This window comes from Variovorax sp. SPNA7, assembly GCF_033807855.1.
GTDB classification, from domain to species: Bacteria; Pseudomonadota; Gammaproteobacteria; order Burkholderiales; family Burkholderiaceae_C; genus Variovorax; species Variovorax beijingensis.
Map to the genome: position 1 here is coordinate 1 of NZ_CP138514.1, position 112442 is coordinate 112442.

Below are 112442 nucleotides of genomic sequence, written 5' to 3' on the forward strand. Positions count from 1 at the left end.
ATGGAAGCTGTTTACAAGTCTGGTGGCGCATCCCGCAAAGCGGCGGCAGACACCCCCCTGGTTCTGGATCGCCCGTCGATCGTCTCGCTGAAGATCGCGCCCGAGAGCGTGCTCAAGTTCGAGCGTCGCGGCGACGACCTCGTGCTCGTGTTGCGGGACGGCCAGGAAGTCGCCGTGCGCGGCTTCTTCGCCGAGTACCCTGACGGCGGCCGCAACGACCTCGTGCTCGAAGACGGCGCCGGCGTGCAGTGGTGGGGCCAATACACCGCACCCTGGAAAGACTTCCACTTCACCGAAATCGAATGGAACGACGCCGGCGGCGCGCTGCTGCCCGACGGTGTGCCCGGCTGGCTGCTGGGTGCGCTCGGCGTGCTGGGCGTCGGTGCCGCCGCGAGCGGTGGTGGTGGCGGCGGCGGTGGCGGCCCGGCGTTCATCCCGCCGTTGCTCCCCGCGCAGAACCGCGGCCCCGAAGGCAAGGCCGAACCCGTCGCCACCGAGCAGGACAAGCCGGTAACCGGGCAAGTGCAGGCCACCGACCCGGACCGCGACGCGCTGAACTACACCGTCGCCAAGGGCCCCGAGCACGGCACCGTCACCGTCGATCCTTCCACCGGCCAGTTCGTCTACACGCCCAATCCCGGCTACGAGGGCCCCGACAGCTTTGAAGTGACCGTCAGCGACGGCCAGGGCGGCACCACCACCGTGAAGGTGCCCGTGACCGTCTCGCCCGTCAACGACGCGCCCACCGCGCCCGACTACACCGAGACCACGAACGAAGACACGCCCGTGAGCGGCCGTGTGACCGGCAGCGACATGGATAGCGGCGACACGCTGACCTACACGAAGGGCAGCGATCCGTCGCATGGCACGGTGACGGTCAACCCGGACGGCACGTACACGTACACGCCCAACCCGGACTTCAACGGCACCGACAGCTTCACGGTGACGGTGAGTGATGGCCACGGTGGCACGACCGCCAGCACTGTCACGGTGACGATCGATCCCGTCAACGACGCGCCGGTGTTCGTCGACGATGGCGGCACGCCGGTGAACACGACAGACGGCTACGTCTTCGGCTACGACGAGAACCGCCCCGCAGGCACCGTGCTCGGCACGGTCCGCGCCACCGACGCCGACAGCGCAACCGTCACCTACAGCATCCTGTCGGGCAACGACGACGGCTACTTCGCCATCGATCCGGTCACGGGCGAGATCAGCCTCACGGCTGCAGGCGCTGCGGCGTTCGCCAACGACTACGAAGCGGGCGCCAACGCGCACGCGCTGGTGGTCGGCGCGAACGACGGCACGGTCACGACGTCCATCCCCGTTACGCTCAATGAGCAGAACATCAACGACGACCCGACGGCGCCCGACGACACCAAGACCACGAACGAAGACACGCCCGTCAGCGGCCAAATCACCGGAAGCGATGCTGATGGCGACACGCTGACCTACACGAAGGGCAGCGACCCAGCCCACGGCACGGTCACGGTCAATGCTGATGGCACCTACACCTACGTGCCCGGCGCCAACTTCAACGGCACAGACAGCTTCACCGTCACGGTGAACGATGGCCACGGCGGCACGACCACCAGCACGGTGAACGTGACGGTCGTTCCGGTGAACGATCTGCCCACGGTCCCGGACTACACCAAGACCACGAACGAAGACACGCCGGTCAGCGGCCAGGTCATCGGCACCGACGTCGATGGCGACACGCTCACCTACATCAAGGGCACCGACCCATCGCACGGCACGGTGACGGTCAACGCCGATGGCACCTACACCTACATTCCGGGCGCCAACTTCAACGGCACCGACAGCTTCACCGTCACGGTGAGCGACGGCCACGGTGGCACCACCACCAGCACCGTCACGGTGACGATCGATCCCGTCAACGACGCGCCCGTGTTCGTCGACGGCGGTGGTACACCGGTGAACACGACCACCGGCTACGTCTTCGGCTACGACGAGAACCGCCCTGCAGGCACCGTGCTCGGCACGGTCCGCGCTACCGACGCCGACAGCGCGACCATCACCTACAGCATCCTGTCGGGCAACGAGCAGGGTTATTTCGCCATCGATCCCGTCACGGGCGCGATCAGCCTCACGCCGGCGGGCGCTGCGGCGTTCGTCAACGACTACGAAGCAGGCGCCAACGCGCACGCGCTGGTGGTCGGCGCGAACGACGGCACGGTCACGACGAACATCCCCGTCACGCTCAACGAGCAGAACATCAACGACGCACCCACGGTCCCCGACTACACCAAGACCACGAACGAAGACACGCCGGTCAGCGGCCAGGTGACTGGCAGTGACGTCGACGGTGACACGCTGACCTACACCAAGGGCAGCGACCCAGCCCACGGCACGGTCACGGTCAACGCTGATGGCACGTACACCTACGTGCCCGGCGCCAACTTCAACGGCACCGACAGCTTCACCGTCACGGTCAGCGACGGCCACGGTGGCACGACGACGAGCACCGTGACGGTGACGATCGACCCGGTGAACGACGCACCCACGGTGCCCGACTACACCAAGACCACGAACGAGGACACGCCGGTCAGCGGCCAGGTGACTGGCAGCGACGCCGATGGCGACGCGCTGACCTACACCAAGGGCAGCGACCCGGCCCACGGCACGGTGACGGTCAACGCTGATGGCACCTACACGTACACGCCCAGCGCCAACTTCAACGGCACCGACAGCTTCACCGTCACGGTGAGCGATGGCCACGGCGGCACCACGACGAGCACGGTGACCGTGACGGTCGACCCCGTCAACGACGCCCCCGTGTTCGTCGACGGTGGCGGCACGCCGGTGAACACGACCACCGGCTACGTCTTCGGCTACGACGAAAACCGCCCCACAGGCACCGTGCTCGGCACGGTGCGCGCCACCGACGTGGACAGCGCGACCGTCACCTACAGCATCCTCTCGGGCAACGACGACGGCTACTTCGCCATCGATCCGGTCACGGGCGCGATCAGCCTCACGGCTGCAGGCGCTGCGGCGTTCGTCAACGACTACGAAGCGGGCGCCAACGCGCACTCGCTGGTGGTCGGCGCGAACGACGGCACGGTCACGACGAACATCCCCGTCACGCTCAACGAGCAGAACGTCAACGAAGCACCGACGGCGCCCGATGACACCAAGACCACGGACGAAGACACGCCCGTCAGCGGCCAGATCGTCGGCAGCGACCTCGATGGCGACACGCTCACCTACACCAAGGGCAGCAACCCGTCGCACGGCACGGTGACGGTCAACGCCGACGGCACCTACACCTATGTTCCTGGCCCGAACTTCAACGGCACCGACAGCTTCACTGTCACGGTGAGCGACGGCCAAGGCGGCACGACCACCAGCACGGTGAACGTGACCGTCAACCCGGTGAACGACGCGCCATCGGCCACGGTGACTGCGCCCGAGGCAGTCTCCGAAGGCAGCCTGCCCGGCGGCATTCCGGCTGCGGGAGAGCCGCCGCTGCAATCGACCGGCACCATTTCCATCGCGGACCCGGACAGCGCGGCCGGCGACCTGTCGGTGTCGCTGAGTGGCCCCCACGGCATCACCTCCGGCGGCCAGCCGGTGTCGTGGACCTGGGACGCAGGCACGCACACGCTCACGGGCAGCGTCACCGTCGGCGGCGTCACCACCGAGGTGATGACCGTGGCCGTGGGCAATGTCACCGCCACGGGCGCGGGGCAGTTCGAGGCGGGCTACACCGTCACGCTGAAGGCGCCGATCGACCATCTGCCGGGCAACGGCGAAGGCGTGTCGAACCTGCACTTCGAAGCCGTGGTGAGCGATGGCCAGGCCAGCGGCGCGCCGGTGGGCTTCGAGGTGCCCGTCAAGGACGATGCGCCGGTGCTCGTGAATGGCGAGCAGGCCATCGACGTGGCGCCGATCGATACCAACCTCATGGTGATCCTGGACCTTTCCGGGAGCATGGGGCAGGAAACCCCGACACGCCTCAGCCGTGCGAAAGAGGCTGTCCAGAATCTGATCGACGGCTACGACCTGTACGGCGACGTGCGGGTGCAGCTCGTCACCTTCAGCACGACCGGGGCGTCGCAGCAGGCCTGGATGACGGCGGCCGAAGCCAAGGCGCTGGTGCAGAACCTGCAGGCCAATGGCAGCACCAACTACGACGCTGCCCTGGCTGCAGCGATGAACGGCTTCTCGGCCACCGGCAAGCTGGACGGGGCCCAGAACGTGTCCTACTTCCTCACGGACGGCGAGCCGACCCTGGGCGACGGCAACACGGAGCAGTTGGCGAACAGCAGCAACAGCAGTACGGCCGACAGGGGCATCCAGGCCGGGGAAGAAGCGATCTGGACGAACTTCCTCAGCACCCACCAGATCAACTCGTTCGCACTGGGCCTGGGCTCGAGCCTGAACGCGGCGGCGCAGGCTTTCATCGACCCCATCGCCTACAACGGCGACACCGGCACGAACACCAATGGCCAGATCATCACCGACACGAGCCAGCTGAACGACGTGCTGCAGGGCACGATCAGCGTGCCACCCACGGTCAGCAACCTGCTGACCGGCGGCCTCGGCGGCTCGTCGGGCTTCGGTGCCGACGGTGGCCATGTGTCCACGCTGAGCATCGACGGCACCACCTACGCCTTCGACAGCAGCACGGGCCTGATGACGGAAACCGGCCCCGCCACCGGCAGCGACTACAGCTACAACGCGGCGACACACCAGGTCACCATCGCCACGGCGCAGGGCGGCAAGCTGGTGGTGGACTTCGACTCGGGCGAATTCAGCTACCAGGTGGCACCGAAGACCGCCGGCTCGCAGAACTACGACGAGACCCTCAGCTACCAGGTGGTCGACCGCGACGGCGACGCCAGCAACGCGGCCACGCAGACGCTGCACGTCAACTACACGCCCGCAGCCGGTGCGGCGGGGAAGGCAGCGCTCTTCAGCTCGGCCGACTCGCTGGGGCTGGCCGGCGTCGACGAAGTGACGGTGTCGCTCGAGCAGCAGAACGATGCGCCGCATTTCCCCTCCGGCGACAGCCCGTGGGGCGGCACGCAGCTGTCCGACATGCTGCAGGGCTTCGGCGCGGCCGAGTCGCTGCATGCGCTGCTGCAGGCCGCGTTCCCGCCGGCCTTTGCGAGCACGCAGGCATCGCCCACGGTGCTGGCCATGGCGTCATCGGCCGATTCGCTCGCGGCCTACGCACCGCCCGTGGTCCCTTCGCTCGACGACGAGCTTCACACGGGCTTCGCGCTTCACCACTGACCGACCGGGGCGCCGGCGCCGCTTGCGGTGCCGGCACCTTGGGGTCCACACGCTGTCCGCACGTTCTTACGCATGTTTGCTTCCCGTCTTCTTCCGTCCGCCGCCGCGGGCCTTTTCTTCCTGCTCGCCGGCACGGCGGCGCTTGCGCAAGCGAGCACCGCCACCCCGCTGGGCATGACCGAGGCCGTGCGCCTGGCCGCCACATCGCACCCGACCGTGCGCAACGCCGTCGGGCAAGCGCTGCAGGCGGGCGAGGGCATTGCGGCCGCGCGCTCGGGCTACTACCCGCAGGTCAGCGCGGGCCTCAGCGCACGCACGGGCAACCGCCAGCTCCAGACCGACGGGCGCCGCCAGGTGCACCAGGCCTCGTTGTCGGTGACCCAGTTGCTGTACGACTTCGGCAAGGTGTCGAGCGCCGTGAACGAGGCCGAGGCCTCGGCCACCGCCGCGCGCGCCAAGCTGCTGTTGGCGGTCGACGACGTGGTGCGCGACACCGCCCAGGCGTGGATCGAAGTGCATCGCCAGCAGGCGCTCGGCGAAATCGCGCAGGCCCAGGTGAAGGGCGTGCAGTCGCTGGCCGGCCTGGTGGGCGAGCGCCAGGCCAAGGGCGCCACCAGCCAGTCCGACGTGGCACAGGCGCAGTCGCGCCTGGAGGCCGCGCGCGCCCAGCAACTCAACACCGCGTCGCAGGCCGAGCGCTGGCGTCTCAACCTCATGCATCTGACCCAGGGCCGCATGCCGGCCGACATTGCCGGCGAAGCGTCGGCGCCGCTTGCGGGCGCCTGCGCCGCGCACCCGCAGACAGCCTTGCCCGCACCGACCGTGCAGATGGCGCAGGCCGAGCGCGACATGGCACAGGCCGCGCTGCGCGGCGCCGATGCGCAACTGCTGCCCACGCTGTCGCTCAACGCCGGCGTCAACCGGGGGCTCGAATCGGGCGCGCGGCTCGCCGGCCAGTCCGCCACCGAAAGCACGCTCACCGTGAACTTCAGTGCGCCGCTGTACGAAGGCGGGCGCAGCCAGGCCCGCCAGCGCGCCGCCGTGCACGCGGTCGAAGCGGCGGAGGCTGCGCTGGGCTATGCACAGCTCAACGTGCGGCAGCGGCTCGAAGACGCGCGCGTGCAATCGCAAGGCCACGCGCAGCGCCTGCCCGTGCTCGCCGCGCGCGTGCACAGCACGCAGCGCACGCGCGACCTGTACCGCGAGCAGTACCTGCAGCTGGGCACGCGCTCGCTGCTCGACCTGCTCAATGCCGAGCAGGAGTTCCACGGCGCGCGCTTCGAGCAGGCCGAGAGCGCGCACGAAGTGCAGCGCCTTGCGGTCGAGTGCCTGTACCAGTCGGGTCGCCTGCGCGAAGCCTTCGGGCTGGTCGATGCGGGCGACCTCGTGGCCGGAGGCCAGCCATGACCGCCACCACCATGCCCGAGCTTTCTGCCGCGCGCGGCCCCGAGCTGCTTGCCGGCTGGGTCGACGCCGTGCTCGCCGTGGCCGCCCACTACCACCTCGACACCTCGCGCGAGCGCATCCGCGGTGCCGCCGCATGGAGCGACCACGAAGACATCGGCGAGCGCGTGCGCCAGATGGCCCGCCAGGCCGGGCTCACCGTGCGCCCGGTGGCGCCGCGCCTGGACACCCTGAGCCCCTGGCGGCTGCCCGTGGTGCTGCAGCTGCGCGACGGACAGGTGGCCGTGGTCACCGCCATCTCGGCGCAGGGCCTGCGCGTGATGCTCGGTGGCGACCAGGGCGCAGAAACCGTCTGCACGATCGACGAGCTGCAACCCGCGCTCGAAGCCATGGCCGTGCTGCGGCCCGCGCAGTCCGCACCCGACTCGCGCGTCGATGCCTACATCCGCCCCGTCGAGCCGCACTGGCTGCGACAGATCGTGCTGGCGGACTGGCGGCCCTACGCCCACATCCTCGTCGCATCGCTCGCCTACAACCTGATGGCGCTCGCCGGCACGCTGTTCTCGATGCAGGTGTACGACCGCGTCGTGCCCGCGCAGTCGCTGCCCACGCTGCATGTGCTGTTCGGGGGCGTGCTGCTGTCGATCGCGTTCAGTTGGGTCATGCGCGGCGCGCGCATGCGCATCACCGACGTGGTGGGCAAGCGCGCCGACCTGCGAATTTCCGACCGCGTGTTCGGCCACGCGCTGCGCGTGCGCGGCTCGGCGCGCCCGCGCGCCACCGGCACCTTCATCTCGCAGCTGCGCGAGCTGGAGCCCGTGCGCGAAATGCTCACGTCGACCACCGTGGCGGCCGTGGCCGACCTGCCGTTCTTCTTCGTGTTCTGCGTGCTCTTCTGGTTCATTGCCGGCTGGCTCGTGCTCGTGCCGCTGGCCGCGTGCGTGCTGCTGCTCGTGCCCAGCCTGCTGGCGCAGCCGCGCCTGCGTGCGCTGGCCCAGGCGGGGATGCGCGAATCGTCGCTGCGCAACGCCATGCTGGTCGAGGCCGTGCAGGGCATCGACGACATCAAGGTGCTGCAGGCCGAGCCGCGCTTCCAGAACCAGTGGAACCACTACAACGCCGTCAACGCCGACTCGGGCCTGCAACTGCGTGCGCTGCTCAACACCCTGAGCAACTGGACGCAGACCGTGCAGGGCGGCGCCTTTGCCTTTGTCGTGTTCTTCGGTGCGCCGCTGGTGATGGACGGCCACATGAGCACCGGCGTGCTCGTGGCCGCGTCGATCCTGTCGACCCGCATGCTCGCGCCGCTGGCCGGCGTGACGCAGGTGCTCAACCGCTGGCAGCAGGCCAAGGTGGCCGGCGAGTCGCTCGACCAGCTCATGAAGCTCCCGGTCGACCATCCGCCCCATGAGACACGCGTGCACCGGCCCGCCGTGCAGGGCGACTACACGCTGCGCGACGCCGTCTTCAGCCACGACGGCCAGACCACCGCGTTGCACGTGAAGGCCCTGCACATCGGCCCCGGCGAGCGCATTGCCGTGCTCGGGCGCAACGGTGCGGGCAAGTCGACGCTGCTGCAGGCGCTGTCGGGCCTCATCGAACCGCGCGCGGGCAGCGTGGTGCTCGACGGCGTGTCGATGGCCCACATCGACCCCGCCGACGTGCGCCGCGACGTCGGCCTGCTCGCGCAAGACGCGCGCCTGTTCCACGGCACCCTGCGCGAGAACCTGCAAATGGGCACGCCCCACGCCACCGACGCCGAACTGATCGCCGCCCTGCAAGCCACCGGCGCCTGGGCCTTCGTGTGCCGCCTGCCCACCGGGCTGGACCATCCGCTGCTGGAAGGCGGGCGCGGCCTCTCGGGCGGACAGCGCCAGAGCCTGCTGCTCGCGCGGCTCATGCTGCGCCGCCCCAGCGTGCTGCTGCTCGACGAGCCCACGGCCTCGCTGGACGAAGTGGCCGAGCGCGAAGTGATCGAACAACTGCGCGCGCTGTCCGCAGGCCGCACGCTGGTACTGGCCACGCACCGCCCGGCGGTGCTTGAAGCGGTCGATCGCATCCTCGTGGTGGACGGCGGCGCCGTCGTGCTCGACGGGCCGCGCGACCAGGTGATGGCGCGGCTGCGCCAGGGCGCGGCGGCTTCGCGCGAGGCGACGGCCGCCGCAGGCCATGGCAAGGAGGCGCAGGCATGAACGCCGTGACATTGACCAACAAGGCACAAGTGCAGACGTCCACCGTGTCCACCTCCACCGTATGGGGCCCCGGGGGCGCCGGCGACTTCGACGAAGCCCGCGCCAGCGGCTCCGCTCGGGTCGTGTGGCTCGTCGCCCTCTTTCTGCTCGCGTTCTTCGTGTGGGCCTGGTGCTTCGAGATCGACGAAGTGTCCAGCGGCATGGGCAAGGTGATTCCCAGCTCGCGCGAGCAGCGCATCCAGTCGCTCGAAGGCGGCATCCTTGCCGAACTGCGCGTGCATGAAGGCCAGATCGTCGAGAAGGGCCAGGTGCTCGCGCAGCTCGACCCGACGCGCGGCGAATCGAGCGTGGAGGAAACCGCCGCGCGCTACCGCGCCGCACTGGCCAGCAGCGTGCGCCTGCGCGCCGAGGTGGAAGGGCGCAGCACCCTTCAGTTCCCCGACGAGCTGAAGGCGTACGCGCAACTGGTCGACTCCGAAAGCGCGCTCTTCCGCTCCCGGCAGGGCAGCATGCGCGACACCGTTTCAGGCCTGGGCCAGGCGCTTGCGCTCGTGCGCAAGGAGCTCGACATCACCCGCTCGCTGCAGGTCAGTGGCGCGGCCAGCAACGTCGAGCTCATCCGCCTGCAACGCCAGGCCGCCGACCTGGAGCTGAAGATCTCCGAGGCGCGATCGAACTACATGGTGCGCAGCCGCGAAGAACTCGCCAAGGCCGATGCCGAGGTGAAGTCTTTGTCGTCGGTGGTGCGCGGGCGTGCAGACTCGCTCGAGCGGCTCACCTTGAACTCGCCCGTGCGCGGCATCGTCAAGAGCTTGCAGGTCACCACCATCGGCGGTGTCGTGCCGCCCAACGGCTCGCTCCTGACCCTGGTGCCGCTGGACGACCAGTTGCTGGTCGAGGCGCGCATCTCGCCTCGCGACATCGCCTTCATGCGGCCCGGGCAGGAGGCGCAGATCAAGGTCACCGCTTATGACTACGCCGTGTACGGCGGCCTCAAAGGGCGTGTGGTGACCATTGCACCCGACACCCAGCGCGACGAGGTCAAGCCCGAGATCGTGTACTACCCCGTACTCGTGCGCACCGACTCCGACGCACTTACCGACAAGGCCGGCCGCCGCATGCCCATCGTGCCCGGCATGGTGACCACCGCCGACATCCGCACCGGTCGCAAGACCGTGTGGGACTACCTGACCAAGCCGCTGAACAAGGCGCGCGAAGCCATGCGCGAGCGCTGATTTGCGCGCGCTCATCTCCCCCAAGAAACCCATCTGACCCAAGAGGACGCTAGCCATGAAAAAGACCCCGCACGCATCACCCGCCGTTGCCGCCTTCGTGCTCGCCGCCGCACTGCTCGGCGCCACCACCCATGTGGCGGCGCGCGATAACCCTGTAGATCCCGTGAGCAACCCCGACAAGCTGGACTATCGCGACGTCGAGGCGCGCCGCCCTGACTTCAAGGAGCCCTTCCTGCGCGACGGCATCGTGTCGCGGCCCGAGCGCTTTCGCGAGATCAAGCCCGGGGTCAATCAGTCCCAGGTGCTCGCCGTGCTCGGGCAGGCGCTGAAGCAAGAGCGCGGCGCGCTCGGCACCGAGTGGGACTACCACTTCAAGTTCCAGATGCCGCAATCGGCCAACTACCTCGTATGCCAGTACAAGGTCGTGTTCGACGACAGCCAAACCGTGCGCAGTGCCGTGTGGCGCCGCCGGCAATGCCTGGATCTGGTCTCGCACTGAACTGCCAGACGGCGATCGAGCCGTCGAATCTTCGACCGCGGAAGCGCTTCCACGGCATGGATTTCAGCGCGCTCGTGCGACTGGCGCGGCCAGGCCGACGCTGATGCGCAACTTTTCCGCCAGCGCCCGCATCAGCGGCGCCACCGCGTTCAGCACGGGCGAGCCCGAGCGCATGGCGTGGCCCAGGCTCAGCACCGGCGCTGCCAGCCGGTAGGGCCGGCGGCTGCGGTCGTGCTCGAGCAGGCCGGTCTCGACCAGCGTTTGCGCGAGGCGGGCCGCCGGCGAGCCTGTCGCAAATTCCACGCAATGGAAATGCGGGGATGCGCGGCGGAGCCCGCGTCCCTAAGCTTGGACCCGTCGATGAGAAGAGCCGCAGCGCCGCCTCGATGCCTGCCCTCTCACATTCCTTTTGACGGAGACAAACGATGCTGAACCCCATGACGCTGGCACGCGCCAGGCCTGCCATCCTTTTATCGATCGCCTGCGTGGTCGGCGGCCTCGTCGCGATGCCGGCGCGCGCGGCCTTTCCCGACAAGCCGATCAAGCTCGTGGTGCCGTTCGCACCCGGCGGCGGCACCGACCTCGTGGCCCGCACCATGGCCATCACGATGGGGCAGGAACTGGGGCAGCCCGTGATCATCGACAACAAGCCCGGCGCGGGCACGATCATCGGCACGGACGCGGTGGCCAAGAGCGCACCCGATGGCTACACGATGGTGATGGCAACCGTGGCCCATGTCGTCAACCCGAGCCTCCAGCCCAAGCTTCCGTACAACCATGACAAGGCCTTTGCGCCGGTCATGCTGGTGGGCATTTCGCCGAACGTGCTGGTGGTTCGCGCCGACAGTCCCCTCAAGTCGGTGAAGGACCTGGTCGATGCGGCCAGGGCCAACCCTGGCAAGCTGTCCTTCGCGTCGCAGGGCGCGGGCACCTCGGCCCACCTGGCCGGCGAGCTCTTCAAGAACCTGGCCAAGACCGACATCACCCACATTCCTTACCGCGGCGCCGGCCCCGCCATCACCGACCTGCTGGGTGGACAGGTCGACGTGATGTTCGCGACGGCCGCGGCGGTCGGCAGCTTCGTCGAAAGCGGCAAGCTGCGCGCGCTGGCCGTGACGACCGCCACGCGCTCCGCGGCCCACTCGCTGGCGAAGGTGCCGACGATCGCGGAGAGCGGCGTGCCGGGCTATGTCGCAGACAGCTGGTATGGCCTGTACGCGCCCGCCGGCACCCCGGCCGACGTGATTGCGCGCCTGAATGCCGCGGCGAAGAAAGCCGTGCAGACGGATGCCTTCCGCAAGCGGGTGGAGTCCGAGGGCCTCGTCATCCACGGCGGCTCGCCGCAGGACTTCGACCGCTACGCCAAGGGCGAGGAAGCGCGCTGGCGCAAGGTGGTCAAGGAAAACAACATCACGGCCGAATGAACGGAGATATCGAATGAGCAGCAGCAGCCTGGTCGAACTGGAAGTCGCGGACGGCATTGCCACCTTGTGGCTGAACCGCCCCGAAAAGCGCAACGCGATGAGCGACGACATGCGCACTGAATTCATCGCCGCGCTGGAGCATGTCGCCAACGACAAGGCGATCCGCGCCCTGGTGCTCACCGGACGCGGCAAGGGCTTCTGCGCCGGCGGGGATGTCGCCGGCATGGAGCGGCGGATGCAGGCGCCCGCGGGCGAGGTCGGCTTCAACGGCTGGAGCCGCCAGCAGCGCGTGCACCACACCCAGTCGCTGCTGCACACCATGCCCAAGCCGACGATTGCCGCCGTCAACGGCGCCGCCTCGGGCCTGGGGGCCGACACGGCGCTGGCCTGCGATTTCATCATCGCTTCGGAGGCGGCGAGCTTCACCTGGTCCTACATCCATCGCGGCATCGTCCCCGATGGCGGCGGCATGTACTTCCTGCCGCGCCGGGTCGGGCTCTCCAGGGCCAAGGAGCTGATCTTCAGCGGGCGGAAGGTCGAGCTCGAAGAGGCGCTGCGACTGGGCATCGCCGATCGCCAATCGGATGCCGAGCGCCTGGTTGCCGATGCGCAGCGCTGGGCGGCCGAGATGAGCCAGGGGTCGGCCACCGCATTGGCCCTTGGCAAGACGATCCTCAACCAGAGCTTCGAGCTGTCCGCGCACCAGGTGTTCGCCCAGGGCAGCCAGGCGCAGGGCATTTGCTACACCAGCACCGAGCATCGCGAGTCGGTGATGGCCTTCCTGGCCAAGAGCAGCGCGAAGAACGGGACGACGAAATGACCGAACTGAACGCCATCGCCAGGCTGCTCAAGCCGCGCAGCGTCGCCGTGATCGGCGCTTCGGCCGATGCGGCCAAGACGGCCGGCCGGCCCGTGGCCTACTTGCGCAAGCACGGATTCACGGGGGAGATCTACCCGGTCAATCCGCGTGTCGATGCCATCGGCGGCCTCGCCTGCTATCCGGACATCGCCTCGATCCCCGGCACGCCCGATGTGGGCATCGTGCTGCTGGGCGCCGAGCGCGCGCACCAGGCGGTGCGCGAACTCGCGGCCAAGGGAACGGCTGCGGCGATCGTGCTCGCCAGCGGCTACACCGAAACCGGCGAGGAGGGCGCGCGCCGCCAGCAGCAGCTCATCGAGGCGGCCGGTGGCATGCGCATCCTCGGTCCCAACACGATCGGGCTCGTCAACCTGAGCGACAACATCGTGCTCTCCGCCAGCGGCGCGCTCGAGATGGAGCACTTCCCGGTCGGCGGGATCGGCGTGGTCTCGCAGAGCGGAGGCATTCTCGGCGCGCTGCTGTCGCGTGCCGCGGCGCGCGGCATCGGCCTGTCGAAGCTGATCTCGACCAGCAACGAAGTGGACCTGGACCTCGCGGATTTTGTCGACCACCTGGCCGACGACGCGGACACCAAGGTCATCGCCCTCTATGTGGAAAGCGTCCGCAACCCGGAGAAGTTTCGTGCCGCCGCGCTGAAGGCGGCGCGCGCGGGCAAGCCGGTTGTCGCGTTCAAGATCGGCCGCTCCGAAGCGGGCGCGAAAGCCGCCGTGTCGCACACCGGTGCGCTGGCGGGCGCCGACCGCATGTACGACGCGCTGTTCAGGCAGGTCGGCGTGATCCGCGCCCAGACCTTCGGCGACCTGCTCGACATTCCCGTTGCGTTGGCCACGGGCCGCAAGCTGCGCGGCAAGCGCGTGGCCATCCTGACCTCGACGGGCGGCGCCGGAACGCTGGTGTCGGACGACCTGGGCATGCAGGGCTTCGAGACACCGGCGCCGGATGCTGCAACGGCCGCGGCCCTGCGCGCGCTGCAGAGCGGCGATCACGCGGTGCTCGACCGCAACCCCATCGACGTGACCCTGGCCGGCCTGCAGCCGGACCTGCTGCGCGGCGCCATCGACATCCTGCTCGAAAGCCCCAGCTACGACGCGCTGGCGATCATCGTCGGCTCGTCCAGCCTGGCCATGCCGGAGCTGATGGCAGGCGCCATCCAGGACTGCCTGCCCCACTCGGACAAGCCCGTGATCGCCTACGTGAGCCCGCATGCGCCCGAAGTCGCGGCCCTGCTCACGCAGCGCGGTGTGCCTGCCTTTGCCGCGGCCGAGAGCTGCACCAGCGCGCTCGCTGCCATGCTGAATGCCGGCAGCTGGCGCGAGCCGAATCCATCCACAGCGCCTGCCGCCGCCGTGCCCATCGACGACCTGCCGACCGGCTGCCTCGACGAAGCCCAGGCCAAGCAGCTGTTCACCCGCTTCGGCGTGCCGTGCGCGCGCGAGGTGGTGGTGGCCACGCCGGCCGAGGCCGAGGCCGCGGCGCGCGAACTGGGCGGGCGCGTCGTGCTCAAGATCCTGTCGGCCGAGATCACGCACAAGAGCGATGTCGGCGGCGTCGCGGTGAACCTGACGCCCGAGACGGTGGGCGCGCGCCTGCAGGCGATGGCCACCGAGGTCGAGGCCAAGGCCGGCGTGCGGCCCCGGCGCTTCCTGGTGCAGGAAATGGTGGGCGGCGGCACCGAGCTGATCCTGGGCATGCACCGCGACCCGCTGGGCACCGCCATCCTGCTGGGCATGGGCGGCATCACCGCCGAACTGATCAAGGACACCACGATGCGGCTGCTGCCGCTCCAGGGCGGCCTGAGCCGCGAGGATGCGCTCTCCATGGCACGCGAGCTCAAGACCTGGCCGCTGCTCGATGGCTTTCGCGGCCGGCCCAAGGCCGACATCGAGGCGCTGGTCGATGCCATCGTCGCCTTCTCGGACATGGCGGCGCGGCTCGGCGAGCGGCTGCTCGAAGCCGAGATCAATCCCGTCTTCGTGCTGCCGCAGGGTCAGGGCGTGCGCGCCGCCGACGGCGTCGTCGTGCTGGCCTGAGCTGCCCATGCATGCCACTGAAGTGTTTGCCGGCCATGCCACCGAATTCCGCCAGGCCCGGCTGGATGACGAAGTACTGCACCACGCGAAACGCGCGGTGATCGACTGGTACGCCGCGCTGTTCCCGGGGCTGTCGGTGGCGCCGATGCCGCAGCTTCGCGCGCTGCTGGCGGACGACCTGGACCGCGGCCGTGCACGCCTGCCCGACGGCCGTTGCGCGACGCCTCGCGCCGCCGCGCTGCTCAACGGCACGGCAGCCCATGCAGCCGAGGTGGACGACAGCTTCCGCGACGCCATGTACCACCCCGGCGCGGCCACCGTGGCGGCCGCGCTGGCGATCGCCCAGGACGGCAGCGCGAGCGGACTGGACTTCCTGCGCGGCGTGGTGCTCGGCTACGAGGTCTCGACCCGCATCGGCGTGGTGATGGGGCGGCCGCACTATCGCCACTGGCACAACACGGGCACGGTGGGCACCTTCGGGGCCGCCAGCGCCGCTGCGGGACTGCTCGGGCTGCATGGGGAGGCCTTCGCCCATGCGCTGGCCACGGCCGCGACCTTCGCTGCCGGCCTGCAACAGGCCTTCCGCATGGATTCGATGTCCAAGCCGCTGCATGCGGGCCGCGCTGCGGAGAGCGGCGTGCTTGCCGCCCAGCTGGCGTCGCGGGGCGTCACCGGTTCGCTGGACGTGCTCGACGGCGAAGCCGGCTTCGGCCGCGCCATGGGCGACGGGCCGGACTGGTCGAAGGTGGGCGACACGCTGGGGCGCGACTTCCACATCACGCGGCTGACCTTCAAGAACCACATCGGCTGCGGCCACACCTTTGCCGCCATCGACGGCGCGCTGGAACTGGTGCGCCGGCACGGCCTGCGCGCGTCGGACATCCGCCATGTCCACGTGGCGACCTACGGCCCCGCGCTCGACATCGCCTGCCACGAAGACCCGCGCACCGAGAACGAAGCGCGCTTCAGCCTGCGCTTCGTGGTGGCCACGGCGCTGGTGCATGGCAGCGTGCGGCTCGCGGCCTACACGCCCGAGCGGCTGGCCGATGCCGACACGCGCGCCATGATGGCCCGCATCACGGCCGTGGTCGATCCACAGCTCGATGCGGCTTTTCCGGGCCGCCGCTCGGCCCATGTGGAGATCGAGACCGCCGACGGCCGGCGCCACGCCTGGCTGCAGCCCGACCGCAAGGGCGACCCCGAGCTGCCGCTGTCGGACGCCGAGCTGGAGGACAAGTTTCGGGAACTGGCGTCGCCGGTGATCGGCGCCGGGCGCGCGCAGGCGCTGCTGCAGCGCTTGTGGGGACTGGACCGGGCGGGCGATCTGCAGGGACTGGGGGCCTGAGTCCGTACTTGCGCGCGGGGTCAAGCCGCGCTTGCACGCATGGGACGAAGGCGTCGGCCTCGCCGCAGAAGCGCTACATTGCATGCGCCATGGACCGCCTCGAAAACATTGAGACCTTCGTACGGGTCGCGCAGACCCAGAGCTTCGCCGAGGCCGCGCGCCAGCTGCGGGTGTCCAAGTCCGTGGTGACCAGCCGCGTGAAGCAGCTGGAAGACCATGTCGGCGCGCCGCTGTTCCACCGCAGCACGCGCGTGGTGCGGCTCAGCGATGTCGGGCAGGCCTTCCTGCGCGACTGCGTCGAGCTGGTCGGCCGGGCCAACGACATCATGGACCAGATGCGCGACGCCAAGGACGGGCCCACCGGCACCTTGCGCGTGCATGCGCTCACCGGCTTCGTGCTCGGGCATTTCGCGACGCTGCTGCGGGCCTTCCAGTCGAGCTTTCCCGACATCCACCTCGAACTCATCGTGAGCGATGCGGTGGTCGATCCGGTGAAGGCGGGGGTGGATTGCGCGCTGCAGATCTTTCCGGCGGCGTCGACCGAACTGGTGTCGCGCTCGCTGTTTCCTGTGCGGCGGGTGTTCTGCGCCACGCCCGAGTACCTGCGTGCGCACGGCAGGCCCGCGAGCCCGCGCGAGCTGCACAAGCACACGCTCGGCCTGTACTCGGGCTACCCGACGCGCGACCGCTGGACCTTCCACCACGGCGGCGAGCAGGTGACGATGTACATGAGCGCCGCACTGCTCACCAACAGCGTCCACCTGCTGCGCGAATACGCCATGGAGCATGCCGGCATCGTCTGCCTGCCGACGCTGGTGGCCGGCGAGGCGATCCTGCGCGGCGAACTGGAGGTGGTGCTGCCGGCGCACCAGCTCTCGTCGTTCTCGCTGAGCGCGGTGTATGCGGGAACCTCGCGCAATGCGTTCAAGCTGCGGCTCTTCATCGAGCACCTGACCCACGCCTTCTCCAAGGTGCCGCCGTGGGACGCGGCCATGATCGAACGGGGCCTGCTGCCGCCCAGCCTGATCTGGGACGCCTGAGGCGAGCACGGCCCGTTCCAGGGGTAAACCCTGCGCATTGAACGGATTTGCCGAACAATGCGGACCGCGTTTCGGGCCTACCGCCCGTGCCGCGCGTTTCCTACAGTGCGTACATCGCAGCGCCAGGCTGCATCGTCCAGCACCAGAGGAGACATCCATGACCGTTGCCTACCAGACCCGCTTCGGGTCGCTCAAGTACTTCGAGAAGGGCCACGTCGAGCCGATCGACGACGACGTGCGCCACTACGCGTTCTCCAACTGCTTCGAGATCGCCAGCATCAGCCGGCCCTACGAGAAGGTCGTGTTCGGCCAGAACCAGATCTACGTGCTGGAAACGCTGCGCGCCGAGGGCACCTCGCCCTGGTACACCAGCGCGCACGACGAATTCGCGCTGGTGATGGACGGCGAGGTCGAAGTGCACCTCGTGCAGCTCGATGCCGCCCAAGCCGTGGCCGACAAGGACAAGAACGGCGCCGTGCTCGTGGAGGGCGAGCCCAAGGGCAGGAAGATGGGCTGGATGAAGCTCTCGCGCGGCCACCAGGGCCTGCTGCCGAAGAACGCGGCCTACCAGTTTCGCGTGGCCGGCGACCCCGGCGTGATCGTGCTGCAGACCTGCAAGGGCGACCTCTCCGTGGAGAAGTGGGCCGACATCTGCCAGACGCAATGAACGCATCCAGGAGCCACACCATGAACGCACCCGCAGAACTCGCCAAGGTCATCGCGTCGCAGCCCGATGTGACGCTCGGCTACAAGGATTTTTCGCTCGGCAGCTTCGGCTTCCGCCGCGACGAGTATTTCGTCCACATCGCCTGGAAGACCCGCGACGGCCGTCCCATGAGCCACACGATGGATGCCGGGAGCTACCTGCGCGCGCTGATGCGCGACGTGGCGTGGGGCTTCTTCTACGGCTGGGTCAACTTCGACGACGTGTTCGGCACCGTCAACCACTACGACTCGGTCGACCTGTACGCCGGCAGCTTCAACGGCACGATGAAGGACGCGGGCATCGACCTGCTCGAGAACTTCCCCACGGCGCAGATCCGCGCCACCTTCGAGGCCATGCTCGACGACTGGACCAACGAGAGCTTCGACCCCTTCGCCGCGCCGCAGGAAACCGGCTCGCCCTATGGCCGCAAGAGCGGCAACAACACCGCCAAGATCACCCGGGCGCGCGAGCTGGCCAAGCGCTGCGTGGGCCTGAAGGGCGACCTCGACCTGCGCAGCGATGCGCGCGGCGCGCCGGTCAACCGCGCCTTCGCCGACGTGCCGCAGGGCCAGCCCGAGCTGCACCCCGAGCCCGGCTTCGAGAACGAGGTGCACGCGTTCAACCTCTTCGGCTTCCTGAGCCGTTCGCAGGTCACGTGGAACCCGAGCTTCACTTCGGTGGTGAAGCACAGCTTCATGTGCCCGACGACCGAGGAGCACATCCTGCCGATCATCCACGGCAACGACCGCGTCGAGTGGTTCTTCCAGATGACCGACGAGATCCACTGGGACTGCGGCGACAAGAACACCGGCCGTCCCATGGCCCGCGTGATCATGAAGGCTGGCGACATGGCCGCCATGCCCGCCTATTGCCGCCACCAGGGCTTCAGCCCCAAGCGCTCGATGCTGCTGGTGTGGGAGAACGGCTCGCCGAGCCTGGTGTACGAGATCCAGAAGGGCGAGAGCCCGGAGATTCCGGTCGAGTTCTGAATGGCCCCCTCTCCCGCGTGCGGGAGAGGGCTGGGGTGAGGGTGGCGTCCGTGCCGCCGTCGCCCCTCACCCCCACCCTCTCCCCAAGGGGCGAGGGAGAAATGCAAAGACATGAAGCCCAATGACAATGCCGCTGCGGCAGGCCTGCGTACGTCCATCCGCCACCAGCTCTTCATCGACGGCCGCTTCGTCGACGCCGAATCCGGCGAGACCCTGGCCACGCTCAATCCGCACGACAACACGCCCATCGCCCACGTCGCGCTGGCCGGCAAGGCCGACGTCGACAAGGCCGTGGCCGCCGCCAGGCGTGCGTTCCCGGCGTGGAGCCGCATGGCCGCCGCCGACCGCGGGCGCATCCTGCTGAAGCTCGCCGACCTGATCGAGTCCCACGGCGAAGAGCTCGCGCGGCTCGAGTCGCTCGACACCGGCCATCCGATCCGCGACTCGCGCCGCCTCGACGTGCCGCGCACCGCCGCGTGCTTTCGCTACTTCGGCGGCATGGCCGACAAGTTCCAGGGCGAGACCATTCCGGTGGAAGAGGGCTTTCTCAACTACACGCTGCGCGAGCCGGTCGGCATCGTCGGGCAGGTGGTGCCGTGGAACTTCCCGCTCATGTTCACGAGCTGGAAGATGGCGCCCGCGCTGGCGGCCGGCAACTGCATCGTGATGAAGCCGGCCGAGATCACGCCGCTCAGCTCGCTGCGCATTGCCGAGCTGATGGCCGAGGCGGGCCTGCCGCCCGGCGTGGTCAACATGCTGCCGGGCCTGGGCAGCGTGGCGGGCCAGTACATCGCCGAGCATCCGGAGATCGCCAAGATCGCCTTCACCGGCAGCACCGCCACCGGCCGGCGCATCGTGCAGGCGAGCGCGGGCAACCTGAAGAAGGTGCAGCTCGAACTCGGCGGCAAGGGACCCAACATCGTGTTCGAGGATGCGAACCTGCAGGCCGCCGTGAACGGCAGCGCCTGGGCCATCTTCCACAACCAGGGACAGGCCTGCATCGCGGGCTCGCGGCTGATGCTGCACGAGAAGATCGCCGATGCGTTCCTCGAGCAGTTCATTCCGCTCGCGCAGTCGATCCGCCTGGGCAACCCGCTCGACGAGGCCACCGAGATGGGCCCGCTCACCAGTGCCCAGCACCGCGACCGCGTGCTGGCCTATGTCGAGGTTGCGCAGGGCCAGGGCGGCGAGGTGCTCGCGGGCGGCACCTCGCCCGGCGGCGATCTTGCACAGGGCTGCTACGTGGCGCCGACCGTGGTGCGTGCGAAGTCCTACCAGGACCGCGTGGCGCAGGAAGAGGTGTTCGGCCCCTTCGTCACCGTGCTCACCTTCAAGAGCGACGAGGAGGCGATGCAGATCGCCAACGGCACCGACTACGGACTGGGCAGCGGCCTGTGGACGAACAACCTGCAGCGCGCCCACAAGGTGGCGCGCGACCTGCACGCCGGCATGGTCTGGATCAACAGCTACAAGCGCGTGAATCCCGGCTCGCCCTTCGGCGGCGTGGGCCAGAGCGGCTACGGCCGCGAGATGGGCTTCGACGCCATGCGCGAGTACACGCAGGTCAAGAGCGTGTGGGTCAACGTCGATGCGCGGATTCCGCCGCACTTCGCGCGCTGAGTTTTTTCTTTCAATCCACCGGGCACACACGATGTCTCTTCCGATCCTTTCCCGGGCGCTGGCCGCCTGCATGCTGTTGCTGCTGGGCGCCCAGGCCCAGGCCCAGGCCCAGGCGCCGGCCTGGCCCGCCAAGCCCGTGCGGCTGGTCGTCGGCTTCCCGCCGGGCGGCATCGTCGACACCGTCGCGCGCCAGCTGCAGCCGCGCCTGCAGGCTGCGCTCGGCCAGACCGTGATCGTCGACAACCGCAGCGGCGCCGGCGGCACGCTGGCGGCGGCCGAGGTGGCGCGCGCGGCACCCGACGGCCACACGCTGCTGATGGTGTTCGACAGCTACGCCACCTATCCGCTGGTCTATCCGAAGCTGGGCTTCGACATCGCGAAGGACCTGCAGCCCGTGACCCAGGTCGCGAGCAATCCGCTGGTGCTGGTGGTCAACCCGAAGGTCCAGGCCAAGGACTTCCAGCGCTTCGTCGGCCTGCTCAAGGCGCAGCCGGGCGGCCTCAACTACGCGAGCGTCGGCCCGGGGTCGAGCAACCATCTCACGGCCGAATACTTCAAGGCCGTGAGCGGCACCTTCGTCACGCACATTCCCTACCGCGGCGGCGGCCCGGCCCAGCAGGACCTGCTGGGCGGACAGGTCGAGATGATGTTCCTTTCGGCCGTGCTGGCCCAGCCGCACGTCAACGCCGGGCGGCTGCGCGCCCTGGCGCAGACTGGCGCGCAGCGCGCGCCTGCCTATGCCGAGGTGCCGACCGTGGCCGAGAGCGGCTATCCGGGCTTCGAGGTGAACTCCTGGGTCGGCCTGCTGGCCCCGGCCGGTACGCCGCGCGCCGTGGTCGACCGGCTGCAGGCGGAGGTGCGCAAGGCGGTGACCGAGCCGGCCTTCCAGCAGCGGCTGCGCGAACAGGGCCTGACGGGCATCGCCAACACGCCCGAGCAGTTTGCCGCCGTGCTGCGCACCGAGCAGGACAAGTGGACCCGCCTGGTGCGCGAACGCCGCCTGAACCTGGAATAGGCAGGCCGGAGGAACGCGCCATGCACGACTTCATCCACACCACCCATCCGCAGCGCGTGGTGTTCGGCGCCGGTTCGCTGCGCCACCTGGCGCGCGAGATCGATGCGCTGGGCGCGAACAGGGCGCTGGTGCTCTGCACGCCCGAGCAGCGGCCGCAGGCCGAGCGCGTGGCGGCTTCGCTCGGCGCGCAGGCGGCCGGCCTGTTCGACCGCGCCGTGATGCATGTGCCCGTCGAGACCGCGCGCGAGGCGCGCGAGCTGGCGCGCCGGCTCGGCGCCGACTGCGCCGTGGCGCTCGGCGGCGGCTCCACCACGGGGTTGGGCAAGGCCATTGCGCTGGAAGCGGGGCTGCCGATCGTCGCCATTCCCACCACCTACGCAGGCAGCGAGATGACGCCGATCTACGGCCTCACCGAGAACGGCCTGAAGAAGACCGGCAAGGATCCGCGCGTGCTGCCGCGCACCGTGATCTACGACCCCGAGCTGTCGCGCACGCTGCCCGTGGGCCTGAGCGTGACCAGCGGCATCAACGCCATCGCGCATGCGGCCGAAGGCCTCTACGCACAGGACAGCAACCCGGTGATGGACCTGATGGCCGAGGAGGGCATCGCCGCGCTCGCACGCGCGCTGCCGGCCATCCGTGCCCAGCCCGGCGACCTGGCGGCGCGCTCGGACGCGCTCTACGGCGCATGGCTGTGCGGCAGCGTGCTCGGCGCGGTGGGCATGGCCTTGCACCACAAGCTCTGCCACACGCTCGGCGGCAGCTTCAACCTGCCGCATGCCGAAGTGCACACGGTGGTGCTGCCGCACGCGCTCGCATTCAACGCGCAGGCCGCGCCGCGCGCCATGGCGCGCATCGCGCGCGCGCTCGGCGGCGCGTCGGCGCCGGCGGCGGTCTACGCATTGGCGCAGGGCAACGGCGCGCCGGTGGCGCTCAAGGACATCGGCATGCGCGCCGCCGACCTCGACCGCGCGGCCGACATCGCCGTTGCCAACCCGTACTGGAACCCGCGGCCCTTCGGTCCGGCCGAGCGCGACGAGATCCGTGCGCTGCTGCAGCGCGCCTTCGACGGCGAGCCGCCAGGCTAGCCGCGCCGCACGCACGGACCCGCAGAGACACAGACAGACAGACAAACAACGAAGGAGACAGCCATGACATTCAACCGCAGACAGTTCACGCAGGCCGCCGCCGCGCTCGCCGCCACGGGCGCGACGCCGCGGGTGTTCGCCGCCGACACGCTCAAGATCGGCTACGTGTCGCCGCAGACCGGGCCGCTCGCGCCCTTCGGCGAGGCCGACAAGTGGGTGATCGAGCAGATGAAGGCGGCCTTCAAGGACGGCCTCAGCGTGGGTGGCAGGAAGTACGCCGTGCAGATCGTGCTGAAGGACAGCCAGTCGAACCCCAACCGCGCGGGCGAGGTCGCCAACGACCTGATCCTCAAGGACAAGGTCGCGCTCGTGCTCACCGCCGGCACGCCCGAGACCGCCAACCCGGTCAGCGATGCCTGCGAGCTCAACGAGGTGCCGTGCATCTCCAGCGTGGTGCCGTGGCAGCCCTGGTTCTTCGGCCGCAAGGGCGACCCCGTGAAGGGCTTCAACTGGACCTACCACCTGTTCTGGGGGCTCGAGGACGTCATCGCCAACTTCACCAACGGCTGGAAGACGGTGGCCACCAACAAGAAGGTCGGCGGCCTGTTCCCCAACGATGGCGACGGCAACGCCTGGGGCGACAAGGAGCTGGGCTTTCCGAAGCCGCTCGCGCAAATGGGTTTCACGCTCACCGACCCCGGCCGCTTCCAGAACGGCACGCAGGACTTCAGCGCGCAGATCGCGGCCTTCAAGCGCGACAACGTCGAGATCGTCACCGGCGTGGTGATCCCGCCCGATGCCAAGACCTTCCTCACGCAGGCGCGGCAGCAGGGCTTCAAGCCGAAGGTGATCACGCTCGGCAAGGCGCTGCTGTTCCCGGGCGCCATCGAGGCGCTGGGCGACCTGGGCGACGGTCTCTCCACCGAGGTGTGGTGGAGCCCCTCGCATCCGTTCACGTCGAGCCTCACGCAGCAAAGCGCGAAGGCGCTGGCCGAGGCCTACGAGGCCGGCACGAAGAAGCAGTGGACCCAGCCCATCGGCTTCGCGCATGCACTGTTCGAGGTGGCGGCAAATGCGCTGTCGCGTTCGAAGTCGCTCAAATCCGGCGACGTGCGCGACGCCGTGGCCGCGACCTCGATCGACTCCGTGGTCGGCCCGGTGAAGTGGGGCGGGCAGGGCCCGTTCAAGAACGTCAGCAAGACGCCGCTGGTGCTCGGCCAGTGGGGCAAGGGCACGCAGCGCAAGGTGGAGCTGACCCTGGTGAACAACGAGGCCGCCAGGACGATCCCGACCGGCGGCACGCTGCGCCTGCTCCGGCCGCTGCCATGACGCTGCTGGCATTGCACGGCGTGAGCAAATCATTCGGCGCGCTCAAGGTCACCGACGGCATCTCGCTGGCGGTGGCCGAGGGCGAGACGCTGGGCATCCTTGGGCCCAACGGCGCAGGGAAGACCACGCTGTTCAACCTGATCTCGGGCGATGCGCGCGTCGACGCCGGCCGCGTGGAATACGCAGGCCGCGACGTGACGCGGCTCAAGCCGCACCAGCGCTGCCATGCGGGCATCGGGCGCAGCTACCAGGTGCCGCAGCCCTTCGGGAACATGAGCGTGTTCGAGAACCTGGTGACCGCGGCCTGCTTCGGCGGGCAGCAGACCGAGCGCGAGGCGTGGCGCACGGCGCACGAGGTGCTCGCGCAGACAGGGCTGATGCCGCATGCGAACAAGCCAGCCGGCGGGCTCACGCTGCTCGACCGCAAGCGGTTGGAACTCGCGCGCGCGCTCGCGACGAAGCCGCGCCTGCTGCTGCTCGACGAGATCGCGGGCGGGCTGACGGAGCCCGAGGCTGCGGTGCTGGTGGCGGAACTCAAGCGCATCAAGGCGCGCGGCGTGACCATGATCTGGATCGAGCATGTGGTGCATGCGCTGCTGTTGCTGGCGGACCGGCTGTTCGTCATCAACTTCGGGCAGAAGCTGGCGGAGGGGGCGCCCCTCGCGGTGATGAACGATCCCGAGGTGCGTCGGGTGTACATGGGGATGGAAGCATGAGAGCGCATTGCTGTTTTCGGATTCGTCCCCTCTCCCGCTCGCGGGAGAGGGTCAGGGTGAGGGCAGCGGCCTTTGAATCGCCGTGTGTCTTGCCATCGCTGCATGCCCTCACCCCAACCCTCTCCCCGAGGGGAGAGGGAGCAAGAGGGGAGGGGACTTGCAGATGAACTCGCCGCTTCTTACCACCCGCGGCCTCCAGGCCTTCTACGGCGACGCCCAGGCCCTCTTCGGCATCGACTTCACGTTGGCCGCCGGCGAACTCGTCGCCATCATCGGCGCCAACGGCGCGGGCAAATCCACTTTCCTCAAGAGCCTGGCCGGCCTGGTTCGTGCGCCGCGAGAAACCATCCGCTTCAAGGGCGAACCCATCGGCGGGCTTCCTCCCGGAGAGATCGTGCGGCGTGGCCTTGCCATGGTGCCCGAGGGCCGGCGCCTCTTCCCGAGCCTGAGCGTCGAGGAGAACCTGCTCATGGGCGCCACCGCGGCCCGCAAGGGTCCGTGGAGCCTGCCGCGCCTGTACGCCCTGTTCCCCATCCTCGCCGAGAAGCGCCACGCGCCCGGCACCTCGCTGTCCGGCGGCCAGCAGCAGATGGTCGCGCTCGGCCGCGCGCTCATGAGCAATCCCGAGGTGCTGCTGTGCGACGAACTCTCGCTCGGCCTCGCGCCGATCGTCATCCGCGAGATCTATGCGGCCATGCCCACCATCACGGGCGAGGGCATGACCGTCGTCATCGTCGAGCAGGACGTGACGATGGCGCGGCAGGTCTCACAGCGCATCTACTGCTTCCAGGAAGGCCGCGTGTCGCTCGAAGGAAACTCGGGCGAACTCACGCGCGAGCAGATCTCGCAGGCCTACTTCGGCATCGAGGCCGCCCATGCTTGAGACCGTCATCCAGGGCGTGCTGCTCGGCGGCCTCTACACGCTGTTCGCACTCGGCCAGTCGCTGATGTTCGGCGTCATGCGGCTCACCAACACGGCGCAGGGCGACTTCATCATTCTCGGCGCCTTCGCGGTCATCGCGGGGGTGTCGGTGGCGGGCGAAGCCACACCGGGGCTCGTTGCCATGGTCGCGCTCGCTGCGCTGCCCGTGGCCTTCGTGTTCGGCTACGCGCTGCAGCGCTACGTGCTCAACGGCACGCTCGGCAAGGACCCGCTGCCCTCGCTCGTCGTCACCTTCGGCTTGTCGATCGTCATCCAGAACCTGCTGCTCGAACTGTTCTCGGCCGACCCGCGCGCCATCGAGACCGGCGGGCTCAGCACGCAGGGCGTGGCGCTGGGCGACACGCTCTCGCTCGGCGTGCTGCCACTCATCGTGCTGGCCGTCGCGCTGGTTGCAACGGCCGCGCTGCAATGGCTCTTCGCGCGCACGGCGCTGGGCCGCTCGTTCCGCGCGGTGTCCGACGACCGCGAGATCGCCGAACTCATGGGCCTGGACGCGAAGAAGGTCTACGCCTTTGCGACCGCCATCGCCTTCGTGCTGATCGCCATGGCCGGTGCGCTGCAGGGCATGCGCACCACGGTGTCGCCGTCGGACGGCCCGCTGCTGCTGCTGTTCGCCTTCGAGGCCGTGATCATCGGCGGCATGGGCTCGTTCTGGGGCACGCTGGCCGGCGCGATGATCCTGGGCATCACGCAGCAGATCGGCTTCCGGCTCGATCCGGGCTGGGGCATCTGGTTCGGGCACATCGTGTTCCTGATCGTGCTGGTGCTGCGGCCGCAGGGCCTTTTTCCGAAAACACGTGGATGAAGCGGATGACGAACATGCCCCTGCCCCTCATCGCCGTCGAGCGTGCCACCGCCGCGAGCCGCGCCGCGCTCGCCGCCGGCATCGCGCTCGTGCTGATCGCCGCCAGCCTGCCTTTCTGGGGCGAGCCGAGCTGGATGCGCGAGTTCGTCGAGATCGCCTGCTACTTCATCTTCGCGATGATGTGGAACCTGCTGGCCGGCTACGGCGGCATGGTGAGCATCGGGCAGCAAGCCTTCTTCGGCTTCGGCGGCTACGTGATGCTGATGCTCGGCAACTTCGCGGGCGTCAACCCCTTCGTGGCAGTGCCGCTGGGCGCGCTGGCGGCCGGACTCATCGCCGTGCCCGTGTCCTTCGTCGCCTTCCGGTTGTCGGGCGGCTACTTCGCCATCGGCACCTGGGTGATCGCCGAGGTGTTCCGGCTCAGCTTCGCCAACGTGTCGGCGGTGGGCGGCGGCTCGGGCACCACGCTCACGGCGCTGCGCGGCATCGAGCGCGCCACGCGCGAAAGAACCACCTACTGGATGGCGCTGGCCTGCGTGGTCGCGGCCATTGCGCTGGTCTACCTGTTCCTGCGCAGCAAGCGCGGGCTCGCGCTGCTGGCCATCCGCGACAACGAGGTGGCCGCGGAGTCGCAGGGCGTTCCGGTGGCGCGCATGAAGCTTGCGGTGTATGTGGTCGCGGCCTTTGGTGCGGGGCTCGCGGGCGCGCTCTACTTCGTCGGCAACCTGCGCATCAGCCCCGACGCGGCCTTCAGCGTCAACTGGACGGCTTTCGCCATCTTCATGGTGGTGATCGGCGGCATCGGCCGCATCGAGGGGCCGCTGGTGGGCGCGCTCGTCTTCTGGGCGTTGAACAAGTTCCTCAGCGACTACGGCACCTGGTACCTGCTCGGGCTCGGATTGCTGGCCATCACCGTCACGCTCTTCTTCAAGCAGGGCCTGTGGGGCTGGGCCCAGCAGCGCTGGGCCTGGTCCCTGTTCCCGACGCAGCGGCGGCTGCGGGCTGCGCCGCCATTGACTCAGGAGCTGCAGGCGTAGTTGGCAGCCAGCTTCGACGCCTCCGCATCGTTGGCCGGGCCCGTGTAGCGCGGATATTGCGGGTACTGGCACAGCGGCCGGCTCAGCAGCACCGCCCCTTGTGCATCGCGCTTCTCGGCGACCAGCGTGGCGGGTGCCGCGCTCTTGGTCACCCACTGGTCCAGGGCCGTCAACAGATCCGAGGTGTCGGCGCCCGGTCCCCCGGCGCAGTGGTTCACGCCCGGGGCGACATAGAAGCGCGTCGATGCGTCGGCGGTTGCGGCACCGATGGCGCTTCGCATGTTCGCGTAGTAGTCGACGGTCGATCTCGCGCTGAGCGCGGAATCATTTCCGCCGTGCCACAGGATCAGCTTGCCGCCGCTGTTGATGAACGGCCGGATGTCGGCGTTGGTCGCGTCATTGAGCGCAGCCATGGCGTAGAGGGCATTCTGGTTCTGGTCCCAGGGCGTGTACGCCAGCGAGTCCACGGTCCTGTCGCGGGCCAGGTAGTTCTTGACCGTGGTGTCCTGGAACAGGAACTGCAGCGCCGACGTGACATTGCCGTCGCCCGTGAGCCAGGTTCTCCAGGCGCCGGGATCGTCCTCGTTGCCCGTCAGGTTCCAGCCCGCGTTGCGGAAGGTGGGGCTGCCGGTGAAGGCGGCCTGCGTGGTCCAGGACGTGACCACGTCGAGCTGCGCGTCCGACAGGCAGGTGTCGCCCGTGTCGGTTCCGCCGGCGCAGCGCAGGGCGGCCACATCGGCGAGCGCCGGCGTGCAGGCGGCCTGGTTCGACACCACGCCGTCGACAAGGCCGTCGAGCCCGTCGCAGGCGTCTCGCACGTGCTTGCTCAGGAGGGCCGTCTTCGCAGCACTGAATGCACCGCCCGGCGCGGCCAGCGCCCTGGAATTCCGGTTGAAGGCGCCCATGAAACCGACCCAGTTGTAGGCAGGTGCGCGCGCGATCACGCCATCGAAGAGGTTGGGTGAGCGCTGCACCGCCATCAACGCTTCGCGGCCGCCATTGGAGCAGCCTTCGAAGTACGACTTGGCCGGCAGAGCCCCGTAGGCCGCCGCCAGGGTTTCAGTCGCCGTCGACATCACGGTGGGCACCGAGAGGCTGCCGAACAGCTGCGCGGCAAAGGTGTCGGTCAATGCGAAGTCCGCACTCAAGGCATTGCCCTGGTGCCCCGAGTCGCTTGCGACCACGGCGTAGCCCAGGCCCAGCGCCGGCACCGAAGGCGGCGTGATCGCGCCGTTGTAGCCGCCGCCGCCCTGGTAGTAGAGCTTGCCGTTCCATGCCTCGGGCAGCGAGATCTGGAAGTTCAGCGCCGGCGCGATCGTGCCGGTGACCTTGCAGTAAGCGGGCACGCTGGCGGCCGCGTCCTGCATGGCGGCGGTCAGCGCAGCGCCCGCCACGGTCTTCCCGTTCAGCTCGCCGCAGGCCTTCTGGGCCGTCACGGCCGGTGCGGGTGGCGGGGTTTCGGGCTGCGCAGCAGGCGGGACCGGAAACAGCACGGGGAATGCGCCGCGGTCGTCGGAGCCGCCGCCGCAGGCCGCCAGCATCGCTGCGCCAGCAGCCGCCGCGGCAACGGCGTGGAGCTTGGTGCGGGCCCGTGATTCCTTGGAGGAGCAGGAGAAGAAGTGCATGTCTCGATTCCTTTGTCGGTTGTCAGCCTCTGCACCGCAACGACATGGAGCGATGCCTGCGTGATTCTGAAAGGCGAGACTTCGGACAACTGTTCCGGGACGGACATTCGGGCCGCTGATTTCTAAGGAGAAACCCTTCGGTTTCTTCAATGCACGGCAGCCGGGTCAGGGGTACCTGGCAAGTGCCTGCCGGTCCATCACCGTGATGTAGCCGTAGCCCCGCCGGATGAGGCCCGCGCTTTCCAGTTCGGTCAGCGCGGCGTTGACGCGCTGGCGCGAGATGCCGACGAGCGAACCGATCTCTTCCTGGTTGATCCGCAGCGTGGAGTCGGTGTTCGGATAGAGCACCGGATGGAAGAGGCTCGAGATCCCCCGTGCCACGCGCGCCGTCGGTTCGAGCAGCCGGTCGAACTTCACCATCGCGATGAACTGTCCGAGGCGCTCGTTCAGATGGGAGAGCATGAAGTGGTTGAACGGAATGCTTCGATCGAGCAGCCAGGAGAACGTGGCCCTCGGCAGATGCACGGTGACGGTCGGCCGCGTCGCCATGATCTCGTACTTGCGCTGCTCCGGCTTCAGCAGCGATCCCTCGCCGATCCATCCGCTCGACGCAACCCCGGTGAACATGATCAGGCGGCCGTCCACCGTGGTGTCCTGCACGCGCAGAAAACCTCCCAGCACGCCGATCCAGCTGTCGGCGGTCTCGTCGCGCCGGCACACATAGGAGTGCGCTTCATGGCGGCGAACGTACAGGGCTTCGAACGCTTTCGTTCGCTCGGCCTGCGTCAGCGCGCGCGGCCAGATGCAGCGCTCGAAGAAGGCGTTGAGATCCTTGAGAGGCAGCATGCGTCAACGCCGGGCGGGGCGGGGGCCCTTGGCACGGGCGAAGAACAAACCGGATCGAGCGCGCATAGCGAATTTCCTTGGGCTGGCGAATCCTATGGCACACCGGCTCGTGGAGTTTGTAGCGCAGACGACATTTGCGTTCCTGCATCGTCGGGACAAACCCTGGGGCGGGCGGGCAAAGGCAGAATGCCGAGATGCAGCCCAGCAAAGCCACGAACATCCAGCTCGACATTGCCTCGGACCTGCAGAAATGGCGCGCCTTCCTCGCCATTGCCGAACTGGGAAGCCTGACGCGCGCCGCGCTGTTCCTGGACAGCAGCCAGTCGCTGCTGAGCCGCCACCTCAACGCGCTGGAACGCGAATGCAACGCGCGCCTGTTCAATCGCACGGGCCGCGGCGTGCAGCTGTCGGAGGTGGGCCAGCGGCTCTTTCCGCATGTCAAGGCGCTGCTCTCGGATGCCGAGCAGCTCCAGCTGGAGATTCGCGGCGAGGCGCGCGAGCCGGCCGGCCGCGTCACCATCGGCTCGCTGCCTTCGGTCACCAACCCGATCGTCGGCAAGCTGTTCAATCGGCTGCAGGCGCGCCATCCCGGCATCCAGCTCAAGATTCTCGAGGGATCGAGCGGGCAGGTGGAAGAGTGGCTGGCGGACGCGCGCGTGGACATCGCGATCCTCTATCGCTACGGCGCCGTGCTGCCGGAGCAGGAACAGGCGCTCGCCACGGTGGACAGCTACCTGGTCGGCGCCGCGGGTGACCGCCTGACCGCGAAGCCGGAGCTGCCGTTCAGCGCACTCGATGGTCTCCCGTTCATCCTTCCGAGCGCGCCCAACGGCCTGCGCAGCGCGCTCGACGCGCTCGCCCGCCAGCAGCACATCGCCCTGTCGCCCGTGCTCGAAGCCGACTCGCTGCCGCTGATGCGTTCGGTCGTGGCGCAGGAGCGGCTCTACACGGTGCTGCCGCTGCACGCGGTCTGGGCAGAGGTGAAGGAGGGGCGCCTGCAGGCGGCGAAGATCGTCTCACCCGGCCTGCAGCGCATCGTCTCGATGATCATGGCGCGCAGCAAGGGGCCCGGCAAGGCGGTCCTGTCCGTGGCCGCGCAGATCGTGCAGGCGGTGGAGGAAAGCACGCGGCAGGGGCTCTGGCGCCCGGGCGCGGAGAGCGGCTGAAGAACCGCCGGCCGTGCGCCGGACTGCATAGCAGCCTTCCTCGCCGGGGCATAGGTTGCACGCGCATCCTGGCCTACCCTCCATGCACAGGCCGCGCCCGCAGCCCTGCCTTGGGGGCTGGAGGCGAGCGGCCAAGGAGACCACAGGCCATGCCATTCGATTTCCCCGCATCGCGCCGGCGCCGTGCCGCCCTGGGCGCACTGGCCGGTGCCTTCGCGGTGGGTGCCTGCGCGCCTTTCGCACCGGCGCGGGCCGCCCGCCAGCGCGTGCTGCTGACCGACGGTGCCGTTCGCATCGATGTCATCGTCGAGGGCCGCGGGCCTGCCCTGGTGCTGCTGCCGTCCTCGCAGCGCGACTCGGAAGATTTCGACGGCCTTGCAGAACGCCTGGCTGCCCTCGGCTTCAAGGTGCTGCGTCCGCAGCCGCGCGGCATGGGCGCATCGGCCGGGCCGATGAACGATCTCACTTTGCATGTGCTCGCCGGCGATGTCGCGACGACTGTGCGGCAACTCGGCGGCGGCCGTGCCGTGCTGGTCGGCCACGCCTACGGCCACTTCGTGGCGCGGGTCACGGACCTCGACCATCCGGGCCTCGTGCGCGGCGTGGTTGTCGCGGCCGGCGCGGCGCGCACCTTCCCGCCCGGCGTGGCCCGGTCGCTCGCGGTCGCCAGCGATCCGGCCCAGGCGCGCGACGCGCGGCTGCGCGGCCTGCGCGAGGCCTTCTTCGCGCCCGGCAGCGACCCCACGCCCTGGCTCGAGGGCTGGCATCCAGCCTTGCGCGAGGCCTACAGCCGCGCCGGCCGCACGCCGGCCAAGGAGGTATGGTGGCCGGTGAGCAACGCGCCCATCCTCGACCTGCAAGGCGCCGAAGACCCGTGGCGCCCGCCGGCCACGCGCAACGAACTCAAGGACGTGCTGGGCGACAAGGTGCAGGTGAAGATCGTGCCGCGCGCCAGCCATGCGCTGATCCCCGAACAGCCGGCGGCGGTGGCCCAGGCGATTGCCGACTGGATCGGCACGCTACCGCCCTGAACACTTTCAAGGAAACATCCATGCCACGCATACCCCTCTTTCCGAACGACACCATGAGCCCCGAACAGCGCGCGGTCCACGACAGGATCGTCTCCGGTCCGCGCGGCAGGATCCAGGGTCCGCTGCGGGCCGCGCTGCACAACCCGGAGCTGGCCGACAAGTGGCAGGCGCTCGGCGCGCTGCTGCGCTACGGCACAGGCTTGCCGCCGCGGCTGTCGGAGATCGCGATCCTGGTCACCGGCCGCGCGTGCAACTCGCCCTTCGAGTGGTATGCGCACCGCGCGGAGGCCGAGAAGGCGGGCATCGAGCAGCCTGTCATCGAAGCCATCCTGGCCGGCGCCGAGCCGCCCGGCCTGTCGGCGGACGATGCGGCCGTCTACCGCTACGCCGTCGAGCTCAACCGCCACAACTCGGTCTCGGATGCCACGTACAACGTGGCGCTGGCGCGCCTTGGCGCACGCACCGTGGTCGAGCTGACAGCCTTGGTCGGCTACTACACCATGGTCGCGATGACGCTCAATTGCCACGAGATTCCGCTGCCCGAAGGCGTGGTGCCGGCCTTTGCCCTGCCGCAGCACGCAGCGCTTGCCGAATGAACGCAACGCCGCGCGCGCCGGCCGGATGGGACTGCCACGCCCACCTGTTCGGCCCCTACGACCGCTTCCCGCTGGCGCCCGAGCGCAGCTACACACCGCCCGAGGCGGTGGCGCCGCAGTACCTGGCGCTGCTGGCGCGCCTCGGCCTGGGCCACGGCGTGCTGGTGCATCCGAGCGCCTATGGCGAAGACCACGCGCTGCTGCTGCATGCGCTGGCGGCTCACGACAACCTGCGCGGCGTGGTCGTCGTGCGGCCGGGCAGCCGATTGGCGCTGGGCGGCCTTCACGGCAAGGGCGTGCGCGGCGCGCGCTTCAGCCACCGCAGCGGCGCCGGCACCAACTTTGCGGGCAGCGCTTCCTTCGATGACCTGCGCGCACTGGCCCCGGCACTGGCCGATGCCGGCCTGCACGCCGAGCTGTGGACCGACGTCCAGGCCTTGCCCGGCATCGCCGCCGAACTGAAGGCGCTGCCGGTGCCGGTCGTGATCGACCACATGGGCGGCTTCGATGTGGCAGCGGGTGTCGATTCGCCCGGCTTCCGCGTGCTGCTCGAGCTGCTGGCCTCGGGCCGCACATGGGTCAAGCTGTGCGCCTACCGCAATCTGCTGAACGCGCCCGACCGGCAGGCCGGCCGTGTGTTCCAGCAGAAGATGATCGAGGCCAACCCCGAGCGCCTCGTGTGGGGCAGCGACTGGCCGCACCTGCGCGTGGTGCCGGACCCCGACACGGCCGCGCTGCTCGCGATGTTCAAGGACTGGGCCGGCAACGACGAAGTCGTCCGGCAGGTGCTGGAGGCCAATCCGGCGGTGCTCTACCGCTGAGGTGTTCAGCCTTCCGCCGGCTCGGTCGCGGCGAAGGAGGGCCGCGCGCGCAGCGTCTCGAACCAGCTCGCGAGCGCCGGCGCCGAACTGCGCCATCCGAGCGCGTCGAAACGATAGTCGAGGTAGCCGAGCGCGCAGCCGAGCGTCAGCTGGCCGATCGAGAACGGCGCCTCGCGCAAGGCAGCCGCTTCGTGGTCGAGCATCTGCAGCGAGGCGCGGGTCTTGAGCTCGAACGCATCGAGCAGCGCCTGCAGCGGCACCTCGCGTTCGCGCTCGTTGCGCCACAGGATCAGCGCGTCGAGCAGCCCATCGCCCAGGGCGTGCCAGCGCAGCGCCTGCCAGCGCGCCTCGCCCTGCGGCGGGAACAGCGATCCGCCGGCCAACTCGTTCAGGTATTCGCAGATCACGACCGAATCGAACAGCACCGAGCCATCCTCGCGCACGAGGGTCGGGATCTTCGACAGCGGGTTGTCCGCCATGAGGGCCGGATTCGGCGTGCGCATCGCAGCGACCGAGCGCACCAGCTCGAGCCGGGACATCAGGCCGAGCTCGTGGGCGCAGATCATCACCTTGCGCACATAGGGCGACTTGGGCGACCAGTGCAGCTTCATCGCGGCGGCCATCAGATCGCTCCGGCCTCGCGCAGCGCGTGGATGCCGGCCGCGCTGTAGCCAAGTTCGGACAGGATGTCCTCGCTGTGCTGGCCCAGCAGCGGCGGTGCGGCCTGCGTTTGCAGCGGGGCCTCGGCAAAGCGCATCGGGCTCGCAACCTGCGGTGCGTCGACGCCGCTCGGATGCGGCACATGGCGCAGCATTCCGCGCGCCTTGACCTGCGGCTCCTCGAACACCTCGGCGACCGTGTTGATCGGCCCGCAGGGCACGCCGGCCTTGTCGAGCGCGGCAATCAGCTGCCCGCGCTCCCACTTTGCGAAAACATCGCGCAGCATCGCGGACAACGCGCCGATGTTGCGAACCCGCTGCGCGTTGGTTGCAAAGCGCTCGTCCGCGGCCCAGTCGCTTCGCGCGAAGACTTCGCAGAGCCTGGCGAACTGGGCGTCGTTGCCAACCACGAGGATCACGTCGCCGTCGGCGCAGCCGTACACGTCCTGCGGCTGGATGTTCGGATGCGCGTTGCCGTTGCGCTGCGGCACCTGGCCCGACACCAGGTAGTTCATCGCCTGGTTGGAAAGCGTCGCCACCTGCACGTCGAGCATCGCGATGTCGATGGCGTCGCCCACGCCGGTTTCATTGCGGCGCGCGAGGGCGGCAAGCACGGCGACCGCGGTGTACATGCCGGTCATCAGGTCGACGATCGGGATGCCGACCTTCTGCGGACCGCCGCCGGGGCGGCCGTTCTTTTCTCCGGTGACGCTCATCAGGCCTCCCATCGCCTGGATCAGGAAGTCGTAGGCCGGCTGGTCGCGCCGCGGGCCCGTCTGGCCGAAGCCCGTGACCGAGCAGTAGATGAGCCGCGGGTTGATCCTGCGCAGCGAGGCCTCGTCCAGGCCATGGCGCGCCAGCGTGCCGGCCTTGTAGTTCTCGAGCACGATGTCGGCCCGCATGGCGAGTTCCTTGATGATCTTCTGGCCCTCCGGCTTGTCGAGGCTCACGGTGATCGAGCGCTTGCCGCGGTTGACGGCCAGATAGTAGCCCGCCTCTTTCGTATCCTTGCCTTCGGCATCCTTCAGGAACGGCGGTCCCCAGGTCCGCGTGTCGTCGCCCGCGCCGGGCCGCTCGATCTTGATGACCTCTGCGCCCAGGTCGGCGAGGATCTGGCTGGCCCAGGGTGCGGCGAGGATGCGGCTGAGGTCCAGCACCTTGACGTGCGACAGCGGCCCCTTGGTCGTGCTCATTCGGATTCTCCTTGTGTTGGATGAATTCTGGAATCCGCTCCGGCCGCGGGCTAGAGGCGAGCCCGCAAGGCTGTGATGCGCGGCGGCGCATAACGGCCGGCATCGCATAGCAGCTATGCGCCCGGGCGCGGTGGCACGGCCCGATGCCATGCCTAAAGTCCGGGCACGACATTCGAAGACATCGGAGACATCGACATGAACGGACTTTTCAAATCCGCAGCCGCGCTCGCCCTTGCGCTGGCCGCCGCCTCGGGGTGGGCGCAGGCCTATCCCGCCAAGCCGATCCGCGTGGTCGTGCCCTTTCCTGCCGGCGGACCGGTGGACCAGACGGCGCGTGCACTCGGCGCCAGGATGAGCGCGTCCCTGGGCCAATCCATCGTCATCGACAACAAGGGCGGCGCCGGCGGCCTGCTCGGTGCCGACGCGGTCGCCAAGTCGGCGGCCGACGGCTACACGCTGCTGTTCTCCTCGGCCGGTGCGCTGGCCATCGTGCCGCACATTGCGCCCTCGATGCCCTACGACCCGCAGAAGGACCTGGTCGCGGTGACCCAGGCGCTGAAGGTGCCGGCGGTGCTGGTGGTGGCCGCCGATTCAAGATTCAAGACCTTCGCAGACCTGAAGGCTGCCGCCACCGGCGGCGCCAGCAAGGTCAACTACGCTTCGGCCGGCAGCGGCACCACGCCGCACCTGCAGGCGGAACTGCTCAAGCGCGAGGCCAGGCTGAACATCAACCACATTCCCTACCGCGGCGCGGCGCCGGCATTGACCGACCTGATGGGCGGCCAGGTGGAGATGATGATGGTCGACATTCCCGTGGCCTTGCCGTTCATCCAGTCGGGCAAGCTCCGCGCGCTGGCGGTGACCAGCGCCGTGCGCATTCCGGTCCTCAAGGAAGTGCCGACGGTCGGCGAACTCGGCATGCCGAAGGTGGAGGCCTACAACTGGTACGGAATGCTCGCCCCGGCACGCACGCCGGCCGAAGTCATCGACAAGATGTACGGTGCCGTGGGCGCCGCATTGCGCTCGCCCGACCTGAAGCAGCAGTTCGAGCAGCAGGGCGTGCAGGTCGTCGGCAGCAAGCCCGCGGAGTTCGGGCTGTTCATTTCAGCGGAGTCGGAACGCTGGGGCTCGCTGGCCAAGGCGGTGGGCGCCAAGCTCGATTGAACTCGGGCGCTGCACCTCGCCGGGTTCAGGCGCGCGCCGGTGCGGCGCGCTTGGCCAGTTCCAGCTTGGCAATCGCGTTGCGGTGCACTTCGTCGGGCCCGTCGACGATGCGCACCGTGCGCTGGTGCGCATAGGCCTCGGCCAGCCAGAAGTCCTGGCTCACGCCAGCGGCGCCGTGCGCCTGGATCGCCCAGTCGACCACCTTGCACGACATGTTGGGCGCCACCACCTTGATCATCGCGATCTCGGCGCGCGCTTCCTTGTTGCCCACGGTGTCCATCTTGTAGGCCGCATTGAGCGTGAGCAGGCGGGCCTGGTCGATCAGGCAGCGCGACTCTGCAATGCGCTCGTGCCAGATCGACTGCTCCGCGAGCGGACGGCCGAAGGCCACGCGGCTGCGCAGCCGCTCGCACATCAGCTCGAGCGCACGCTCGGCGGCGCCGATGGAGCGCATGCAATGGTGGATGCGCCCCGGGCCGAGCCGCCCCTGCGCAATCTCGAAACCGCGCCCTTCGCCCAGCAGGATGTTCGATGCGGGAACGCGCACGTCCTCCAGCAGCACTTCCATGTGGCCGTGTGGCGCATCGTCGTAGCCGAACACCGAAAGATGCCGCAGCACCGTGATGCCCTGGGTGTCGCGCGGCACCAGCACCATCGACTGCTGCGCATGGCGCGGCGCATCGGGGTCGGTCTTGCCCATCACGATGAAGATCTTGCAGCGCGGGCTGCCCGCGCCCGAAGAGAACCACTTGCGGCCGTTGATCACGTACTCGTCGCCTTCGCGGCGGATCGTGCACTGGATGTTGGTGGCGTCCGACGAGGCAACGGCCGGCTCGGTCATCAGGAAGCCCGAGCGGATCTCGCCCGCGAGCAGCGGCGCCAGCCATTCGTCCTTCTGCGCCTCGGTGCCGTAGCGCTCGATGGTTTCCATGTTGCCGGTGTCGGGCGCCGAGCAGTTGAACACCTCGCCCGACCAAGACACGCGGCCCATCACCTCGCACAGCGGCGCGTAGTCGAGATTGGAAATGGCCGGCACGTCGCGGTGCGGATGCGGCAGGAACATGTTCCAGAGGCCGGCCGCGCGCGCCACGGGCTTCAGCTCCTCGACGAGCGGCGACACCTGCCAGGCATTGCCCTGGCGGCGGAAGGCGTCCATCTCGTGGTGGTAGCGCGCTTCGTTCGGATAGATGTGCTGGTCGAAGAACTTGTTGAGGCGTTCGAGCAGCTCGCGGGTTTTCGCGGAGGGTTCGGCAAACATGGGGGCGTCCTTTCTTGGGTGGCGAGCAACCCGGCCAGACCGCTCGCATGCGGAAGATTTGAACATCGCAGGCGGCCGGAGACCGTCCCGCAAGCGACGCCCCAAGCGCGCGCAATCTTCCGCCCTTTGCGGCTCAGCGCCCCGTGAAAACGGGCGCGCGCTTCTCGGCAAAGGCGCGCTGGGCTTCCTTCGCGTCGTCGGTCTTCGCGATCTGCGCCGTCATGTCCTGCTCGTAGCGATAGCCGTCGCGCAGGCTCATGTCCTCGATCACGTTGAGCGTGTGCTTGCCCATGCGGGTGGACACGGGGCTCTTGGATGCGATGGCGGCGGCGATCTCGCGGGCCGCGGGCATCAGGTCTTCGGGTGCGGTGCAGGCCTCCACGATGCCGAGCCGGTACAGCTCGGCGCCCGGCACGCGCATGCCCGTGAGCATCATGCGGCGCAGGCGCGAATGGCCGAACAGGCGCATCGCATGGCGGCAGCCGCCGAGCAGGCCGACGTCGACCTCGGGCAGCCCGAGCGAGGCCTTTTCCGAGGCAATGAGAATGTCGCTCGAAGCCGCCATGGCAAGGCCGGAGCCGAGCGCGGCGCCGTTGATGGCGCAGACCACGGGCTTGGCGCATTCGCGGATCGCGTGGAAGCATTCGCGCGTGCGGCGCGAATGGGCCATCAGGTCGCCCGGTCCCTTGATGACCTCGGCGCGTCCCTTCAGATCGGCGCCGGCGCAGAACACCTTGCCTTCGCCGGTCAGGATCACCGCGCGCACCTCGTCCATCTCGGAGATCTGGTCGAGGGCCCGTGTCAGCTCGTCGTTGAGCACGCGCGTCAGCGCATTGACCGGCGGCGCATTCAGCGTCAGCGTTGCGATGTGATCGGCGATGGCCACCTCGAGCTGCAAGAAGTTGTCCACGATGTCTCCTGATGCCATGTTTGAAATGCCGCGGATCAGTCTACGAGCCGCATCCCGTGGCGGCGACCGCCCCCGGTGTACATCAGCTATTCCGCGCGAGACATAGCGCAAGGCGGTCCGCCCGCGCCCTGCTACGTGTTCACGCGGCTCGCGCGCTGATGCGCGAACGCGAGTGCATAGCCTTCGCCCTGCTGGCCGACCCTCCAACGGAAAAAGGGGCGCTCCTTGCGGGAGCGCCCCTTCGTCTTTCAGTTGAGCCTGGAGCCTTTCGGAAGCCGACTCGCCAGCCACTCGTGCACGTCGGCTCGCACATTCCGTCCCTCCAGGAGGAAGTCTTCCCACCTGCTGGGAACATACGGAAGATAGACCAGCTTCATGCCGGCTTCCTCCGGCGTCCGGTCCGCTTTTTCGGAGTTGCACGCGCGGCAAGCGGCCACCAGGTTCATCCAGTCCCAGGTACCGCCGCGGCTTTCGGGAAGGATGTGCTCGCACGTCAGGTCCTGCTCGCGGAATCGCTGGGCACAGTAGACGCAGATGAAGCGATCTCGGACAAAGAGCTTGCGCCGGTTGAAGGCCGGCGTGTGGTCGAACAAGTTGACCTTTGCACAGCCCTTGAGAGCGATGATGGGCGAAATCTCGAGCCGGGACTGCACGCCGCGCGCCACGTTGAAGCCACCACGCATCGTGGCCAATGCGCCGGCGCCGTCTTCCCAGACGACCGCGCCAGTGGCGTAGTGCGATGCTGCCTGCTCGAGCGAAATCCATGCCTGAGGCGTGCCCTGGATATCCAGCTGAAGTACTTGGGGTTTCATGGTGACGGCCTCCTTTCATGGCCGAGCGCTTGTTGGAATCTCCTGTGGTGCGGGCAGAGAATTTCGAAATCTCGGCCTACCGGTTAAAAGCCGGTTGCTCTGCCTCTGAGCTATACCCGCGACGCGCGTGTGACCTGAGATCAACCAGCGGCTCCGCCATTGAGCTACGCGCACCATTGAACTGGTAGCCGCAGATGGGAACGATCCATCGGCCCCCGCCTTATCAAGACGGTGCTCTGCCACTGAGCTATGCGGCTGAAGGCAAGTGGCTCCTCGACCTGGGCTCGAACCAGGGACATCCGCATTAACAGTGCGGTGCATCTACCAACTGAGCTACCGAGGAAAAAAAGATAAAAACCGCGTGTGAGATGTTTGGCCCGCGCACACGATTCGAACGTGCAACCCCCGGCTTCGTAGACCGGTGCTCTGATCCAGTTGAGCTAACGCGGGAGGGAAATGGGTTGATGAAGTTGGCGGATGCGGAGCGAGTCGAACGCTCGTGCGTGGTGGGTGGCGATCCGTAAGGGAGTTGAACCCTTGGCTTCCTCCTGGACAGGGAGGCACTCTGGCCGCTGAGTTAACGGATCACTGTATGTGGTGAAAAAACTGGCGGAGCATGTTCGATTCGAACGAACGAGCCGCTTGCGCGGCCACGGCTTAGCAAGTCGCCGCCTTGGACCTCTCGGCCAATGCTCCAGTGGTGTCCGGTTACGAGTTCCGGCGACGCCCAATCTTTGCGTCCGGTTTCCACGAGAGAACGATCTGCATCGCCCTGTCTCGCTCTTGTGTGGTCGGGGCGGCAGAAATCGAATCTGCGACCTGATGCTCCCAAAGCAACCGCGCTGCCAGCTGCGCCACGCCCCGAAATTGATGATTGAACTTGCGAGATCGAGCGTATGAAGCTCGCGGGAACAGCCAGGCTTCCCTACCGCGCGAACGTGTTGGAGTCGTATGCGGGATTCGAACCCGCGTCTACAAGGATGAAAACCTTGTGTCCTGAACCGCTAGACGAATACGACATGAATCTGCGAATGGAGCCCGCGGTCCGGATCGAACGGACGACCTCTCGCTTACAAGGCGAGCGCTGCTACTGTGGTCCCCCAAGCAAGCCTCGAACTTGCATGACTTTCGTCCCCGGTTTCTGAGACCGGTGCGTCTACCAATTCCGCCATCGGGGGTGATTCCATTTCGGTTGTGTCTTCACGCGATTCGGACGCTTGGGCGCCCACGTCGACATCGCTGCACATGGCTGGGTCCAGACCGTGCACATCCCTCCAGGCCGCCGACGCGGTTGGCCTCTGGAGGTGCTGCAAAGGCACACCCGAAATGGAGCAGCAGGAGGGCTTCGATCCCTCGGCCTCAACGTTGGCGACGTTGCGCTCTACCTGACTGAGCTACGGCTGCAAGTTTTTCTCGAGTCGCTGACCCCACCAGTGAGGGGCGCGACTCGCGGCAAATTTTTAAGGATCACCCACCGGCGCCACTCGGCGGGTGAGTTCACGGCAGCGCGATCACTGCAGTGGCGGCCGGCACCAGGTGCCGTTCGCGGTTGTGTGCGGATCGCTCCGCACGGAAAAACAAAAAGGCCCGGAATCCACTTGGGAATCCGGGCCTCTGGTGAGAGAGCTTGGAAGGTGCGCGCTTACGCGCTACCTCCACCCGGGTGCGGCTGATCCTCGTATTGCTGTCCGAGCCACAAGCTGGCCGGAATCACGGGAAGGGAGTTCAGCTGCGAATGCATCTTGGATGTCGTCAGGCTGCGGCCACCGCAGAACGAGACACGCACAAACGCCCGGCCCGATGCGGGTCGAATGTTCAGTGAGGTCGGGTTTGCTTTCACGATGGTTCCAGTGGTTGGCGAGTTCTCGATGAATCGAAGTTGGTTGCGGAAGAAACGGGACGAAGCAATTTCGTCGATGGATGTAATGTAAACTGGGTTTACTACGCGACGCAATACTTTTTTGGGGTGTTGTGTTTTTTTCTCACTCCACGTCCGTTCACACGGACGCTTTGCTCCGCCGCTCCAAGCATGTCCCTGCCTGCCATTCGTCGCAATAACGTCCTGATCCTCTTCGGCGACTTCGTTGCGGAGCGCGCGTCCAATGGGGCGGAGCCGCTTGGCCTGGCGGCGAAGTTCGCGGAGAAGCTGCAGATCTCCGCGAGCATGTGGAGCCAGATCAAGAAGGGCCGCGTCATTTCCGACAAGCTCGCACGGCAGATCGAGAGCCGTTGTGGCAAGGAGCCACTTTGGCTCGATGCGCCTCAAAGCGCGGAGCCGTTGCCGGACCCGGGGGAGGAGCGCTTCGTCGAGCTGGCCCGCCGGGCCTATAGAGCGCAGAACGCGCGCGGCAAGCGTGCGCTGAGAACCATCTTGCTGGAGCATGGGGCCCCGCAGAAGCAATGAGTGGTCCAGCTGATGGGTTTCGCTCCAATCAACGGACCGTGACCTGTTTCGACGACTTGGAAACGTAGTGTGTGCAATTCCAGCGCTGACACATAGGCATACGCAATGTGCGCTGGAGGAGTGGAGCGTGGCGAACAATTCATTCGCTCCCTACTCAAGCTCACTTCACTACCAAGGAATCACCATGAAGCTCTCTCGAATCGCCAGTGCTGCCTCGTTCTCCATCCTTGCCGCTCTCGTTGGAGTGCAGGCCCATGCCGAGGAATACCAGGGCGTGCTGCAGACGCACTCGACGCTCGCCCGCAGCGACGTTCGCGCCCAGGCTGTCGCGGCTGCGCACTCCGCAGATCCCTATGCCGACGGCGCCTCCTCAGGTGTGGTTGCGGCGCTGCCCTCCACGCTCGACCGCTCCGCCGTGCAGGCCGAAGCCCGCGCGCTCGCTCACGCGCCAGGCCAGAACCTCTATGTCGAGGCCTTCGTCAACAGCCGCGTGCCTGCCCAGTACGGCATCCACGGGGTGCTCCCGACGCGCCAGGCGGGCATCGCCGACGGTGTCACCTTGCGCTGAACGCCGGAGCTCACCGTGACCATGAGATCCAACGTGCTTATCGGCGTGGCGGCTGTTGCGGCCTCGGTCGGCATACTCACCGCTGCGGCACCCACATCTGGAGGCGACATTCCCTCCAGCGCTGCGCAGATCGCGCCCGAGTTCCAGAACATCGACCACTGGCTCAACTCCCAGCCGCTGAAGCTGCAGGACCTGCGCGGCAAGGTCGTGCTCGTTGACTTCTGGACCTACACCTGCATCAACTGTCTCAACCACCTGCCCTACGTCAAGGCGTGGAACGAGAAGTACAAGGACAAGGGGCTCGTCGTCATGGGCGTGCACACGCCGGAGTTCGCGTACGAGAAGTCCACCAGGAATGTGCAGGACGCGATCAGCCGGTTGCAGATCAAGCACGCCGTCGCGCAAGACAACCACTACGCCACCTGGAAGGCCTTCAACAACCAGTACTGGCCTGCGGTCTACCTGATCGACAAGCAGGGAAAGATCGTCTATTCGCACTTTGGCGAAGGCAGCTACGGCACCACCGAGAAAAAGATCCAGTCGCTGCTGGCCGAACCAGCGCCGGCGGCGGGAAGCTGAGATGAAGAAGCTCTGGTTCGCACTCCTCTTCCTTGCCGGCGGCTTCGCGCATGAAGTGCGCAATCCGGTGAGCTGCCAATGCATCACCGCCCGCGGATTCACGGGTGCGACCCGGCGCCGCGCCCGTCCGATCGACCCGCCGCTTCCACCAGGAAGCTGACCAGCGCCTGCACCCGCGCGCTGCGCCCCTTGCGCGTGGGCACCAGCACCACCACCGGGGCGGCGCCAAATTCCCAGACCGCCATCACGCGCTCGAGGCGGCCGGCGGCCAGCGCTTCGGCGGCATCCCATTGGGAGCGCAGCACGATGCCCAGGCCATCCTCGGCCCACTGGCGCGCCACGCTGCCGTCGTTGCTGACGAAGGCCGGGTTGATGCGCAGCGTCTCGCCCTTGCGGGCGCCGCTGCCCGCGGGCCGCATGTGCCAGAGCGTCACGTCCTCGTCGTTCTCGCGGATGCAGATGCAGGCGTGATAGGCCAGGTCCGCCGGGTTGCGGGGCGTGCCGTGCTCGCGCAGGTAGCCGGGGCTCGCGCACAGCCAGCGTTCGTTGGAGGCGAGCGTGTGCGCCACCCATGACGAGTCGCGCACCGCGCCCACGTGCACCACCGCGTCGGAGTCGTGCTTGTCGGGCCACGGCGTTTCGCGCAGGTCCAGCTGCAGCCGCAGGGCCGGATGCAGGCGGGAGAAACGGGACAGCCACGGCGCCACATGCGTGCGGCCATAGCCGAAGGACGCGGCCACGCGCAGCGTTCCGCTCAGGCGCCGGTCGTCGCGCTGCAGGGATTCGCGCAGGCCGTCGAACTTCAGCAGGAGTTCATAGGCCTCGCGTCCGAACCGTTCGCCTTCCGAGGTCAGGTGCAGCTTGCGCGACGTGCGGTTGGCCAGCACCAGGCCCAGCGAGGCCTCGAGCTTGCGCAAGCGCATCGACAGCGCGGGAGGCGTGACACCAAGCGAGCGCGCGGCCGCGCTGAGCGAGCTCTCGCGCAGCAGCGCGGCAGCCAGGCGAAGGTCTTCGATCTGCATCATTCAGCAGAGCTTAACTATTGATGACGCAAGAGTGAAGCTCGAAGATGCCTTGGCGCACCTAAAGTGAGCGCCATGCAAAACACTGCGACTCCCATTGCCGCGGCCGGGCGCTATCCCCGGGCCGTGCTGTTCGACCTGCTCACTGCGCTGCTCGATTCGTGGACCGTCTGGAACGCGGCTGCCGGTTCCGAGCAGATGGGCCGCGCCTGGCGCGCCGAATACCTGCGGCTGACCTATGGCTGCGGCGCCTACGTGCCCTACGAAGACCTGGTGCGGCAGGCCGCCGCCACCGCGGGGTTGCCCGCGAGCGCCCCGCAGTCGCTGCACGCCCGATGGGACGAGCTGCCCGCATGGAGCGGCGCCACCGAACTGCTGCGGGCGCTCCAGCCCCACTGCAAGCTGGCCGTGGTGACCAACTGCTCGCGGCGCCTGGGCCAGCGCGCCGCCGAACGCCTGGGAATCGACTGGGACGTGGTCGTGACCTCCGAGGAGGCGGGCTTCTACAAGCCCGATCCGAGGCCCTACCGGCTGGCCCTGGAGCGCCTGGACGTGCAGCCGGCCGAGGCGGCCTTCGTCGCCGGATCAGGCTACGACATGTTCGGCACCGCCGGCGTGGGCCTGCGCACCTACTGGCACAACCGCGTCGGCCTCGCCCGGCCCGAAGGCGCGCCGCTGGCGGAGGTCGAATCGCCCACGCTCGATGGTGCGCTGCCGTGGCTGCGCGGCTTTCGACCGGCCGCTTCCTGATCCAACCCACCACTCCAGGACCTGCCCATGATCCGCTCCCTTCGCCTGGCCGGCAGCCTTGCTTCCCTCTGTGCCGGCTTGCTGGCCGCGTCCGGCGCCTTCGCACAGGCGTTTCCGAGCCGCCCCGTCACGCTCATCGTTCCTTTCCCCGCCGGCGGTCCCAGCGATGCACTGGCCCGCGCTGTCGCACAGAAGATGGCTGCGCCGCTGGGCCAGCCCATCGTCATCGAGAACCTCGGCGGCGCGAACGGCGTCATCGGCCTGACGAAGGCGACCAAGGCCGCCGCCGACGGCTACACGATCTCGTTCGGAGGCATCGGCACGCACGTGGCCAACCTCGCGCTGTACAAGAAGCTGGCCTATGACCCTGTCGCCGATTTCGCGCCGATCGGCCCCGCAGGCGCGGCACCGATGCTGCTGCTGGCACGCGCCGACCTGCCGGCCAACGACCTGCGCGAGTTCGGCGCCTGGCTCGCGAAGCACAAGGACAAGGCCTCCTACGGCAGCGCGGGCGTGGGGTCGATCTCGCACTATGGCTGCGTGCTGCTGCTGTCTTCCCTCGGCCAGAACGCCACGCACGTGCCCTACAAGGGCGTCGCGCCGGCGGTCAACGACCTGATGGGCGGGCAGACCGATTTCATGTGCGACCAGACCACAACCGCACTGCCGCAGATCGCCGGTGGGCGCATCAAGGCCATCGCCGTGCTGTCGGGCACGCGCCTCGCGCAGCTGCCGCGTGCAGCCACCGCGGCGGAAGGCGGCCATGCGCTGGACGTGCGTTCCTGGAATGCCTTCTTCGCCCCGCGCGGCACCCCGCAGCCCGTGCTCGCCAGGCTGACCGGCGCGCTGCAGCAGGCGGTCGGCGATTCGGCGCTGCGCAAGCAGATGGAAGGGCTGGGCGTCGACCTGCCCGCACCCGCCGATGCAACGCCCGCGGCCGTCACCGCGCTCATCGCGCGCGGCATCCGCGACGATGTGCCGGCCCTCAAGGCCAAGGGCCAATACCTGGACTGATCCGAAATGAACAACATGCAGAACAACCCCCCAAATCTCGCCGATATCGACACCCCCGCAGCCGTCGTGTCGCTTCCGCGCATGCAGCGGAACATCGCGCGCATGCAGCAGCAGGCCGATGCGCTGGGCGTGCGCTTCCGCCCGCACGTGAAGACCAGCAAATGCGCCGATGTGGTCGCGGCCCAGCTTGCCGCCGGCGCGGCCGGCATCACGGTGTCGACGCTGAAGGAGGCCGACCAGTTCTTCGCCCGCGGCGTGACCGACATCCTCTATGCCGTCGGCATGGCGCCGCACCGGCTCGCGCATGCGCTGGACCTGCGCCAGCGCGGCTGCGCGCTGCAGATCCTGACCGACAGCGTCGAGGGCGCGCGGGCCATCGCCGAATACGGCCGCGCGCACGGCCACGCCTTCGAGGTGCTCATCGAGATCGACACCGACGGCCACCGCTCCGGCATCAAGCCGGGCGAGGACCTGCTGCTCGAGGTCGGCCGCGTGCTGCACGAGGGCGGCATGCGCCTGGCCGGCGTGCTCACGCATGCGGGCTCCAGCTACGAACTGCACACGCCCGAGGCCCTGGCCGCCCTGGCCGAGCAGGAACGCGCGGGCTGTGTGCAGGCCGCGGAACGCCTGCGCGCCGCGGGCCTGCCGTGCCCCATCGTGTCGGTAGGCTCCACGCCCACGGCGCTGGAAGCTGCGTCGCTCGAAGGCGTGACCGAACTGCGCGCCGGGGTCTATGTCTTCTTCGACCTGGTGATGCGCAACGTGGGCGTCTGCCGCACCGAAGACATCGCGCTGAGCGTGCTCACCACCGTCATCGGGCACCAGGCCGACAAGGGCTGGGCCATCGTCGATGCCGGCTGGATGGCCATGAGCCGCGACCGGGGCACGGGCAAGCAGCAGCGCGACTACGGCTATGGCCAGGTGTGCACCGTGGACGGGGTGCCGATCGAGGGCTACCTGCTGTCGGCCGCCAACCAGGAGCACGGCATCCTGTCGCGCGAGGGCGCTGCGGACGCGGACATCGCGGCGCGCTTCCCGGCCGGAACCCGGCTGCGCATATTGCCCAACCATGCCTGCGCCACCGGCGCGCAGTTTCCTGCCTACCAGGCGCTGGCCGCGGACGGCACGGTGCAAACCTGGGAGCGTTTCCATGGCTGGTGAAAACGCCGCCGAGTCCAACAGCATGTCGGGCCCGGTCCATGTCGCGGTGCCCGCGCTGGCCAGGCCGGGCGGCCACTACAGCCATGCCGCCATCGGCAGCGGCCTGGTCTTCATCGCCGGGCAACTGCCGATCACGCCGGCCGGCGAGCGCCTGGCCGATGCGGCGTTCGAAGCCCAGGCGGCGCAGACGCTGGCGAACGTGCAGGCCGCCTTGCTGGCCGCGGGTTCGGGCATCGACAAGCTGCTGCAGGTGAGGGTCTACCTCGACGACATCGCCAACTGGCCGGCCTTCGACAGGATCTATGCGCAGTGGGCCGGACCATCGCGCCCGGCCAGAGCCGTCGTGCCGACCGGGCCGCTGCACTTCGGGTTCAAGGTCGAGGTGGAGGCGATGGCGCTTGCGTGAGTGGGCGAGCTGCTCTCAAGGCACGCTACGTCGCAGGAACACATGCGTGGCGCGCTCGCCCGCCACTTGCCGTTCGCAGCGGTAGCCCAGCGCCGGCAGATCCAGGCCTGCGAACAGCGCCTCGCCCTTGCCCAGCAGCACCGGATGCACGGCGAGGTGCAGTTCGTCGATCAGCCCGGCCTTCAGGTATTCGCGTACGGTTGCCACGCCGCCGCCCACGCGCACGTCGCGCGTGCCTGCGGCGGCCCGCGCCAGTGCGAGGGCTTCGTGGATGCCGCCGGTGACGAAGTGAAAGGTGGTGCCGCCGCGCATGGTCAGCGGCGCGCGGGCATGGTGGGTCAGCACGAAGACCGGCACGTGGTACGGGGGCTCGTCGCCCCACCAGCCTTTCCAGCTTTCGTCGGGCCAGGGACCGCGCACCGGCCCGAACATGTTGCGCCCGAGGATCCAGGCGCCCATCTCGGCAAAGCCTTGTTCGGCCATCTCGTTGTCGATGCCGGTCTCGCCGTTCGCCTCGCCGGTCTTTTGCATCTGCTGCCAGACGCGCGTGGGAATGAACCAGTCCATGAGTTCGGGACCGCGAACGCCCAGCGGATGCTCCAGGCTCTGGTCCGGACCGGCGGCGAAGCCGTCGAGCGAAACGCCGAAGCTGCGCACGAGCAATCGGGCCATGGTGTCATTTCCTGCAAGAAGGGAGCCTCAGTCTAGCGCTGGCGGCGCCCCGACGAACCATCGTTCGAGGCCATGGCGTCGCGCAGAATGCGCGCATGAGCATCGAATACATCAGCGTTGAAGAAGCCATTGCCGGCACCGGCCTGCGCATGGTGGTCGTGGGCCACATTCCCAGTCCGTGGTCCGAAGCGGCCAAGGGCATCCTGCGTGTGAAAGGCATCCCGTGGAAAGCGGTGCGCCTGGCCTACGACAGCCCGCAACTCAAGGAGTGGGCCGGCCAGCGCAATGCGCCCGTGGCCATCTACAACAACGAGGCGCCGCGCTCGGGCTGGGCAGACATCCTGCTGCTGTGCGAGCGGCTCGCGCCGCAGCCGTCGCTCCTGCCGGCCGATGCCGCCGACCGGGCGCTGATGTTCGGCCTCGCCCACGAGATCTGCGGCGAGCAGGGGCTGGCCTGGTCGCGCCGCCTGCAACTGGTGCAGGCCGGCTTGGCAGGAGAAGGCGGTTTCGCTGCGCAGGCTGCCGCATACATCGGCAAGAAGTACGGTTTCAGTCCGCAGGCGGGCGCGGGTGCACTCGCGCGCGTGGTGGCCGTGCTGAAGATGCTGGCGGCGCGCCTGAAGGCACAGCAGGCGGCCGGCAGCGATTACTACATCGGCAAGAGCCTTACGGCCGTGGACATCTACAGCGCGACCGCGCTGGCGCTGATGCGTCCGTTGCCGCACGCCATCTGCGAGATGGATCCCGCCACGCGACAGGCTTTCGAATTCCGCGAGCCGGTGACCGACGCCGCGCTGGACGCTGTGCTGCTCCGGCACCGGGACCTGATGTACGAGCGGCACCTGGGGCTGCCGCTGTCGCTGTGACGTGAATGCAATCACGGCGCGCTTGTCCGCTCGTTCAGTGGCCGGCAAACCTCCAGCACCATTCCGCGCAGCTACTGATGCGCAGGATCCCGATCCAGGCGCGGATGCCACATCTGCGATACGGTGATCTGCTCCGTGGGCATCGGCAGCGGAAACGAGCGCAGCGTGCCCCGCGCCCTCAGGTGTTCGAAGTAGGAGGACGGTATCAATGCAACCAGCTCGGTCGCGGCCGCTATCGACAGGGCGGTGCTGAAGCTGGGCACCACGACCGCGGTATTGCGTACCAGGCCCATCGCCGCGAGCGCGTCGTCGACCGGTCCTACGGTCCGGCCGTGGCGTGAAGTCACCACGTGGCCGCAGGCCGCGTAGCGCTCGGCCAAACACTTCGGAACCTGACCTCAGGGGATCGACAATGCAAGCGCCCGGCGCGCCTGTTCGACCCGGGCGCGTGTCACGCAGCCGGCAGCATGGTCATTGATCAGCCCCACGGCCTGCATGAAGGCATACACAGTGGTGGGCCCGACAAACTTCCAGCCCTGTTTCTTCAAGTCCTTGGACAACGCCTGCGAGGACGCCGACGTAGAAGCGGTTTGCGGCTCTGCAAGCTGCGCAGGGTTCGGCTCGTGGCGCCAGAAGTAAGACGCCAGCGATCCCTCGCGCTGCGCCATCTCCTCGGCCATGCGCGCATTGTGAATCACAGCCTCGATCTTGCCGCGATGGCGCACGATGCCGCTGTCGCCGAGCAATCGCTCGACATCACGTTCGCCCAAGCGCGCGACACGCCGGTAGTCGAAGCCCAGGAAGGCTTTCCGGAAGTTCTCTCGCTTGGCCAGGATGGTGCGCCAGCTCAGCCCCGACTGAAAGCCTTCCAGGCACAGTTTCTCGAAGAGGCGCTGGTCATCCGTGACGGGGAAGCCCCATTCAGTATCGTGATAGTGGAGAAATTCGGGGGCGGCGGCGCACCAGCGACACCGCGGCTGCCCATCGGGCCCGAGGAGGGTCGAGCCCATTTCAGGTACGTTCCACCAGGAACTGCAGGCGTTCGTCGGCCCTGCCGGGCGCCATCTCCACGATCTCGACCTTGACCACGTCCTGCGCCACGAAGGGATCCAGCGCCACGCGATTTTCCAGCGCCTCGCGGGTGGTGTTGTGTGCCAGGACGGTGCCGCCCTGATTGCCCGAGAGGCTGCCTGTCAGGAGGAAGACGCCATCTTCGAATCCCTGCTCTATCCATCGCTTGTGCTCTGCCATGTGGCGTGATGCCTGGCCTTTGTTGCTCGAGAACTTGAGGAACACACAGAACATGAATGACCTTTCCTGAAAAGATGGCTAACGCGAACGTCCGGAGGCCGTCGTCTTCACCGGCGCACAGGACTCGAGCCAGGCACTCATGAGCGCCACCTCCTGCTGCACGAATTTCTTGTCGCGCAGAGACTGCGCAAGTACCGCCGCTCCCTGGCTGCGCGCCAGGAGATGCAGGGCGAGCGCGTCCGCTTCCTTGCCTCGGCCCATTTGGCGGAACTGCCCTCGCAGCCATGCGCGGAAGAGGTCCAGGATGGCGTTGGCCTCGCCTTGCCCCGGGTGCCCGAGCTTGGCCAGCTCCGTGCAAAGGGTGCCGACCGGACAGCCGTGGCGCATGATCTTGGCTTGATTGCGGATCAGCAGGGTGATGAACAGGCGGATGCGCTCCTGAGGACTGCCGCCCTCGGTCTCCCACTGCGTCAACATTGCTCGCGTGCGCTCCATTCGCTCGGCAACGACCGCCGTGAGGATCTCGTCCTTCGTCTTGAAGTGATAGTAGAAGTTGCCGCGCGAGATCTTCACGGCATCCGCGATGTCCGCGAAGGACGTGTGCTCGAACCCGCGCTCGTAGAACAAGGCGTCGGCGGCTTGAACGATGCTGTCGCGGGTAGGCAAGGCTTGAATAGGACAGTTGACCTAAAGAAGGCGCAAACTGTAGGACGTGTGTCCTATATTGTCAATCGAAGATCACTTCGGCTTGCCGATGGACCTCATGCACCCGTGGAAGGCGCCTGGGCACGCCTGATGAAGTCGAGCATCAGCGCAACGGCGGCATCCGCATGGGTTTCGAGCAGCAGGTGGCCTGCATCCAGGACATGGGCTTCCATCCTGGGCAGCACACGCATCCAGGACAGAACCTCGGCCAGGTCGAAATAGATATCGTGCCTTCCCCACACCATGAGGGCAGGGGGCTGCCAACGCTCGAGGTACTGGGCGATGGCGCCGAAGCGGGCGGCGTAGTTCGCGTAGTCCGCGATCAGCGCCCGCTGAGTGTCCATGTGGCCCGGCAGGTTCATCACCCGCCAATCCTCTTCCCAGTGCTCAGCGGGGATGCGCTCGGCCACTTCCGGCGGGACGCCGGCGATGTAGGTGTCGCGTGTGCCTGCGAGGGTCAGGTGCGCGGTCGCCGCCGCCTGGTTTTCTGCGTTGGGCTGCGCCCAGTAGGCCTGCGTTGCGGCCCATCCCGGTCCCCACCCCGTTCGGTGCGCGTTGGCGTTCTGCACGATGAGGCCCAGGACTTTCTCGGGCGCCTGCATCGCGATCTGCAGGCCCACGGGCGCTCCCCAGTCATGCAGGTAGATGAATCGCGGCCCGATCTCGAGCGAATCCAGCAGTTCGGAAATCGCCTGGCCGATGACGGGAAACGAGGGCGCCGGCAACGGCTCGGACTCGCCGTGGCCGGGCAGATCCGGTGCGATCACGAAAGCGGCCTGCTACAGCGCGGGCACGACCGCCCGGAACAGGCGGGCCGAGTTCGGGGTTCCGTGCAACAGCAACAGGGCGGGCCTGGACGCCTCGCCCGCGGTGGTGAACGACAGCTCGATGCCGCCGGAGAGGCGAAGCCGTTCCGTCTTGATGTCATCGCCCGTGCTGCCCGGCAGGGGCTTTCGCTTCAAGGCGGGTGGCTTCCTGGTTCCCATGCATCAATTCTGGCTTCCGGAAATTCGCCTCTTGTCAGCGCAGGTCGCTACAGCGTGTCTGCATTCGCAGAAACGGCCCAAGCCGTACCAGCCGACCGACGCCCTCATCGGAAAATCGACCCGTTCGGCTATAACCTCGATTTCCGCAGTGCCGCCCAGGCGAAGGAGTTCTTGATGAGTTTGGATTTCACTTTCGGCCGCGTGGCACTCGCCCTCTGCGCCGGTTCGCTCTTCAGCGTGACTCCCGCGATCGCCGGCGAGGTCGCCAGCCACGCGGCCAACGAGAGTCTCGTCATCCAGAAACTGGCTGCTCGCACCGGACGGGAGAGCGTTGTCGTGGAGAGCGCAGGGCCCTACGGCGTCGACACGGAAAGCGTCAGGCGCCATCTTGCCAACACCTTGGCAGAGGGTTCGGCGCTGACGCCTCTCCCGCGCAACAACGAGCGGTACAGCTTCGATGGAAAGCTCCGCACCTATGTCGTGCCGGTGCGCCCGGCCATCGACAACCCCATCAACAGCTATTCGCCCTACGACAGCAGTTCGTTCCGCCGAGATGCCGTGGCCGCGGATGCGTCGAATCTCGGCTTGCTCCAGGCGGTGTTCAAGCGCCTCGCTGCGGATTGAACGAGGCGCCGGCAACGGCGCATCGACCGTGCGGTGTCGGCTCTGAAAATCCGTCGTCGCAAGTCTGTCGGAGCGGATTGATACTACGGCTGTCCGAACGTCGCGACGGCCTGCAGCCGGCCAGGACCAGACCTCTGTACAGCACCTTCCAGTTCGCTCTCAAAGCCAGCCCCTATGACCAGCTACGTGAGTCTCAGAGACCGGAAATTCGACGTCGCATCGGCCGTCGTCCAGAATTCCGGCGGGCTGTGGAGCGTGGAAATCGAGACAGCGCCGAAGGAGTTCGACGGCGAGATGTGGGCGCCCAGGCTGTATCACCAAGGCCTGCGGCTGCCAGCACATACAGGAAGCGGGCTGGAAGGCACAAGCACCTCGTGGAGAAGAAAGTCGGAGGCTGCATGTCCTCATCCCGAACTCGGCTTGATGCATGTGTTCGGCCACCACGACGTGTATGACACGACCCTGGCATTCGGTCGCGTTAACGCCGGGCACATTGAACTCGTGTGGGATGGGCTTTGTGACGTATTCTGGTCTGGTGACTTCACCGAGGCAGTGCCTTTTCGGTGTCGCTGCGTTGCAGCGTTGCAGCGCTGCGCCAAGGCTCCAACATTGGCGGTGGACTGCGCGGAGTGCACGCTGACCGATGATTGTCCACAATGAGCATGCGGACTGGTGCCCATGCACCGGTGCATTCAAGGAGTTGCAGCGATGCTGGCAGATCCGTGGGTTGTCATCACCATCCTTGCTATCGTGGCCGTCGCCGCATATGGGTGGTGGAAGTGGTTCAAGATATTCAACTCCGCCGACGGAGAACGCTACTCGCGTGCAGTGACCCAGGGGCCGCTGGTCCCTCTTTCACCCGAGGACATCGAGGCCGACGCCAAGCGCCGCAGCGACCGGACGGCGAACTAGCCGTTGGATGCCATGTGATCCGCCGTTGGAAGCTGCGTTGCAGCATGCTCTTCTTGCTCGCCGCTTTGGCCCCGACGGTACAGGCACAGCGGCCCGCCGAATGGAGGAAGTCCTCGGCGGCCGAGCAGGCCCAGGATGCGGTGGCGTTCGCCGGGCTCGATCAGGCAATCAGGGAAGATTCCCCCGACGTGCAGAGCGCGGTTGTCGTGTTGCAAGGCCGCGTCGTCTATCAGTTCTACCGCGACGGCTCGCCCGACACTCTGCGCGATGTGCGCTCGGTGGTAAAGAGCGCGCTGTCCACGCTGACGGGTATTGCGTTGGGCCAGGGCCATCTTGCAAGCCTCGATGAGCGCATCGTCTCGTTGGTGCCCGAGTGGGTGGGTCTGAACCCTGACCCGCGGGCTGCAGCGATCACGGTGCGCCACCTGCTGACGATGACTGCGGGCTTCGAGGTGAACGAGCTGGCGGCGCCGGCCGGGAACCCTCAAGACGCGTGGAAGCGGCCGATGCGTAACGATCCGGGCCGCGCGTTCGCCTATGACAGCGCGTTGATTCCAGTGCTGTCCGCCGTCCTGGAGAAGGCCACCGGCATGTCCGTGGCCGACTACGCCAGGCGGCACCTCGTCGAACCGCTGGCGCTGGCTGAACCCTCTTATCGACAAGGGCTGCGCATGCGCACGCTCGACATGGCGAAGCTCGGCCAACTGTATTTGCAGAACGGCGTTTGGGCGGGCCGGCAGATCTTGCCCGAGACCTATGTTCGCGAGGCAACGCGCCGTCAGAGTGAAGGGGGGCTGCCCTTGCGCCTGCCTTACGGCTACATGTGGTGGGTCGTGCGCTCCGATGCCGCTCGCCCGCCCTTCATTGCTAGCGGGATCGGAGGACAGTACGTCTGGGTCCGTCCGTCTCTGGATCTGGTGATAGCAACCACTTCGACGGTATCGCGCGAGAGCCTGCAGCGCTTGCAGGCCGAGAAGCTGATCATCCGGCGGCTCTTACCGGCAGCGCAGCAGCGTGCGAACGAGCTATCCCGTTGATTGACACCCGTCCCGCCGGGCGGATTCAGCCGACGGTGTACGGCGTTTCGGGCACCTGCGTGTGGAAGCTGTCATTGAGCATGTTCCACGAGCGGATCGCGCAGACCGCGAACGAAAGATCTGCGATCTGTGCGTCGCTGAAGTGCCGCTTCACTGCGTCGAAGTCCGCGTCGCTGGGCGTGCGCTGCGGCACCGCGTTGACGGCCTCCGCCCAGTTGAACGCTGCGCGCTCGGCTTCGCTGAAGAAGCGCTCGGCCTCGCGCCAGCCGGCCACAGCGTTGACATGGCGCGGGTCCATGCCCTGCTTGAGCAAGTCGGCCCAGTGCATGTCGATGCAGAAAGCGCAGCCGTTGACCTGGCTGATGCGCAGGTTCACCAATTCACGCAGGCGCTTGTCCAGCGTACGGCCGGCGGCGTGGGAAAACTGGGTGCCGGCGCGCGCTGCCGCGGGCGCGAGGGCGTGATAGTCGAGTCGGGCTGAGGACATGGTGAGCTCCTTGTAGCTTGAGGGTTGGGGAAACACCTCTTAGACGGGCGGGCACATTGCCTTGTGACAGGTGCGGCGCCCGGTACCGCGCGACCATGCCTCGGCCACATGAGTGGCTATCGCCCCAAACATCATCAGCACTTTTTTTTGAAATCATATATGATGAACATCATGCGAAAGTCAAAACATCCCGTCAGAACGGCAGCCAAGGAAGCCTCACACGAGCGCATCGTCTCGGCTGCTGCGCGGGCGATCCGTCGCAGCGGCTATGACGGAACCGGAGTCGCCGACATCATGAAGGAGGCCGGCCTGACCCATGGCGCCTTCTATGCCCACTTCGCCTCGCGCGAGGCCATGCTGGCGGAAGCAGCGGAGCGGGCCTGTGCGGAGTCGGCAGCCCTCGCGGCAGACGCGGCTGCCAGCGTGCCCCCGGAGCAGGCTTTGACCTACATGCTCCACGCCTATCTTTCGCGAGAAAACCTGGAGCAGATAGAGCAGGGTTGTCCCCTGGCGGCGCTGGGCTCGGAAACCGTGCGCCAGACCCCCGAAGTCCGGCGAGTGACCACCCGGTACATCAAGGAAATGGTCGATCTTGTTGCCCGCCAGTCGCCAGATTGGGGGCAGGCCGGTGTCCACGAGCGCGCCCTCGTGACCGTCGCTACCATGGTCGGCACCTTGCTGCTGGCCCGCGTGGTCGACGAGCCTGCGCTGTCCGACAGCCTGCGAGCGGCTGCCTTGAAGCACCTGCCCATCGCCTGACGCCATTGAACCCATCGATTCTTTGCTCGCCAAAAAATATGACGAGCATCATGCGAATGTCAAACACTGAAGGAAAAACAGGATGAACACGAAGAACAAGGTGGCCCTCGTGACAGGGGCCTCGTCCGGCATAGGCGAAGCCATTGCGCAGCAGCTCTCGAAGGCTGGTTACAAGGTATACGGCACCAGCCGCCGTGGCGGCGGCGAGGTGGGCCAGCGAACGTTCAAGATGCTGCCACTCGATGTGACCCAGGACGCGTCGGTCGACGCTGTGGTCCGGCAACTGATCCAGCTGGAGGGCCGCATCGACCTGCTGGTCAACAACGCCGGCTTCGGAGTCGCTCCAGCCGGCGCGGAAGAGAGTTCGATTGCCCAGGCCCAGGCCATCTTCGACACCAACTTCTTCGGCATGGTGCGGATGATCCGCTCCGTCGTGCCTCATATGCGTCGCCAGGGGAGTGGCCGCATCATCAACATCGGCTCCGTGGTGGGGTTCCTGCCCTCACCTTACATGGCGCTGTACTCCGCCACCAAGCATGCGGTCGCCGGCTATTCGGAATCGCTGGACCATGAACTGCGCACGCAGGGCATTCGCGTCTCGGTGGTGGAGCCTCCCTATATCAACACGCCGTTCGAAGCGAATTCGATGCAGCCAGACAAACCCCTGGACATGTACCGCGACATTCGCGCGGGCATGGAGCAGCGGCTCAAGGAGGGAATCGCGGGTGCAGAAGGACCTGAGGTGGTGGCCGACATCGTGTTGAAGGCGGCCACGGCCGCACAGCCCAAGACCCACTACGCACCCGGCATGGCCAGCCGCCTGCGCCTGCTGCGCAGGTTTGCACCCGCCAGCTTGCTGGACGCCGGAGTGCGCAAGGACCTCCGGCTCGACGCACAGGCGGCCGGCCATCTCGCACGCCATCCCAAACAACACTCCATCTGAAAGAAGACGATGACCTTCCAAGCACTGCTCGCCAACAAGGCAGGTGACAAGATCACCACCAGCGTGGTCTCGCTGAATGAACAAGACCTCATGCCCGGAGACGTCGTGGTCGACGTCGATTACTCCAACGTGAACTACAAGGACGCGATGGCCATCACCGGCCGCGCGGAGGTGATTCGCCAATTCCCCTTGATTCCCGGCATCGACTTCGCCGGCACAGTCAAGACTTCTTCCTACCCTGGCATCGCCGCTGGCGACCGCGTCGTCGCCAATGGCTGGGGCTTGAGCCAGACCCATCACGGTGGCTATGCGCAGCAGGCGCGCGTGAAAGGCGAATGGCTGGTCAAGCTCCCGGCAGCCTTGTCCACCAAAGACGCGATGGCCATCGGAACGGCGGGGTACACCGCGATGCTGTCCGTGCTGGCGCTCGAGCACGGCGGGCTCATGCCTCAACATGGCGACGTTCTCGTGACGGGCGCCAATGGCGGGGTCGGCTCCATCGCCATCGCCCTGCTGTCCGGTCTCGGTTACCGGGTTCTTGCCTCCACGGGGCGACTGGAGGAAAGCGACTATCTGCGCAACCTGGGGGCAGCCGACATCATCGATCGCCGGACGCTTTCGGAACCGGGGGCACCGATCGCCCGCGAAAGATGGGCCGGCGCCGTCGACTCGGTCGGCAGCCACACGCTGGCCAACGTGCTGGCACAGACAAAGTATCGAGGCGTGGTCACCGCTTGCGGCCTGGCCCAGGGCATGGATCTTCCGGCCTCGGTGCTGCCATTCATCCTGCGCAATGTGACGCTGGCCGGCATTGATTCGGTCAATGCACCCCAACACGTGCGCATCGAGGCCTGGTCACGGCTGGCGCGGGACCTGGATCTGGACAAGCTCGCGCGAGCGACACACGTGGTTGGCCTTGCCGAGGTGCCTGCAGCCGTTGAGCGATTGTTCGCAGGAAAAATCCAGGGCCGTACCGTTGTTGACGTCAACGCATGAGTACGCAGAACCGAGGGAAAATATGAGCGATCTGAATACCCACACGGCCGCCCGCACCGGCAAGCGCGCGTTGATGACCGGCGCATCCAGCGGCATCGGCGCGGCCATCGCGCGTGAGCTCGCGGCGCTCGGCGTCGATCTCGTGCTGACGGCGCGGCGACGCGACGCACTCGAAGCGGTCGCCGCGACCTGCAAGGGCGTCAAGATCGAGATCATCACCGCGGACCTCGGCAAGCCCGATGCCGCGCGCGCGTTGTGGAACGAGGCGATCGCCGGCGGCCCGATCGACATCCTGATCAACAACGCCGGGTTCGGCTACTTCCGCCGCTTCGACGAGGTCGACTGGGCGCGCGACGCGGAGCTCGTCCAGCTCAACGTGACCTCGCTCGTCGCGCTCGCGCGCTGCTTCGTCGATGCACGCAAGACAAGCACCGGACCTGCGCACATGGTGAACATCGCCTCGACGGGCGCGTACCAGTCCGTGCCGAACATGGCGCTGTACGCCGCGTCGAAGGCGTTCGTGCGCAACTTCAGCGAGGGCCTTCATGACGAGCACCGCGGCACGCCGCTGTCGGTGACCTGCGTCTGCCCCGGCGGCACCGAAACGGCCTTCCACGCGGCGTCCGGCGGGGGCGACTACTCGTGGATCGCGAACGCATCGACGAAAAGCGCGGAGTTCGTGGCGCACGCCGCCATCCGCGCGATGCTGGGCGGCAAGCGCACGGTCATCCCCGGCCTGTTCAACAAGCTCTCGTGCTTCAGCGTGCGATTCGTGACGCGGCGGTTCGCGTCGCGGGTGGCGACCCAGGTGCTTGGCAAGCCGCGGCTCGCGCTGCCGGCCCGAAGAGTGTTGATTGCCACTGAAAATTGACCCGGCTAAGGCACTAATTTCCGTCTAAGACTGACCCACGTAAAACCCTACCCTGCTCATTTTTAAGGCAGGGGATCCTAGGAGTGATAGACGTGGCGACATTGAGTGTCATCAGACGCTGGGCCCTGCGCGAGCAGATGTCCATTCGCGAGATAGCCAGGCGTACAGGCCTGTCTCGCAACACCGTGAAGAAGTACCTGCGAGCGGGCGACGAAGCGCCGCGCTACGCCAAGCGGGCGGGCTCAAGCAAGCTCGCGATCTGGCTCGCGGTCGAGGCCATCAGATCGCGGAAACAGCCACGCAATCTGCGGCAGGTCCACACAAAGGAGAACATCAAACACTTATCCACATCGTGAAGCCTTCGGGCTCACAGAGCGGGTGGGGTAGTTTCGATGGAAATCTCGGGTCAGCTTACTCAGGCCGAATGCCCTCAAAAGCCTTTTGCAAGAGTTCCTTAATCTCGCCTCGCTGGGCTACGCCGATCTCTCGCGGGTTCCAGTAGGGGTTGTTCACCACGAGATCTGCAGCGCGGTCGAGGTCTGCCTCCTTCATGCCAATGTCTCGCAATGCCACTGGTGCGCCGTTATCTCGCGCCAGGTCAAAGAGGTCGGCTGCGGCGCTGCGCGGCTCCGCCGACCCGAGGGCGCGTTCGATTCGGGAAATGGCTTCAGGCGCCGAGGTCGCGTTGAAGGCGATGGCCTGAGGCAGCATCACCGTGTGCACCTCGGCATGCGGCAGGTTGAAGCTGCCGCCCAGGGTGTGGCACAGCTTGTGGTGCAGCGCCATGCCCACGTTGCCAAGTACCGTACCGCACAGCCAGGCACCGTACAGCGCGTCTGCGCGGGCACCGACATCGTCGCTGCGCTGGCGGATGGCCGGCAACGCCCTGGTGAGGGCGCGAATGCCTTCCTCGGCCATCAGGTTCATCACGGGATTGCCGTCGCGCGCATACAGGCCTTCGGCCGCGTGTGCAATCGCATTTATGCCGCTGGTCACGCTCAGGGAAACCGGCAGCGTCAGCGTCAACTCCGGGTCGTAGAGTACGGTGCGAGGCAGCACGCGCGCGTCCTTGCCGGTCTTCTTCAAGCCGCTCTCGGTGATGCCGTAGATCGGCGTCATCTCGCTGCCCGCATAGGTCGTGGGGATCGCAAGGATCGGCAAGCCGGATTCCAGCGCGATGGCCTTGCCCAGGCCGGTGGTCGAGCCACCGCCGATGGCAACTGCGCAGTCGGCGCCCAGCCGGCGCGCCTCGTCTCGGGCCTCGCGCGCGGTCTCAATGGGCACGTGCATGACTGCGCGCGCAAAAACGCCAGCGGCACGAGCGCCGAGACGCTCGGCAACCATCTGCGCCTGCCCCTGCTGCTCAGGCGTGCACAGCACCAGCGCACGACGCGCTCCGAGGATCTCGATCTCACGCTCCAGGTGCGCCAGGGAGCCGGCACCGAACACCACTCGCGACGGCTGGCCGTTGTAGACGAAGTCCTTCATTCGATTCCTGCCATGTCGTGATGATCTCAGGCGCTGCCGGCCCGGACTTCGTAGTCCACCTGATGCCGTGCGATGCGGACGCCAGCCAGTTCGTCGCGTACCCGCAGATGTTCGGGATGCAGCGCATACGCGGCCAATGCTTCCCAGGATTCGAACTCGCTGTACAAGACAACATCGCAGGCATAGTCAATCTTGCTGAGATCCACACCGACCTCCAGGTGGAGCAATCCGGGAATGCAGCCGCGCAGACCATGGAAGCCGCTTTGAATGCGGTCCATGTTTCGCTGCTTTTCCTTGGTCGTATCGCCGCTCACATCCCACATGACGATGTGCCGGATCATTGCCTGGCTTTCGCGGTTGTCGACCCGGGCAGCATGTCAGACGTCCGCGGCGTTCTGCCGGACGGGCTTCAGCACGAAGTCGTACTCGACGAGGTAGGAGCCATCCGGCTGCTGCTTCCAATCGGCAATCAGCGACTGGCGCACGCCGAACACCGCATCCGAATCCAGGTAGCGGTCGTCGCTGCGGAACACGTGCGTGATCAGCTTCTCGTAGCCGTCGGCCTCGATCAGGAAGTGCAGGTGCGCGGGCCGCCAGGGATGCCGGCCGGTCGCTTTCAGGAGATCGCCCACCGGGCCATCGTGCGGAATGGCGTAGGGAACGGCCAGGATCGAGCGGAAGTGGTAGCGGCCCTCGCCGTCGGCGTGCACGATGCCGCGCGCCTGCGCATGGTCGATATCCGGATGCTGCACGTCGTACAGGCCGTCTTCGTCCGATTGCCACACGTCCATGCGGGCGTTGCCGACCGGCTCGCCGCCGATGCCGCGCACCGTGCCGCGCACCAGGCACGGAACGCCGGGCGCGCCGTTGGAGATGTTCGCGCCAAGTTCGTAGCGGGGCGCGCCTTCCACGTGGAACGGGCCGAAGACGGTCGCCTCGGTGCAGCCGGCAGGCTTGTCGTTGTTCTGCGCCACCGTCAGCATCGACAGGCCCAGCACGTCCGACAGGAGGATGAACTCCTGTCGCTTGTCGTCGGTGATGTGGCCGCAGCGGGTCAGGAACTCGATGCCCCTGAACCATTCTTCTTCGGTCAGCTCCACCTCGCGTGCAAAGGCATGCAGGTGCTGCACGAGACTGTCCATGATGCGCTTGAGCCGCGGGTCCGCCGCCTGCGCCTGCCGCGCAAGCACGGCGTCGGTGATGGTGTGATGGTCCAGATTGCGCATGATGGCTACTCTCCTTCAGTCCAGCTGCAGTTGGGTCCGCTGCGCGACCGTACCCCACTTGGCAAAGTCTTCCTGGCTGCGCCGTTGCGCTTCCTGGGTGCTGTAGCCCTCTACACGCAGGTCCATCTCCGCCAAGCGCGCTTTGACGGCCGGAGCCTGGAGCGCGGCACGCACGTCGCCCTGGATCTTCTCGACGGTAGCGGCCGGCAAGCTCGACGGCGCGGCAAGGGTCTCGAAGAAGGTGGCATCGAAGCCCGGATGTCCACTCTCGGCAACCGTCGGAACGCCGGGCAGCAGGCCCGATCTTTCCTTTCCGGAGACGGCAATCGCGCGCAGCCGTCCGCTCTGAACATGCGGCAGGACGACGGAGGAGACGATGAAGCCGCAGTCCACATGGCCGCCCATCACGTCCTGCGCGGCAGGGCCGGGCCCTTTGTAGGGCACATGGGTGAGCTTGGTTCCGGTGGTGGCCAGCAGCATCTCCATGGCCATGTGGCTTGGCGTGCCCGCGCCGCCGGAGGCATACAGCCGGGTGGAAGGCAACTGGATGAACTTTGCGAGCGTTGGGACTTCAGCGGCCGGATTGCACACCAGCAACTGGTTGAAGCTCGCGAAGTAGGTGACGGGTTTGAGCGAAGCCCTCGGATCGAAGCCCAGCTTCTTGTACAGATGGGGATTGATGGTGAGGATGGTGTCGGGCCCGACGAGCAGGGTGTGGCCGTCCTTGGCTTGCGCGACTTCCCCGGCGGCCAGGTTGCCTCCGGCGCCTGTCTTGTTCTCGATGACGACCGGCTGGTTCCAGGCGGCCTGAAGCGCCGGCTGTATCAACCGCGCGATCACATCGCCCGGAGTGCCCGGCGGAAAGGCCGCCACGAGGCGGACCGGCCTGGTTGGCCAAGCCTGCGCAAATGCCGAAGGAGCGATTGCCAAGGCCGTCGCCAGGACGGCGAGACGAAGAAGCGGGGTGCTGACTTTCATGCGCGGTTTCCTCCCGTCGCATCGACGGAGATCGTTGTTGAGGGTTTCGAAGTGACGTGAGGTACTGCGGAGCAAGGCCGGGCCGTGACGTGGGACAGCACGCCGGCTGCATCGTTCGCAGTTGCACCGCGCCATGCCACGATCTGGTCCGGGCGAATCAGCGCAAGCGGCGCTTCATAGAGCTCGCGCAGGGAAGGCTGCGCCAACCGCACGACGCGCAGATCCATTTCCAGATCCCGGGCCGCGGCTTCGAAGGCCTCGGTAGCGGGGGCATCAGGCCCCAGCGCGAGCAGGGTCCATTCGGCGTGGAAAAGGTCGAACAGCGAACGCCCGTCGTCGAGCCACGCGTGTGGCGGCCGGCCGCCCGGGCTGGCGGTGGGTGTGTAGGCATTCGGCTCGTCCGGCGGCAGCACAGCCCCGTCGCCGAAGATGATCGGCGAACCGTCGTAGCGCCCGCCGAAGGTCACGCCCGGAATATTGAATTCGAGCCGGGCATGCGCATCGAAGTGCTGGCCCGCAAGCTTGCGCTCGGCATCGCCCCGCGTGGAGGCTTCTTCCAGCTCGGGCTTTGCCGCGAAGAGCCCCACCGAGTCGGCGAACTTGCGCGCGTAGCCCGTGTTGCGCTCGGCCAGCGGCCTGCGCTCGGCCTCGTAGCTGTCGAGCAGCGCCAGCGGTGCCTGGCCGCGGATCACGCTCGCGAGCTTCCAGCCCAGGTTGACCGCGTCTTCGACGGCCGTGTTGTAGCCCAGCCCGCCGGTGGGCGTGAACAGGTGTGCCGCATCGCCCGCAATGAAGACCCGGCCCTTGTGCAAGCGCTGTGCCACCAGCGCGTGACCCGCGAGCCAGGTGCCCATGGAGAGAATTTCGATCGGCACGTGCGCGCCCACCGCTTCTGCGAAAACGCGGCGCGCATCGGCCTCGGTCCAACCGTCAGCGTCTTCGCCGGGGCGCAGCGCCGCATGGAAGGCGTACTCGGACACGCCGTCCACCGAGGCCATGAAGGCACGCCTTTCGTGGTTGACGGCCACGTACATCCAGGCCTTGGGAGATTGCAGTGCAGAGAGGAACTGGGGCGCGCGCAGGTAGATGGCGAACATCTTGCCGCCCATGAACTCGCGCTGGATGCCGCTCACGCCGCCCCATTCGATGCCCAGCTGCTGCCGGACCAGACTGCGCGCGCCATCGGCACCGATCAGGAACTTTGCGACCACGTCTTGCGCCGGACCTCCTTCGCTCGGCCGGACAGTGGCGCTCACCGATCCATCGTCGTCGCTGAACCGCTCCAGCCGCCAGCCATAGCGCACATCGGCGGAAGGCCAGGCCTGCGCGTGGCGGCGCAGGGCTTGTTCGACGAATTTCTGCGACACGCGATGCGGCAGCTCGGCGGCGCTCCAGGACCCCGTCATGGTCTTGACCTTGACCGCCGCCTCGGCGGCCGTGGGCAAGCTGATGCGTGCCAACTCATGGCCGGCGAAGCGTGTGAAGTAGGCAATGTCCGTCGGATGATCGGCGGGCAGGCCCAGCGCGCGGATCTCGTGCGCGAAGCCCAGCCGGCGGAAGTGCTCCATTGTGCGGGCCTGGGTCGCGTTGGCCTGCGGGTTGAAGGCCGTGCCCGGCTTGGCGTCGATCAGCAGGCAGCGGATGCCTCGTCGGCCGAGCTCGTTGGCGAGCATCAGCCCGCAAGGGCCGCCGCCGGCGATCAGCACGTCCGTGGCGATGAGGGGAGGGTGGCCGGCTGCAGGCCGGGGCGTGGCGGTCATCGGTTGTCTTTCTTCTTCATGCATCAGTCGGCGCGGATGCCGCGCTCCCGGATCACGGCGCCCAACCGCTTGAAGTCGGCCGCGCCCTTGTCGCCGAAGGCCGCGGGCGTGAGAGGCTCCGGCACGTTGCCGAGGGTTTCGATGGTTGCCCTGACAGCCGGCAGTGCGAGCGCGCGGTTTACCTCGGCATTGATCCGCTCGACCACGGCCGGCCGCATGCCGGCAGGCGCGTAGAGGCCGAACACGGCATCGGCGTCGAAGCCCTTGAGGCCAAGTTCGTCGAGCGTGGGCACCTCGGGCATCTGGGGCGCGCGCTTGAGGCTTGCCACAGCAAGCATGCGCAGCTTGCCGGTCTTCACGTGCTGGATGCTGATTCCCGGGTCGAAGAGGAAGTCGATCTGGCCGCCCAGCAGGTCGGTCAGCGCGGGCGCCGCGCCGCGGTAGGGCACATGGATGGCCGTGGTACCTGTCTGGCCCGTCATCATTTCCGCCGCGAGGTGAGGCGAGCTCCCGTTGCCGGGCGATCCGAACGAGCGCTTGCCGGGGTTTGCCTTGAGGTCGGCGACCAGTCCCTTGAAGTCCTTGACCGGGCTGTCGGCACGAACCACCAGGTAGAACGGCACGCGTGCAACGGATGCGACCGGGACGAGATCCTTCGCCGGGTCGAACGGCATCTTCGCGTAGATGTGCGGATTGATCGACACCATGCCGCCGGAACTCATCAGGAAGGTATAGCCATCGGCAGACGACCTGGCGACGAACTCGCCGCCCAGGTTGCCGCCCGCGCCGCCCTTGTTCTCGACGAGCACCGGCTGACCGAGGGCTTCCTGCAGCGGCGCACTGATCACGCGGGCCAACTGGTCCGCCGCGCCGCCGGGCGCGAAGTTGGCGACGATCTTGATCGGCTGCCGGGGCCAGTCCTGGGCCTGGGCCATGCCGCACGGGCCGAGGCCGAACGCCAGCGCCGCGGTTGCAAGCAGGGATTTCATGGGTTGTCTCCTGCTTTTCATCAGAACGGATAGTGGCGGTCGGTGGTCTGCACCGTGAGCCAGCGCAGTTCGGTGAAGGCGTCGATGCCGGCCTTGCCGCCGAAGCGGCCGTAGCCCGAGTCCTTCACGCCGCCGAAGGGCATCTGGGCCTCGTCGTGCACGGTGGGGCCGTTCACATGGCAGATGCCGGAGTCGATGCGGTTGGCCACTTCCCAGGCACGGGCGATGTCGCGCCCGAACACCGCCGCGGACAGCCCGTACGGGTTGTCGTTGGCCACGCGCACCGCTTCGTCGACGCCGTCGACGCGCACCACCGGCTTCACGGGACCGAAGCTCTCCTCATGGTAGATGCGCATCTGCGGCGTCACGTGGTCGAGCAGCGTCGCGGGCATCAGCGTGCTGTCGGCCTTGCCGCCGCACACGAGCTTCGCGCCCTTGGCAAGCGCGTCGTCGATCAGCGCGTTGCAGCGCTCGACAGTGCTCGCGTCCACCACCGAACCCAGCACCACCGGCCCCTTGCGCGGATCGCCCAGCGGCAGCTGTACGGCCTTGGCGGCGAGCTTTGCGACGAAGGCATCCGCGATCTTGCGGTCCACGATGATGCGCTCGGTGCTCATGCAGATCTGGCCGCTGTTGGCGAAGGCACCGAAGGCCGCGCCGTTGACCGCGGCGTCGAGGTCGGCATCGTCCAGCACGACCAGCGGTGCCTTGCCGCCGAGCTCCAGCACCGCCGGCTTCAGGTACTTCGCGCAGGTCTGCGCGATCAGCCTGCCGACGCGGGTGGAGCCGGTGAAGTTCACGCGGCGCAACGCTGGATGGGCAATGATCGCCTCGACCACCTCGGCCGCATCCGCCGGCGCATTGGTCACGAAGTTGACGACGCCCGGCGGGAAGCCGGCATCCTTGAATGCTTCGACGATCAGCCCGTGCGTGGCCGGGCTGAGTTCCGAGCCCTTGAACACCACCGTGTTGCCGCAGGCCAGCGGCGTGGCGATCGCTCGCACGCCGAGGATCACCGGTGCATTCCAAGGCGCAATGCCGAGCACCACGCCGGCCGGGCGGCGCAGGCCCAGGGCCAGGCTGCCGGGCACGTCGGAGGGAATGACCTCACCGCTGATCTGGGTCGTCATGCCGGCCGCTTCCTGCAGCATGCCGGCGGCCAGGTGCACGTTGAACCCGGCCCATGGGGCGCCGGCGCCGGTCTCGGAGGCCATGGCATCCGTCAGGGCCTGGGCCTTGGCTTCGATGGCCTCTGCGGCCTTCAGCAGCAGCGCCCTGCGTGCGCCCGGCCCGGTGCGGGACCAGGCCGGAAACGCGGCCGCGGCGGCTTCGACCGCTGCCACGGCGTCGGCCTTCGTAGCGGCCGGCGCGATGGTCGCCACCGTGCCGTCGAGCGGATTGCGACGCTCGAAGGTGGCACCGTCCGCAGCCTGGCGGTCCTCGCCATTGATCAACATCGATATCGTGCCCATCGTCTTGTCTCCTTGTAGATTTGGAAAAGCAAAAAAACCCGTCAGGCCACTTCGATCTCGACCAGCATCGGTGCGGTCGATTGCAGGGCCTGGTGCAATGCGGGACGCAGTTGCTCCGCGGTGTTGACGCGCAGCCCCTTCATGCCTTGCGCGCCAGCCAGCGCGACAAAATCGAGATCGGGCAGGTCGGTGCCCGGAACATGCGCCTCGGGCCGGTAGCCGAAGATGCGGGCGAACTCATACAGCGCGGCGTAGCGGCGGTTCTTCAGGATCAGCACCGTGACCGGCAGCGCCAACTGGGCGGCGCTCCACAGCGCCTGGATGGCATACATCGCCGAGCCATCGCCCACCAATGCAATGACCCGTGCGCCAGGTTTGCCCAGCGCCACCCCCACAGCAGCCGGAAGGCCGAAACCCAGGCCGCCGCTGCACATGGTGTAGAAGGTTTCCGACTCGAAGACGGGCAGGTGGGCGTGCATCACGGGCCGTGCGCTGGGTGCTTCCTCGACCACGATGCTGCCCCGCGCGCGCACGTCGGCCAGCGTCTGCAGGACCCACGCCACCGGCAGGCGTTCGCCCGGCTCGGGCTCTGCAACGCGCGGCGGCCGCACGTGGGCAGGTGGTGCCGGACGACTGCCCGGCGTGCTGCACTCGAGCAGGTCGAGCAACCCGAGGCGGATGCTGCCGACCACGGAGGTTCCTGTCGGCGCCCAGGCTGCAACCTGAGGATCGTCCGTGAGCTGCACCAGCTCGGTCCCTTCGGGCAGGTGCGGCCCATGGCCCGGGACATGGTAGGTGAACGCCGGCGCGCCGAGCGCAAATACGAGGTCGTGGCCGGCGAGCCGCTCGACGATGCGCTCGCGCATCGGCGGCAGGAAGCCGCCCCACAGCGGGTGGTCTTCCGGAAAGCTGCATCGGCCCGACATGGGCGCGACGTACACGCGGGCGTTGTGCCGCTCGGCCAATTCAACTGCTTCTTTCCAGGCCTCGTCGCGGTCGACGGCGGCACCGACCACGAACGCCGGGGAGCGGGCGCCATCGAGGGCTGCGGCAATGCGCGCGAGAAGGTCGGGGTCCGCGCGCACGTGGCGGCTGACCTCGCGTGCATCGACCGGCAAGGTCTGAACGTCCCAGTCGTCCGACGGGATCGAGACCAGCACGGGACCGCGCGGCGGCGTCATCGCGATGTAGTAGGCCCGCGCGATCGCCAGCGGCACGTCCTCGGCCCGCGCCGGCTCGACGCTCCACTTGACGTAAGGCCTCGGCAGCTCCGGTGCCTGCGTGGAGCCGAGGAAGGGCTCGAAGGGCAGGATCGAGCGCGCCTGCTGGCCGGCCGTGATCACCAGCGGCGTGCGGTTGCGAAAGGCCGTGAAGATGTTGCCCATCGCATGGCCGACGCCGGCCGCGGAATGCAGGTTGACGAATGCCGCGTTGTGCGTGGCCTGCGCGTAGCCGTCCGCCATGCCCACGACCACCGACTCCTGCAGCCCGAGCACGTAGCGGAAGTCTTCCGGAAAGTCGATGAACATCGGCAGTTCCGTCGAGCCGGGGTTGCCGAACACGCGGGTCATGCCGAATGCGCGCAGCAGCCTGAAAACCGCATCCCGCACGGTCAGGGTGCTGCCGGCCGGGAGGGGCGCTTGCGCGGGAAGTTCGACGCGTCGATCCATGAATGCTCCTAGATGAGGTCCGCAGTTTTGCGCTTCATCTGGTATTCATCAATACAATGAAATGTCTAGAGCAAAATAAGCATCATGCATACTGAAAAGCTGGACATGAACCTGCTCCGGCTGTTCGAGGCTGTGTACCGCCTCGGCAGCGTCAGCCATGCCGCCGATGCGCTGGGGCTGTCGCAACCGGCTGCCAGCCAAGGCCTGACGCGATTGCGGCTCGCCTTGGGCGACGCGCTCTTCGTGCGCGCCAATGGGCGCATGCGCCCGACGCTGCGTGCGGAGCGGCTGGCAAGCGTCGTTCAGCCCGCCGTGGCCGCCATCGAGGATGTGCTGCGGGACGAAGACACCTTCGACCCGTCGCGCTCGCGCATGACCGTCCGGCTGCACATGAACGACATCGGCGAGGCCCGGCTGCTGCCGGAACTGATGGAAGCCTTGCACCGCCAGGCACCCGGCATACGGGTGCACACGACGCCGCTGCCGCACGGGGAGATCACCGATGCGCTCGAAACCGGAGCCATCCATTTCGCACTCGGGTTTCTGCCTTCGGTCAGCGGCACGGAGCGCGTCGAACTGCTGCGCGATCGCTACGCGGTGGTGGTGCGGGCAGGGCACCCGATGGCCAAAGGGTCGAAGGCGGTGGATGCCCGCATGACCATTCAGGACCTGCGGCGCCTGGAGTACGTGGCCGTGCGCTCGCACTCGGAGACCTTCCGCATCCTGCAGCAGCTCGGGCTCGATGGAAGGCTGGTGCTCAACTCGGCGCATTTCCTGGCGCTGCCGGCGATCATTGCGCGCACCGATTTCGCCGTCGTGATGCCGCAGGCGATCGCGCGCAGGTTCATCGAGCCGAAGCGCTATGCGGTGCTTCCGGCAGAGCTGCCCCGCAGCGCCTTCACGGTGTCGCTGCATTGGAGCCGCCGGTTCGAATCGGATCCGGCGCACCACTGGATGCGGAATCTCTTCATCGGTCTTTTCAAGGACTAGGTACGCAGACGCTGGAATGTTGCCGCCTTGTCGAGGTGTGCTGCAACTGCTGCAGGAAGCTTTCGGCCAGATGCAGGAGACCTGCGCGATCGGTGTGCCCATGCACCACAAAGTCGGACCGCGTCAGAACGGCCTAGGAGTCGAGCGACTCCAGAAACAGGGCGTACACGGTGTCGGCATCTATCAGACGATCACCCTGGGAGAGGCGTGAAGCAGGTGCCAACTCGACAAACCGGACGCCGTCCGCCTGCAGCGGCGGCCATGAGAGTCGTAGGCATTTCGTCGACCTGCGGTTTGCGAGACGGGCGAAAGGAAAACCGACATGCTCAGGGCCTCCGGACCAGCCGGGTTTCCTCGCTGCCAAACAGTTGCACCACGGATTCCCGCAACCATCTCACGGCCGCATCCGATTGATACCGCGGGTGCCAAAATTGCTTGAGAGCATAGGGGCGGATATTGATCGGCGGCTCGACGATGCGCAGCCGCTCCACGCGGGTGTAGTAGTCGGCGATGGACCGGGGGACGGTGACGATCATGTCCGTCGCGGCGACGATGGCCGGCACAGTTAGGAAGTGCAGGGAGGTCAGCTGCACGCGCCGGCTGTAGCCCTTCTCCTTCAGGAGTGTCTCGAACAGTTCACCGCTGCGCCCCATCGGGATCACCACCGCGTGTGACATCTCCAGGAATTTGCGAAGCCCGATGCGAGAGGAGCGCACCTCGGGATGGTCGGCGCGCACCACGCAGGCCAATGAGTGCATGAAGAGCGTCTGGGTATAGAGCGTCGGCCGCTCCAGATTGGGGAAGAAGCCAAGGGCAAGGTCGCAGCGCCCATCCTCGAGCGCGCGTGCGATGTCCTCCAGGGGAAAGGTCTCGCAGCGCACGTTGCAGTGGGGCGCTTCGCGCTGCAGGTGAGCCATCAGGCGGGGCATGAAGTGCAGCTCCCCGACGTCCGCCATGGTCAGGACGAAGTCGCGGCGGGTGGTGGCTGGATCGAACACCGTGCCGTGCTGCACGGTCTCGTCGATCTCGGTGAGCGCTTTCCTCGCTGACTCGACCACCTGGGTGCAGCGCGCCGTCGGGAGCATCCCGGTGGGTGACCGCACAAATAACGGGTCGCCCAAGCTCTTTCGCAGCCGTCCGAGTGCAAGGCTGGTTGCGGGCTGGCTGAGATCTAGCTCGACCGAGGCCTTGGAAACGCTGCGCCATCGATGGACGGCTAGCAGCACGCGCAGCAAGTTGAGGTCAAAACCGAAGTGCTCGGACATTTGCGTTGTAAATAATGACTTTAACTTCAAGTTTATTGTCTAAATGGTTGTACTGGCCGATCCTTGCTCTCCATAAAAGCGCCGATCAGGAATTTCCGTCGGCCAGACAGGAGACAGAACCCCATGGATTCGAACGGCCACTCGATCGTCCAGCGACCCGGCTCCGCCGCTTCGCTGGACTCACGCTTCGACGTCGAGACAGCCGTTGCGTTCCTAAACGGCAACAACGCTCTGATCCGGATGATGGTCGAGCAGATGCGGTCGGACCGCGCCGCGGGGCTGCGCAGCCAAGCCTTCGTCACGGGCTATCCGGGCTCACCCCTGGGCAGCATCGACATCGCCTTGCGGCAAGCGCGCAAGACGCTCGATGCTCACGGAATCACGCACCGCGAGGCGCAAAACGAGGAGTTCGCCGTCTCGATGCTGAGCGGCACCCAGATGCTGGAGGAGCACCCTCATCCGGAGGTCGACGGCGTGGTCGGCTACTGGTACGGCAAGGGACCGGGGCTGGACCGTGCGGGTGACGCACTCAAGCACGCCAACTTCGCTGGGACAAGCACGCATGGCGCCGTGGTCATCCTCAGCGGCGAAGACCATGAAGCGAAAAGCTCGACCGTTCCTTACCAGCAGGAATTCTCGTTCGAGCACCACGGCATCCCTGTGCTGTACCCGGCGAGCATCCAGGAAATTCTTGACTATGGCCTGCATGCAGCCGCGCTCTCGCGCTATTCGGGCTGCTGGGTGGCGCTGAAGCTTGTCGGAACGTTGTGCGACGGCGGGGAAGTCGTGCAGCTGCATGCCGACGGAATCCGGCCGGCAGTTCCCACACTGGAGCTCGTGGGCCAGCCTTTCGCGAAGGCTGCGAACCACCGGTTCTTTCCTGTGACCAACGTCGAGACGGAACGTCGGCTGTACGACGAACGTCACGCTGCCGTACTTGCGTATGCACGCGCGAACGATCTCAACCGCGTCGTCCAAGCGACCACTGAAGACCGCATCGGCATCGTCAGTGCCGGCAAGAGCTGGGCCGATACCTTGCAGGCCCTCGAAGATCTCGGGCTGGACCGGGCCGCGATGCAGGCCCAAGGCGTGAGGCTGGCCAAGGTGGGCCTGCTCTGCCCCGGCGACGCCGCCTTCTTCCGCGAGTTCGCGCAGGGCCTCCATACCATCATCGTCGTCGAAGAGAAGCGCGACTTCCTGGAGCGGCAGGTGGCCGTCGGCATCGTCGGTACCAGCGTTCGAGAACTGCTCGGAAAGCAGGACTCGCAGGGCGATCGGCTTTTCCCTGTGCACGGGGGCATGACGAGCGACATGGTCGCCGAACGGCTTGCGCGCGTGCTCCAGCGTCACTTCGAGCTGCCGCAACGGGGCCTGCAGCGCGTGCGCTACCTCGCGCAAAAGACCGCCCACCGCGCTGCGAGCCTGCCGGCACGTGCGCCCAACTACTGCTCCGGCTGCCCGCACAACGTGTCGACGTTGCTTGCGCCGGGGCAGGTGGCGTGGGGAGCACCAGGCTGCCACCTGTTCGCTGCATTGATGGAAGACCCGCAAAAGCGAGTCGAAGGAACGACGCAGCTGGGAGGTGAAGGCTTGCCTTGGCTTGGACTCGCGCAATACACCAGTCGCCCGCACATCGTGCAGAACGTCGGCGATGGCGCGCTGGCTCATTCGAGCTACCAGAACATCCGGTTCGCGATCACCACCGGAGCGAACATCACGTTCAAGTTGCTGATCAACGGCGTGCTGGCCAACACGGGCGGGCAGCAGGCAGTTGGTGCGACCGCCATCGCCGACCTTGCGGGCCGCTTGCTTCAGGACGGAGCCGCCCGCGTCGTGCTGGTGAGCAAGGAAAAAGAGCAGTATGCGGCGGTGCGTCTGCCGGCAGGGCTTGTGCACCGCACGCCGTCGGAGCTCGAGGCCACGATGGCGGAGCTGGCGCAAGTGTCCGGCGTCACCATCGTGATCTACGACGGTGCTTGCGCCAACGAGCGGCGCCGCCGCCAGAAGCGCGGGCTGGAGCCAGCGCCGACGCTGTTCACCGTGGTGAACGAGGAGGTGTGCGAAAACTGCGGCGACTGCGGAGCGAAGGCGAACTGCATGTCGCTGCAGAAGGTCCCGACGGAGTTCGGACTGAAGACGCAGATCCACCAGTCGACCTGCAACCAGGACAGGGCCTGCATCGGAGGCGAATGCCCTTCGTTCGTCACCGTGGAAGTCTCCCCCGGCACGGGGGTGCGCAAGCCCGTGCGGCCAACGATCCGGGCCCATGATCTGCCGGAGATCGAGGTCGCGCGGCTGGCGGCGCCGTATCACGTGTACATGCCGGGCCTCGGCGGCTCCGGCGTGCTGACGGCCAGTGCGATCCTGGCGCAGGCGGCGGCGATGGACGGTCTGCAGGTCAAGACCTACGACCAAACCGGGGCCTCGCAGAAGTGGGGCGCGGTTCTGTCCAGCCTGATCCTTGCGCCGGCGGATGCGCCTTCGCACACCAACAAGGTCGGTATCGGCAAGGCCGACCTCTACCTTGCGCTGGACCTCCTGGCGGCGGTTGACGCGAACAACTTGAAGTGCTGCGATGCGGGACGGACCCGCGCCGTGATCAACTCGGGCGTGTTTCCCAATGGGGACGTGGTGCGCGACTCGCGCAAGTCGTTACCGGTCGATGAACTGGTCGCGACCGTCGCCGGAGCCGCTCGCGAGGACGGCAGGGTGACGCTGGACGCACGGCGGATTGCCGAGGTCCTGTTCGGCGACTTCATGATGACCAACATGGTGGCCATCGGTGCCGCGTACCAGGCGGGGTGGCTGCCCATCCCGGCGGATCGGATCGAGGCCGCGATTGCCCTCAACGGCACCCAGGTCGAGACGAACACCCAAGCTTTCAGAGCTGGCCGGCTGTGGGTGCACGCACCGGAGCAGATTGCACAGCTCGGGACCCTGCAGCCCCAGCCCCTGGCCGACCGCGCAGAGGCTTTGCGGACTGCCGACAAGGCCGTGGCACTTGCGTCTTTCGAACTGCTGGCCGCCAGGTTGCCGCCGAAGCTGCGTGACCGCGTCTTGTTGCGGGCCCGGGATCTGGCCGACTACCAGGATGCGAGGTATGCAAAGCGATACCTCGAGCAGGTGGCCGCTTCGGTTCGCGCCGAATCTTCGCTCGGCGCATCGGGATCTTCGTTTGCCGTGACCGGGGCTGTTGTCGACAGCCTGCACAAACTCATGGCATACAAGGACGAGTACGAGGTGGCCAGGCTCCTCACGAGAACCGGCTTCGAGCAGCGCGTCGGTGCCATGTTCTCGGGCCCGGTGCGGCTTTCCTACAACCTGCAGCCCCCATTCGCGAGACTGCTCGGGCTCAAGGGCAAGGTGCGCGTAGGCCCCTGGATGCGCCCGGTGCTGGTTGCATTGGCACGGTTCAAGGTGCTGCGTGGCACCGCCGCCGACCCATTCGGCCGAATGGCGTCGCGTCGCGAAGAGCGTGCGCTGATCGACTGGTACGAAGTCCTGTTGCGCGACGGCCTTGTGCTCCTCGAGCCGGACAACACGGCACTTGTGGCGCAGCTGCTGGCATTGCCGATGGACATCCGCGGCTACGAGCGCGTCAAATCGGCCGCCGTCGCCGAGGTCAGGCAACGCGCTGACGCGCTGCTGACCCAACTTCGGCGACGCCGCACGATCCCGATTCAATCCGTTCCCCTCGCAGCCTGACCGCATCGTTCCACCATAACAGGAGACAACCTGATGACCCCCAACCTGAAACACCTCGCACTCGCGGCCTTGCTCGGCGCGACTGCTCTGGCGGCAACCGCACAGGAGGCGCAACTGCGCCTGGCGACTGCATTCCCCGAAAACACCGCCTGGTCGCAGGAGATCATCAAGTGGAGCGAGCGGGTCAATGCCCAGGGCAAGGGACTGGTGAAGATCAACTTCGTTGGCGGCCCGCGCGCCGTGCCGACCTTCGAGATCGGCAACGCCGTCAAGAGCGGCGTGGTCGACATCGCTCTGAGCCCCGGCGCCTTCTACACCAACGTGTTTCCTGAGGCGGACACGTTGAAGATGGCGCAGATCCCGATCGCCGAGCAGCGCAAGAACGGCGCCGTCGATTACATCAACAAGGTCTGGAACGAGAAGGGCAACATGCAGTACCTCGCCCGAATGGTGGAGGGTTATCCGTTTCATATCTTCCTGACGAAGAAGCCGGAGAAGCTCGATTTCACTGGACAGAAGATCCGCGTGTCGCCGGCGATCCGGCCCGCACTGCAGGCCCTGAACGGCAACCCCATCAACGTGCCACCCGGTGAGATCTACACCGCACTCGAGCGCAACGTCATAGACGGCTATGGGTGGTCAGTCGGCGGCGTGTTCGATCTGAATCTGGCGGCGATGACCAAATATCGGCTCGACCCGGGCTTCTACGACGCCGACGTTTCGATCGTGATGAATCTCGACAAATGGAAGAGTCTCAACCCGCAGCAGCGCGACTTCATCCAGAAGATGGCGATGGAAGTCGAGGCGAACTCCGGCTATTGGCGCAAGGAAGGAGAAGACGAGAAGCGCAGGCAGAACAGTTCGGGCATCCAGTCCGTTACCTTCGGCCCCGCAGAGACGTCCAAGTACCTCGACAAGGTCTACGAGGCCGGCTGGACCGACCTGATCAAGCTGAGCCCCGTCCACGGCCCAAAGCTGCGTGCCCTGCTGTCGGCTCCGAAGTGACTGCGATGGCACGCCTGCAAGCGGCCTTCGGCCGCATCTACTCCTTCATGATGACACTGGCCTGCGTCGTGCTGCTCGGGGTGGTCGGCTCCATTGCCGGCGACGTCCTGCTGCGCAACGTCGCTGTCCCGGGATTGCCGCGCGGCTTCACGGCCGCCAACGACATCTCCGAATACGGTCTGTACTTCTGCACCTTGCTGGCCGCGCCCGCGCTGCTGCGGGCGGGACAGCACATCCGGGTGGACATTCTGCTGCGGGCGGTTCCCCGGGAGGTCGCCTGGGCCTGCGAGTGGGTGTCCGACGTTGCAGGCCTGGCCGCATGCGCGGCACTGGCCTGGATGAGCTGGATCATGGTCGGAAAGAGCTATGCAGCCGGTGCCATGCAGACGCGCAGTCTGGTGGTTCCGGAGTGGTGGCTGCTCGCGGGCATGCCGATTGCCTTTGCGCTGCTGGCCATCGAGTTCGTGTTCCGCATGTGGCGACTTGCCCACGGTCCGGTGGAGCCGCGTTCCGACGCGGTGTCGGCGGCATGAACGACTGGATCTTTCCGGCCGTCTTGCTGCTGGGCGGCTCGACGGTGCTGCTCTTTGTCGGCATTCCCGTGGCCTTCGCCTTCCTCGTGACGAACCTCGTCGGCGCCTGGCTTTACCTGGGCAACGAAGCGGGACTTGGGCAGATCGTGCGCAACGGCTTTGTCGCGGTGAGCTCGTTCTCCCTGACGCCTATTCCACTTTTCATCCTGATGGGAGAGATCCTGTTCCACACGGGCTTGGCGGTGAAGGTGATCGAAGGCGTCGAGCGCTTGATCACGCGCTTGCCTGGCCGGCTGGCGGTCGTCGCGGTTGTTGCAGGGACGGTGTTCTCTGCAATCTCGGGATCTACCATCGCGACCACTGCCATGCTGGGCTCGCTGATGGTGCCGGTCATGCTGGCACGAGGTTACCACCCCACCATGGCCACGGGTCCGATCATGGCGATCGGCGCGGTCGACATGCTGATTCCTCCAAGCGCGCTGACGGTGCTGCTGGGAAGCTTGGCAAACATCTCGATCTCCGGACTGCTGATCGGCGGCATCGGTCCCGGCTTGCTGCTGTCCACCGGCTTCGTGCTTTGGATCGTGATCCGGTGCACCATGAAACCATCCCTTGCACCTCCGACCGAGTTCGAGAGCTTCCGCGGCTGGGAGCGCTTCAGGCCATTCTTCCAGTACGTCCTGCCGTTGCTGTCCATCTTCGGCGTGGTGGTCGGCGCCATGGTGGCTGGCTGGTCGACGCCGACCGAGAGCGCTGCGCTCGGTGTGGTCGCGACCCTGGCGATCGCCGTGGCCTACCGCGCACTGTCGCTCAAGGCGCTGATGCAGTCCCTGAGAGGAACCATTGCGATCGCCGGAATGATCCTGTTGATCATCATGGGCGCGACTACCTTCGCCCAAATACTGTCCTTCTCCGGCGCCTCCAATGGCATCGTCGAGGTGATCACCGGTACCGGGCTCGGGCCAATGGCCATCGTCGCTGGAATGATGTTGATCCTGATCTTCCTCGGGATTTTCGTGGACCAGGTGAGCATGATGCTGATCACCATTCCCATCTTCATGCCCATCGTGCAGAGGCTCGGTATCGATCCGATCTGGTTCGGGATCATGTTCCTGATCTGCATGCAGATGGGCTTGCTGCTGCCACCGCACGGCCTGCTGCTGATGACGATGAAGGGCGTCGCACCGCCGACCGTCACGATGGCTCACATCTTCCGTGCCGTCGCGCCCTACGTGGCCATGAGCTTCATCGTGCTCGTGGCCGTTTTCTTCTTCCCGCCACTTGCAACGTGGCTGCCAGGAACCATCAAATGAGCGGTATCGAACCCCGTTCGAGCCTCCAGTTGGAAGGCGTGGTCTACACGCCGCCCGAGCAGGCACTGCGCTATCTGGAAGCCGGCGCGTGGCAGCGCAGAACCGTTGGCCAGGCGCTTGCCGAAGCGGCAGAACGTCATCCGCGTCGAGTGGCTTACATCTGCGAAGACCTTCGCATCACCTTCGCAGAACTGGACGACCGAAGCGGCCGGATCGCCGCAGGCTTGCGTGAGCTCGGCCTGCGGCCCGGTGACCGGGCGATCTTCCAGATGGGAACCAGCATCGACACGGCACTGGCGCTGTTCGGGTGTTTCAAGGCCGGCGTGCTGCCGGTCTGCACCATTCCGCAATACAGGTCGGTCGAAATCTCTGCGCTGGCACAGGCGACCAAGCCACGCGCCTTCTTTGTGCAAGCCGACGTTGCGCCGAACTTCGACCAGGTTGCGTTCGCCCAGGAAATATCGGCCGTGCACGAGATCGAGCACGTGGTAGTCGCTGGCGGCCGGCCGGAAGCGCCGGGAATTGCTCTAGAGGATCTGGAGGCCCATCGCCCCGATACCGGCTTCCAGGAACAGTGGAACTGCTGTGACGTCGTGGCGCTTCAACTCTCGGGTGGTTCGACGGGCGTGCCCAAAGTCATCCCGCGCCATCACGGCGAGTACCTGGCGCACGCCAAGGCCTGGTGCGATCACTTCGGCTGCGAGGAGGGCGACGTCGGCATCTGGGCCCTCTCGATGTTGCACAACGCCGGAATGATGTTTTCGGTGTTGCGCTGCGTGCTGTACGGGGCTACCACCGTGTTGATGCCGCGCTGGGATGTAGCCCGCTTTTTCGCTTCCGTCGAGCGCGAGCGCGTTCAACACGCCTTCACCATCGGTCCGCATGCGCCGGCCATCGCAGGCTACACGGACGTCGCACGCCACGACCTTTCGTCGCTGCAGCTCACCCTCACGTTGATCGGTGCCGAGCCGATCGAGAAAGGCACCGGCCGCCCCGCGACCAACATGTACGGAATCACCGAGGGACTGGTGCTCTGCGGTACACCGAATGAGGGTGCCGCCGTGCGCCACGGTTCCATCGGCACGGTGTGCTGGAAACATGACGAAATTCGCCTGCTCGAACCCGGGACGGAGCGCGAGGTTCCGCTCGGCCAGTCGGGGGAACTCTGCTTCCGCGGACCTTCGTCGCTGCGAGGCTACTACGCAGCGCCGGACATCACCGCCGCGAGCCTGACATCCGACGGCTTCTTCCGGACTGCCGACATGGTGCGCGCGGGTCAGGTGGGTTCGCGGACGGTCTATTACTTCGAAGGGCGCATGCGAGACAACATCAACCGCGGTGGAGAGAAGTTCGGCACGGAGGACATCGAACTGCTGCTCGGCAGGCACCCACAGATCATGGATGGCAAGGTCGTCGCGATGCCCGACCCCGTCTACGGCGAGAAGGCGTGTGCCTACCTGGTTCCGCGCGACGGCAAGACCCTTCCCACGGTCCAGGAGCTGGCGACCTTTCTCGTCTCCCAAGGGCTGGCGAAATACAAGTGCCCGGAGCGGATCGAAGCCATCGAGGCCTTCCCCGTCACACGCGTCGGCAAGCTGGATCGCCAGCAGATGCGCCAGTGGATCGCGGCCAAGCTCTCGTCCCGACCTCCCGCGCAGTGAACGACCATGTACCAGTACACCTATGAACGCCGATTGCACTGGAGCGAGTGCGACCCCGGGGGGATCATTTTCTTTCCTCACTATGCACGCTGGATGGTGGAGGGCCTGAACGAAATGTTCCTCGAACTCGGCGTAGATCCCAATGGCCCGCGCGGCGGCGCGGCGCTCGGTGGCTTGCCTGTCCTCGCCCTTGTCATGAAGTTCGCGAGCGCACCAGCCTTGCACGAAATGGTCACGCACCGGATCGAAGTCACGCGCCTGGGCGGCAAGTCTCTGGCTTTCCGGCACTGCTTTCTGCGCGGACAAGAACTGCTCATGGAAGCCGAGGAGACACGCGTGTGGGCCGAACATCCGCACGGCGACCCACGCGGACTGCGCGCGACGCCGATCCCCGACGAAGTGCGCGCGCTTCTGCAGCAAGACCTTCGAGCACCATCGTAAGGAGCACCAAAAAATGAAAGTCAAAATTCTTGGCGGAGGGCCCGCCGGCCTCTATGCCGCCTATCGCATCCGGCGAGACGTGCCGGGAGCCGAAGTGACCGTGTTCGAGCAGAACCATGCCCACACGACGTTCGGCTTTGGCGTCGTGTTCTCCGATCGCGCGCTGGAATTTCTCGCTGCGGGCGACGAGGAAACCCTGTCGCTCATCACGGCCGGACTCGAGAGGTGGAGCGACATCGAACTGCGCGTTCATGGCCAGCGTATTCGCGTCGATGGTGTCGGATTCACGGCCATCGGGCGGTTGCATCTGCTGGACATCCTGCGCGAACGGGCACTATCCGTAGGCGCCACGCTGATCGACAGCCGCGTCGTGCATGACCTCGCGGAACTGGGGGAAGCGAATCTCGTGATCGGTGCGGACGGCGTGAACTCCCTGGTGCGCCGAACGTTCGAGCCGCAGTTCGGCACGCAGATGACCTTGCTGGAAAACCGGTTCGCGTGGTTCGGCGCGACTCGGCCGTTCGACTACCTGACCCAGACGTTCAAGCAAGTTCCGCAGGGAAGCTTCAATGCGCACCACTATCGCTATGCACCTTCGATGAGCACCTTTCTGGTGGAAGTGGACGCACAGACCTTCGAGCGCGTCGGCTTCGAGCAGATGAATGAGGAGCAGTCGAGGCGCTATTGCGAAGACTTGTTCGCCGACGAGCTGGAAGGCGCCCGGCTGGTGACCAACAAGTCGATCTGGCGCCGCTTCCCTGTCATCAGCAATCAGGAGTGGGCGGTCGGCAAGCATGTGCTGCTCGGCGACGCCTTGCGCACCGCGCATTTTTCGATCGGATCTGGAACGCGGCTGGCCCTGGAAGATGTACAGGCGCTCGTCCATGCACTCGCTGCACACCCCGGCAGCGTGGACGACGCACTGGGTGAGTTCGTTGCAAGGAGAAAGCCGATCGTGGACAAGCTGGCCGGGGCCGCAACGCGCAGCGCCACCTGGTACGACCATTTCGCCGAGCACCTGAATCAGCCTGCGTGGGAGTTTGCGATGTCCTACATCGGCCGATCGGGGCGAATCGACCCCGAGCGCCTGCGAGCCATGTCTCCGCGCTTCGTCGACGGCTATGAAGCGTGGCGAAGCACTGCCGATGCCGCCGTCGTTGACAAGACCATGGGAGAGTCGTGATGAACGCCAGTACGGAAGAGTCGGCGCGTGAGCGCTACTACGAGCAACTGCAGCCGCTGAACCTGGCGCCGCTGTGGAGCGTGCTCAAGGGCCTTGTGCCGGCGCAGCCCGTTCCCGCCGCACGGGCCTGCATGTGGTCCTGGAACGAGGTGTACCCCCAACTGCTTCGGGCGGGCGAACTGATCACGGCTGAAGAAGCCGAGCGCCGGGTGCTGGTGCTCGAAAACCCCGGGCTGGCTGGGAAATCCCAGGTGACGGACACGCTGTACGCGGGCCTGCAGCTCATCCTGCCCGGTGAGACGGCTCCGGCGCACCGGCACACGCAATCGGCATTGCGGTTTGTGCTGCATGGTTCAGGCGCCTACACCGCAGTCGACGGCGAGAAAACACCGATGCACCGCGGTGACTTCATCATCACACCGCACTGGACCTGGCACGACCATGGCCACGACGGGGACGAGCCGGTGGTGTGGCTGGACGGGCTCGATGTTCCGCTGGTCACGTTCTTGCGGGCAGGGTTCCGCGAGGAGTTCTCGCACAAGGCTCAGAGCACCAGCCGCAGTGCGGGTGACAGCGCGGCGCGTTTCGGCTCGGGCCTGCTGCCGATCGACCATACACAGCGCGGGCTCACGTCGCCGATGTTCTGCTACCCGTATGCGCGTGCGCGGGAAGCCATCGAGGTGCAGGCACGCACTGCCGACCCCGACCCCCATCTGGGCGTGTGCCTGCGGTACATCAATCCGGCCACCGGCGGCTGGGCGATGCCGACGATCGGTGCGGTGCTGCGTTACTACCCGGGTGGATTCGTGACCCGACCGTATAGGTCGACGGACAGCACAGTGCTGGTCGGCCTGGAGGGTGAGGCGGAAATTCGCGTGAACGGATACGACGCGCTGTGCATCGGTCCCAACGATGTGGCCGTGGTCCCGGGCTGGAGCGATTGGACCGTGGCCGCGCGCCGGGACACCTTGCTTTTCAGCTATTCCGACCGCCCCGTTCACGAAAAGCTGGGGCTCTTGCGCGAAGCCCGGAATTGACCTGCTGCTACTTCTACTGGATTCAACAAGATGAAACTCTGTCTCTTTGACGATCACCGCATTGGTGTGGTCACCGGAACCGGCGTCGTCGATGTCACGCTAGCGTTTGCGCATGTTCCCAAAGCCTCTTGGCCCTATCCGCCAGGGGACTGGCTGATCCAGAACTTCGCCGCCGCGCGGGAGGAGGTCGAGCAGATCGCCGCGTCCGGGACGCCCTTGCCCCTGGATCAAGTGCAGTTGCTGTCACCGGTTGCCAACCCCGGAAAGATCATCGGCGCACCGATCAACTACAAGGATCACATCGACGAAGCGAACGCCGACAATGAGATCAACCATGGCAAGACCTACACGGAACTCGACAAGTTCGGGTTGTTCCTGAAGGCCAACAGCTCCCTCATCGGCTGCAGCCAAGAGATCCAGATTCCCTTCGCGGACCGGCGCACCGATCACGAGGTCGAGCTGGCCGTCATCATCGGTCGAACGGCAAAGCGCGTGTCCCGAGCCGCGGCGCTTGACTACGTTCTTGGATACTGCATCGGACTCGACATGACAGTGCGCGGACCCGAGTTTCCAACCTTCCGTAAGTCGCCGGACACTTTCTGTGTGCTGGGACCGTGGATGGTGACCAAAGACGAGATATCCGATCCGAACAATCTCGATCTCAGCATCCGCGTCAACGGTGAGGTCAAGCAGTCATCGAACACGAAGTACCTGATCTTCGACGTCCAGCGACTGATCGAATATGCGTCTGCCATCTACACGCTGCACCCAGGGGACGTGATCATGACGGGGACGCCGGCCGGTGTCGGGCCGGTGGCCGCAGGGGACGTGCTGAACGCCTCGGTGCAGGGGATCGGCGCGATGTCGGTCCGTGTAGCTCGCGAAAGCGCAAGCGCGGGATGAAGTCATTTTGATTGCCTGAGAGCCCGGCAGGTCGCACTGTGAGCTAGAAGCTTTCAGCAAATGGCATGCGAGCATGCGAGCGCGTCATTTCTCGAGCTTGGAATTGATGCAATGGCGTCGAGCAGATCCTGATGGTGGCCCGGGCGCCAGAGGAATGGGGCAACCCTCGCGCGTCGCAAGTTGCGTTCGTCTGAGCAATGTGCCCCATTCGACAACCTGACGTTCGAATGGCACCGCCAGTCGAGGCAGATCGTGTCTCGGGGCGCCACGCTCACCACGAGCACCGGCCGGTGAAGAGGGAATTCCGAACAGATCTGTCCAGGCCATGAACTCTGTTGCAACGCTCTTGAGTTCCATGGGACACAAAGTGTCCTAAAATGGTAGTTCCTCATCAAGCCGGCCGGACCGCCGCTATCAAGGAGCGTTGAATATGCCTACTGGCGCCGAGCATCCCCCACAGCGCGCAACAATGAATGTCCCTCCCGCCTGGACAGGTGTCGTTCGCTTTCTTCACATTACGCCTCGCGCCTTCCTTCCCATGGAGTCATTCGACGAGTTGACGCTTGTGGCCGGCAAGGGCATTGAGGGAGACCGGTACATGATCGGCCGAGAGTCTGGGTTCTATTCCCACAAGCCGGAGGAGGGGCGCCAGATCACGCTGTTCGAGATCGAGACCCTCGAGGCCTTGGCACGCGATGCAAAAATCCAGATGCTGCCCGAAGAGCATCGAAGAAACGTAACCGTCCAAGGTGTGCCGCTCAACCATCTCGTCGGCCGCCAGTTCTGGGTCGGGGAAACTCTCCTTGAGGCAACCCGGCTGTCCACGCCGTGCCGCCATATCGAAGAGATCCTCGGGAAGGCGGTGTTCGATCCATTGATCAACAGATCAGGCCTCAACTGCCGGATTCTGAAGGGTGGCGTCATTCGCGTGGGCGACGCTGTCCACGGGGCGTGATATGCCGAAGGCGATCAAACACCTTCAAGCTGTCGTTCGGGAAATCGATGAGCCTCTGCCGGGGGTCAAGCGGCTGGTATTGGCCGACCAGGACGGTTGGCGCCTGCCTGCCTTCAGGCCCGGAGCGCACATCGATCTCCATTTGGCCAATGGGCTCGTACGCACCTATTCGCTGTGCAATGAGCCCGCCGACTGCAGGAGATACGTCATTGCGGTCAAGCGCGAGGAAGCAGGGCGCGGCGGCTCCCGCCACATACACGACGAGCTTCGTGCCGGCGAAGTCATTGGTGTTTCGGTACCCAGAAGCGGGTTGGCGCTCTCGCCCACCGGGATGAACATCTTTGTCGCAGGCGGAATCGGCGTGACGCCGTTCGTGTCTGCCATCCTGGCAATGGAGCGTGAAGGCCAGTCGAACTATCAGCTGCACTGGGCCAGCATGGGAGAGCCGAGCCTGATCGACATGCTGGCGCCGGCGGTGAAGGGTGGCCGGGTCCATCTCTACAACACGCTCGAGGTCAGCCCGCCTGACATCCGACCCATCGTGGACGGCTCCGGCCCGGATGCGAAGGCATTTTGCTGTGGCCCCGCCGGAATGCTCGATGCATTCGAGTCCGCTGTCGCCGAGTGGCCCGAAAGCCGCAAGCACGTCGAGCGGTTCACCGCGCCCAAGCTCGTTCCGACCCTGAACGCGCAGCCGTACAGCGTGGTGCTGGCCAGGAGCGGACGCGAGATGGAAGTGCGGCCCGAGGTGGGCCTTCTGGCCACCTTGGAAGCGATGGACGCCGATATCTCTGTGTCGTGCGCCGGTGGCATCTGCGGCGCATGCCGTACGCGCTGGATCGAGGGGCCGCCGATCCACCACGACCGCGTCCTGAGTCCTCAAGAGCGCGCGCATGAAGTGATTGTCTGCATTGCGGAGTGTGCGGGGCCGCGCCTGGTTCTCGATCTGTAGGCCGCGGTCTTGGAAAGCAGCAGGCATACCGCGTCGATCTTGGTTGGGACGATGGTAGACACACTCGTGCCAGAATCGGGCCCCGCAGCAATTTCCAGTGGGTCCCGGGCAGCGGATCAGCCTGACCTAGACCCCTTCAAAGCCTTGGCACTACACCTCAAGTACCTGCGCGTCCAAAGCGGACTGACGCTGGAGAATCTGGCTCGAGATTCAGGGCTCACGCGCAGCTATTTGTCGAAGATCGAGCGTGGCGTATCCACGCCGTCGATCGAGTCGGCGCTCAATATCGCCAAGGCCCTGGGTGTGACGGTGGACCGGCTCTTCGGGCAACAGCCGGAGGAAGACGTCGTTTCGATCGTCCGGGGCAACGGGTCCATTGCGGGAGATCCCACGACGCATCTCTCGCTGGTCGCGGGCCTTCGCGACGACCGCGTGATGCGGGCATTCATCGTGCGCCCCGGAAAAACCCAGAAGCGCGGCCGGATCATGAGCCACCATGAGGGCGAAGAAATCCTCTTCGTTCTCACCGGCCACATCGAGATGCAGATCGGGGCACGCAAGGAGCGCCTGGAGCCCGGTGACTGCGTGCAGTTCGACTCCACCATCCCGCACAAGCTCACCGCGCTCACCGACGAACCGGCTTCGGCCCTTGTCGTGATTGCCGCCACCGCATAGGTCCTCGGGCGCGGCTCGCCCCGCAGCCTGAACCCCGGCATCAGCGCGGTGGCGCGAGCACCCCATCCGAAGAGAATCGCCGCAGCGTGGGCGCCGGCTTCAGCGGCGCTCCGGTGAGCTGCTGCACGGATTCAAGCGAGGCACCCTCGAAAAGCGCGTGCACCACGAATCCATCGGCGGTGACGTCGATGATCGCAAGGTTCGTGAACACCTTGGCCACAACGCCCATTGCCGTGAGTGGCAGGGTGCAACGCTCGACCAGGCGTGGTTGGGCGTCGCGCGTGGTGTGCTCCATCATCACCCAGATCTGCTTTGCTCCCACGGCAAGATCGATGGCGCCACCGATGGCCGGCGGCGCGCCGTTCAGGTCGCCCGTGGTCCAGTTGGCCAGGTCGCCGTGCTGGGATACCTGGAACGCACCGAGGATGGCGATGTCGAGGTGGCCTCCGCGCATCATCGAGAACGACAGGCTCGAATCGAAGAAAGATCCGCCACGGGCGAGCGTGACGGGCATCTTCCCGGCATTGATGAGGTCCAGGTCTTCCTCTCCCTCGGCCGGTTTGGGCCCCACGTTGAGAATGCCGTTCTCGCTGTGGAGCATGACCGAGGTATCGGAGGGAAGATGGTCCGCCACGCCCGTCGGAGCTCCGATGCCGAGGTTGACGAACCCTTGCTTGGGAAGCTGGTGGGCGACCAGGCGCGCGAGTTCCAGTCTGGTTAGAGAGTTCATGCGGGCCTCGAGAGAAAGACGCGGTCGACAAAGATGCAGGGAGTGATGATGCCTTCGGGGTCGAGCTCGCCGGGCTCCAGGAGTTCGTCGACTTCCACCGCAACCACCTCTGCGGCAGTGGCCATCACCACAGAATGATTTCGTGCCGTCTTGTTGTAGTTCAGGTTGCCGAGCACATCGGCCTGCCGGCCCTTCAGCAGCGAGAACTGCGCGCGCAAGGGCTTCTCCAGAAGAAACTCGCGGCCATCGACCACGACCTTCTGCTTGCCCTTTTCGAACACGGTGCCCACGCCTGTGGGAGTCAGGAATCCGCCAAGGCCTGCGCCGCCGGCTCTGATGCGCTCGACCAGCGTGCCCTGCGGAACCAGTTCGAGTTCGACGTCTCCGGCCCGGTATTGATCGGCGAACACGTCCGCGCTTCGCGGATAGGAACAGATGATCTTCCTGACGATGCGCGCACCAAACCAAAGCGAAAGGTCCTGGCCCCCGGAGCCTGCGTTGTTGGAGATGACGGTCAGTTCGCGCACCCCCAGGTCCAGCACCGCCTTGATCATCCCGCGCGGAACGCCTGCGCCGCCGAAGCCACCGACCATCACCGTGTCTCCGTCGCGCAATCCGCTGACTGCGGCATTCGCATCCTTGACGACCACATTTCTCATCGATCGGATTCCTTTTGCGCGGGCGAAGGCCCATAGTCTTTGGCCAGGCCCTTGGCGATGCGGTCGAGCAGCATCTGGCTGGTGCCGTCCCCGAATGCCGCCAGCCGTGTTTCGCTCGACAGCATGGCAAGGCGGTGATCGGCGCTGGCGCCGGTGGCCCCCATTGCGCGCTGGCACTGGTCGAGTGCCCAGACGGCCACGTCGACGGCGAACTTTTTTGCCTGGGCGGCCAGCGTCAGGGCCGGCTTTCCTGTTTGCACGGCAATGGCCGCGCGCAGCACGAGTGCATTGGCTGCCTCCAGGCGCAGTGAGACCTCTGCGAGCTCCCACCCGAATCCCTGGTGCCTGAGCAGCGGCTTGCCGAAGGCTTGCCTAGATTCCGCGTAGCCCACCGTCTCTGCCAAGGCCGCTCTGGCAGCGGCGACGCACATCGCCGCGACATGGACGCGCGCGGCATTGACGGACGCCATGGAAGACTTGAACGCCTGCCCCGGTGGGTCGAAGAGACACCAGTCGGGAACGAAATGATCCTGGAAGACCAGGGATGCCAGCCGGAAGGACAGGGCGCCCGGCATGACGAGTTCTTCCCTTCGCAGCGTCGGCCCGTCAACCAGGGGCACCAGAAAAGACGCGATATCTCCGGCCTCCGCGCCGACGGAGTCCCCAACTCTTGCAAGCAGGTTGGCGCACCGGATGATCGAACCGTTGGTGACCCACGACTTCGTGCCGCTGATCAACCATCCGCCGTCCACGCGCCGTGCCTTCGTCTTCAATGCGGCCAGGTCGCTGCCGCCGTCGGGCTCGGACATGGCGGGGGCGCACAGCGTTCGCCCGCCCAGCATGGCGTGGAGGAGCTCGGCACGTTGCTTCTCGGAGCCGAAGCGCGCCACGCGAGTCGCGGAGCCCTGCAGATTGTTGATGGCAAAGGCGGCGGCAAAGCCATGCTCCGCCATCGTCTGGGCCACACGGATCTTGCAGAGGAACGAGGCATCGTGGCCGCCGAATTCTTTTGGCGTTTGAAGCCCCAGGAAGCCTTCCTTTGCCCACTTGTCGATCCATGAAGCATCGTAGGCGCGACCCTGCGTGTGCGACTGCAGGAGGTGGGCGCTGAATTCGCCACGACAGAAGTCACCGGCGGCCTCAACCAGCGATCTTTCCACCGCGGACAGTCTCTCGTCGTAGAGGTCGTAGAAGTTCATCGGGTCCCGGTTGTGGTTCGTTCAGCGGGCCAAGGGCGTCGTCAATGTTTTCGCCCAATCGTTCCAGAACACGATCTCCTTGGCCACCTGCTTGGTATACAGATCGGGTGTCGAAACCTTCACCGGAACGGCGCCGAGCGTCTCCAGCTGCGCCAGGAACTCGGGGCTCGTCACCACCTTGTCGAGCGCCGCCGCAATCTTCTGGACGACGGGACCCGGCGTGCCCGCAGGCGCCGCAATGCCGAACCAAGGCGAAAGGTCGATCGGCTTGCTGCCAGCTTCCTGGAGCGTGGGCAGATCCGGGAACGCGGGCGAGCGCTCCGGCGCCGCTACTGCCAGAGCCTTGATCTTTCCCGCACGAACGTGCTGGGCGACCGTTGCCTCGGTGAAAAAGCCGACCTGCACCACGCCGGCCATGAGGTCGGTGATGGGCTGTGCGCCGCCCTTGTAGTTCACGAACGTGAGTTGCGTGCCGTTGCGTGCATCGAACAGCGTTCCGCCGATGTGCGATGTCGCGCCGAAGGTGCCGCCGAAATTCAGCTTGCCGGGGTTCGCCTTGGCGTAGGCGATGAGATCCTTGACGCTGTTGACCGGCACCTCGGGATTCACGACGACAAGGTTGCGCTGCTTGGCGACGTTCCTGACATAGGCGAAATCCTTGAGCTGGTCATAGGAAAGCGTCGGGTTCAGGGCTTGGCCGCGCGTCTGGGAAGACTCCACCGCGACGAGCAGGGTGTAGCCGTCCGGCTTCGACTTGGCCACGGCGTCGGCGCCCACCACGCCGCCGGCGCCCGCGCGGTTGTCAATGATGATCGTGCCATTGAGCTCCTTGCCCAGGGCCTGCGCAATCACGCGGCCAATGATGTCCGTGGGTCCCCCTGGCGGGAAACCCGCCACGAGCTTGATCGGCTTCGACGGATACGGCTCGTCGGCCAGCGCGGTGGTGATGGCCAGGCAGGCGAGGCCGGCGGCGACAAGCCAGTTCTTGAGGGAGTGGGGCTTCATGGGGCTTCCTTCTGCAGAAGTGAGGAGGTGGTAGAAGTATTGGCTACAGGACACATTGTGTCAATTAGGACTCGCATCAGGGTTTACGAGCAAGACTCGGGCCTGCGATCAAGTCGGGAGAAATCTGCAGATTCAATCCTTCGACCCTGCAATTAAGTGCAGATCGCCCAATGAAAGTGCATGCGCATCCGCATGTTGGTGCGACTTTGGCAGATGCGCGTACGCCTTCGAGAAAGCAGTGGATGATCTCTAGACGATCGGTCTAGAATTGCCGCATGACAGAAAAACCCAAAGCGGCCGTGGCGCGCGGCAGGCGGCCCTCGCCGGCATATGCGGCAACGCGCGATGTACTGATCCGATGCGGGATGGAGCTGCTCACAGAGCAGGGCTTCAGTTCGACGGGCCTGGATGCCGTGCTGAAACGGGCGACCGTGCCCAAGGGCTCGTTCTATCACTACTTCGCGAACAAGGATGCGTTCGGAGCGGCCGTGATGGACGCCTATGACGACTACTTCAAGCGCAAGCTCGACCGGTGGTTGTTGCACCAGGAACGCGCACCGCTCGATCGGCTTGCCGACTTCATTGCCGATGCATCCCGGGGCATGCGCAAGCACCGCTTCACGCGGGGATGCCTGGTCGGCAACCTGAGTCAGGAACTGGGTGCCCTGCCTGTGGATTTTCGCGCACGCCTCGACGCCATTCTTGTCGGCTGGCAGGAGCGGGTGGCTCGCTGCCTCCGAGAGGCTCAGGCCGCAGGAACCATCTCGGCAACGCTGGACGTCGAGCAGCTCGCCGAGTTCTTCTGGATCGCCTGGGAGGGGGCCGTGCTTCGAGCCAGGCTGGTGCAGTCGGACCGTCCCCTGGTGACCTTCATCGAGGCATTCCTGTCCAGCCTGGGCGCGCGCGCCCTGGCCTCGCCCCGCACCGTAGCGGATCACTGATTTTTTTATTGGAGCGAAACATGTTCAAAGGCATCGTCGTGGAAAAGGACGCGCAGGGTTACCGCGCCTCGCTGGCCGAGATCGATGAAAACCGCCTGCCTGCAGGCGACGTCACGGTCCGCGTCGAATACAGCACGCTTAACTACAAGGACGGCCTGGCCATCACCGGAAAGGGGCCCGTAGTCCGGAGCTTCCCCATGGTGCCGGGCATCGACTTTGCGGGCGTGGTGGAGCAGAGCGACCATCCCGAATTCAAGCCGGGTGACACGGTGGTGCTCAACGGCTGGGGCGTTGGCGAAGCGCACTGGGGCGGGCTTGCACAGCGGGCGCGCGTAAAGGGCGACTGGTTGATTCCGCTTCCGAAGCGTTTCAGCACCAGGGATGCCATGGCCATCGGGACCGCCGGGTACACCGCCATGCTGTGCGTGATGGCCCTGGAGCGGCACGGGCTCAAGGCGGGCGACGGGCCGGTGCTCGTGACGGGTGCGAACGGCGGCGTCGGAAGCGTTGCGATCGCGCTGCTGGCCAAGCTCGGGTACACGGTCACCGCGTCCACCGGGCGGCCGGGCGAGTCCGACTATCTGCGGCGGCTCGGTGCCACCGACGTGATCGATCGCAAGGAGTTGAGCGAACCGGGCAAGCCGCTGCAGAAGGAGCGCTGGATTGCCGCCGTGGATTCGGTTGGCAGCCACACGCTGGCCAACGTATGCGCACAGCTTCGATACAACGGCGTGGTCACTGCGTGCGGCCTGGCCCAGGGGCTCGACCTGCCTGCGTCGGTTGCGCCATTCATCCTGCGCGGTGTAAGCCTCGTTGGCATCGATAGCGCGATGCGGCCAAAGGCAGACCGTACCGCCGCGTGGGAGCGGCTGGCGCGCGATCTGCACGGACCGTTTCTGGAAGACATTGCGACCGAGATCGCGCTGCCGCAAGCGATCGATGCAGCCGCCAAGCTCATGCGGGGCGAGATCCGGGGCCGCGTGGTCGTCGACGTGAACGCGTCTTGAAAGAAGGACGTTCATGACGTACAGAGTTGCCGAGGCCATCGTCGACAGCATGGTCGCGCATGGTGCGGACCGTGCATTCAGCGTTCCCGGTGAAAGCTTCCTTGCGCTCCTGGACGCGCTGCATGCGCGGGAGGACTTCGATCTGGTGACATGCCGCCACGAAGGATCCGCGGCTCTGGCTGCGATTGCCGACGCCAAGCTGACGGGCCGCGCCGGCATCGTCATGGCAAGCAGGGGGCCGGGCGCATTCAACGCCGCGATCGGCGTCCACGTGGCGGCCGAAGAAGCGGTTCCGCTGATCCTCTTGATCGGCCAGGTCGAAACGCCGAACCTGGGCCGCGGCGCCGTTCAGGAAATCGATTCCGGCAAAGCTTTCTCCGGCTTGTTGAAATGGTCCGGGCGCATCGACAAGGCGGCATGCGCCGCCGAAGTGATGGCCCGCGCCTTTGCCACAGCTGCCTCGGGAACGCCAGGACCGGTCGCGGTCGAGTTGCCCGAAGACGTCCTGACCGAACTGGTCGAGCGGCAGCCCGCGCGGGTTCATGGCGTGGCACTCGCAGAGGCGACCCTGGAGGATGCGGCGCGCGTGCACGATCTGCTTTCCAAGGCCAGCCGGCCGATCCTGATCGTCGGCGGTGAGTGCCGGACCGATGATTTCCGCGAGGATCTCCAGGCGCTCGTCGACCGGTGGAACATTCCCGTTGCCGTCACAAACAAGAACCAGGACCAGTTCTCCAACACAGACCCTCGCTGGGTGGGCCAACTGAGCTTCTTCACCTCGCCCGCGCACACGGCGCTCTTCAGCGAAGCCGACTTGATCGTTGCCATCGGCAGCCGCATGGGCGACGTGTCGTCCCTGGGGTTCGCCTTTCCACGGCAAGGCACCAATTCGCAGAAGTTCGTTCACGTGTATCCCGATCCCTCCATGATCGGGCGTCACTTCGCCGCGGAACTGCCGATCGTCTCGACGGCGCATGGCTTCGTGCGTGCCGCATTGCGCCATGGTGGCTCCGGCGCGGCGTCGAGCCAGTGGCTCGAGCGGGTGCGCGCGGCGGCCGATCGTGCGCACGGATGGCAACCACAGAATGTGGTGGCGAACGACGTCCTGGGCCACACGATCATGGCGATCGCACGGCTGGCCCAGAACGATGCGGTCTTGACGACCGATTCAGGCAACTTTGCAGCCTGGGTTCACCGCATCTTCAAGATGACGCCGGCGAACCGGCTGCTCGGCTCGGCTTGCGGAGCCATGGGAACAGGGGTCCCGGCCGGTATAGCGGCTGCCTTGCGCCATCCGGGGCGAGAAGTTCTCGCCTTCGTCGGCGATGGCGGATTTCTCATGAACGGCAATGAACTGATCACCGCGGTCGACAGAGGGCTGAACCTGCGCGTGGTGGTGTCCAACAACGGGTCTTACGGCACCATCCGCACCCACCAGCAGCGGCACTTTCCCCATCGCATCAGCGGCACGGACCTGGCGAATCCCGGCTTCGCAAAACTTGCCGAGGCATTCGGCGCCCGCGGATTCAGGATCGAGCACTCCCGGGATGCCGCAGGCATCGTCGAGCAAGCGATGAGCGTCGAGGGACCGGCGTTGATCGAAGTCTGCAGCGATGCGGACATGTCGGTGGAACGCTCTCTCAAGTGGGAGTGAGCGCCCGTCCATTCTTCCGGCGTGTCGCCGCGCGAAGCTCATAGCTGCTATGAGCTGGGCTGCATGGTGTGTCGAGCCGAAGCCCAGGATACTTTGTGTCATTACAAAGACACGGAGACACGCCACATGGCTGAAGACCTGCGATCAAAGAACTACTTTGACGATCGTGCCACCCGGGAAATGGCCAAGCACCTGGCGTCACCTCGCCGGACCTTGAAGGAAAACCTGGCTTGTGCTTGCCGGATCCTTGCCATGACGGGGCAGGAAGCGGGTCTTGCAGGCCAGATCAGCGCGCGCTCCGACAGGGCAGGCGCTTACTGGACGCTCAGGTTCGGGCTCGGCTTCGACGAAGCCACGCCGGACGACTTCATCGAAGTCGATGGCGACCTGAACACGCTGACGGGCAGCGGCATGCCAAACCCCGCGACGCGTTTCCATCTGTGGGTCTACGAGGCGCGGCCCGACGTTCAGTCCATCGTCCATACGCATTCGCCCTGGGCCTCCGCGCTCGCTGCAGCCAGGCAGCCATTGGTCATCGCCCAGATGGACATGACGCCCCTGCATGACGATTGCGCGTTCCTCGGACAGTGGCCGGGGGTGCCCATTGCGGATGACGAAGGGGTCATCATCTCGCGGGCGCTCGGATCGAAACGAGCCATCATCCTGGCGCACCACGGCTACCTCACGGCGGGGACGACGACACAGGAAGCCACCTACCTGTCGGTCTATCTCGAGCGTGCCGCGCGGATGCAGATCCGGGCGCAGGCCGCATTCGGCCCGTTGACGCCGGTGGACGACACCCTGGCGCGCGAGGCGCACGACTATCTGCTGAAACCGTCGATCGTGAACAGCACCTTCGACTATTGGTGCCGGCAGGCCGAAGCAGGCTCGGCGGCGCCGCTCGCCGGCCGGCCGCGCCCCTAGAGCACTCGCCCAACCCCTGCGCCTTGAATCCGATGGACATGCACCCGGCATGTACGTCCTAGACCTCGTTCGCCCGTCCGCTCTCCACGCCTAGCGTCCGCGCTGAAAAACCTCCAGTCCACAAGAAAGATCGCCATGAAACTTGTCCGCCTCGCGGCCGCCGCCCTGATGGGCCTTTGTCTCTCAGGCATAGGCCATGCCGGCCAAACATTCGATACGGTGAAGAAGCGAGGCTTCGTGCAGTGCGGGGTCTCGACGAATCTCCCCGGATTCGCATTCACCGATAGCAAGGGAGAGTGGCAGGGTATTGACGTGGACACCTGCCGCGCCATTGCAGCCGCGATGTTCGGCAATGCGACCAAGTTCAAGGTGATCCCGCTCACCACCCAAGCACGCTTCACTGCGCTGCAGTCCGGCGAGGTCGACGTCCTGACGCGCAACACCACCCAGACGATGTCGCGCGACACCACCTTGGGCCTCATCGGCGTTGGCGTGAACTTCTATGACAGCCAGGGCATCATGGTGACCAAGGATGCCAACGTCAGCAGCGCGAAGAACCTGGCCGGCGCCACCATCTGCGTCCTGCCGGGAACCACGACCGAACTGAATCTCACCGACTGGTTCCGCGGTCTGAAGCAGAGCTTCAAGCCGGTGCTGCTGGACACCGTCGACGAGATCAAGCGCGCCTTTGCGGCGGGCCGCTGCGATGGCATCACGATGGACAAGTCGCAGCTGGCACTGGCGCGTATCGCTTTCGGAAACACGGACAAGTACGTGATCCTGCCGGAGCCGCTGTCCAAGGAGCCCCTCGGACCGATGGTCCGCCAAGGCGACGAAGCCTGGTTCAACGTCGTGCGCTGGTCCCTCAATGCGCTTCTGGAGGCGGAGGAATACAACCTGACGTCCAAGAACGTTGACGAGATCGCGAAGGGCAGCATCCCGCCCAACATCCAGCGGATCCTCGGTACCTCTCCTGGCATGGGCAAGGGACTCGGGCTTGACGACAAGTGGGCATACAACATCATCAAGCAGGTCGGCAACTATGGCGAAGTGTTCGATCGGAGTCTGGGAGCGGGGAGCCCGATGAAGCTCGAACGCGGCCTGAATGCCTTGTACACGAAGGGCGGTTTGATGTACGGGTGGCCCATTCGATAGCGCCACGCTTGTGCGACAGGCCTCCCCATGAGCTCACACCACCGCGCTCCGCTCAAGTTCAGCTGGAACAATCCGGAGTTCAGGGCACTTGCCTACCAGTTCGTCGTCGTGGGGCTGGCCGCCCTCATGGCGTACTACCTTGTCTCCAACACCTTGCACAACCTTGCGACGCGCAACATAGCGACTGGTTTTGCATTTCTGGAAAGAGAAGCGGGATTCGCCATCGGCGAGTCGCTGATCGAGTATTCGCCGTCGGACACCTACGCCCGCGCCATTCTCGTGGGACTCGCCAACACGCTGCGGGTCTCCGCCGTCGCACTGGTGCTGGCCACGATGCTCGGGGTCATCGTCGGAATCGCCCGGCTGTCGAGCAACTGGCTCATCGTGCGGCTGGCAAGTGCCTACGTCGAACTGATCCGCAACGTGCCGCTTCTGCTGCAGCTCTTGATCTGGTATGCCGTCATCGGTGAACTGCTGCCGGGTCCGAAGTCTGCCTTTCATCCGCTTCCGGGCATCTACCTGTCGAACCGCGGCATGCTGATGCCATCGATCGATGGACCGGCCGTTGCGGGGATTCTTTGGGGATTGGGTCTCGCCGTAGTCACCATCGTGGCAGTTGGCCGATGGCAGCGCTCCAGCCGGCGCCGGACCGGCGCCCAATCGAGACTTTGGCCTTCCGCGCTGATGCTCTTGCTGTTCATGCCGGTGGCCGGCTGGCTGGTCGGAGGCCGCGAATTTCATCTCAGCATTCCTCACCGGAGCGGATTCAACTTCGAGGGAGGCTGGGCGCTCTCTCCCGAGCTGTTCGCATTGCTGGTCGGCCTCGTCACCTACACGGCCGGGTTCATTGCAGAGATCGTCCGCGCCGGCGTCCAATCGGTGAGCCACGGCCAATGGGAGGCGGCACAGACGCTCGGGCTTCCGAGGTCCCGGGTGCTCCGGCTCGTCATCCTGCCCCAGGCGCTTCGCGTGATCGTTCCCCCGACGACCAGCCAGTACCTGAACCTGGTCAAGAACAGCTCGCTCGCTGTCGCAATCGGCTACCCCGACCTGGTTTCCGTCGTCAACACGGTGTTGAACCAGACCGGCCAGGCGATCGAGGGCGTCCTGATCATCATGGCCGCTTTCATGACTGTGAGCCTCACAGTTTCGCTGTTGATGAACTGGTACAACAAGCGCATTGCGCTGGTGGAAAGATAAGCATGATCACCACCACCCACACGGACCGGCCCGCCTTGCTGGCACCGCCCAGAGTCCGGGCCAGGCTCGTGACCAGGCTGCGCCAAAGCCTCTTTCAGTCTCCGGCGAGCGCGGTCTTGACGATCCTGACGGTCTGGTTCGTCCTGATGCTGGCACCGCCACTTGTGCAGTGGCTGCTGGTCAAGGCCAGCTTCCGGGCCCCCGACGCACAGGCCTGCAGGGAGGCGGGCGGGGCTTGCTGGGCTTTCATCCGGGAGAAGTATCGACTGATTCTCTTCGGTACCTATCCGCATGCCGAGCAATGGAGGCCGTTGCTGGCGACGGCGCTGCTCGTCGCGTCGATCGTCTGGACGGCCACACGCCGGCTGGCCGGGCTCCAGATTGTTGGGCTGTGGGTGTTCACGATCCTGGCGGTGGCGACGTTGATGTGGGGCGGATTCCTCGGCCTGGCGTTCGTCGAGAACACGCGCTGGGGGGGCTTGCCCCTGACACTGATCCTGTCGACATTCGGAATCGCGTTTGCCTTCCCCGTCGGCATCCTGCTCGCCCTGGGGCGGCGCTCCCGGATGCCCGCCATCAAGGCAATGTGCGTTGCATACATCGAGTTGATACGCGGTGTGCCGTTGATCAGCCTGCTATTCATGTCTTCGGTGATGCTGCCCTTGTTCCTGCCAGAGGGCTTCAGCATCGACAAGCTGTTGAGGGCGCAGCTGGCGATCATCTTCTTTGCGGCGGCCTACGTTGCGGAAATTGTCCGTGGCGGACTCCAGGCCATTCCCAAGGGTCAATACGAGGGCGCCGAGTCCATCGGATTGAGTTACTGGCAGCAGACGCGCAAGATCGTCCTGCCCCAGGCCCTCAAGGTGGTGATTCCGCCGCTGGTGAGCACCTTCATTGCGCTGTTCAAGGACACCTCGCTTGTCGTCATCATCGGAATCTTCGACCTGACGCAAGCAGCGAAGGCGGCCCTTTCGGACCCGGCTTGGACAGGCTTCGGCGTAGAGGCTTACTTGTTCATCGGCCTGATCTATTTCGTCTTCTGCTATTCCATATCGAGGTACAGCCGGTCCCTCGAACGGAATCTGAAGCGCTAGCGTCCAAAGGGGACATCAATGAGCGAAGTCATCGTCAGTCTGCAGAAGGTCAACAAATGGTATGGGGACTTTCATGTCCTGCAAAACATCGATCTGAACGTGCAGAGGGGGGAGCGGATCGTGATCTGCGGACCGTCCGGGTCAGGCAAGTCCACGATGATCCGCTGCATCAACCGGCTCGAGGAACATCAGTCGGGGCTCATCAAGGTGGATGGCGTTGAACTGATCCACGACCTGAAGCGCATCGACGCCATCAGGAAGGAAGTGGGTATGGTGTTCCAGCACTTCAACCTGTTTCCTCACCTCACCGTGCTGGAGAACCTCACGCTGGGACCGACCTGGGTCCTGAGGAAACCGCTGGCCGAAGCGCAAGCGATCGCAATGAAATACCTGGAGCGGGTTCGCATACCGGACCAAGCGCACAAGTACCCGGGCCAATTGTCCGGAGGACAGCAGCAGCGTGTCGCGATCGCGAGGTCGCTGTGTATGTCGCCCAAGGTCATGCTGTTCGACGAGCCCACTTCGGCGCTCGACCCGGAAATGGTCAAGGAAGTGCTCGACGTGATGGTGAGCCTGGCCGAGGAGACGAAGATGACCATGCTCTGCGTGACGCACGAGATGGGCTTCGCCCGCAAGGTGGCAGACAGGGTGATCTTCATGGACCGGGGGGAGATCGTCGAAGAGAACGTTCCAGAGCTGTTCTTTGGCAACCCGCAGACAGATCGCGCCCGCCAATTCCTGAACCAGATCGTCCACTAGGCGCTGCCGCCGGGACGCTGGCTTGTTTTTATCGACAGATTCACATTGAAAGAGTCAAGCATGAATGAGGATTCGCAAGGCCTGGGATTTCAGACACGCGCACTGCACCATGGCCACGACAGATCCGATCCCTATGGAGCCGTTTCTCCGCCGATCTACATGACCTCCACCTTCGCCTTCGACAACACGGCGGAGGCGGCAGCGGTGTTCTCTGGAGAAAGCGAGCGCTACGTCTACGGCCGGCAACACAACCCGACTCAGCATCTCCTGGAGACCAGGCTCGCAGAGCTCGAAGGGGCTGAGGCGGCGCTGGCCACCGGCTCGGGCATGGGAGCCATCTGCTCCGCCTTGCTCACGCTCCTGTCGGCCGGAGACGAGTTGATCGTGCACCACACGATGTATTCGACGGCGACTTCGTTGGTCGACGAGGGCTTGCCGCGCTTCGGGGTGAAGGTCACGAAGGTCGACCTCACCAGGCCCGAAAAGCTGAAAGAAGCATTGTCCGATCGCACGCGGCTCGTGTACTTCGAAACGCCCGTGAACCCGACGGCTCAGCTCTTGAACATCAGGGAGCTGGCCGAAGTGGCGCACAGCCGTCCTGGTGTTCGGGTCCTTGTCGATTCGACCTTCGGATCGCCCGCCCTGCAGCGGCCGATCGAGCACGGTGCCAACCTCGTGGTGCACTCCATGACAAAGTACATCAACGGGCACGGCGATCTGCTCGCCGGAGTCGTGCTCGGAGATCTGCCCACGATCAAGCGGATCAGGTCTGCAGGCCTCAAGTACATGACCGGCGCGACGCTCTCGCCCATGCTGTGCTTCCTGGTCCTGCGCGGACTGAAGACATTGACGCTGCGGATGCGGCAGCACAGCGAGAGCGCGTTGAAGGTTGCTCGCATGTTGGACGCCCATCCGGCGGTGAAGCTCGTGAGATATGCCTACCTCGAAGACAGCCCTGATCGTCCACTCGGCCTCTCGCAGATGAGTGCGGGTGGTGGAATGTTGTCCTTTGAGCTTCACGCCGGGGGCGATGGTGCAATTGCGATGATCGATCGGTTGAAGCTCATTTCCAGGGCCATCAGCCTGGGCGACACCGAAACCCTGATCACCCATCCCGGCACCCTGATCCTGGCGCGCCAGAAGGTCGAGCCTGCCGCGCGTCTCAGCGCCGGCGTGACGATGGATCTCATCCGGCTGTCTGTCGGGCTGGAAGATGTGGATGACATCCTCACTGACCTTCGGCAGGCACTGGACTCGTTGCAGTAGCGAGAGGGGCGGCATCCCCAAGGCGAACATTGCGGCGCTGGGGAGATTGATGCAGGCTCCGCTCACACCCGTGCCCGAACCTGAAAAGATCAGGTCGAGCGTTGCAGTTGTTCGGCGACCTGCAAGACACAAGCGAGCAGGTCGGAGGTCAACGGTGCCATTACCTTGCCGGTGCTGGAGATCGCCACCACCCGGCGGCGCAGCGGGGGGTGCTCGATGGAGACCTTGCGAAGCCCGTAGTCGGCAAGCAGCCTGTCGGGAATGCGCGACGGCAAGATGCAATGACCGACCCCGGAAGATACGAGCTTGAGCATGGCGTCTATGGTTTCTGCTTCGGCAACATAGGTGGCCTGCAGCCCGGCGCTATGGATCATCCGCCTCAGAGCGTAGTGCGCTGGAAAGCCGACCAGGCGCAGGCTGAGGGTCGACAGGTCCTGGGGCGATTCAAAGGGACTGCCGTCGAGGACGACCAGCGCCATTTCGTCTTCGAACAGCGGCTTCGATGTCAAAGTTCCGCAGTCCACCGCGGAGTCGTAGACGAAGCCCAGGTCCGCCTTGCCGTTCTCGACCAGAGCGACGACTTCGGGCGAGCTGCGACTCAGCAGCGAGAGATTCACATCCGGGTGCGTGCTGACGAAGAGCGAGAACACTTCAGCGACGAAGTAGTAGCTGAGCGTATGGACCGTTGCCAGGCGAACCGTGCCGTGCGTAACCCCTTGCCGTCGCACGCTGTCGACAGCGCGGTCGATCTCTCTGAAGGCCGGCGCCAGAGCGTCGTAGAGTTTCGTGCCGGCTTCGGTCAACTCGACGCCGCGACCCGTCCGGACAAACAGTGGCTGGCCCAGGTTCGATTCGAGTGCGCCCAATTGCTTGCTCAATCCGGACTGTGTCTGGTCGAGCTTGTCGGCAGCCTTCGAGAGCGAGCCCAGTTCCGCGATGCATAGGAAATACCGCAGCGGGCGGTCAAGTGTTTCGATCGCCATGGTATTTCTTGGTTGGGTCGCTGTGTACGTGGTCGAAGTACGTGCGAAGTTGGCTGTTACGGTGCAGCGGAACGTATTGCCGAGTCGAGGTCGCTCCAGAGATCGTCCGCATCCTCAATGCCGACACTGAGCCGCAGAAGCGAAGGTGGAAGGTGGCCCTGTCCGGGGATCGCAGCTCTTCTTTCCATCGTTGATTCCACTGCGCCAAGACTGGTGGCATGGCGGATGAGTCTGACATTTCGGCAGACACTATCAGCAAAGTCAGCCCCGCCATGCATATCGAACGAAATGATCGTTCCAAAGCCCTTGAGCACGCGTTTGGCAACAGCATGCGTCGAATGTGAAGGCAGGCCTGGATACCGGACACGGGTGATCAGCGGATGTCCCTCAAGCCGCTCCGAAAGCAGCATGGCTGTTTGCTGGGCCCGCTGTAAGCGAAGCGCGAGAGTTCTGGCGCCGCGGACCGCAAGGAATGCTTCAAGCGTTTCTGGTGTCGCGCCAGTCAACTCGCGGGACTTCCTGAGGGCGTGCCACAGCGCATCGTCTTTTGTCGTGGCGACGCCTGCCAGCAAGTCGGAGTGGCCGCCAATGAACTTGGTTGCCGACTGCAGAGACACTGTCGCGCCGAAGTCGAGCGGGTGCTGATTCAAGGGCGTGGCGAAGGTGTTGTCCACTGCCACGATCGCGCCGGGCTTGCGCGGAGCTGCGCAGATGGCCTCCAGATCCGCGACGGCCAGCAGGGGATTGGAAGGTGATTCAAGCCAAATCAGGTCAGCGACACCGCAGGCTTGAATCCAACCAGCTGTATCGTCCACCGCCACGCGCTGCACGGACCAACGCCCTCTTTCAGCGCCCGCTGCCGCTAGGCCTGCAACACCTTGATAGCAATCATCTGGGAGCACGACATTGGCGCCAGCCGCAAGCTGATCGAACACCGAGGCAATGGCGGCCATACCAGAGGCGAACGCTACGGCCTTGCCTGACTCAAGCCCACCGATGACATCTTCGAGTGCTTCCCAAGTCGCGGTACCGTCATCACGCGAGTACTCGCGCCCCCTGCCGATGATGAAGTTCGATGCTGGGATCAGCGGCACGTTCAACGGGGCGCCCGGCTCAGAGGCACGGCCTGCCGTGACGAGCCACGATTCCGGCTTGATTGCAGAAGTGTGCTTTTCCATTCTCAGTACCTCCAAAAAAACTGTGGTGCGGAACTATTGATGCGAGTTCTGAGAATCCCATGGCCAATGCCTGGTTGGCATCAATCTGTCTACCAACGTGCCGTGCGGTGCACGGCGTTGAGGATGCAGGCACGCAACGCGCTGTATTCGGAAGCTCGCACTTGCGGCCGAGCAAACCACGCCGAGCTTGCCAGTTTGAGGCCGACGATACCGGCAACTATGAGCCCCAGACTGACCAACCGACCGGGTGCTGCAGATTCCCCGAACAGGACAATGCCGAGGATTGCGGTGCCGACCGCCCCGACTCCGACCCAGACGGCGTATGAGGTGCCAACGGGTAGGGACTTCATGGCGATTCCCAGCAACACGACGCTGATGACCATGGAAGCGATCGTGAAGATGCATGGCCACAGCTTGGTGAATCCATCCGTGTACTTCAGGCCGATGGCCCAGCCCACTTCAAGAAGACCGGCAACAAGCAGAAGCATCCAGGCCATACGATTCTCCGTTCGGCGATCCAGATGCCGCATCCGATCGACTCCGTCGCTGTTCATAAGACCGCCGAAATTCAGCGGACACCAGGTACTGATCGCGTTTCGCCAGCGAGCGGGTGCGGAATGCCGCCATCGCCGTAACTGCGGACAACCTGTGCAATGACCACCTGGTAGCCCTTGAGCCAAAGCGCCTGGCGCTGCTTTGCAGCGATGTGTGCGGGGTGCCCGATAAGCTCCTGGAGCGCCTCCATCGTCTTCCAGTAGTACACATTGGAAACAAGCCCTGTTGCAGGGTTCTCCCAGCTCTCTTCGCCAAGGTAGCCGGGGATGGACTTGGCAAGCTGGGCAATGACGTTGTCCAGGGCGTGGAACTCATCGTCGAATTCGCCCTTTGCGAAAGTGAAGGTGGACGTGTACATGGGATTGTTTGCGCAGCCCTGGTCAGCTCGTTCCGCTGGCATTGCGCATCAATTCCGACATTTCCTCGTGTCCGCGCGCCTTCAACATCTCTGCGGCATTGAGGCGATCGCGCGCTTCCTTGTTCTGGCTGAGCTTGGACTTGCCCACCAGTGAGGTGATGGCGATCTCGATGCCCACGATGTTGCGCACCATGCTGTCGATGAACTCGGGTGCGGAGTCACCCATTTTCCAGGGCTTCGGTTCGGCCGCCTCGTGGCGCCGCGTCAGGCGCGCGATGATGCCGCGCGCAAAACGCTCGTCGTCGTGCACAGTGAGCACGCCGTGTGCGTGCACCACCTCGTAGTTCCAGGTCGGCACCTGGCGGTGCGCCTCGTGCTTGGACGGGTACCAGCTGGGCGAGATGTAGGCCTGCGCGCCGCCGAAGATGACCATCACCGGCGTCCCCGTGGGGCAGCGCTGCCACAGCGGATTGGCGCGCGCGACATGCGCCGACAGCAAGCCATGCGTTCCCACGTCGGGGTCGAACTCGAAGGGGAGGTGATCGGCTTCCAGCCCCGAGGTCCCATGCGTGATCAGCGCACCCAGCGGATGCTCGCGGATGATGCGGCTCAATTCTTCGGGTCTTGTTTCGCCGAAGTGCGTGGGGAGGTACATCGGGGGAGGGTATGAATGGTGTGGGCAGTCGGTACTGTCGCGCGGAACCGGCACAATGAGAAGGTCCAGTTTCATTCCTTTTACATGGACCAGTTTTCAACGCCATCGAGCCGAAGTTCCGGTGCCGACAGGGCCGGACGCCGCATCTACCACCTGCTGCGTTCCCAGATCGCCGACGGCACGCTCGCCGAGGGCGCGCAGGTGCCGTCCACGCGTGCCCTGGCGGCGGACCTCGGGGTGTCGCGCACCACCGTCACCGCCGCCTACGAGCAACTCGCGGCCGAGGGCTTCCTTGCCACGTCGGTCGGACGCGTTGCCCGCGTCGCGAGTCCGTTGGCTGCGTCTGCACAGTTCAACGCAAAGCCGAAACGGCGACTTGGGACTGCACCATCCCTCTCGGCGTTCGGCCGTCGCGTGGCGGCCATCGACATGCCCGGGCTTGCTCCTGCGGAACCCTGCCGCATCGACTTCCTCTATGGCGCGGTCGCTTCTCGCGATTTTCCGGCGCTGGCCTGGCGGCGCGCCTACCAGGCCGAACTGCTGCGCCATCAACGCCGGCTCTACTACGTCGCGCCCGAAGGCGATGCGTCGCTGCGCCGCTCCCTGCAGGGGTATCTCCGGCGCGCGCGGGGCCTGGCCTGCGATGCCGAGCAGATCCTCATGGTGCACGGTTCACAGCAGGCCATCGACCTGTGCGCGCGGCTGCTGCTCAATCCCGGCGACGCCTTCGTCTTCGAGGAGCCCGGCTACCTGATGGCGCGCCGGTGTTTCGAGGCCACCGGCGCGGAAGCCTTGGCAATACCGGTGGACGCCCAAGGCCTGGACACGGCCAGGCTGCCAAAAGACGAGCGCGCACGCCTGGCCTATGTGACGCCATCCCACCAGTTTCCGCTGGGAGGTGTGCTGCCCATCGGCCGGCGCCTGGAACTGCTCCGTTGGGCGAGAACACACCGCGCCTGGGTCGTCGAGGACGACTACGACGGGGAGTTTCGCTACGGCCAGCGCCCGATCGACGCACTGCAGTCGATCGATACCGACGGCCGCGTGATCTACATCGGCACCTTCTCCAAGGCGCTGTCGCCGCAGCTTCGGCTCGGCTACCTGGTGCTGCCGCCTGAACTGGTGCCGGTGTTTCGGCAGGCCAAGCGGCTGGCCGACCGCCACGCGCCCGTGCTGGAGCAGCGTGTGCTGGCGTCGCTGATCGACAGCGGCGCTTACGAGCGCCACGTGCGGCGCACGCGCCGCGCGCACGAGCGTCGCCGGGCGGCGCTGCTCGAGGCCATTGCGCGCCATCTGCCTGCGACCGCCACGGTCATCGGCGCGGCGGCCGGGCTGCATGTGGTGCTCTGGCTGCCATTCCTGCGGCCGCAGGACGAGCCCGCGCTGGCGGCTGCTGCCCGCGGCAAGGGTGTGGGTGTCTACCCGGTGTCACCGCTGTTCGCCAAGCCGATGTCGCGCATGCAACCCCGGCCGGCTGGACTGATCCTGGGGTATGCCAGCCTGACGGTGGAAGAGATCGATCAGGGGATGCGTGTCCTGGCTGCGGTGATCGCCGGGCGGTGAGCGAGGCCGAGCGCCGAAGTGCGCCTTTCGCCGGGCCGGATGCGGTACTCGATCAGGTGCTCTGGCTGAGCCTCACGCGATTTCTTTGGCGTGCCAGCACTTGCGCCTCAGACTGTCCGACCAGCGCCTGATAGGCGGCAGGGGCAGTGGCACCTTCGGTACTGATCAGCAGCACGCGCGCATCGGGCCCCAGCCCCACCGTGGCAGCTTGTGCCGGGTGGCTTAGGAGTTCGATGAGGCCTGCGAGGCCGGCTGCGCCTGATTCACCAGAAACCACAGGGAGATCCACTGCATTGCCGATCGCCAGCAGCCGCATCGCAGCGACCGCATCGTCATCGGTGATGGTCATGAAATAGTCAGCCCCGGACACAAGAAATCTCCATGCAAGTGGCGAGGCTTCGCCGCAGGCCAGGCCGGCCATGACCGAGTCGACCGAGCCCGTTGCCTTGGACGCAATGCCGCGCAACGCACTTTGAAAAAGACAGTCGGCCTGCGCCGGCTCTACGATTACCACTGTGGGGCGACGCTCCCCATAGCACTCCCAAAAGTAGCTCAGGATTCCTGCCGCGAGGCCGCCAACGCCGCCCTGAAGAAAGACATGCGTGAACGGCACCGTCTGGTCGCTACCTGACGCTTCAACAATTTCAGCAGCGACAGTCCCGTACCCTTGCATGACGTCCCGCGGGACCTCTTCGTAGCCGTCGTATGACGTGTCTGAAACAACATGCCAATCGTTGGCCTTGGCGAGACGAGCAGCTTCCTCGACAGAGGCGTCGTAGTTCCCCTGGACGCGCATCACCCTGGCGCCAAACCTGGCGATTGCCTGCTCTCGTTCTTCGCTGACATTCGCATGGAGAACGATCACACAATGGCAGCCCATGGTCTGCGCTGCCGCCGCAAGGCCTTTGCCGTGATTGCCATCTGTCGCGCTGATCACCGTAAAGGCTTCTAGCAACGATCTGTAGCCGCCCTTGAAAAGCAGCTTCGGATCAAGGTTGTGATCCGGCCAAAGGCGAAGGATCAGCCGGGCCAAAGCGATCGGCGCTCCAAGCGCCTTGAAACTCCCGAGATCGGATCGGACGGACTCATCCTTCAGATAAAGCTTTCCGATTCCGAGGCTGCGAGCCAGGCCACTGAGCTCGTACAACGGCGTAGCACCCGGGTTCAAACTGTCCCAGGACGATATCCAGTCGCGGCTCTCTTGGGCTTTGGCGACGGACATCACCGACTGGAGTTCACTGGGATACGCACTGCGCGTGGCGCGCTCATTGGCAATCAGCATGCTTGGATTCCATTGGTTGTTTTCCGCCCCCTTGGCTCGGACGCCGGGAGCCCATGAATCCTAGAAGCGCTTCTGGTGTTGCTTGGCGCGATCTGGAGCGTAAAAACAGGAGAACGAATCAAATCCATGGGGAACAATGGAAGGCTGTTGCGTTCGCGAGCGCTCCTCGCCCTTGCCACGCGGATAATGGACGGCATGCACCTCGATAACTACGACGTGAAGATCTTGAGTTTGCTCCAGAGTGACAGCAAGATCTCACAGCGCGAACTGTCGGAGGCCGTCAATCTGTCTCCATCGGCGGTCAATCGTCGAATTGCAGCTCTCGAATCTGCGGGGGTGATCGCCGGCACCGTGTGTATCGTTGATCCTTCGTCCGTCGGACATCCCATCACGATCGTCGTTGAAGTCAAGCTCGAGAGCGAGAGGCTTGACTTACTCGACGAGGTGAAGACACGTTTTGCCGACTGTCCGCAGGTACAGCAGGTTTACTACGTCACGGGGGAGTACGACTTCGTGCTCGTGATAGTCGTCAAGGACATGACGGAGTACGAGCAACTCACCCGCGACCTCTTCTTCAGCTCTGGGAACGTCAAGGGGTTCAGGACCTATGTCGCCATGCAGCGTGTCAAGGTCACACTGAACGTTCCCCTCGCCGAAAAGTGACCGAAATAGGGCACTGAGCGGCTCCAAATCGGGCATGCCGCTCCGGGACGGTGCCAAGCATCATCCGTGCAAAAAACCGTCTCACAACGCGTCGATCTTCCGCAACCACAAGGGGGATCGGTGATTTTCTCCGCCCCGTGCGCACCAGAATTCTCCTCACCGATGGCGGCGATGGGCGTAAAACCTACTTCATCACACCGGGGCCCACAAAGTTCAGCAGACTGACCATTTAGAGGAGCAAGCTCATGAGCATCAATCGTCGCCAAGTTCTGAAGGGTGTCGCAGGAGCCGGCGGTGCAGCCATTGCACCGTCGTTCCTCGCAGTACCGGCACTGGCCCAGAGTCTCAAGGGCACCGGCGAGGTCGTCGTGTACGACGGCGGTGGGTCGTGGGGAGAGGCAAAGCGAGTGGCACTTTTCGACCCCTTCGAGAAGGAGACCGGGATCAAGGTCATTGCGCAGCCGCGTACTGACCTGGGCGCTGTTCGCGCCAGCGCGTTGGCTGGCTCCCCGCGGTACGACGTAACCATTTTGACGGGCGGCAATACCACGGCCTTCGAACGCGAGAACCTCCTGATTCCGATCGACTACGGGTACTTCAACAAGGCCGATCTGGATGCCTTCAACCCTGTTGCTACAGGCAAGTTCACCGTCCCGCACATCATCTATTCCCTGCTGATTGCCTACGATCCCGCGAAGTTCGGCAGCAACTCGATTTCGTCCTGGGCCGACGTGTGGGACACGAAGAAGTTTCCGGGCGGCCGCACCCTGTGTACGGGGACGCGAGGGCCGGACGGTGCTGTCTTCGAGGCGGCTCTACTGGCAGACGGTGTCGACCCCGCCAAGATCTATCCGATCGATTGGGATCGCGCATTCAAGAGCCTTTCCCGCATCAAGCCCGAGATCGTGAAATGGTGGAACAGCGGTGCCGAGGGCCCTCAGCTGCTGATCGACAAGCAGGTGACCGCCGGCAGCGGATGGAACGGGCGAATCTACGCTGCAAACGAGAAGAGCCAGAAGATTGGCTTCACCTGGAACCAAGGCATCCTGCAATACGACAGCTGGGTGGTTCTCAAAGGTTCCAAGAACGTTGACAACGCGAACAAGCTGCTCGCTTTCATGTCGCGCGCAGAGGTGCAGGCGAACTTCTCCAAGCACATTTTGTACGCGCCGCCGAACTCGCGCGCCTACGACTACATCCCTGCGGAACGCGCAAAGATGCTGCCGACGTACGCCGAATTCAAAAAGCAGCAGATCGTTCAGGACTACGCCTTCTGGAACGCGCTGGGCAAGAACGGTCGCCCCAACAACCTTACCGCGGTGGCGGAATGGGAGCGGTGGCTGGTCGGTGCGCGCTGAACGGTCCATCTGGGCGCATCGAATCGTCGGTTGCACACGGCTCTAGAGCCATTCGGAAGTTCTCATGAAGCTTGGTTGGAAAAGCGCACGCCATAGCCGTGCGCCAATGATCCTGCTCTTGGTCGTGCCGGCATTGGCGATTTTCGCGGCGGGATATCTCTTTCCGGTGGCCCAACTGGTACTCAAGAGCTTTCGCAACGAGAGCACTTGGTCGCTGCTGCACTACCAGGAGATCGCGAGCTCAGGGGTTTTTGCCTGGGTCCTGTTTCAGACGCTGCTGCTGGCGGTCGTGGTGACACTGGCCTGCCTGATCCTGGCCTATCCGCTCGCATATTCAATCTCTCGGTGCCCTCCGTGGCTGGCAAGCCTCCTCTTGGTACTGGTCACTCTCCCGTACCTGACCAGTATCTTGATCCGGACATACGCATGGACCGTCCTGCTGAGCCCTGCCGGCCTGATCAACCAGTTGCTGCTGTACCTTGGGATCGTTTCGGAGCCGCTGCGACTGGTCTTCAACAAGATCGGCGTGTATATCGGAATGATCCAGGTGCAACTGCCACTGATGGTGTTTCCGCTGTATGCCGCACTCGCTCGTTTTGACCGAAAACTGAGCATCGCCGCGCAAAGCTTGGGAAGTTCTCCGGCAGATGCCTTCCTGCGCATCACGCTCCCCAGTTCGATGCCCGGTATTGTCAGCGGCTGCACCCTCGTGTTTCTCTCCTGCCTGGGCTTTTACATCACGCCCGCACTTCTTGGCGGTCCGAACGATTACATGATTGCGCAGGGCATCACCATCCGAGTCCTGACCCTCGGTGAGTTCGAGGCTGCTGCCGCTCAGGCCACAGTCTTGCTCGCGATGGTTGCAACGGTCTTCGTGATCTTTCGCACCAAGGTTGCGACGGAGCTGGAGGACGAATCTCAGTCAAGTCAATCGGTGAAGAAGGTTCGAGATCTTTCCGCAACTGCGCATATACCTGCACCTCTTGCAAAGGGTCTTCAGCGCGCGCTGGAAGTGATTTCTTCGGTTCGTTCACCGCTGCTCGTGCTGCTGTCAGCATTCACGCTGGCCCTGCTTGTCCTTCCGTTTGTGGTGGTGATCCCACTTGCGTTCAGCGACGCCGCCTACTTGAGCTTTCCACCGCCCGGTTACTCGCTGCGATGGTTCACCAAGTTCTTCAGCAACTCGCAATGGCTGAGCGCGCTTTCGTTCAGCGGCCGTACGGCACTCCTGGCCTCTCTGCTGGCCATCACGATCGGCGTACCCATCGCATTTGCGCTCGTGCGGTTTCGCTTCGTTGGCCGGGTTCCGCTCTATCTTCTGCTGATTTCTCCGATGATCGTTCCCCATGTGGTCATGGCGGTGGCCTTCTTCTTCAGCTTTGCTCAGACCCCGCTCATCGGCACAGCGACTGCATTCGTGCTTGCATACACCATCATCGCAACGCCCTACGTGGTCGTCATCCTGATCGCAGGCCTCAAGAAGTTCGATCGGAGCCTGGAGCAGGCAGCAATCAGCCTCGGCGGGCATCCGCTCACCGCGTTGCGTACCGTGACGCTCCCGCTGCTGCTTCCCTCGTTGGCCAGTGCGCTCGTATTCGCGTTCATCACGGGATTCGACGACGTGGTCTACGGCCTGTTTGTGAGCGGTCCATCCTCAACGCCTCTGCCGATCCGCATGTGGGATGACATCCGCCTCGAAATCAGTCCGCAGATTGCCGTCGTAGCCGTGCTCTTTCTGGCGAGCCTGGCGGCGCTCGTCGCGGTCAAGACGTTTGTGTCGGCGGCTCTCCACCATCGCTCGCATCGGAAGGACATCTGAACATGAGCAGCATTGGACTCTTTGCTTTCTCCGTCGAGGAGTACCGTCGCCGCCTCCGCATGGTGCAAGACGTGATGCGCGCTCGTCATCTCGACTGGGCGATCCTTGACGAGCCCGAGACCATGGGCTGGGTCTCCGGCTACGCCGTGCAAGAAAATCTGTGGCGCGCATGCCTCGTCCCGGTGGTCGGTGACCCCTTTCTGCTGATCCGAAAACTCGACATGGCGCCTGCACGTGCGAAGAGCTGGCTGCAAGACATCGTTGCCTTCTCTGACTGGGAGGAGCCTGTCTCGGTTTTGGCCGCCGCGCTGAGGTCCCGGGGGGCACATGCGCGAATCGGTGTCGACTTCCAGTCCCACTCCTTTACCCGTCAGCGGCAAGACCTCCTCGCGCAGGCCCTTCCAGAGTCTATTTTTTGCGATCTGGAACGGGCAGTCTGGGACGCGCGTCGATGCAAGTCGAACGAGGAGGTCGAACACTTTCGAATGGCTGCGAGCTTGCTGGATCGCGCAGTCTTGAAAGTGGCCGATGCCATTCGGCCGGACGCTTCGCAGCGCGACGTTGCCGCCGTTGCTGCCGCCGAGTACTACCGGCTGGGTTTCGACGATGGTTTCGTTGGCTACGTGACGGCTGGTTCGGACTGGGATTGTCTGCACAGCTCGATGAGTGACGAGCCGATTGGAGAGGGTGCACTGGTTCACGTCGAGCTTCTGCCGAAGCTCAAGGGCTACTCGGTGCGGATCATGCGCACCGTGGCCGTGGGGCGGGCTACCGAAGACCAGAAGTCAACCTTCGCGGCCCTCTGTGCGCTTCAGGACGAGCAATTCAGTGCCATGCGCCCTGGCGCAGTAGCAGCCGATGTGGACGCCATCGTGCGGCAGGGCGTACTGTCGGCGGGCCTGAGACCCGACTATGAAAACATCACGGGCTATACCTTGGGATTTTCGGCACCCTCGTCTCAGCGCGTGAGCGATCTCTACAGGTCTTTCGTGCCGACCGCCACTTGGCTGCTTGAGAAGGGCATGGTGTTCCACATGTACACCTCCGCTCGCGGCCTGGCTGTCAGCGAGACGGTCTTGGTGACCGAATCCGGCGCCGAGCGATTGACTCGCACGCCCCGCAAGATTTTTGAAACTGGGGTGAAAGCATGATGACTGGCCGCATGGAATCGGTTCGGGACATTCCCGAGGCCCAGGTGGGGAGGCGAAGCGCTGGTGTCGGCGTTGCGAATGTCTCGAAGTCCTATGGAGCGTTCAAGGCGCTCGACGACGTCTCGCTCACTGTCGAACCGGGGGAGTTCGTCGCGCTTCTGGGCCCCAGTGGTTCCGGCAAGTCGACCTTGCTCATGATGATCGCGGGTTTCGAAACCCCGAGCTCGGGCGACCTTCTGGTGAAGGGGATACGCGTCAACGATCAGCCCGCGTACAAACGCGGCTTCGGAGTGGTGTTCCAGCGCTATGCACTGTTTCCACACATGACGGTCTCTGAAAATGTGGCGTACCCACTCTTTCGTCGCGGATTGAGGGGCAAGGAGGTTGAGGCAGAGGTCGCCAAGGCGTTGGACCTGGTGGCACTTGGGACCTTGAGGAACAGGCTTCCAGCCCAACTGTCCGGTGGCCAGCAGCAGCGGGTGGCTCTCGCGCGCGCTCTGGTATTCAAGCCGCCCCTCTTGCTCATGGACGAGCCCTTGGGAGCGCTGGACCGCAAGCTGCGCCAGCAATTGCAGCTGGAGATCAAGCAGATCCACAGGCAGATCGGAAGCACGATCATTTTCGTGACCCATGACCAGGAAGAAGCGCTGTCGATGGCAGACCGGGTCGCGGTTCTCGAAGGAGGCCGCTTGCAGCAGTTTGGATCGCCTCGAGATCTTTATGAGAGCCCCGCGAGCGCGTTCGTGGCGGACTTCATCGGGGAAACCAGCTTTCTGCCCGTGGTGTTGTCGCCGGCTGGAGCGGAAATCAACGCAGAAATCGCCTCTCTGCGAATTCGCAGGTCGATACCCGTTGAACGAGTCCTCACCCGTTCAACCTCTGGCCGCCTTGCAATTCGCCCGGAGAACGTGCAACTGCGACTGTCGGAGGATGGTCCTGCTCGCGTTGTTGAATCCGCGTACGCCGGAACGACCCAGGTGGTGCTCGTCGAGGTTGGTGACGTTCGGCTTCTCTCCCGCTCGCAGATGACACCGGACAGGCAGTTGTTTCATGCCGGCCAGCGCGTTGAAGTCGATCTCGACACGGCGCACGCGATGGTCTATCCGATCGAATAGGGGCTGACCTGATATGCATCATCCCAACCACTCCACGCGGAAATCGGCGATTTCAGCGGCGCTGGAAACGTTCGACTCGGGCCGATTCCTCGCCGACTTGAATCGCCGTGTCTCGTACCGCACCGAAAGCCAGGTCGAAAGCAGCGCCTCGCAACTTCATGCGTACCTGCGGGACGAGATCGCGCCGACTCTCGGTCGCCTTGGCTTCACATTCCGGATCGTCGCCAACCCGGCGGGTGTCGACGCTCCAATTCTTCTGGCAGAACGGATCGAAGAGGAGGGCCTGCCGACGGTCGTCACTTATGCGCACGGAGACGTTGTCCGTGGCTATGACGATCAATGGCGAAAGGGTCTCGAGCCATGGAAGGTGGTCGTTGAAGGAGATCGCTGGTATGGACGCGGCACCGCTGACAACAAGGGGCAGCATTCAATCAACATCGCCGCGCTTGAATCGGTGATCGCGGTCCGAAGCGGACGGATCGGTTACAACATCAAGCTGATATTCGAAACCGGTGAGGAGATCGACTCGCCCGGGCTCGGTGCCCTTTGCGCAGCCGAGAAGGACTTTCTGACGGGGGATCTCTTCCTGGCGTCGGACGGGCCGCGCGTTGCTGCGGACAGGCCGACCATTTTTCTCGGCTCGCGCGGAGAGCTCAACTTCGAGCTCGAGGTCGATCTACGGGACGGCGCCCATCACTCCGGCAACTGGGGAGGCGCACTACGCAACCCCGCCGTCGTTCTGTCGCATGCGATCGCAACGCTGATCGACAAGGATGGACGCATTCTGGTGAAAGGGCTCCTTCCTCCGCCGATCTCTCCCGCTGTACGCGCCGCAATTTCGGATCTCGCGCTCGGAAGCGACGAGCATGCCCCCGCGGTAGATCCATCTTGGGGCGAGCCTGGGTTGACCCCTGCCGAAAGGGTCTGGGCATGGAACGCGTTGGAGGTGATCGCGTTCAAGGCGGGCAACCCTGACGCACCCGTCGGTGCGATCCCACCAACGGCACGGGCGCACTGCCAATTGAGATACGTCGTCGGCACGAACTGGGAAAACGCGCACCGGCACCTCGAAGAGCACCTTGCCGCCAAGGGGATTGCATCCGTGAAGGTCACGGTGCAGCCCGCCGGAACCGCAACCCGCCTGGATCTGAAGGACCCCTGGGTCGAATGGGCACTTCGCTCCATCGAAGCAAGTACGGGGAAGAAGCCTGCATTGCTGCCGAATATCGGCGGCACCGTTCCCAATGCGATCTTCGCTGAAACCCTTGGCCTGCCGACGGTATGGGTACCCCATTCCTATGCGGCGTGCTCGCAG

Annotated in this window: 105 protein-coding genes, 10 tRNA genes and 3 pseudogenes (1 of these 118 running past the window's edge); 72 read left to right on the forward strand and 46 right to left on the reverse strand. The window is 65.8% G+C overall.

Annotated features, from left to right (window positions below; genetic code table 11):
• From RZE77_RS27685 to bamE, 5 genes are all read left to right on the forward strand, one after another.
• Positions 1–5262, forward strand: coding sequence for a tandem-95 repeat protein (locus tag RZE77_RS27685; protein ID WP_319442943.1), 5262 nt, complete (start codon positions 1–3; stop codon positions 5260–5262).
• Positions 5263–5334: 72 nt separating this feature from the next.
• Positions 5335–6669 carry a TolC family outer membrane protein gene (locus RZE77_RS27690; RefSeq protein WP_319442944.1) on the forward strand — a complete coding sequence of 445 codons (1335 nt, stop codon included), beginning with the start codon at positions 5335–5337 and terminating at the stop codon, positions 6667–6669.
• Positions 6666–8858 (forward strand): type I secretion system permease/ATPase, encoded by a 2193-nt coding sequence (locus tag RZE77_RS27695; RefSeq protein WP_319442945.1) that lies wholly within the window; start codon positions 6666–6668, stop codon positions 8856–8858. Before RZE77_RS27690 ends, RZE77_RS27695 begins: the two co-directional genes overlap by 4 nt.
• Positions 8855–10093, forward strand: a complete 1239-nt coding sequence (locus RZE77_RS27700; protein WP_319442946.1) for a beta-barrel domain-containing protein — start codon at positions 8855–8857, stop codon at positions 10091–10093. Before RZE77_RS27695 ends, RZE77_RS27700 begins: the two co-directional genes overlap by 4 nt.
• Before the next feature lie 55 nt (positions 10094–10148).
• Complete coding sequence (bamE, locus tag RZE77_RS27705) at positions 10149–10592, forward strand: outer membrane protein assembly factor BamE domain-containing protein (protein ID WP_319442947.1); 444 nt, start codon at positions 10149–10151, stop codon at positions 10590–10592.
• 84 nt (positions 10593–10676) lie between these two features.
• Here the strand turns inward: bamE and RZE77_RS27710 are convergent.
• Positions 10677–10868, reverse strand: a pseudogene (locus RZE77_RS27710) (IclR family transcriptional regulator); the annotation flags it as partial.
• Between the two features lie 149 nt (positions 10869–11017).
• Between RZE77_RS27710 and RZE77_RS27715 the strand changes: the two are divergent.
• The 15 genes from RZE77_RS27715 (at position 11018) to RZE77_RS27785 (ending at position 27559) form a co-directional block, all read left to right on the forward strand.
• On the forward strand, positions 11018–12016 hold the full coding sequence (locus tag RZE77_RS27715; protein ID WP_319442948.1) for a tripartite tricarboxylate transporter substrate binding protein: 999 nt from the start codon (positions 11018–11020) through the stop codon (positions 12014–12016).
• Between the two features lie 13 nt (positions 12017–12029).
• Entirely contained in the window at positions 12030–12836 is an 807-nt protein-coding gene (locus RZE77_RS27720) for an enoyl-CoA hydratase/isomerase family protein (RefSeq protein WP_319442949.1), read from the forward strand.
• Complete coding sequence (locus RZE77_RS27725; protein WP_319442950.1) at positions 12833–14926, forward strand: acetate--CoA ligase family protein; 2094 nt, start codon at positions 12833–12835, stop codon at positions 14924–14926. Before RZE77_RS27720 ends, RZE77_RS27725 begins: the two co-directional genes overlap by 4 nt.
• Positions 14927–14933: 7 nt before the next feature.
• Complete coding sequence (locus RZE77_RS27730) at positions 14934–16271, forward strand: MmgE/PrpD family protein (RefSeq protein WP_319442951.1); 1338 nt, start codon at positions 14934–14936, stop codon at positions 16269–16271.
• A gap of 89 nt (positions 16272–16360) precedes the next feature.
• The gene (locus RZE77_RS27735) at positions 16361–17311 is read left to right on the forward strand and encodes a LysR family transcriptional regulator (protein WP_015866151.1); all 951 of its coding nucleotides are present in this window, start codon (positions 16361–16363) and stop codon (positions 17309–17311) included.
• A 157-nt stretch (positions 17312–17468) separates the two neighbouring features.
• Entirely contained in the window at positions 17469–17978 is a 510-nt protein-coding gene (locus RZE77_RS27740) for a cupin domain-containing protein (RefSeq protein WP_319442952.1), read from the forward strand.
• A gap of 20 nt (positions 17979–17998) precedes the next feature.
• On the forward strand, positions 17999–19006 hold the full coding sequence (locus RZE77_RS27745) for a hydroxyquinol 1,2-dioxygenase (RefSeq protein WP_319442953.1): 1008 nt from the start codon (positions 17999–18001) through the stop codon (positions 19004–19006).
• A 156-nt stretch (positions 19007–19162) separates the two neighbouring features.
• Positions 19163–20626 (forward strand): aldehyde dehydrogenase family protein, encoded by a 1464-nt coding sequence (locus tag RZE77_RS27750; protein WP_319443428.1) that lies wholly within the window; start codon positions 19163–19165, stop codon positions 20624–20626.
• A 31-nt stretch (positions 20627–20657) separates the two neighbouring features.
• Complete coding sequence (locus RZE77_RS27755) at positions 20658–21641, forward strand: tripartite tricarboxylate transporter substrate binding protein (protein WP_319442954.1); 984 nt, start codon at positions 20658–20660, stop codon at positions 21639–21641.
• 20 nt (positions 21642–21661) lie between these two features.
• Complete coding sequence (locus RZE77_RS27760) at positions 21662–22729, forward strand: maleylacetate reductase (protein WP_319442955.1); 1068 nt, start codon at positions 21662–21664, stop codon at positions 22727–22729.
• Between the two features lie 63 nt (positions 22730–22792).
• Positions 22793–24058 (forward strand): ABC transporter substrate-binding protein, encoded by a 1266-nt coding sequence (locus RZE77_RS27765; protein ID WP_319442956.1) that lies wholly within the window; start codon positions 22793–22795, stop codon positions 24056–24058.
• Positions 24055–24774, forward strand: a complete 720-nt coding sequence (locus RZE77_RS27770; RefSeq protein WP_319442957.1) for an ABC transporter ATP-binding protein — start codon at positions 24055–24057, stop codon at positions 24772–24774. The genes RZE77_RS27765 and RZE77_RS27770 overlap by 4 nt, the downstream gene beginning before the upstream one ends.
• A gap of 163 nt (positions 24775–24937) precedes the next feature.
• Positions 24938–25657: an ABC transporter ATP-binding protein gene (locus RZE77_RS27775; RefSeq protein ID WP_319442958.1), complete on the forward strand. Its 720-nt coding sequence runs from the start codon at positions 24938–24940 to the stop codon at positions 25655–25657.
• Positions 25650–26522 (forward strand): branched-chain amino acid ABC transporter permease, encoded by an 873-nt coding sequence (locus RZE77_RS27780; protein ID WP_319442959.1) that lies wholly within the window; start codon positions 25650–25652, stop codon positions 26520–26522. Before RZE77_RS27775 ends, RZE77_RS27780 begins: the two co-directional genes overlap by 8 nt.
• A 5-nt stretch (positions 26523–26527) precedes the next feature.
• Positions 26528–27559, forward strand: a complete 1032-nt coding sequence (locus RZE77_RS27785) for a branched-chain amino acid ABC transporter permease (protein ID WP_319442960.1) — start codon at positions 26528–26530, stop codon at positions 27557–27559.
• On the opposite strand, the gene RZE77_RS27790 is transcribed toward RZE77_RS27785, so the two are convergent.
• A complete protein-coding gene (locus RZE77_RS27790) occupies positions 27541–29184 on the reverse strand; it encodes a tannase/feruloyl esterase family alpha/beta hydrolase (RefSeq protein ID WP_319442961.1) in 1644 nt (547 codons plus the stop codon). The genes RZE77_RS27785 and RZE77_RS27790 overlap by 19 nt on opposite strands.
• Before the next feature lie 165 nt (positions 29185–29349).
• A complete protein-coding gene (locus tag RZE77_RS27795; RefSeq protein ID WP_319442962.1) occupies positions 29350–30030 on the reverse strand; it encodes a Crp/Fnr family transcriptional regulator in 681 nt (226 codons plus the stop codon).
• 194 nt (positions 30031–30224) lie between these two features.
• Between RZE77_RS27795 and RZE77_RS27800 the strand changes: the two genes are divergently transcribed.
• From RZE77_RS27800 to RZE77_RS27815, 4 genes are all read left to right on the forward strand, one after another.
• Complete coding sequence (locus tag RZE77_RS27800) at positions 30225–31196, forward strand: LysR family transcriptional regulator (protein ID WP_319442963.1); 972 nt, start codon at positions 30225–30227, stop codon at positions 31194–31196.
• 149 nt (positions 31197–31345) lie between these two features.
• Positions 31346–32227, forward strand: coding sequence for an alpha/beta fold hydrolase (locus RZE77_RS27805; RefSeq protein ID WP_319442964.1), 882 nt, complete (start codon positions 31346–31348; stop codon positions 32225–32227).
• Between the two features lie 20 nt (positions 32228–32247).
• On the forward strand, positions 32248–32823 hold the full coding sequence (locus RZE77_RS27810; RefSeq protein ID WP_319442965.1) for a carboxymuconolactone decarboxylase family protein: 576 nt from the start codon (positions 32248–32250) through the stop codon (positions 32821–32823).
• A complete protein-coding gene (locus tag RZE77_RS27815; protein ID WP_319442966.1) occupies positions 32820–33644 on the forward strand; it encodes an amidohydrolase family protein in 825 nt (274 codons plus the stop codon). The genes RZE77_RS27810 and RZE77_RS27815 overlap by 4 nt, the downstream gene beginning before the upstream one ends.
• Positions 33645–33649: 5 nt before the next feature.
• Here the strand turns inward: RZE77_RS27815 and RZE77_RS27820 are convergent, their stop codons facing one another.
• Positions 33650–34267 (reverse strand): glutathione S-transferase family protein, encoded by a 618-nt coding sequence (locus RZE77_RS27820; protein WP_319442967.1) that lies wholly within the window; start codon positions 34265–34267, stop codon positions 33650–33652.
• Positions 34267–35496: a CaiB/BaiF CoA transferase family protein gene (locus tag RZE77_RS27825; protein ID WP_319442968.1), complete on the reverse strand. Its 1230-nt coding sequence runs from the start codon at positions 35494–35496 to the stop codon at positions 34267–34269. The genes RZE77_RS27820 and RZE77_RS27825 overlap by 1 nt, the downstream gene beginning before the upstream one ends.
• A 195-nt stretch (positions 35497–35691) precedes the next feature.
• On the opposite strand from RZE77_RS27825, the gene RZE77_RS27830 reads away from it, so the two are divergent.
• Positions 35692–36660, forward strand: coding sequence for a Bug family tripartite tricarboxylate transporter substrate binding protein (locus RZE77_RS27830; protein WP_319442969.1), 969 nt, complete (start codon positions 35692–35694; stop codon positions 36658–36660).
• 25 nt (positions 36661–36685) lie between these two features.
• Here RZE77_RS27830 and RZE77_RS27835 read toward each other — a convergent pair whose 3' ends face one another.
• The 13 genes from RZE77_RS27835 to RZE77_RS27895 all read right to left on the reverse strand — a co-directional run bounded on the left by RZE77_RS27835 (position 36686) and on the right by RZE77_RS27895 (position 41044).
• Entirely contained in the window at positions 36686–37918 is a 1233-nt protein-coding gene (locus RZE77_RS27835) for an acyl-CoA dehydrogenase family protein (protein WP_319442970.1), read from the reverse strand.
• Positions 37919–38051: 133 nt separating this feature from the next.
• Positions 38052–38828, reverse strand: a complete 777-nt coding sequence (locus RZE77_RS27840; RefSeq protein ID WP_319442971.1) for an enoyl-CoA hydratase/isomerase family protein — start codon at positions 38826–38828, stop codon at positions 38052–38054.
• Between the two features lie 248 nt (positions 38829–39076).
• Positions 39077–39640 (reverse strand): HNH endonuclease, encoded by a 564-nt coding sequence (locus RZE77_RS27845; RefSeq protein WP_319442972.1) that lies wholly within the window; start codon positions 39638–39640, stop codon positions 39077–39079.
• Positions 39641–39685: 45 nt separating this feature from the next.
• Positions 39686–39760, reverse strand: a tRNA-Lys gene (locus RZE77_RS27850).
• 62 nt (positions 39761–39822) lie between these two features.
• Positions 39823–39897, reverse strand: a tRNA-Ile gene (locus tag RZE77_RS27855).
• Between the two features lie 9 nt (positions 39898–39906).
• A tRNA-Asn gene (locus tag RZE77_RS27860) sits at positions 39907–39983 on the reverse strand.
• Positions 39984–40015: 32 nt separating this feature from the next.
• Positions 40016–40090: transfer RNA gene (locus RZE77_RS27865), tRNA-Arg, on the reverse strand.
• 61 nt (positions 40091–40151) lie between these two features.
• Positions 40152–40227 (reverse strand) — tRNA-Asp (locus RZE77_RS27870).
• A 20-nt stretch (positions 40228–40247) separates the two neighbouring features.
• Positions 40248–40336 (reverse strand) — tRNA-Ser (locus tag RZE77_RS27875).
• A 92-nt stretch (positions 40337–40428) separates the two neighbouring features.
• Positions 40429–40504: transfer RNA gene (locus RZE77_RS27880), tRNA-Pro, on the reverse strand.
• Positions 40505–40582: 78 nt separating this feature from the next.
• Positions 40583–40659: transfer RNA gene (locus RZE77_RS27885), tRNA-Glu, on the reverse strand.
• A 74-nt stretch (positions 40660–40733) separates the two neighbouring features.
• A tRNA-Leu gene (locus RZE77_RS27890) sits at positions 40734–40818 on the reverse strand.
• Between the two features lie 149 nt (positions 40819–40967).
• Positions 40968–41044 (reverse strand) — tRNA-Gly (locus RZE77_RS27895).
• Between the two features lie 625 nt (positions 41045–41669).
• Here RZE77_RS27895 and RZE77_RS27900 point away from each other — a divergent pair.
• The 3 genes from RZE77_RS27900 to RZE77_RS27910 all read left to right on the forward strand — a co-directional run bounded on the left by RZE77_RS27900 (position 41670) and on the right by RZE77_RS27910 (position 43191).
• Positions 41670–42044, forward strand: coding sequence for a hypothetical protein (locus tag RZE77_RS27900; protein WP_319442973.1), 375 nt, complete (start codon positions 41670–41672; stop codon positions 42042–42044).
• A 184-nt stretch (positions 42045–42228) separates the two neighbouring features.
• Entirely contained in the window at positions 42229–42612 is a 384-nt protein-coding gene (locus RZE77_RS27905; protein WP_319442974.1) for a hypothetical protein, read from the forward strand.
• Between the two features lie 15 nt (positions 42613–42627).
• A complete protein-coding gene (locus RZE77_RS27910) occupies positions 42628–43191 on the forward strand; it encodes a thioredoxin family protein (RefSeq protein ID WP_319442975.1) in 564 nt (187 codons plus the stop codon).
• A 98-nt stretch (positions 43192–43289) separates the two neighbouring features.
• On the opposite strand, the gene RZE77_RS27915 is transcribed toward RZE77_RS27910, so the two are convergent.
• Positions 43290–44216, reverse strand: coding sequence for a LysR family transcriptional regulator (locus tag RZE77_RS27915; protein WP_319442976.1), 927 nt, complete (start codon positions 44214–44216; stop codon positions 43290–43292).
• 72 nt (positions 44217–44288) lie between these two features.
• Here RZE77_RS27915 and RZE77_RS27920 point away from each other — a divergent pair, with 72 nt between their 5' ends.
• From RZE77_RS27920 to RZE77_RS27935, 4 genes are read left to right on the forward strand one after another with little or no spacing between them, the layout of a single operon-like run.
• Positions 44289–44963, forward strand: coding sequence for an HAD family hydrolase (locus RZE77_RS27920; protein WP_319442977.1), 675 nt, complete (start codon positions 44289–44291; stop codon positions 44961–44963).
• Positions 44964–44990: 27 nt separating this feature from the next.
• Positions 44991–45977, forward strand: coding sequence for a tripartite tricarboxylate transporter substrate-binding protein (locus RZE77_RS27925; protein WP_319442978.1), 987 nt, complete (start codon positions 44991–44993; stop codon positions 45975–45977).
• A gap of 6 nt (positions 45978–45983) precedes the next feature.
• Positions 45984–47138 carry a DSD1 family PLP-dependent enzyme gene (locus RZE77_RS27930; RefSeq protein ID WP_405547850.1) on the forward strand — a complete coding sequence of 385 codons (1155 nt, stop codon included), beginning with the start codon at positions 45984–45986 and terminating at the stop codon, positions 47136–47138.
• Positions 47128–47544 (forward strand): RidA family protein, encoded by a 417-nt coding sequence (locus RZE77_RS27935; protein ID WP_405547851.1) that lies wholly within the window; start codon positions 47128–47130, stop codon positions 47542–47544. Before RZE77_RS27930 ends, RZE77_RS27935 begins: the two co-directional genes overlap by 11 nt.
• A 15-nt stretch (positions 47545–47559) precedes the next feature.
• Here RZE77_RS27935 and RZE77_RS27940 read toward each other — a convergent pair whose 3' ends face one another.
• Positions 47560–48216, reverse strand: a complete 657-nt coding sequence (locus tag RZE77_RS27940) for a dihydrofolate reductase family protein (RefSeq protein ID WP_319442980.1) — start codon at positions 48214–48216, stop codon at positions 47560–47562.
• A gap of 95 nt (positions 48217–48311) precedes the next feature.
• Here RZE77_RS27940 and RZE77_RS27945 point away from each other — a divergent pair, with 95 nt between their 5' ends.
• Positions 48312–49082 (forward strand): glutathione S-transferase family protein, encoded by a 771-nt coding sequence (locus tag RZE77_RS27945; protein WP_319442981.1) that lies wholly within the window; start codon positions 48312–48314, stop codon positions 49080–49082.
• Positions 49083–49153: 71 nt separating this feature from the next.
• Here the strand turns inward: RZE77_RS27945 and RZE77_RS27950 are convergent, their stop codons facing one another.
• The 6 genes from RZE77_RS27950 to RZE77_RS27975 all read right to left on the reverse strand — a co-directional run bounded on the left by RZE77_RS27950 (position 49154) and on the right by RZE77_RS27975 (position 52000).
• Entirely contained in the window at positions 49154–49462 is a 309-nt protein-coding gene (locus tag RZE77_RS27950) for a LysR substrate-binding domain-containing protein (protein WP_319442982.1), read from the reverse strand.
• 18 nt (positions 49463–49480) lie between these two features.
• Positions 49481–50092 carry a DNA-3-methyladenine glycosylase I gene (locus RZE77_RS27955; protein WP_319442983.1) on the reverse strand — a complete coding sequence of 204 codons (612 nt, stop codon included), beginning with the start codon at positions 50090–50092 and terminating at the stop codon, positions 49481–49483.
• 1 nt (position 50093) lies between these two features.
• Positions 50094–50387 carry a YciI family protein gene (locus tag RZE77_RS27960; protein WP_319442984.1) on the reverse strand — a complete coding sequence of 98 codons (294 nt, stop codon included), beginning with the start codon at positions 50385–50387 and terminating at the stop codon, positions 50094–50096.
• 24 nt (positions 50388–50411) lie between these two features.
• Positions 50412–51008, reverse strand: coding sequence for a TetR/AcrR family transcriptional regulator (locus RZE77_RS27965; protein ID WP_319443430.1), 597 nt, complete (start codon positions 51006–51008; stop codon positions 50412–50414).
• 86 nt (positions 51009–51094) lie between these two features.
• Positions 51095–51805 carry an alpha/beta fold hydrolase gene (locus RZE77_RS27970; RefSeq protein WP_319442985.1) on the reverse strand — a complete coding sequence of 237 codons (711 nt, stop codon included), beginning with the start codon at positions 51803–51805 and terminating at the stop codon, positions 51095–51097.
• 12 nt (positions 51806–51817) lie between these two features.
• Positions 51818–52000 (reverse strand): alpha/beta fold hydrolase, encoded by a 183-nt coding sequence (locus tag RZE77_RS27975; protein WP_319442986.1) that lies wholly within the window; start codon positions 51998–52000, stop codon positions 51818–51820.
• A 78-nt stretch (positions 52001–52078) separates the two neighbouring features.
• Between RZE77_RS27975 and RZE77_RS27980 the strand changes: the two genes are divergently transcribed.
• The 4 genes from RZE77_RS27980 (at position 52079) to RZE77_RS27995 (ending at position 54597) form a co-directional block, all read left to right on the forward strand.
• A complete protein-coding gene (locus RZE77_RS27980) occupies positions 52079–52648 on the forward strand; it encodes a hypothetical protein (protein ID WP_319442987.1) in 570 nt (189 codons plus the stop codon).
• A 174-nt stretch (positions 52649–52822) separates the two neighbouring features.
• Positions 52823–53308: a hypothetical protein gene (locus tag RZE77_RS27985; RefSeq protein WP_319442988.1), complete on the forward strand. Its 486-nt coding sequence runs from the start codon at positions 52823–52825 to the stop codon at positions 53306–53308.
• A 48-nt stretch (positions 53309–53356) separates the two neighbouring features.
• The gene (locus tag RZE77_RS27990) at positions 53357–53560 is read left to right on the forward strand and encodes a hypothetical protein (RefSeq protein WP_319442989.1); all 204 of its coding nucleotides are present in this window, start codon (positions 53357–53359) and stop codon (positions 53558–53560) included.
• 44 nt (positions 53561–53604) lie between these two features.
• Positions 53605–54597 carry a serine hydrolase domain-containing protein gene (locus tag RZE77_RS27995; RefSeq protein WP_319442990.1) on the forward strand — a complete coding sequence of 331 codons (993 nt, stop codon included), beginning with the start codon at positions 53605–53607 and terminating at the stop codon, positions 54595–54597.
• A gap of 25 nt (positions 54598–54622) precedes the next feature.
• On the opposite strand, the gene RZE77_RS28000 is transcribed toward RZE77_RS27995, so the two are convergent.
• Entirely contained in the window at positions 54623–55084 is a 462-nt protein-coding gene (locus RZE77_RS28000; protein WP_319442991.1) for a carboxymuconolactone decarboxylase family protein, read from the reverse strand.
• A 159-nt stretch (positions 55085–55243) separates the two neighbouring features.
• On the opposite strand from RZE77_RS28000, the gene RZE77_RS28005 reads away from it, so the two are divergent.
• From RZE77_RS28005 to RZE77_RS28025, 5 genes and pseudogenes are all read left to right on the forward strand, one after another.
• Complete coding sequence (locus tag RZE77_RS28005; protein WP_319442992.1) at positions 55244–55843, forward strand: TetR/AcrR family transcriptional regulator; 600 nt, start codon at positions 55244–55246, stop codon at positions 55841–55843.
• An 82-nt stretch (positions 55844–55925) separates the two neighbouring features.
• Entirely contained in the window at positions 55926–56786 is an 861-nt protein-coding gene (locus RZE77_RS28010; protein ID WP_319442993.1) for an oxidoreductase, read from the forward strand.
• Between the two features lie 9 nt (positions 56787–56795).
• Positions 56796–57782, forward strand: a complete 987-nt coding sequence (gene acuI / locus RZE77_RS28015; protein WP_319442994.1) for an acrylyl-CoA reductase (NADPH) — start codon at positions 56796–56798, stop codon at positions 57780–57782.
• A gap of 22 nt (positions 57783–57804) precedes the next feature.
• On the forward strand, positions 57805–58653 hold the full coding sequence (locus RZE77_RS28020) for an SDR family NAD(P)-dependent oxidoreductase (RefSeq protein WP_319442995.1): 849 nt from the start codon (positions 57805–57807) through the stop codon (positions 58651–58653).
• A gap of 83 nt (positions 58654–58736) precedes the next feature.
• Positions 58737–58973 (forward strand): annotated as a pseudogene (locus RZE77_RS28025) (helix-turn-helix domain-containing protein); the annotation flags it as partial.
• Positions 58974–59064: 91 nt separating this feature from the next.
• Here RZE77_RS28025 and RZE77_RS28030 read toward each other — a convergent pair.
• The 8 genes from RZE77_RS28030 to mdlC are packed head-to-tail and all read right to left on the reverse strand — an operon-like array spanning position 59065 to position 68236.
• On the reverse strand, positions 59065–60141 hold the full coding sequence (locus tag RZE77_RS28030; protein WP_319442996.1) for a maleylacetate reductase: 1077 nt from the start codon (positions 60139–60141) through the stop codon (positions 59065–59067).
• A 26-nt stretch (positions 60142–60167) separates the two neighbouring features.
• A complete protein-coding gene (locus tag RZE77_RS28035; protein ID WP_319442997.1) occupies positions 60168–60482 on the reverse strand; it encodes a Dabb family protein in 315 nt (104 codons plus the stop codon).
• A 36-nt stretch (positions 60483–60518) separates the two neighbouring features.
• Positions 60519–61367 (reverse strand): intradiol ring-cleavage dioxygenase, encoded by an 849-nt coding sequence (locus RZE77_RS28040; protein WP_319442998.1) that lies wholly within the window; start codon positions 61365–61367, stop codon positions 60519–60521.
• Between the two features lie 15 nt (positions 61368–61382).
• Positions 61383–62345 (reverse strand): Bug family tripartite tricarboxylate transporter substrate binding protein, encoded by a 963-nt coding sequence (locus RZE77_RS28045; RefSeq protein ID WP_319442999.1) that lies wholly within the window; start codon positions 62343–62345, stop codon positions 61383–61385.
• Positions 62342–64105: an FAD-dependent oxidoreductase gene (locus RZE77_RS28050; RefSeq protein ID WP_319443000.1), complete on the reverse strand. Its 1764-nt coding sequence runs from the start codon at positions 64103–64105 to the stop codon at positions 62342–62344. The genes RZE77_RS28045 and RZE77_RS28050 overlap by 4 nt, the downstream gene beginning before the upstream one ends.
• Before the next feature lie 23 nt (positions 64106–64128).
• Complete coding sequence (locus tag RZE77_RS28055) at positions 64129–65094, reverse strand: Bug family tripartite tricarboxylate transporter substrate binding protein (protein ID WP_319443001.1); 966 nt, start codon at positions 65092–65094, stop codon at positions 64129–64131.
• Between the two features lie 20 nt (positions 65095–65114).
• On the reverse strand, positions 65115–66566 hold the full coding sequence (locus RZE77_RS28060) for an aldehyde dehydrogenase (protein ID WP_319443002.1): 1452 nt from the start codon (positions 66564–66566) through the stop codon (positions 65115–65117).
• Positions 66567–66607: 41 nt separating this feature from the next.
• A complete protein-coding gene (gene mdlC / locus RZE77_RS28065) occupies positions 66608–68236 on the reverse strand; it encodes a benzoylformate decarboxylase (protein WP_319443003.1) in 1629 nt (542 codons plus the stop codon).
• Positions 68237–68320: 84 nt separating this feature from the next.
• Here mdlC and RZE77_RS28070 point away from each other — a divergent pair, with 84 nt between their 5' ends.
• Positions 68321–69226, forward strand: a complete 906-nt coding sequence (locus RZE77_RS28070; protein WP_319443004.1) for a LysR family transcriptional regulator — start codon at positions 68321–68323, stop codon at positions 69224–69226.
• A 37-nt stretch (positions 69227–69263) separates the two neighbouring features.
• Complete coding sequence (locus tag RZE77_RS28075; protein ID WP_319443005.1) at positions 69264–69437, forward strand: hypothetical protein; 174 nt, start codon at positions 69264–69266, stop codon at positions 69435–69437.
• A gap of 115 nt (positions 69438–69552) precedes the next feature.
• Here the strand turns inward: RZE77_RS28075 and RZE77_RS28080 are convergent, their stop codons facing one another.
• Positions 69553–70491, reverse strand: coding sequence for a LysR family transcriptional regulator (locus RZE77_RS28080; RefSeq protein WP_319434964.1), 939 nt, complete (start codon positions 70489–70491; stop codon positions 69553–69555).
• Between the two features lie 123 nt (positions 70492–70614).
• Here RZE77_RS28080 and RZE77_RS28085 point away from each other — a divergent pair, with 123 nt between their 5' ends.
• The 12 genes from RZE77_RS28085 to RZE77_RS28140 all read left to right on the forward strand — a co-directional run bounded on the left by RZE77_RS28085 (position 70615) and on the right by RZE77_RS28140 (position 84854).
• The gene (locus tag RZE77_RS28085; protein ID WP_319443006.1) at positions 70615–74196 is read left to right on the forward strand and encodes an indolepyruvate ferredoxin oxidoreductase family protein; all 3582 of its coding nucleotides are present in this window, start codon (positions 70615–70617) and stop codon (positions 74194–74196) included.
• A 33-nt stretch (positions 74197–74229) separates the two neighbouring features.
• Positions 74230–75201, forward strand: coding sequence for a TRAP transporter substrate-binding protein DctP (gene dctP, locus RZE77_RS28090; RefSeq protein ID WP_319443007.1), 972 nt, complete (start codon positions 74230–74232; stop codon positions 75199–75201).
• A gap of 5 nt (positions 75202–75206) precedes the next feature.
• A complete protein-coding gene (locus tag RZE77_RS28095; RefSeq protein ID WP_319443008.1) occupies positions 75207–75734 on the forward strand; it encodes a TRAP transporter small permease in 528 nt (175 codons plus the stop codon).
• Positions 75731–77047: a TRAP transporter large permease gene (locus RZE77_RS28100; RefSeq protein ID WP_319434968.1), complete on the forward strand. Its 1317-nt coding sequence runs from the start codon at positions 75731–75733 to the stop codon at positions 77045–77047. The genes RZE77_RS28095 and RZE77_RS28100 overlap by 4 nt, the downstream gene beginning before the upstream one ends.
• Positions 77044–78708, forward strand: a complete 1665-nt coding sequence (locus tag RZE77_RS28105) for an AMP-binding protein (protein ID WP_319443009.1) — start codon at positions 77044–77046, stop codon at positions 78706–78708. Before RZE77_RS28100 ends, RZE77_RS28105 begins: the two co-directional genes overlap by 4 nt.
• A 6-nt stretch (positions 78709–78714) precedes the next feature.
• Positions 78715–79149, forward strand: coding sequence for an acyl-CoA thioesterase (locus RZE77_RS28110; RefSeq protein ID WP_319443010.1), 435 nt, complete (start codon positions 78715–78717; stop codon positions 79147–79149).
• A gap of 13 nt (positions 79150–79162) precedes the next feature.
• On the forward strand, positions 79163–80332 hold the full coding sequence (locus RZE77_RS28115; protein WP_319443011.1) for an FAD-dependent monooxygenase: 1170 nt from the start codon (positions 79163–79165) through the stop codon (positions 80330–80332).
• The gene (gtdA, locus tag RZE77_RS28120) at positions 80332–81369 is read left to right on the forward strand and encodes a gentisate 1,2-dioxygenase (protein ID WP_319434974.1); all 1038 of its coding nucleotides are present in this window, start codon (positions 80332–80334) and stop codon (positions 81367–81369) included. Before RZE77_RS28115 ends, gtdA begins: the two co-directional genes overlap by 1 nt.
• Before the next feature lie 30 nt (positions 81370–81399).
• A complete protein-coding gene (locus RZE77_RS28125; protein WP_319434976.1) occupies positions 81400–82272 on the forward strand; it encodes a fumarylacetoacetate hydrolase family protein in 873 nt (290 codons plus the stop codon).
• 469 nt (positions 82273–82741) lie between these two features.
• On the forward strand, positions 82742–83227 hold the full coding sequence (locus RZE77_RS28130; protein ID WP_319443431.1) for an MOSC domain-containing protein: 486 nt from the start codon (positions 82742–82744) through the stop codon (positions 83225–83227).
• 1 nt (position 83228) lies between these two features.
• Entirely contained in the window at positions 83229–84179 is a 951-nt protein-coding gene (locus RZE77_RS28135; protein WP_319443012.1) for a PDR/VanB family oxidoreductase, read from the forward strand.
• Between the two features lie 144 nt (positions 84180–84323).
• The gene (locus RZE77_RS28140; RefSeq protein ID WP_307594833.1) at positions 84324–84854 is read left to right on the forward strand and encodes a helix-turn-helix domain-containing protein; all 531 of its coding nucleotides are present in this window, start codon (positions 84324–84326) and stop codon (positions 84852–84854) included.
• Positions 84855–84894: 40 nt separating this feature from the next.
• On the opposite strand, the gene RZE77_RS28145 is transcribed toward RZE77_RS28140, so the two are convergent.
• The 4 genes from RZE77_RS28145 to RZE77_RS28160 are packed head-to-tail and all read right to left on the reverse strand — an operon-like array spanning position 84895 to position 88447.
• Positions 84895–85584, reverse strand: coding sequence for a 3-oxoacid CoA-transferase subunit B (locus RZE77_RS28145; RefSeq protein WP_319443013.1), 690 nt, complete (start codon positions 85582–85584; stop codon positions 84895–84897).
• Positions 85581–86243: a CoA transferase subunit A gene (locus tag RZE77_RS28150; protein WP_319443014.1), complete on the reverse strand. Its 663-nt coding sequence runs from the start codon at positions 86241–86243 to the stop codon at positions 85581–85583. Before RZE77_RS28150 ends, RZE77_RS28145 begins: the two co-directional genes overlap by 4 nt.
• A complete protein-coding gene (locus tag RZE77_RS28155; protein ID WP_319443015.1) occupies positions 86240–87442 on the reverse strand; it encodes an acyl-CoA dehydrogenase family protein in 1203 nt (400 codons plus the stop codon). Before RZE77_RS28155 ends, RZE77_RS28150 begins: the two co-directional genes overlap by 4 nt.
• Before the next feature lie 21 nt (positions 87443–87463).
• Positions 87464–88447, reverse strand: coding sequence for a Bug family tripartite tricarboxylate transporter substrate binding protein (locus RZE77_RS28160; RefSeq protein WP_319443016.1), 984 nt, complete (start codon positions 88445–88447; stop codon positions 87464–87466).
• Between the two features lie 275 nt (positions 88448–88722).
• Here RZE77_RS28160 and acuR point away from each other — a divergent pair, with 275 nt between their 5' ends.
• The 9 genes from acuR (at position 88723) to RZE77_RS28205 (ending at position 98447) form a co-directional block, all read left to right on the forward strand.
• The gene (gene acuR / locus RZE77_RS28165; protein ID WP_319443017.1) at positions 88723–89388 is read left to right on the forward strand and encodes an acrylate utilization transcriptional regulator AcuR; all 666 of its coding nucleotides are present in this window, start codon (positions 88723–88725) and stop codon (positions 89386–89388) included.
• Positions 89389–89408: 20 nt separating this feature from the next.
• Complete coding sequence (acuI, locus tag RZE77_RS28170) at positions 89409–90395, forward strand: acrylyl-CoA reductase (NADPH) (RefSeq protein WP_319443018.1); 987 nt, start codon at positions 89409–89411, stop codon at positions 90393–90395.
• 13 nt (positions 90396–90408) lie between these two features.
• Positions 90409–92049: a thiamine pyrophosphate-dependent enzyme gene (locus RZE77_RS28175; protein ID WP_319443019.1), complete on the forward strand. Its 1641-nt coding sequence runs from the start codon at positions 90409–90411 to the stop codon at positions 92047–92049.
• A gap of 126 nt (positions 92050–92175) precedes the next feature.
• A complete protein-coding gene (locus tag RZE77_RS28180) occupies positions 92176–92973 on the forward strand; it encodes an aldolase (RefSeq protein WP_319443020.1) in 798 nt (265 codons plus the stop codon).
• A 135-nt stretch (positions 92974–93108) separates the two neighbouring features.
• The gene (locus RZE77_RS28185) at positions 93109–94128 is read left to right on the forward strand and encodes an amino acid ABC transporter substrate-binding protein (protein ID WP_319443021.1); all 1020 of its coding nucleotides are present in this window, start codon (positions 93109–93111) and stop codon (positions 94126–94128) included.
• Between the two features lie 27 nt (positions 94129–94155).
• Positions 94156–95328 (forward strand): amino acid ABC transporter permease, encoded by a 1173-nt coding sequence (locus RZE77_RS28190; protein ID WP_319443022.1) that lies wholly within the window; start codon positions 94156–94158, stop codon positions 95326–95328.
• Between the two features lie 2 nt (positions 95329–95330).
• Entirely contained in the window at positions 95331–96422 is a 1092-nt protein-coding gene (locus tag RZE77_RS28195; protein WP_319443023.1) for an amino acid ABC transporter permease, read from the forward strand.
• Between the two features lie 18 nt (positions 96423–96440).
• The gene (locus RZE77_RS28200) at positions 96441–97181 is read left to right on the forward strand and encodes an amino acid ABC transporter ATP-binding protein (RefSeq protein ID WP_319443024.1); all 741 of its coding nucleotides are present in this window, start codon (positions 96441–96443) and stop codon (positions 97179–97181) included.
• A gap of 60 nt (positions 97182–97241) precedes the next feature.
• Positions 97242–98447, forward strand: coding sequence for a trans-sulfuration enzyme family protein (locus RZE77_RS28205; protein ID WP_319435008.1), 1206 nt, complete (start codon positions 97242–97244; stop codon positions 98445–98447).
• 89 nt (positions 98448–98536) lie between these two features.
• Here RZE77_RS28205 and RZE77_RS28210 read toward each other — a convergent pair whose 3' ends face one another.
• From RZE77_RS28210 to RZE77_RS28230, 5 genes and pseudogenes are all read right to left on the reverse strand, one after another.
• Positions 98537–99430, reverse strand: a complete 894-nt coding sequence (locus tag RZE77_RS28210) for a LysR family transcriptional regulator (protein WP_319443025.1) — start codon at positions 99428–99430, stop codon at positions 98537–98539.
• 56 nt (positions 99431–99486) lie between these two features.
• A complete protein-coding gene (locus RZE77_RS28215; protein WP_319443026.1) occupies positions 99487–100608 on the reverse strand; it encodes a trans-sulfuration enzyme family protein in 1122 nt (373 codons plus the stop codon).
• A 185-nt stretch (positions 100609–100793) separates the two neighbouring features.
• Positions 100794–101105: pseudogene (sugE, locus tag RZE77_RS28220) on the reverse strand (quaternary ammonium compound efflux SMR transporter SugE); the annotation flags it as partial.
• A gap of 71 nt (positions 101106–101176) precedes the next feature.
• The gene (locus RZE77_RS28225) at positions 101177–101521 is read right to left on the reverse strand and encodes an antibiotic biosynthesis monooxygenase family protein (RefSeq protein WP_319443027.1); all 345 of its coding nucleotides are present in this window, start codon (positions 101519–101521) and stop codon (positions 101177–101179) included.
• 22 nt (positions 101522–101543) lie between these two features.
• Positions 101544–102176, reverse strand: coding sequence for an FMN-binding negative transcriptional regulator (locus RZE77_RS28230; RefSeq protein ID WP_319443028.1), 633 nt, complete (start codon positions 102174–102176; stop codon positions 101544–101546).
• 84 nt (positions 102177–102260) lie between these two features.
• On the opposite strand from RZE77_RS28230, the gene pdxR reads away from it, so the two are divergent.
• Positions 102261–103739: a MocR-like pyridoxine biosynthesis transcription factor PdxR gene (pdxR, locus tag RZE77_RS28235; protein WP_319443029.1), complete on the forward strand. Its 1479-nt coding sequence runs from the start codon at positions 102261–102263 to the stop codon at positions 103737–103739.
• Positions 103740–103791: 52 nt separating this feature from the next.
• On the opposite strand, the gene RZE77_RS28240 is transcribed toward pdxR, so the two are convergent.
• Entirely contained in the window at positions 103792–105021 is a 1230-nt protein-coding gene (locus RZE77_RS28240; protein ID WP_307641878.1) for a diaminopropionate ammonia-lyase, read from the reverse strand.
• 195 nt (positions 105022–105216) lie between these two features.
• Between RZE77_RS28240 and RZE77_RS28245 the strand changes: the two genes are divergently transcribed.
• From RZE77_RS28245 to RZE77_RS28270, 6 genes are all read left to right on the forward strand, one after another.
• Positions 105217–105684: an Lrp/AsnC family transcriptional regulator gene (locus RZE77_RS28245; protein ID WP_307641926.1), complete on the forward strand. Its 468-nt coding sequence runs from the start codon at positions 105217–105219 to the stop codon at positions 105682–105684.
• Positions 105685–105929: 245 nt separating this feature from the next.
• A complete protein-coding gene (locus RZE77_RS28250; protein ID WP_319443030.1) occupies positions 105930–107042 on the forward strand; it encodes an ABC transporter substrate-binding protein in 1113 nt (370 codons plus the stop codon).
• A 106-nt stretch (positions 107043–107148) separates the two neighbouring features.
• Positions 107149–108861 carry an ABC transporter permease subunit gene (locus tag RZE77_RS28255; protein ID WP_319443031.1) on the forward strand — a complete coding sequence of 571 codons (1713 nt, stop codon included), beginning with the start codon at positions 107149–107151 and terminating at the stop codon, positions 108859–108861.
• A gap of 2 nt (positions 108862–108863) precedes the next feature.
• Positions 108864–110012, forward strand: coding sequence for a M24 family metallopeptidase (locus RZE77_RS28260; protein ID WP_319443032.1), 1149 nt, complete (start codon positions 108864–108866; stop codon positions 110010–110012).
• The gene (locus tag RZE77_RS28265) at positions 110009–111127 is read left to right on the forward strand and encodes an ABC transporter ATP-binding protein (protein WP_319443033.1); all 1119 of its coding nucleotides are present in this window, start codon (positions 110009–110011) and stop codon (positions 111125–111127) included. Before RZE77_RS28260 ends, RZE77_RS28265 begins: the two co-directional genes overlap by 4 nt.
• A 13-nt stretch (positions 111128–111140) precedes the next feature.
• Positions 111141–112442, forward strand: the 5' portion of a protein-coding gene (locus RZE77_RS28270; protein ID WP_319443034.1) for a M20 family metallopeptidase. The gene runs 132 nt beyond the window's last position; the window shows 1302 of its 1434 coding nt (coding positions 1–1302); its start codon is at positions 111141–111143; its stop codon lies beyond the right edge, outside the window.

Bases quoted from the DNA above. Each gene is read 5' to 3' on its own strand.
- RZE77_RS27900 (WP_319442973.1), top strand. From the start codon at position 41,670: ATGTCCCTGCCTGCCATTCGTCGCAATAACGTCCTGATCCTCTTCGGC.
- RZE77_RS28215 (WP_319443026.1), bottom strand. From the start codon at position 100,608: ATGGAAAAGCACACTTCTGCAATCAAGCCGGAATCGTGGCTCGTCACG.
- pdxR (WP_319443029.1), top strand. From the start codon at position 102,261: ATGGACCAGTTTTCAACGCCATCGAGCCGAAGTTCCGGTGCCGACAGG.
- RZE77_RS28250 (WP_319443030.1), top strand. From the start codon at position 105,930: ATGAGCATCAATCGTCGCCAAGTTCTGAAGGGTGTCGCAGGAGCCGGC.
- acuI (WP_319443018.1), top strand. From the start codon at position 89,409: ATGTTCAAAGGCATCGTCGTGGAAAAGGACGCGCAGGGTTACCGCGCC.
- RZE77_RS27805 (WP_319442964.1), top strand. From the start codon at position 31,346: ATGCCATTCGATTTCCCCGCATCGCGCCGGCGCCGTGCCGCCCTGGGC.
- RZE77_RS27735 (WP_015866151.1), top strand. From the start codon at position 16,361: ATGGACCGCCTCGAAAACATTGAGACCTTCGTACGGGTCGCGCAGACC.
- RZE77_RS27930 (WP_405547850.1), top strand. From the start codon at position 45,984: ATGAACAACATGCAGAACAACCCCCCAAATCTCGCCGATATCGACACC.
- RZE77_RS28110 (WP_319443010.1), top strand. From the start codon at position 78,715: ATGTACCAGTACACCTATGAACGCCGATTGCACTGGAGCGAGTGCGAC.
- RZE77_RS27940 (WP_319442980.1), bottom strand. From the start codon at position 48,216: ATGGCCCGATTGCTCGTGCGCAGCTTCGGCGTTTCGCTCGACGGCTTC.
- RZE77_RS28130 (WP_319443431.1), top strand. From the start codon at position 82,742: ATGAATGTCCCTCCCGCCTGGACAGGTGTCGTTCGCTTTCTTCACATT.
- RZE77_RS28255 (WP_319443031.1), top strand. From the start codon at position 107,149: ATGATCCTGCTCTTGGTCGTGCCGGCATTGGCGATTTTCGCGGCGGGA.
- RZE77_RS27790 (WP_319442961.1), bottom strand. From the start codon at position 29,184: ATGCACTTCTTCTCCTGCTCCTCCAAGGAATCACGGGCCCGCACCAAG.
- RZE77_RS28175 (WP_319443019.1), top strand. From the start codon at position 90,409: ATGACGTACAGAGTTGCCGAGGCCATCGTCGACAGCATGGTCGCGCAT.
- RZE77_RS27830 (WP_319442969.1), top strand. From the start codon at position 35,692: ATGAACGGACTTTTCAAATCCGCAGCCGCGCTCGCCCTTGCGCTGGCC.
- RZE77_RS28080 (WP_319434964.1), bottom strand. From the start codon at position 70,491: ATGTCCGAGCACTTCGGTTTTGACCTCAACTTGCTGCGCGTGCTGCTA.
- RZE77_RS28000 (WP_319442991.1), bottom strand. From the start codon at position 55,084: ATGTCCTCAGCCCGACTCGACTATCACGCCCTCGCGCCCGCGGCAGCG.
- RZE77_RS27760 (WP_319442955.1), top strand. From the start codon at position 21,662: ATGCACGACTTCATCCACACCACCCATCCGCAGCGCGTGGTGTTCGGC.
- RZE77_RS27955 (WP_319442983.1), bottom strand. From the start codon at position 50,092: ATGGGCTCGACCCTCCTCGGGCCCGATGGGCAGCCGCGGTGTCGCTGG.
- RZE77_RS27960 (WP_319442984.1), bottom strand. From the start codon at position 50,387: ATGTTCTGTGTGTTCCTCAAGTTCTCGAGCAACAAAGGCCAGGCATCA.
- RZE77_RS27745 (WP_319442953.1), top strand. From the start codon at position 17,999: ATGAACGCACCCGCAGAACTCGCCAAGGTCATCGCGTCGCAGCCCGAT.
- RZE77_RS28135 (WP_319443012.1), top strand. From the start codon at position 83,229: ATGCCGAAGGCGATCAAACACCTTCAAGCTGTCGTTCGGGAAATCGAT.
- gtdA (WP_319434974.1), top strand. From the start codon at position 80,332: ATGAACGCCAGTACGGAAGAGTCGGCGCGTGAGCGCTACTACGAGCAA.
- RZE77_RS27810 (WP_319442965.1), top strand. From the start codon at position 32,248: ATGCCACGCATACCCCTCTTTCCGAACGACACCATGAGCCCCGAACAG.
- RZE77_RS27820 (WP_319442967.1), bottom strand. From the start codon at position 34,267: ATGGCCGCCGCGATGAAGCTGCACTGGTCGCCCAAGTCGCCCTATGTG.
- RZE77_RS27935 (WP_405547851.1), top strand. From the start codon at position 47,128: ATGGCTGGTGAAAACGCCGCCGAGTCCAACAGCATGTCGGGCCCGGTC.
- RZE77_RS27775 (WP_319442958.1), top strand. From the start codon at position 24,938: ATGAACTCGCCGCTTCTTACCACCCGCGGCCTCCAGGCCTTCTACGGC.
- RZE77_RS27990 (WP_319442989.1), top strand. From the start codon at position 53,357: ATGCTGGCAGATCCGTGGGTTGTCATCACCATCCTTGCTATCGTGGCC.
- RZE77_RS28200 (WP_319443024.1), top strand. From the start codon at position 96,441: ATGAGCGAAGTCATCGTCAGTCTGCAGAAGGTCAACAAATGGTATGGG.
- RZE77_RS28005 (WP_319442992.1), top strand. From the start codon at position 55,244: ATGATGAACATCATGCGAAAGTCAAAACATCCCGTCAGAACGGCAGCC.
- RZE77_RS27815 (WP_319442966.1), top strand. From the start codon at position 32,820: ATGAACGCAACGCCGCGCGCGCCGGCCGGATGGGACTGCCACGCCCAC.
- RZE77_RS27770 (WP_319442957.1), top strand. From the start codon at position 24,055: ATGACGCTGCTGGCATTGCACGGCGTGAGCAAATCATTCGGCGCGCTC.
- RZE77_RS27685 (WP_319442943.1), top strand. From the start codon at position 1: ATGGAAGCTGTTTACAAGTCTGGTGGCGCATCCCGCAAAGCGGCGGCA.
- RZE77_RS28225 (WP_319443027.1), bottom strand. From the start codon at position 101,521: ATGTACACGTCCACCTTCACTTTCGCAAAGGGCGAATTCGACGATGAG.
- RZE77_RS28230 (WP_319443028.1), bottom strand. From the start codon at position 102,176: ATGTACCTCCCCACGCACTTCGGCGAAACAAGACCCGAAGAATTGAGC.
- RZE77_RS27695 (WP_319442945.1), top strand. From the start codon at position 6,666: ATGACCGCCACCACCATGCCCGAGCTTTCTGCCGCGCGCGGCCCCGAG.
- RZE77_RS28105 (WP_319443009.1), top strand. From the start codon at position 77,044: ATGAGCGGTATCGAACCCCGTTCGAGCCTCCAGTTGGAAGGCGTGGTC.
- RZE77_RS28265 (WP_319443033.1), top strand. From the start codon at position 110,009: ATGATGACTGGCCGCATGGAATCGGTTCGGGACATTCCCGAGGCCCAG.
- RZE77_RS27825 (WP_319442968.1), bottom strand. From the start codon at position 35,496: ATGAGCACGACCAAGGGGCCGCTGTCGCACGTCAAGGTGCTGGACCTC.
- RZE77_RS28210 (WP_319443025.1), bottom strand. From the start codon at position 99,430: ATGGCGATCGAAACACTTGACCGCCCGCTGCGGTATTTCCTATGCATC.
- RZE77_RS28245 (WP_307641926.1), top strand. From the start codon at position 105,217: ATGCACCTCGATAACTACGACGTGAAGATCTTGAGTTTGCTCCAGAGT.
- RZE77_RS28035 (WP_319442997.1), bottom strand. From the start codon at position 60,482: ATGATCCGGCACATCGTCATGTGGGATGTGAGCGGCGATACGACCAAG.
- RZE77_RS28070 (WP_319443004.1), top strand. From the start codon at position 68,321: ATGCATACTGAAAAGCTGGACATGAACCTGCTCCGGCTGTTCGAGGCT.
- RZE77_RS28260 (WP_319443032.1), top strand. From the start codon at position 108,864: ATGAGCAGCATTGGACTCTTTGCTTTCTCCGTCGAGGAGTACCGTCGC.
- RZE77_RS28020 (WP_319442995.1), top strand. From the start codon at position 57,805: ATGAGCGATCTGAATACCCACACGGCCGCCCGCACCGGCAAGCGCGCG.
- RZE77_RS28240 (WP_307641878.1), bottom strand. From the start codon at position 105,021: ATGCTGATTGCCAATGAGCGCGCCACGCGCAGTGCGTATCCCAGTGAA.
- RZE77_RS27995 (WP_319442990.1), top strand. From the start codon at position 53,605: ATGCTCTTCTTGCTCGCCGCTTTGGCCCCGACGGTACAGGCACAGCGG.
- RZE77_RS27800 (WP_319442963.1), top strand. From the start codon at position 30,225: ATGCAGCCCAGCAAAGCCACGAACATCCAGCTCGACATTGCCTCGGAC.
- bamE (WP_319442947.1), top strand. From the start codon at position 10,149: ATGAAAAAGACCCCGCACGCATCACCCGCCGTTGCCGCCTTCGTGCTC.
- RZE77_RS28185 (WP_319443021.1), top strand. From the start codon at position 93,109: ATGAAACTTGTCCGCCTCGCGGCCGCCGCCCTGATGGGCCTTTGTCTC.
- RZE77_RS27725 (WP_319442950.1), top strand. From the start codon at position 12,833: ATGACCGAACTGAACGCCATCGCCAGGCTGCTCAAGCCGCGCAGCGTC.
- RZE77_RS27690 (WP_319442944.1), top strand. From the start codon at position 5,335: ATGTTTGCTTCCCGTCTTCTTCCGTCCGCCGCCGCGGGCCTTTTCTTC.
- RZE77_RS28030 (WP_319442996.1), bottom strand. From the start codon at position 60,141: ATGAAGGACTTCGTCTACAACGGCCAGCCGTCGCGAGTGGTGTTCGGT.
- RZE77_RS27915 (WP_319442976.1), bottom strand. From the start codon at position 44,216: ATGATGCAGATCGAAGACCTTCGCCTGGCTGCCGCGCTGCTGCGCGAG.
- RZE77_RS28055 (WP_319443001.1), bottom strand. From the start codon at position 65,094: ATGAAATCCCTGCTTGCAACCGCGGCGCTGGCGTTCGGCCTCGGCCCG.
- RZE77_RS27945 (WP_319442981.1), top strand. From the start codon at position 48,312: ATGAGCATCGAATACATCAGCGTTGAAGAAGCCATTGCCGGCACCGGC.
- RZE77_RS28115 (WP_319443011.1), top strand. From the start codon at position 79,163: ATGAAAGTCAAAATTCTTGGCGGAGGGCCCGCCGGCCTCTATGCCGCC.
- RZE77_RS28145 (WP_319443013.1), bottom strand. From the start codon at position 85,584: ATGAACTCTCTAACCAGACTGGAACTCGCGCGCCTGGTCGCCCACCAG.
- RZE77_RS27720 (WP_319442949.1), top strand. From the start codon at position 12,030: ATGAGCAGCAGCAGCCTGGTCGAACTGGAAGTCGCGGACGGCATTGCC.
- RZE77_RS27715 (WP_319442948.1), top strand. From the start codon at position 11,018: ATGCTGAACCCCATGACGCTGGCACGCGCCAGGCCTGCCATCCTTTTA.
- RZE77_RS27905 (WP_319442974.1), top strand. From the start codon at position 42,229: ATGAAGCTCTCTCGAATCGCCAGTGCTGCCTCGTTCTCCATCCTTGCC.
- RZE77_RS28060 (WP_319443002.1), bottom strand. From the start codon at position 66,566: ATGGGCACGATATCGATGTTGATCAATGGCGAGGACCGCCAGGCTGCG.
- RZE77_RS28180 (WP_319443020.1), top strand. From the start codon at position 92,176: ATGGCTGAAGACCTGCGATCAAAGAACTACTTTGACGATCGTGCCACC.
- RZE77_RS28010 (WP_319442993.1), top strand. From the start codon at position 55,926: ATGAACACGAAGAACAAGGTGGCCCTCGTGACAGGGGCCTCGTCCGGC.
- RZE77_RS28095 (WP_319443008.1), top strand. From the start codon at position 75,207: ATGGCACGCCTGCAAGCGGCCTTCGGCCGCATCTACTCCTTCATGATG.
- RZE77_RS27920 (WP_319442977.1), top strand. From the start codon at position 44,289: ATGCAAAACACTGCGACTCCCATTGCCGCGGCCGGGCGCTATCCCCGG.
- RZE77_RS28050 (WP_319443000.1), bottom strand. From the start codon at position 64,105: ATGACCGCCACGCCCCGGCCTGCAGCCGGCCACCCTCCCCTCATCGCC.
- RZE77_RS27730 (WP_319442951.1), top strand. From the start codon at position 14,934: ATGCATGCCACTGAAGTGTTTGCCGGCCATGCCACCGAATTCCGCCAG.
- RZE77_RS28085 (WP_319443006.1), top strand. From the start codon at position 70,615: ATGGATTCGAACGGCCACTCGATCGTCCAGCGACCCGGCTCCGCCGCT.
- RZE77_RS28125 (WP_319434976.1), top strand. From the start codon at position 81,400: ATGAAACTCTGTCTCTTTGACGATCACCGCATTGGTGTGGTCACCGGA.
- RZE77_RS27845 (WP_319442972.1), bottom strand. From the start codon at position 39,640: ATGAAACCCCAAGTACTTCAGCTGGATATCCAGGGCACGCCTCAGGCA.
- RZE77_RS28195 (WP_319443023.1), top strand. From the start codon at position 95,331: ATGATCACCACCACCCACACGGACCGGCCCGCCTTGCTGGCACCGCCC.
- RZE77_RS27780 (WP_319442959.1), top strand. From the start codon at position 25,650: ATGCTTGAGACCGTCATCCAGGGCGTGCTGCTCGGCGGCCTCTACACG.
- RZE77_RS28100 (WP_319434968.1), top strand. From the start codon at position 75,731: ATGAACGACTGGATCTTTCCGGCCGTCTTGCTGCTGGGCGGCTCGACG.
- RZE77_RS27795 (WP_319442962.1), bottom strand. From the start codon at position 30,030: ATGCTGCCTCTCAAGGATCTCAACGCCTTCTTCGAGCGCTGCATCTGG.
- dctP (WP_319443007.1), top strand. From the start codon at position 74,230: ATGACCCCCAACCTGAAACACCTCGCACTCGCGGCCTTGCTCGGCGCG.
- RZE77_RS28045 (WP_319442999.1), bottom strand. From the start codon at position 62,345: ATGAAAGTCAGCACCCCGCTTCTTCGTCTCGCCGTCCTGGCGACGGCC.
- mdlC (WP_319443003.1), bottom strand. From the start codon at position 68,236: ATGGATCGACGCGTCGAACTTCCCGCGCAAGCGCCCCTCCCGGCCGGC.
- RZE77_RS27925 (WP_319442978.1), top strand. From the start codon at position 44,991: ATGATCCGCTCCCTTCGCCTGGCCGGCAGCCTTGCTTCCCTCTGTGCC.
- RZE77_RS28160 (WP_319443016.1), bottom strand. From the start codon at position 88,447: ATGAAGCCCCACTCCCTCAAGAACTGGCTTGTCGCCGCCGGCCTCGCC.
- RZE77_RS28190 (WP_319443022.1), top strand. From the start codon at position 94,156: ATGAGCTCACACCACCGCGCTCCGCTCAAGTTCAGCTGGAACAATCCG.
- RZE77_RS27755 (WP_319442954.1), top strand. From the start codon at position 20,658: ATGTCTCTTCCGATCCTTTCCCGGGCGCTGGCCGCCTGCATGCTGTTG.
- RZE77_RS28150 (WP_319443014.1), bottom strand. From the start codon at position 86,243: ATGAGAAATGTGGTCGTCAAGGATGCGAATGCCGCAGTCAGCGGATTG.
- RZE77_RS28155 (WP_319443015.1), bottom strand. From the start codon at position 87,442: ATGAACTTCTACGACCTCTACGACGAGAGACTGTCCGCGGTGGAAAGA.
- RZE77_RS28205 (WP_319435008.1), top strand. From the start codon at position 97,242: ATGAATGAGGATTCGCAAGGCCTGGGATTTCAGACACGCGCACTGCAC.
- RZE77_RS27740 (WP_319442952.1), top strand. From the start codon at position 17,469: ATGACCGTTGCCTACCAGACCCGCTTCGGGTCGCTCAAGTACTTCGAG.
- RZE77_RS27835 (WP_319442970.1), bottom strand. From the start codon at position 37,918: ATGTTTGCCGAACCCTCCGCGAAAACCCGCGAGCTGCTCGAACGCCTC.
- RZE77_RS27700 (WP_319442946.1), top strand. From the start codon at position 8,855: ATGAACGCCGTGACATTGACCAACAAGGCACAAGTGCAGACGTCCACC.
- RZE77_RS28040 (WP_319442998.1), bottom strand. From the start codon at position 61,367: ATGCGCAATCTGGACCATCACACCATCACCGACGCCGTGCTTGCGCGG.
- RZE77_RS27985 (WP_319442988.1), top strand. From the start codon at position 52,823: ATGACCAGCTACGTGAGTCTCAGAGACCGGAAATTCGACGTCGCATCG.
- RZE77_RS27785 (WP_319442960.1), top strand. From the start codon at position 26,528: ATGACGAACATGCCCCTGCCCCTCATCGCCGTCGAGCGTGCCACCGCC.
- acuI (WP_319442994.1), top strand. From the start codon at position 56,796: ATGACCTTCCAAGCACTGCTCGCCAACAAGGCAGGTGACAAGATCACC.
- RZE77_RS27765 (WP_319442956.1), top strand. From the start codon at position 22,793: ATGACATTCAACCGCAGACAGTTCACGCAGGCCGCCGCCGCGCTCGCC.
- acuR (WP_319443017.1), top strand. From the start codon at position 88,723: ATGACAGAAAAACCCAAAGCGGCCGTGGCGCGCGGCAGGCGGCCCTCG.